This is a genomic window from Helicobacter pylori (genome assembly GCF_021062735.1).
Taxonomy (GTDB): Bacteria; Campylobacterota; Campylobacteria; order Campylobacterales; family Helicobacteraceae; genus Helicobacter; species Helicobacter pylori_DN.
On record NZ_JAHXLB010000001.1, the window covers coordinates 1 to 115,343 of the forward strand.

109 protein-coding genes, 1 tRNA gene and 4 pseudogenes (1 of these 114 running past the window's edge) are annotated in these 115,343 nt (G+C 39.3%); 64 read left to right on the top strand and 50 right to left on the bottom strand.

Annotated features, from left to right (window positions below):
* Positions 1-119: 119 nt before the first annotated feature.
* The 10 genes and pseudogenes from KX581_RS00005 to KX581_RS00050 form a co-directional block, all read left to right on the top strand.
* Positions 120-371, top strand: a pseudogene (locus tag KX581_RS00005) (phage holin family protein); the annotation flags it as partial.
* Between the two features lies 1 nt (position 372).
* Entirely contained in the window at positions 373-1,329 is a 957-nt protein-coding gene (locus KX581_RS00010; RefSeq protein ID WP_231175245.1) for a coiled-coil domain-containing protein, read from the top strand.
* The gene (locus tag KX581_RS00015; RefSeq protein WP_231175246.1) at positions 1,326-1,544 is read left to right on the top strand and encodes a hypothetical protein; all 219 of its coding nucleotides are present in this window, start codon (positions 1,326-1,328) and stop codon (positions 1,542-1,544) included. Before KX581_RS00010 ends, KX581_RS00015 begins: the two co-directional genes overlap by 4 nt.
* A 47-nt stretch (positions 1,545-1,591) precedes the next feature.
* A pseudogene (locus tag KX581_RS00020) lies at positions 1,592-2,137 on the top strand (DUF5675 family protein).
* A 1-nt stretch (position 2,138) separates the two neighbouring features.
* Positions 2,139-2,936, top strand: coding sequence for a hypothetical protein (locus KX581_RS00025; RefSeq protein ID WP_231175247.1), 798 nt, complete (start codon positions 2,139-2,141; stop codon positions 2,934-2,936).
* Entirely contained in the window at positions 2,937-3,509 is a 573-nt protein-coding gene (locus KX581_RS00030; RefSeq protein ID WP_231175248.1) for a hypothetical protein, read from the top strand.
* Positions 3,509-3,829: a hypothetical protein gene (locus KX581_RS00035; protein WP_231175249.1), complete on the top strand. Its 321-nt coding sequence runs from the start codon at positions 3,509-3,511 to the stop codon at positions 3,827-3,829. Before KX581_RS00030 ends, KX581_RS00035 begins: the two co-directional genes overlap by 1 nt.
* Before the next feature lie 58 nt (positions 3,830-3,887).
* On the top strand, positions 3,888-4,769 hold the full coding sequence (locus KX581_RS00040; protein ID WP_231175250.1) for a hypothetical protein: 882 nt from the start codon (positions 3,888-3,890) through the stop codon (positions 4,767-4,769).
* 13 nt (positions 4,770-4,782) lie between these two features.
* Positions 4,783-5,643: a Coiled-coil domain-containing protein gene (locus KX581_RS00045; RefSeq protein ID WP_231175251.1), complete on the top strand. Its 861-nt coding sequence runs from the start codon at positions 4,783-4,785 to the stop codon at positions 5,641-5,643.
* A complete protein-coding gene (locus KX581_RS00050; RefSeq protein ID WP_231175361.1) occupies positions 5,630-6,478 on the top strand; it encodes a DNA-binding protein in 849 nt (282 codons plus the stop codon). Before KX581_RS00045 ends, KX581_RS00050 begins: the two co-directional genes overlap by 14 nt.
* Before the next feature lie 525 nt (positions 6,479-7,003).
* Here the strand turns inward: KX581_RS00050 and lpxD are convergent.
* From lpxD to KX581_RS00065, 3 genes are read right to left on the bottom strand one after another with little or no spacing between them, the layout of a single operon-like run.
* Complete coding sequence (gene lpxD, locus KX581_RS00055) at positions 7,004-8,014, bottom strand: UDP-3-O-(3-hydroxymyristoyl)glucosamine N-acyltransferase (RefSeq protein WP_231175252.1); 1,011 nt, start codon at positions 8,012-8,014, stop codon at positions 7,004-7,006.
* The gene (gene fabI, locus KX581_RS00060) at positions 8,014-8,847 is read right to left on the bottom strand and encodes an enoyl-ACP reductase FabI (protein ID WP_000506232.1); all 834 of its coding nucleotides are present in this window, start codon (positions 8,845-8,847) and stop codon (positions 8,014-8,016) included. The genes lpxD and fabI overlap by 1 nt, the downstream gene beginning before the upstream one ends.
* Before the next feature lie 9 nt (positions 8,848-8,856).
* A complete protein-coding gene (locus tag KX581_RS00065; RefSeq protein ID WP_231175253.1) occupies positions 8,857-9,561 on the bottom strand; it encodes a triose-phosphate isomerase in 705 nt (234 codons plus the stop codon).
* 214 nt (positions 9,562-9,775) lie between these two features.
* On the opposite strand from KX581_RS00065, the gene KX581_RS00070 reads away from it, so the two are divergent.
* From KX581_RS00070 to clsC, 4 genes are read left to right on the top strand one after another with little or no spacing between them, the layout of a single operon-like run.
* A complete protein-coding gene (locus KX581_RS00070) occupies positions 9,776-10,543 on the top strand; it encodes a fumarate reductase cytochrome b subunit (protein ID WP_001183639.1) in 768 nt (255 codons plus the stop codon).
* A 9-nt stretch (positions 10,544-10,552) separates the two neighbouring features.
* Positions 10,553-12,697, top strand: a complete 2,145-nt coding sequence (locus KX581_RS00075; RefSeq protein WP_231175254.1) for a fumarate reductase flavoprotein subunit — start codon at positions 10,553-10,555, stop codon at positions 12,695-12,697.
* Positions 12,690-13,427 (top strand): fumarate reductase iron-sulfur subunit, encoded by a 738-nt coding sequence (locus KX581_RS00080; RefSeq protein ID WP_001282405.1) that lies wholly within the window; start codon positions 12,690-12,692, stop codon positions 13,425-13,427. Before KX581_RS00075 ends, KX581_RS00080 begins: the two co-directional genes overlap by 8 nt.
* Positions 13,428-13,448: 21 nt before the next feature.
* Complete coding sequence (gene clsC / locus KX581_RS00085; protein ID WP_120872411.1) at positions 13,449-14,957, top strand: cardiolipin synthase ClsC; 1,509 nt, start codon at positions 13,449-13,451, stop codon at positions 14,955-14,957.
* 5 nt (positions 14,958-14,962) lie between these two features.
* Here clsC and KX581_RS00090 read toward each other — a convergent pair whose 3' ends face one another.
* From KX581_RS00090 to KX581_RS00115, 6 genes are all read right to left on the bottom strand, one after another.
* Positions 14,963-15,496, bottom strand: a complete 534-nt coding sequence (locus KX581_RS00090; RefSeq protein ID WP_000890445.1) for a TIGR00645 family protein — start codon at positions 15,494-15,496, stop codon at positions 14,963-14,965.
* A 511-nt stretch (positions 15,497-16,007) separates the two neighbouring features.
* Positions 16,008-16,811, bottom strand: coding sequence for an SPOR domain-containing protein (locus tag KX581_RS00095; RefSeq protein ID WP_231175255.1), 804 nt, complete (start codon positions 16,809-16,811; stop codon positions 16,008-16,010).
* A gap of 21 nt (positions 16,812-16,832) precedes the next feature.
* Positions 16,833-17,375 (bottom strand): DUF1882 domain-containing protein, encoded by a 543-nt coding sequence (locus KX581_RS00100; protein WP_050825653.1) that lies wholly within the window; start codon positions 17,373-17,375, stop codon positions 16,833-16,835.
* A 10-nt stretch (positions 17,376-17,385) separates the two neighbouring features.
* The gene (locus KX581_RS00105) at positions 17,386-18,636 is read right to left on the bottom strand and encodes a serine hydroxymethyltransferase (protein WP_220904893.1); all 1,251 of its coding nucleotides are present in this window, start codon (positions 18,634-18,636) and stop codon (positions 17,386-17,388) included.
* Positions 18,636-20,141 (bottom strand): lysine--tRNA ligase, encoded by a 1,506-nt coding sequence (lysS, locus tag KX581_RS00110; RefSeq protein ID WP_231175256.1) that lies wholly within the window; start codon positions 20,139-20,141, stop codon positions 18,636-18,638. Before lysS ends, KX581_RS00105 begins: the two co-directional genes overlap by 1 nt.
* Positions 20,142-20,150: 9 nt before the next feature.
* Positions 20,151-20,852 (bottom strand): CvpA family protein, encoded by a 702-nt coding sequence (locus KX581_RS00115; protein ID WP_231175257.1) that lies wholly within the window; start codon positions 20,850-20,852, stop codon positions 20,151-20,153.
* Between the two features lie 230 nt (positions 20,853-21,082).
* On the opposite strand from KX581_RS00115, the gene KX581_RS00120 reads away from it, so the two are divergent.
* From KX581_RS00120 to pseI, 3 genes are read left to right on the top strand one after another with little or no spacing between them, the layout of a single operon-like run.
* On the top strand, positions 21,083-22,360 hold the full coding sequence (locus KX581_RS00120) for an apolipoprotein N-acyltransferase (RefSeq protein WP_231175258.1): 1,278 nt from the start codon (positions 21,083-21,085) through the stop codon (positions 22,358-22,360).
* A complete protein-coding gene (locus tag KX581_RS00125) occupies positions 22,357-22,998 on the top strand; it encodes an ABC transporter ATP-binding protein (RefSeq protein ID WP_231175259.1) in 642 nt (213 codons plus the stop codon). The genes KX581_RS00120 and KX581_RS00125 overlap by 4 nt, the downstream gene beginning before the upstream one ends.
* Positions 22,999-23,001: 3 nt before the next feature.
* Positions 23,002-24,024: a pseudaminic acid synthase gene (gene pseI / locus KX581_RS00130; RefSeq protein WP_231175260.1), complete on the top strand. Its 1,023-nt coding sequence runs from the start codon at positions 23,002-23,004 to the stop codon at positions 24,022-24,024.
* A gap of 545 nt (positions 24,025-24,569) precedes the next feature.
* Here pseI and efp read toward each other — a convergent pair.
* The 3 genes from efp to cbf2 are packed head-to-tail and all read right to left on the bottom strand — an operon-like array spanning position 24,570 to position 26,994.
* Entirely contained in the window at positions 24,570-25,133 is a 564-nt protein-coding gene (gene efp / locus KX581_RS00135) for an elongation factor P (protein ID WP_231175261.1), read from the bottom strand.
* 21 nt (positions 25,134-25,154) lie between these two features.
* Positions 25,155-26,078: a class II fructose-bisphosphate aldolase gene (locus KX581_RS00140; protein ID WP_000960449.1), complete on the bottom strand. Its 924-nt coding sequence runs from the start codon at positions 26,076-26,078 to the stop codon at positions 25,155-25,157.
* 16 nt (positions 26,079-26,094) lie between these two features.
* Positions 26,095-26,994, bottom strand: a complete 900-nt coding sequence (gene cbf2, locus KX581_RS00145; protein ID WP_060472851.1) for a peptidylprolyl isomerase CBF2 — start codon at positions 26,992-26,994, stop codon at positions 26,095-26,097.
* Positions 26,995-27,140: 146 nt separating this feature from the next.
* Between cbf2 and KX581_RS00150 the strand changes: the two genes are divergently transcribed.
* From KX581_RS00150 to KX581_RS00210, 13 genes are all read left to right on the top strand, one after another.
* Positions 27,141-27,359, top strand: a complete 219-nt coding sequence (locus KX581_RS00150; protein WP_231175262.1) for a hypothetical protein — start codon at positions 27,141-27,143, stop codon at positions 27,357-27,359.
* A gap of 105 nt (positions 27,360-27,464) precedes the next feature.
* Positions 27,465-28,193, top strand: coding sequence for an EI24 domain-containing protein (locus tag KX581_RS00155; RefSeq protein ID WP_231175263.1), 729 nt, complete (start codon positions 27,465-27,467; stop codon positions 28,191-28,193).
* Positions 28,187-28,954 carry a flagellar biosynthetic protein FliR gene (gene fliR / locus KX581_RS00160; RefSeq protein ID WP_231175264.1) on the top strand — a complete coding sequence of 256 codons (768 nt, stop codon included), beginning with the start codon at positions 28,187-28,189 and terminating at the stop codon, positions 28,952-28,954. The genes KX581_RS00155 and fliR overlap by 7 nt, the downstream gene beginning before the upstream one ends.
* Before the next feature lie 9 nt (positions 28,955-28,963).
* Entirely contained in the window at positions 28,964-30,139 is a 1,176-nt protein-coding gene (locus KX581_RS00165; RefSeq protein ID WP_231175265.1) for a molybdopterin molybdotransferase MoeA, read from the top strand.
* Between the two features lie 60 nt (positions 30,140-30,199).
* Complete coding sequence (prfB, locus tag KX581_RS00170) at positions 30,200-31,291, top strand: peptide chain release factor 2 (RefSeq protein WP_120863227.1); 1,092 nt, start codon at positions 30,200-30,202, stop codon at positions 31,289-31,291.
* 69 nt (positions 31,292-31,360) lie between these two features.
* Positions 31,361-32,092 carry a protein phosphatase CheZ gene (gene cheZ / locus KX581_RS00175; RefSeq protein WP_231175266.1) on the top strand — a complete coding sequence of 244 codons (732 nt, stop codon included), beginning with the start codon at positions 31,361-31,363 and terminating at the stop codon, positions 32,090-32,092.
* 2 nt (positions 32,093-32,094) lie between these two features.
* Complete coding sequence (locus KX581_RS00180) at positions 32,095-33,375, top strand: peptidase U32 family protein (RefSeq protein WP_231175267.1); 1,281 nt, start codon at positions 32,095-32,097, stop codon at positions 33,373-33,375.
* A 34-nt stretch (positions 33,376-33,409) separates the two neighbouring features.
* The gene (locus KX581_RS00185) at positions 33,410-33,673 is read left to right on the top strand and encodes a tetratricopeptide repeat protein (RefSeq protein ID WP_220904884.1); all 264 of its coding nucleotides are present in this window, start codon (positions 33,410-33,412) and stop codon (positions 33,671-33,673) included.
* Positions 33,664-34,143 carry a CiaD-like domain-containing protein gene (locus tag KX581_RS00190; RefSeq protein WP_231175362.1) on the top strand — a complete coding sequence of 160 codons (480 nt, stop codon included), beginning with the start codon at positions 33,664-33,666 and terminating at the stop codon, positions 34,141-34,143. The genes KX581_RS00185 and KX581_RS00190 overlap by 10 nt, the downstream gene beginning before the upstream one ends.
* 235 nt (positions 34,144-34,378) lie before the next feature.
* A complete protein-coding gene (gene arsR, locus KX581_RS00195) occupies positions 34,379-35,056 on the top strand; it encodes an acid response regulator transcription factor ArsR (protein ID WP_000573732.1) in 678 nt (225 codons plus the stop codon).
* A 25-nt stretch (positions 35,057-35,081) separates the two neighbouring features.
* The gene (gene arsS / locus KX581_RS00200; RefSeq protein ID WP_231175268.1) at positions 35,082-36,428 is read left to right on the top strand and encodes an acid-sensing histidine kinase ArsS; all 1,347 of its coding nucleotides are present in this window, start codon (positions 35,082-35,084) and stop codon (positions 36,426-36,428) included.
* Positions 36,429-36,438: 10 nt separating this feature from the next.
* On the top strand, positions 36,439-37,410 hold the full coding sequence (gene hemB / locus KX581_RS00205) for a porphobilinogen synthase (protein WP_231175269.1): 972 nt from the start codon (positions 36,439-36,441) through the stop codon (positions 37,408-37,410).
* Entirely contained in the window at positions 37,411-38,133 is a 723-nt protein-coding gene (locus KX581_RS00210) for a YebC/PmpR family DNA-binding transcriptional regulator (protein ID WP_180509791.1), read from the top strand.
* 526 nt (positions 38,134-38,659) lie between these two features.
* Here the strand turns inward: KX581_RS00210 and KX581_RS00215 are convergent.
* Entirely contained in the window at positions 38,660-39,580 is a 921-nt protein-coding gene (locus KX581_RS00215) for a tetratricopeptide repeat protein (RefSeq protein ID WP_231175270.1), read from the bottom strand.
* A gap of 151 nt (positions 39,581-39,731) precedes the next feature.
* Between KX581_RS00215 and rfaJ the strand changes: the two genes are divergently transcribed.
* Positions 39,732-40,835 carry an HP0159 family lipopolysaccharide 1,6-glucosyltransferase gene (rfaJ, locus tag KX581_RS00220; RefSeq protein WP_231175271.1) on the top strand — a complete coding sequence of 368 codons (1,104 nt, stop codon included), beginning with the start codon at positions 39,732-39,734 and terminating at the stop codon, positions 40,833-40,835.
* Here the strand turns inward: rfaJ and KX581_RS00225 are convergent.
* Genes KX581_RS00225 through recA form a run of 6 tightly spaced genes read right to left on the bottom strand, consistent with a single transcriptional unit; the run spans position 40,832 to position 45,520 of the window.
* Positions 40,832-41,788, bottom strand: coding sequence for a PDC sensor domain-containing protein (locus KX581_RS00225; RefSeq protein WP_101024596.1), 957 nt, complete (start codon positions 41,786-41,788; stop codon positions 40,832-40,834). The two genes, rfaJ and KX581_RS00225, sit on opposite strands and share 4 nt — an antisense overlap.
* 22 nt (positions 41,789-41,810) lie before the next feature.
* The gene (locus KX581_RS00230; protein WP_078241011.1) at positions 41,811-42,299 is read right to left on the bottom strand and encodes a shikimate kinase; all 489 of its coding nucleotides are present in this window, start codon (positions 42,297-42,299) and stop codon (positions 41,811-41,813) included.
* A 4-nt stretch (positions 42,300-42,303) separates the two neighbouring features.
* Positions 42,304-42,900: an AMIN domain-containing protein gene (locus tag KX581_RS00235; protein WP_162972694.1), complete on the bottom strand. Its 597-nt coding sequence runs from the start codon at positions 42,898-42,900 to the stop codon at positions 42,304-42,306.
* 16 nt (positions 42,901-42,916) lie between these two features.
* Positions 42,917-43,192: a hypothetical protein gene (locus KX581_RS00240; RefSeq protein ID WP_000146212.1), complete on the bottom strand. Its 276-nt coding sequence runs from the start codon at positions 43,190-43,192 to the stop codon at positions 42,917-42,919.
* The gene (eno, locus tag KX581_RS00245; RefSeq protein WP_231175272.1) at positions 43,185-44,465 is read right to left on the bottom strand and encodes a phosphopyruvate hydratase; all 1,281 of its coding nucleotides are present in this window, start codon (positions 44,463-44,465) and stop codon (positions 43,185-43,187) included. Before eno ends, KX581_RS00240 begins: the two co-directional genes overlap by 8 nt.
* Before the next feature lie 11 nt (positions 44,466-44,476).
* Complete coding sequence (recA, locus tag KX581_RS00250) at positions 44,477-45,520, bottom strand: recombinase RecA (RefSeq protein ID WP_000963114.1); 1,044 nt, start codon at positions 45,518-45,520, stop codon at positions 44,477-44,479.
* 98 nt (positions 45,521-45,618) lie between these two features.
* On the opposite strand from recA, the gene KX581_RS00255 reads away from it, so the two are divergent.
* Complete coding sequence (locus KX581_RS00255) at positions 45,619-46,482, top strand: menaquinone biosynthesis family protein (RefSeq protein WP_231175273.1); 864 nt, start codon at positions 45,619-45,621, stop codon at positions 46,480-46,482.
* Here the strand turns inward: KX581_RS00255 and KX581_RS00260 are convergent.
* From KX581_RS00260 to ccoN, 8 genes are all read right to left on the bottom strand, one after another.
* Positions 46,479-47,246, bottom strand: a complete 768-nt coding sequence (locus KX581_RS00260) for a hypothetical protein (RefSeq protein WP_120872458.1) — start codon at positions 47,244-47,246, stop codon at positions 46,479-46,481. The two genes, KX581_RS00255 and KX581_RS00260, sit on opposite strands and share 4 nt — an antisense overlap.
* Before the next feature lie 89 nt (positions 47,247-47,335).
* A complete protein-coding gene (locus KX581_RS00265; protein ID WP_053577449.1) occupies positions 47,336-47,917 on the bottom strand; it encodes a hypothetical protein in 582 nt (193 codons plus the stop codon).
* A gap of 11 nt (positions 47,918-47,928) precedes the next feature.
* On the bottom strand, positions 47,929-48,513 hold the full coding sequence (locus KX581_RS00270; protein WP_231175274.1) for a hypothetical protein: 585 nt from the start codon (positions 48,511-48,513) through the stop codon (positions 47,929-47,931).
* A 100-nt stretch (positions 48,514-48,613) separates the two neighbouring features.
* Positions 48,614-48,820: a DUF4006 family protein gene (locus KX581_RS00275; RefSeq protein ID WP_231175275.1), complete on the bottom strand. Its 207-nt coding sequence runs from the start codon at positions 48,818-48,820 to the stop codon at positions 48,614-48,616.
* 10 nt (positions 48,821-48,830) lie between these two features.
* Positions 48,831-49,709, bottom strand: a complete 879-nt coding sequence (gene ccoP / locus KX581_RS00280; protein WP_108303331.1) for a cytochrome-c oxidase, cbb3-type subunit III — start codon at positions 49,707-49,709, stop codon at positions 48,831-48,833.
* 1 nt (position 49,710) lies between these two features.
* Complete coding sequence (locus KX581_RS00285) at positions 49,711-49,929, bottom strand: cytochrome c oxidase, cbb3-type, CcoQ subunit (protein ID WP_001847091.1); 219 nt, start codon at positions 49,927-49,929, stop codon at positions 49,711-49,713.
* A gap of 10 nt (positions 49,930-49,939) precedes the next feature.
* Complete coding sequence (gene ccoO, locus KX581_RS00290) at positions 49,940-50,638, bottom strand: cytochrome-c oxidase, cbb3-type subunit II (RefSeq protein ID WP_000490784.1); 699 nt, start codon at positions 50,636-50,638, stop codon at positions 49,940-49,942.
* 12 nt (positions 50,639-50,650) lie between these two features.
* The gene (gene ccoN / locus KX581_RS00295) at positions 50,651-52,117 is read right to left on the bottom strand and encodes a cytochrome-c oxidase, cbb3-type subunit I (protein WP_231175276.1); all 1,467 of its coding nucleotides are present in this window, start codon (positions 52,115-52,117) and stop codon (positions 50,651-50,653) included.
* A gap of 164 nt (positions 52,118-52,281) precedes the next feature.
* Between ccoN and KX581_RS00300 the strand changes: the two genes are divergently transcribed.
* Both KX581_RS00300 and KX581_RS00305 read left to right on the top strand, forming a co-directional pair.
* Complete coding sequence (locus tag KX581_RS00300) at positions 52,282-53,730, top strand: DASS family sodium-coupled anion symporter (protein WP_231175277.1); 1,449 nt, start codon at positions 52,282-52,284, stop codon at positions 53,728-53,730.
* Positions 53,731-54,717 carry an adenine-specific DNA glycosylase gene (locus KX581_RS00305; protein WP_121018149.1) on the top strand — a complete coding sequence of 329 codons (987 nt, stop codon included), beginning with the start codon at positions 53,731-53,733 and terminating at the stop codon, positions 54,715-54,717.
* 23 nt (positions 54,718-54,740) lie between these two features.
* On the opposite strand, the gene KX581_RS00310 is transcribed toward KX581_RS00305, so the two are convergent.
* Together KX581_RS00310 and KX581_RS00315 are read right to left on the bottom strand one after the other, a co-directional pair.
* Positions 54,741-56,396, bottom strand: coding sequence for an L-lactate permease (locus KX581_RS00310; RefSeq protein ID WP_231175278.1), 1,656 nt, complete (start codon positions 56,394-56,396; stop codon positions 54,741-54,743).
* A 49-nt stretch (positions 56,397-56,445) separates the two neighbouring features.
* Positions 56,446-58,095 carry an L-lactate permease gene (locus tag KX581_RS00315; RefSeq protein ID WP_231175279.1) on the bottom strand — a complete coding sequence of 550 codons (1,650 nt, stop codon included), beginning with the start codon at positions 58,093-58,095 and terminating at the stop codon, positions 56,446-56,448.
* 225 nt (positions 58,096-58,320) lie between these two features.
* Here KX581_RS00315 and KX581_RS00320 point away from each other — a divergent pair, with 225 nt between their 5' ends.
* Genes KX581_RS00320 through KX581_RS00335 form a run of 4 tightly spaced genes read left to right on the top strand, consistent with a single transcriptional unit; the run spans position 58,321 to position 61,619 of the window.
* A complete protein-coding gene (locus KX581_RS00320) occupies positions 58,321-59,049 on the top strand; it encodes a (Fe-S)-binding protein (RefSeq protein ID WP_000867258.1) in 729 nt (242 codons plus the stop codon).
* Positions 59,050-59,077: 28 nt separating this feature from the next.
* A complete protein-coding gene (locus KX581_RS00325) occupies positions 59,078-60,523 on the top strand; it encodes a LutB/LldF family L-lactate oxidation iron-sulfur protein (protein WP_120872474.1) in 1,446 nt (481 codons plus the stop codon).
* Positions 60,516-61,151: a LutC/YkgG family protein gene (locus tag KX581_RS00330; RefSeq protein ID WP_231175280.1), complete on the top strand. Its 636-nt coding sequence runs from the start codon at positions 60,516-60,518 to the stop codon at positions 61,149-61,151. The genes KX581_RS00325 and KX581_RS00330 overlap by 8 nt, the downstream gene beginning before the upstream one ends.
* 9 nt (positions 61,152-61,160) lie before the next feature.
* The gene (locus KX581_RS00335; protein WP_000412959.1) at positions 61,161-61,619 is read left to right on the top strand and encodes a peroxiredoxin; all 459 of its coding nucleotides are present in this window, start codon (positions 61,161-61,163) and stop codon (positions 61,617-61,619) included.
* A gap of 249 nt (positions 61,620-61,868) precedes the next feature.
* On the opposite strand, the gene KX581_RS08225 is transcribed toward KX581_RS00335, so the two are convergent.
* Both KX581_RS08225 and KX581_RS00340 read right to left on the bottom strand, forming a co-directional pair.
* Positions 61,869-62,003 carry an HP0135 family lipoprotein gene (locus tag KX581_RS08225; protein WP_001222899.1) on the bottom strand — a complete coding sequence of 45 codons (135 nt, stop codon included), beginning with the start codon at positions 62,001-62,003 and terminating at the stop codon, positions 61,869-61,871.
* Between the two features lie 289 nt (positions 62,004-62,292).
* Positions 62,293-63,642, bottom strand: a complete 1,350-nt coding sequence (locus tag KX581_RS00340; protein ID WP_180412512.1) for a class II 3-deoxy-7-phosphoheptulonate synthase — start codon at positions 63,640-63,642, stop codon at positions 62,293-62,295.
* A 180-nt stretch (positions 63,643-63,822) separates the two neighbouring features.
* Here KX581_RS00340 and KX581_RS00345 point away from each other — a divergent pair, with 180 nt between their 5' ends.
* Both KX581_RS00345 and KX581_RS00350 read left to right on the top strand, forming a co-directional pair.
* Complete coding sequence (locus tag KX581_RS00345) at positions 63,823-65,064, top strand: serine/threonine transporter (RefSeq protein ID WP_231175281.1); 1,242 nt, start codon at positions 63,823-63,825, stop codon at positions 65,062-65,064.
* A complete protein-coding gene (locus KX581_RS00350; protein ID WP_231175282.1) occupies positions 65,064-66,431 on the top strand; it encodes an L-serine ammonia-lyase in 1,368 nt (455 codons plus the stop codon). The genes KX581_RS00345 and KX581_RS00350 overlap by 1 nt, the downstream gene beginning before the upstream one ends.
* A 678-nt stretch (positions 66,432-67,109) precedes the next feature.
* Here the strand turns inward: KX581_RS00350 and KX581_RS00355 are convergent.
* Positions 67,110-67,970, bottom strand: coding sequence for a hypothetical protein (locus KX581_RS00355; RefSeq protein ID WP_231175283.1), 861 nt, complete (start codon positions 67,968-67,970; stop codon positions 67,110-67,112).
* Here KX581_RS00355 and KX581_RS00360 point away from each other — a divergent pair.
* Positions 67,894-68,084: pseudogene (locus KX581_RS00360) on the top strand (hypothetical protein). The gene KX581_RS00355 and the pseudogene KX581_RS00360 overlap by 77 nt on opposite strands.
* A 291-nt stretch (positions 68,085-68,375) precedes the next feature.
* Here the strand turns inward: KX581_RS00360 and KX581_RS00365 are convergent.
* The 6 genes from KX581_RS00365 to thrS form a co-directional block, all read right to left on the bottom strand.
* On the bottom strand, positions 68,376-68,801 hold the full coding sequence (locus KX581_RS00365; protein ID WP_231175284.1) for a DUF1104 domain-containing protein: 426 nt from the start codon (positions 68,799-68,801) through the stop codon (positions 68,376-68,378).
* Positions 68,802-69,154: 353 nt separating this feature from the next.
* Positions 69,155-70,015 (bottom strand): outer membrane protein, encoded by an 861-nt coding sequence (locus tag KX581_RS00370; protein ID WP_000750185.1) that lies wholly within the window; start codon positions 70,013-70,015, stop codon positions 69,155-69,157.
* Between the two features lie 199 nt (positions 70,016-70,214).
* Positions 70,215-70,565: a 50S ribosomal protein L20 gene (gene rplT, locus KX581_RS00375; RefSeq protein ID WP_001264161.1), complete on the bottom strand. Its 351-nt coding sequence runs from the start codon at positions 70,563-70,565 to the stop codon at positions 70,215-70,217.
* Positions 70,566-70,659: 94 nt separating this feature from the next.
* Positions 70,660-70,854, bottom strand: a complete 195-nt coding sequence (gene rpmI / locus KX581_RS00380; protein ID WP_001125542.1) for a 50S ribosomal protein L35 — start codon at positions 70,852-70,854, stop codon at positions 70,660-70,662.
* Positions 70,835-71,446 carry a translation initiation factor IF-3 gene (infC, locus tag KX581_RS00385; RefSeq protein ID WP_000089219.1) on the bottom strand — a complete coding sequence of 204 codons (612 nt, stop codon included), beginning with the start codon at positions 71,444-71,446 and terminating at the stop codon, positions 70,835-70,837. Before infC ends, rpmI begins: the two co-directional genes overlap by 20 nt.
* Positions 71,443-73,281, bottom strand: coding sequence for a threonine--tRNA ligase (gene thrS, locus KX581_RS00390; protein ID WP_231175285.1), 1,839 nt, complete (start codon positions 73,279-73,281; stop codon positions 71,443-71,445). The genes infC and thrS overlap by 4 nt, the downstream gene beginning before the upstream one ends.
* Positions 73,282-73,636: 355 nt before the next feature.
* On the opposite strand from thrS, the gene ppsA reads away from it, so the two are divergent.
* Together ppsA and KX581_RS00400 are read left to right on the top strand one after the other, a co-directional pair.
* Positions 73,637-76,075 (top strand): pyruvate, water dikinase, encoded by a 2,439-nt coding sequence (gene ppsA / locus KX581_RS00395; RefSeq protein ID WP_231175286.1) that lies wholly within the window; start codon positions 73,637-73,639, stop codon positions 76,073-76,075.
* A 99-nt stretch (positions 76,076-76,174) separates the two neighbouring features.
* A complete protein-coding gene (locus KX581_RS00400; RefSeq protein WP_231175363.1) occupies positions 76,175-77,359 on the top strand; it encodes a DUF874 family protein in 1,185 nt (394 codons plus the stop codon).
* 143 nt (positions 77,360-77,502) lie between these two features.
* Here the strand turns inward: KX581_RS00400 and KX581_RS00405 are convergent, their stop codons facing one another.
* Positions 77,503-78,429, bottom strand: coding sequence for a radical SAM protein (locus tag KX581_RS00405; protein ID WP_231175287.1), 927 nt, complete (start codon positions 78,427-78,429; stop codon positions 77,503-77,505).
* A complete protein-coding gene (topA, locus tag KX581_RS00410; protein WP_231175288.1) occupies positions 78,422-80,632 on the bottom strand; it encodes a type I DNA topoisomerase in 2,211 nt (736 codons plus the stop codon). The genes KX581_RS00405 and topA overlap by 8 nt, the downstream gene beginning before the upstream one ends.
* A 165-nt stretch (positions 80,633-80,797) precedes the next feature.
* On the opposite strand from topA, the gene KX581_RS00415 reads away from it, so the two are divergent.
* Together KX581_RS00415 and KX581_RS00420 are read left to right on the top strand one after the other, a co-directional pair.
* A complete protein-coding gene (locus KX581_RS00415) occupies positions 80,798-82,342 on the top strand; it encodes a flagellin B (protein WP_000009996.1) in 1,545 nt (514 codons plus the stop codon).
* Positions 82,343-82,404: 62 nt separating this feature from the next.
* Positions 82,405-84,288, top strand: coding sequence for a motility associated factor glycosyltransferase family protein (locus KX581_RS00420; RefSeq protein WP_231175289.1), 1,884 nt, complete (start codon positions 82,405-82,407; stop codon positions 84,286-84,288).
* A 9-nt stretch (positions 84,289-84,297) separates the two neighbouring features.
* Here KX581_RS00420 and KX581_RS00425 read toward each other — a convergent pair whose 3' ends face one another.
* Both KX581_RS00425 and KX581_RS00430 read right to left on the bottom strand, forming a co-directional pair.
* Positions 84,298-84,594 carry a hypothetical protein gene (locus tag KX581_RS00425; RefSeq protein ID WP_219025925.1) on the bottom strand — a complete coding sequence of 99 codons (297 nt, stop codon included), beginning with the start codon at positions 84,592-84,594 and terminating at the stop codon, positions 84,298-84,300.
* A 20-nt stretch (positions 84,595-84,614) separates the two neighbouring features.
* Complete coding sequence (locus KX581_RS00430; RefSeq protein WP_100982392.1) at positions 84,615-85,253, bottom strand: class II aldolase and adducin N-terminal domain-containing protein; 639 nt, start codon at positions 85,251-85,253, stop codon at positions 84,615-84,617.
* 210 nt (positions 85,254-85,463) lie between these two features.
* On the opposite strand from KX581_RS00430, the gene KX581_RS00435 reads away from it, so the two are divergent.
* The 3 genes from KX581_RS00435 to dnaK are packed head-to-tail and all read left to right on the top strand — an operon-like array spanning position 85,464 to position 88,762.
* Entirely contained in the window at positions 85,464-86,294 is an 831-nt protein-coding gene (locus KX581_RS00435) for an HrcA family transcriptional regulator (protein WP_231175290.1), read from the top strand.
* Positions 86,294-86,869: a nucleotide exchange factor GrpE gene (grpE, locus tag KX581_RS00440; protein WP_231175291.1), complete on the top strand. Its 576-nt coding sequence runs from the start codon at positions 86,294-86,296 to the stop codon at positions 86,867-86,869. The genes KX581_RS00435 and grpE overlap by 1 nt, the downstream gene beginning before the upstream one ends.
* A 30-nt stretch (positions 86,870-86,899) precedes the next feature.
* The gene (gene dnaK / locus KX581_RS00445) at positions 86,900-88,762 is read left to right on the top strand and encodes a molecular chaperone DnaK (protein ID WP_021300983.1); all 1,863 of its coding nucleotides are present in this window, start codon (positions 86,900-86,902) and stop codon (positions 88,760-88,762) included.
* A 232-nt stretch (positions 88,763-88,994) separates the two neighbouring features.
* Here the strand turns inward: dnaK and KX581_RS00450 are convergent, their stop codons facing one another.
* On the bottom strand, positions 88,995-89,528 hold the full coding sequence (locus tag KX581_RS00450) for a hypothetical protein (protein ID WP_231175292.1): 534 nt from the start codon (positions 89,526-89,528) through the stop codon (positions 88,995-88,997).
* Between the two features lie 149 nt (positions 89,529-89,677).
* On the opposite strand from KX581_RS00450, the gene KX581_RS00455 reads away from it, so the two are divergent.
* The 6 genes from KX581_RS00455 (at position 89,678) to KX581_RS00480 (ending at position 96,865) form a co-directional block, all read left to right on the top strand.
* On the top strand, positions 89,678-90,595 hold the full coding sequence (locus KX581_RS00455) for an O-acetylserine-dependent cystathionine beta-synthase (protein ID WP_231175293.1): 918 nt from the start codon (positions 89,678-89,680) through the stop codon (positions 90,593-90,595).
* Positions 90,596-90,615: 20 nt separating this feature from the next.
* Positions 90,616-91,758 (top strand): cystathionine gamma-synthase, encoded by a 1,143-nt coding sequence (locus KX581_RS00460; protein ID WP_231175294.1) that lies wholly within the window; start codon positions 90,616-90,618, stop codon positions 91,756-91,758.
* Positions 91,759-91,787: 29 nt separating this feature from the next.
* Complete coding sequence (locus tag KX581_RS00465; RefSeq protein ID WP_164539146.1) at positions 91,788-92,255, top strand: S-ribosylhomocysteine lyase; 468 nt, start codon at positions 91,788-91,790, stop codon at positions 92,253-92,255.
* Positions 92,256-92,454: 199 nt separating this feature from the next.
* Positions 92,455-94,140, top strand: coding sequence for a bifunctional metallophosphatase/5'-nucleotidase (locus KX581_RS00470; protein ID WP_331273808.1), 1,686 nt, complete (start codon positions 92,455-92,457; stop codon positions 94,138-94,140).
* A 215-nt stretch (positions 94,141-94,355) separates the two neighbouring features.
* On the top strand, positions 94,356-96,053 hold the full coding sequence (tlpB, locus tag KX581_RS00475) for a methyl-accepting chemotaxis protein TlpB (protein WP_231175296.1): 1,698 nt from the start codon (positions 94,356-94,358) through the stop codon (positions 96,051-96,053).
* A 29-nt stretch (positions 96,054-96,082) separates the two neighbouring features.
* Positions 96,083-96,865, top strand: coding sequence for a glycosyltransferase family 2 protein (locus KX581_RS00480; RefSeq protein WP_231175297.1), 783 nt, complete (start codon positions 96,083-96,085; stop codon positions 96,863-96,865).
* On the opposite strand, the gene KX581_RS00485 is transcribed toward KX581_RS00480, so the two are convergent.
* The 3 genes from KX581_RS00485 to tlpA all read right to left on the bottom strand — a co-directional run bounded on the left by KX581_RS00485 (position 96,848) and on the right by tlpA (position 100,876).
* Positions 96,848-97,609 carry an outer membrane beta-barrel protein gene (locus KX581_RS00485; RefSeq protein WP_231175298.1) on the bottom strand — a complete coding sequence of 254 codons (762 nt, stop codon included), beginning with the start codon at positions 97,607-97,609 and terminating at the stop codon, positions 96,848-96,850. The two genes, KX581_RS00480 and KX581_RS00485, sit on opposite strands and share 18 nt — an antisense overlap.
* A gap of 133 nt (positions 97,610-97,742) precedes the next feature.
* Complete coding sequence (locus tag KX581_RS00490; protein WP_180436501.1) at positions 97,743-98,849, bottom strand: epoxyqueuosine reductase QueH; 1,107 nt, start codon at positions 98,847-98,849, stop codon at positions 97,743-97,745.
* Positions 98,849-100,876: a methyl-accepting chemotaxis protein TlpA gene (gene tlpA / locus KX581_RS00495; protein WP_231175299.1), complete on the bottom strand. Its 2,028-nt coding sequence runs from the start codon at positions 100,874-100,876 to the stop codon at positions 98,849-98,851. The genes KX581_RS00490 and tlpA overlap by 1 nt, the downstream gene beginning before the upstream one ends.
* 203 nt (positions 100,877-101,079) lie before the next feature.
* Here tlpA and thrC point away from each other — a divergent pair, with 203 nt between their 5' ends.
* Together thrC and KX581_RS00505 are read left to right on the top strand one after the other, a co-directional pair.
* The gene (gene thrC, locus KX581_RS00500) at positions 101,080-102,540 is read left to right on the top strand and encodes a threonine synthase (protein WP_231175300.1); all 1,461 of its coding nucleotides are present in this window, start codon (positions 101,080-101,082) and stop codon (positions 102,538-102,540) included.
* Positions 102,541-102,647: 107 nt separating this feature from the next.
* Positions 102,648-103,358 (top strand): hypothetical protein, encoded by a 711-nt coding sequence (locus KX581_RS00505; RefSeq protein WP_231175301.1) that lies wholly within the window; start codon positions 102,648-102,650, stop codon positions 103,356-103,358.
* A 367-nt stretch (positions 103,359-103,725) separates the two neighbouring features.
* Here the strand turns inward: KX581_RS00505 and KX581_RS00510 are convergent, their stop codons facing one another.
* A complete protein-coding gene (locus KX581_RS00510; RefSeq protein WP_231175302.1) occupies positions 103,726-104,670 on the bottom strand; it encodes a D-2-hydroxyacid dehydrogenase in 945 nt (314 codons plus the stop codon).
* Positions 104,671-104,742: 72 nt separating this feature from the next.
* Between KX581_RS00510 and KX581_RS00515 the strand changes: the two genes are divergently transcribed.
* Together KX581_RS00515 and KX581_RS00520 are read left to right on the top strand one after the other, a co-directional pair.
* Positions 104,743-105,273, top strand: coding sequence for a hypothetical protein (locus tag KX581_RS00515; RefSeq protein ID WP_231175303.1), 531 nt, complete (start codon positions 104,743-104,745; stop codon positions 105,271-105,273).
* Between the two features lie 98 nt (positions 105,274-105,371).
* Positions 105,372-106,274: an alpha-1,2-fucosyltransferase gene (locus KX581_RS00520; RefSeq protein ID WP_331273809.1), complete on the top strand. Its 903-nt coding sequence runs from the start codon at positions 105,372-105,374 to the stop codon at positions 106,272-106,274.
* A gap of 23 nt (positions 106,275-106,297) precedes the next feature.
* On the opposite strand, the gene KX581_RS00525 is transcribed toward KX581_RS00520, so the two are convergent.
* The 3 genes and pseudogenes from KX581_RS00525 to KX581_RS00535 form a co-directional block, all read right to left on the bottom strand.
* Complete coding sequence (locus KX581_RS00525; RefSeq protein ID WP_231175304.1) at positions 106,298-107,128, bottom strand: DNA-methyltransferase; 831 nt, start codon at positions 107,126-107,128, stop codon at positions 106,298-106,300.
* Between the two features lie 3 nt (positions 107,129-107,131).
* Positions 107,132-108,157: pseudogene (locus KX581_RS00530) on the bottom strand (HTH domain-containing protein).
* A 218-nt stretch (positions 108,158-108,375) separates the two neighbouring features.
* Positions 108,376-108,467 (bottom strand) — tRNA-Ser (locus tag KX581_RS00535).
* A 132-nt stretch (positions 108,468-108,599) separates the two neighbouring features.
* On the opposite strand from KX581_RS00535, the gene fabD reads away from it, so the two are divergent.
* From fabD to KX581_RS00565, 6 genes are all read left to right on the top strand, one after another.
* The gene (gene fabD / locus KX581_RS00540; RefSeq protein ID WP_231175306.1) at positions 108,600-109,529 is read left to right on the top strand and encodes an ACP S-malonyltransferase; all 930 of its coding nucleotides are present in this window, start codon (positions 108,600-108,602) and stop codon (positions 109,527-109,529) included.
* Between the two features lie 10 nt (positions 109,530-109,539).
* The gene (locus KX581_RS00545) at positions 109,540-110,235 is read left to right on the top strand and encodes a 5'-methylthioadenosine/adenosylhomocysteine nucleosidase (protein ID WP_180503519.1); all 696 of its coding nucleotides are present in this window, start codon (positions 109,540-109,542) and stop codon (positions 110,233-110,235) included.
* 167 nt (positions 110,236-110,402) lie between these two features.
* On the top strand, positions 110,403-112,472 hold the full coding sequence (gene rpoD, locus KX581_RS00550; RefSeq protein ID WP_231175365.1) for an RNA polymerase sigma factor RpoD: 2,070 nt from the start codon (positions 110,403-110,405) through the stop codon (positions 112,470-112,472).
* A gap of 19 nt (positions 112,473-112,491) precedes the next feature.
* Entirely contained in the window at positions 112,492-113,865 is a 1,374-nt protein-coding gene (locus KX581_RS00555) for an SH3 domain-containing C40 family peptidase (RefSeq protein ID WP_231175307.1), read from the top strand.
* Positions 113,866-113,918: 53 nt separating this feature from the next.
* Positions 113,919-115,271 carry an FAD-dependent oxidoreductase gene (locus KX581_RS00560; RefSeq protein ID WP_078246410.1) on the top strand — a complete coding sequence of 451 codons (1,353 nt, stop codon included), beginning with the start codon at positions 113,919-113,921 and terminating at the stop codon, positions 115,269-115,271.
* Positions 115,272-115,277: 6 nt separating this feature from the next.
* Positions 115,278-115,343, top strand: the 5' portion of a protein-coding gene (locus KX581_RS00565; protein ID WP_001168438.1) for a DUF5408 family protein. 123 nt of this gene lie beyond the right edge of the window; 66 of the gene's 189 nt are visible here — the first part of the coding sequence; it begins with the start codon at positions 115,278-115,280; the stop codon falls past the right edge of the window.

Sequence of the window (115,343 nt, forward strand, 5' to 3'; positions counted from 1 at the left end):
CTCTAAGGGATAGCGGAGTAGTGTTTACTCCAGTAAAAATCTCGTTGGCGTTTTAAACACGATGGGAAAATTTACAAAAAATAACTTTTTAAATACTTTTAATAAGATTAAAGAGTTTTTTAGACATGGGGGTTTTGTATGTTTTTAGAAGCATTAGGAACGAAGACTTTAAGAACAAAACCGAAAAATTGTTTTACATTGTTCAAGGCGTGGGATCGAGCATGCTAGTAACATGGATCAGTTACGAAATTACAGATTATTTTTTTAATTTGCCGACTAGTTTGTGCGTAGCGATTAGTGGAGGCGTTGGGTATTTAGGAGCGGAGAGCATAAGCGCTTTAGCGTTGGATAGCTTAAAAAAAAGGTTGTAAAATGGATTTGACAAATTTAGAAAACGCTTTAAATAATGGCAATTTCAAAGAGCAGGTTTATAGCAGTTTAGAGGGCGTGTATAAAATTTCTAAGGTTTTAAACCAATTAGATCTATTAAAAAACTTTAGCGATCACGATTTAGAAATAGTAGGAAAAATCCAAGAGATTAAAACCGCACTAGCAGGCTATGAGACAAGCGAACAAGAACTAAAGGCTAAAATTAACGCTTTAGTGAATAGTTTAGAAGCCAAAAAACAAGAATTAGAAGCCTTATTGAATACACAATTACAAAGCACGATAACAAGCGAAACACAAAAGCTAACACAAGCAGGAAGCGAATTAAAAACGCAACTTATCGCTGAACTCACAGAAGCTAAAAATACACTAGCGCAAAGCTTGAAACCACAAATACAAGGCGTAACGAAGTTTTTAGGGTTTTATGTTTATGGGAGGCAAAGCTTTTTCAAAAATGAAAGCGATGAGTTTATAGAATTGTTTGAGTTTGCTAGTATCCATTTACAAGCGAATAAAAGCTATATTGTGCAATTTAGCATGCCTTATGAATTAAGCACGGACGGGATTTATAGCGAGAGAATGGGCGAAATGGTGTTATGCTTGAAAGCTAATTCTAAAGTGTATCCGATCCTAAATAGCTTTTATCAAAACAAAACCACTAATTTGAACGCTGAGAATAAAATCATAGACACTTATAGAACTGCAAGCGTTTTTGAAACGCCAAGCGTTCAAGCGGATTACAAAATAGCGGTATTTGCTAGGAAACATAAAGATTTATGGGTGAATGTGAATTATACCGCTAACACGGATGGGCTTCAACCTAGCTTTTTAAATAATGCGAGGTTTAGAGATTTAACCACGCAAAGCATAGCGACAACCTATAATAACGACTGGGTGTTTTATAAGCATTCTCAAGCGATCGTTTATGAAATTCTTCAATGAAGCTTTTATTTTTAGCGTTGGTTTTGGGTGTTAGCTTCACTGCATGCACTAAAAAGGTGATTTATAGAGAGATGAAAGTGCCGATTAAGTGCGATATTGAACTACCGACAAGACCTAGCGAGCATTTAGAAGCTTTAGAATACTTGCGAGCGTTACTGATTTACACGGAGACGCTAGAAAACGATTTAAAGTTTTGCACTAAACATAACCCTTGAAATAAAGCCTTGATTTTGATTAAATACAAGGAAACTAGAGGAAGTCAATGTATTTAGTATTATTAGAAAGAAAACACGATTTAAGACCGCTAGTAAGGAAAGACAAGAAAGAAAGCGGCATGTTAGGAGAGTTTAGAGTGTTTGAAAGCACGCACGATCAAGGCATAAGCGATAAAGCGATCCTAAAACACTATGAAAAAGAAAAAGCCTTATTCAGTTGCTTTTCATTAGAAAACAGCGGAGAGCCAACAGACACGCCCAATTTAGATAAGCCGATCGTGGCTAGAGATTACGAATTAGAGTAGAGCGATACGAGTTGCACAGTGCCTAAAGAATACCAAAATAAAAAATGTGATAACAAACGCCATGAAGTGTTACAGCTAGTAGATCCTAATAATAAGGATTTCAAAAACAGAAAAATTTTAATCCATGTAGGAAACAGCGCACATGATACTTTAGGGTGTGTTTTGTTAGGAATGCAACACGATGAAGAAATGATTTATAAAAGCAGTGAAGCGGTAAAAAAGTTTTTTGATTTAGTCAAAAACAAGGGCGTTAATAATTTTTTGTTTAAAGTGATTGATAAGGTTTAAAATGGATACAGCACGATTTATAAGAAATTTTGTTTTATTCAAAGAAGCCTTACAAAAACAAAATTTCAATAACAAAGACTTGAACACCACGAGCATGCAAGCAGCCTTACAAAGCGAGCAGTTAGCTTTAAATGAAGAAGCGCAAGGCTTACAGAGCGAACAGGTTAGAGCAAAAATGCAAATAGACTTTTTAGGGATGCAAGCGAATTTACAAAATGCCAAAGCCGAAACCTTAAACAAGCTAATCCAATGCCAAGCGATGCTAAAAAGCCTAAAAGATAACGCTATGATCAACCGCGCGAACGCATTAGTAAGCTTACTACAAGTCCAAGCGAATGCAGCTAATGGGATCATAGCGAGCAATTTTGAAGCAGCGTTTAAAATCATCGCACAGATCGGAAGTGAATACAATCAAATCACACTAAACAACGGGAGCGTGAGCGTGCAAGAAAAAGAACAAACGAACGAACTCAAAACAATATTAAATAATTTGAGCAAGGAATTAGAGAAGTTAAACGAACAAAGCGAGGTCAATTCTATACAGGTTTTTAGCGATAAGTTAGAAGTGTTAAAAGACGCGCCGATCAAGTTATGGGGTTTTAGCACTTTGTCTAATGCTGAAGAGGGATTTTATAATGAAGCTAATGAACCAATAGCAAGCGGTAGCGTGTGTTTGTTTAGAAGTGATAAAGTAGGAAAACATACCATCACCTTTAAAGCGAACAACGGTAAAACGAGCTTAAGTAAAAATATCACTATCAGCGTGATAGCGAACAAACTCAAAGAAAGGATTAACTAAATGGCTTATTTTGAAAGCATTACCGCAGGCAGGGGCGGATTAGATAGTTTTAATCAAGCGTTGAATAACCAACGGTTCGCTAACTTACTACTGAATGAAAGCATGGGCAATTTTGCGAACACGATCGCTAATGCAGGAAGCCTTTTTGATAACGCTAAAATCAGAGAAGAAGCCTTGAAGTATCAAAGAATGCGGGATTTAGCGAGCGATAAGCAGAGAGCGGAAGCGTTTGACTTGCAAAAAAGACAAGCCGAACAAAGCATGGATTTTGCTAAAAGACAACAGCGCATGAATGAAGAAAGACACAGGCAGGAAAAAATACTAAACGATCACAGAGCCAAAGCGATGCAACAAGAAAACCGACTAAACGAATATCAATTCAAGTGGCTAATGAAAGAAACGCCAAGCGCTAAAGCGAGCGTAGGATTAGGTAATGAAGCTAAACCAATGCCAACAACGCCAACACAAAACACGCTACCAACACAAAACACGCCAATAACGCCAAAGCCTAAAACCATCACTAAAGAAGAATTAAAGCAATACATTAACTCTAATCCTTTTTTTAGATACTAATGCCTTATGATTTGATTTTTAAGGTTTTTAGGGGGGTTATGCCTTATATTATTATCGTTTTATTGTTAATTTTTAATAGTAATTTAAAAGTTAGATTAGCGTTAGCAGAAGAAAGGCTAAACGACAACGAAGCGCATTTGATCAAACAAAATGAAACGATCCAAGCGCTAGAATTAGAAAGCCAACAATACAAGACTAACAAGCTTTTAGAAACTACCAAGATTAAAGACAAATACCACAAAATCATTATTAAAGACAACACATGCGAAGCGAAGTTGCAAAGCTATGAAGCCCTAATAAACGCATTTAGAAAAAAATAACCCTTGAAATAGCTTTGAACTATTTGTAAAATTTGTCAAAATAGCAAGGAGTTAAAAAATGAAACTCTACAATAAGATGCAAGAACTCATTAACGAAAGCGAAACGCTCAAACAAAAAAATAATGAAGTGTTAAGATTAGCGAAAAACGAATTAAGCGAGCTAGTCAAAAATAAATCTGATGAAAATCTAGAAAGCTTAAAAAACACCTTTCAGGGCTATTTAGATGGTCAATTAGTGGAGATGCCTTTAATCGTAAAAAAAAATGTTAAGGAGCTTGTCAATAAAGAAGAATTAACGCAAGAAACAAAAAACGAACTAATAAGCCAATTTGACAAGCAAGCGATCACAAACGCTTTAAAGCAAGAATTAAAAAACGAGATTAAGAGCGAACTAAATAGCATTTTAGACAATAGCGAGCTACAAGGCGAACTGAAACAGGCTAAAAATGAAATTGTGAGCGAAACCACGAACGGGGCTATAAACGCATTAACGAGTAAGATTTTAGGGATTTTAGAAAGCAAGTTAAACGCTATCACCGAAAGCGTGATCAAGAATTTAGACTTTAGTTTTTTAGCAGCGCAACCGAAAGCCTTTTATAGCGTGATCAATCAAAATCTAAAAGAAATGTTTTTAAAAGAGCTTGAAAGCGAGTTTTTACAAAATTTTGTTAAAGAAAGCATTGATAACGCTTTAAACGAAGCCGAGAAACTCAAAGCGTTAAAAATAGCGGAATTAAAAGCGTTATGTTACTTGCAGGTAACGCTTGAAAGCCATAAGGTGCAATTATTGCAAAATGCCTTAATGATTGAAGCCGATATTTTAAACAATAAGATAAAAATAGAAAATGAGATCGCTTATAATTTGAAACGAAAAGAACTCATACAAGAGGGCAAGCTAGAAGATGAAGCGTTTAAAAAATTCATTTTTAAAGTGATTTGAGAAAGGAAAAAACATGGACGAAAAATTAGAAAGTGAAATTTTTGAAGAACAACTAAACAGCCTTTATAAACCAATCAAGCAAGAGAAAAACACGCCAAGCGCTAAAGAAAGCGAGAATAAGAATAATCAAGGTTTAGCTAATCAAGGTTTAGAACAATTAGCGAGCGAAAACCTAAAAGAAGCTAATGAGCCGTCTTATCTTTCTACCGGGATCGCTTATTTGGACGATAAGATCAAAAATAGAACTATCACGGCGTTTGATTATTATATGGCTAAAAAGTTTTTAGGAATGGATCTAAATGTCAATCTAAACGGAAACCTAAACATTAAAAGCGAGAATAACACAAAAATAAAAAATCTAACGAGCGCTACAAGTAAGATTTATGACGGGCTAAAAGCTCTAAATTTGGGCGACAGGTTGATAGAAAAAGCGCAAGATAACAGCGGGATTTTTAGCGCGCTTAAGAGGTTGGCCAATGAAAAAACTAGCGGGCTTTATGGCTTAAATAGCGATGAAGCAGAGACCGTGAACGCTTTAAAAAATTATTCTTATTCCACGGCAAGGCAGATGGGCGGACAGCTCACTAATCAAAAAATCAAAGACGCGCAAGAAATGACGAAATTTGGTTTTAGAAGCAAAGAAGAAAACACCGCAAGGTTAGGAGAAAATCAAAGCCGACTTATTCAAATTTTAGAACAAGATATAAACAATTTAGAGAGTTTGGGCGGTAAAGTGCCTGAAAGCGTGATTTTAGAATTAGTGAAACATAAAAAACGCCTTGAACACATTCAAAAGAATCAAGGCAAAATTAAATTAAAAGAATACCGACAGATCACACCGAACAGCGAGCATGAACAAGATGACGGAAAATAAAAACGAAAACGAAACCATTTCACGCATGGATCTTAAAAGAATGGTTAGGGAAGCCTATGAGGATTCTTTAGCCACGCAAGGCGAGATCGCCGCTAAATTCAACATAAGCCGACAAACGCTGCACCAATGGGCGAAGCAAGGCGAATGGACAAGTAGAAAAGTTTTCAATGAAATAAGAGCAATGTATGAAACGCTAGGAATGAGCATCAGAGAATTAGCGCAAAAATATAAGATGAATGAGGATAATCTTAAATATGTTAAAACACGCCAAAACTGGCAAAAACGCAGAATCACGAAACAATTAGAACAAAAAGAAATAAAAGAGATTTTAGGCGATAAGCTAACCGAAAAAAACATGGACTTATTCTTAGACACGAAAAAAGAAGAAGTCAAAGAAACGCTAAAACAAAGCTTAGAGCATTTGAACCTCGATCCGATCGTTTTAGAAGCGATCACAGAAACCACGAGCGACGAACTCCTATTGAAAGCGATGAATACCGCTTACATTAAAAAACAGATCTTATTTTGTGCGGTAGTGGCTAGAGGTGAGCTGATTAAGATGATTAAGCGAGCGAGTTTGAGCAGTAACGAAAAGGATAGCGCTAATATTATCGTAGCGGCTGAGAAAGTTTCTAAACTTTTCATTGATGCAGGTGTTAGCTTGTTTGGAAAAGAACAAATTCAAGTAATAGAAACTAATAATAATAACAATGTCGCGCAGATGAACGTGAACGATTTGCTAGCGTTAGCTAATAGTAGCGTTGATAGTGTAAGCGGGAGCGGTGTTGATAGTGTAAGCGGGAGCGGTGTTGATAGTGTAAGCGGGAGCGAGTGAAGCCTCCCTATAGCTAAAGTTAGGGACTTTACCGGCGTTAAGGTGGTGGTAGCGTTGGCGTGGGCGGTTTGTAAATCCCGTTGCCGTGCTATAAAAGATTTTGTGAAGCCTCCCTATAGCTAAAGTTAGGGACTTTACCGGCGTTAAGGTGGTGGTAGCGTTGGCGTGGGCGGTTTGTAAATCCCGTTGCCGTGCTATAAAAGATTTTGTGAAGCCTAATATATTTCTATTTTGTGTTTTGTGGAATGTTTTTTATATGTTCTATTTTTTAAACGATTTAAAAAATAAATGTAGTTTTTGTGTGTATTTTGTATGCTACAATTTTGATTACACGCATTAGCCTTTATTTGCGTTGTGTTTAAAGGCACTTGACAAGTAAAGAAAAAAATAACTATAATTCAAGCGTTCTTTTAAAAATGTTATTTGAGACACACAAAAAGCTAAAAACCTAAAAAAGACAGATGCGAGTTTTAGGGGTTTAGGCGTGTTTTTTGGTGGTGGCGTAGTTATAGCTTATTTCATTCTTTAAGACTTAAAAAACCCTTTAGCTTTTTGCAACAAACTCGTTTTTTGCTGTTTCCTGAAATTCGTTCGTAAATGAGCCAGGAAATGGTGCCATTCATGGATTTCCATAGCAGGGATCGCTCCGGCAAAATTAGTGTTAGGGGGCAAGTCTTTACCCACCGCGCTTTTACCCCCAATTTGAGTGAATTCGCCCACATGCAAATGCCCCCCAATGCCCACTTGACCGCCAAAAACCACATTACGACCTGTGGTTGTAGAACCGCTCAAGCCCACTTGAGAAACGACGATGCTGTGCTCGCCTAAAACGCAATTATGCCCGATTTGAACCAGGTTATCAATCTTAACGCCCTCTTTAATCAAAGTCTCGCCAAACACCGCCCTATCAATCGCCGTGTTAGCGCCAATTTCTACATTTTTTTGAATCCTAACAATCCCCACATGCTCAATTTTGACATGCTCTCCTAAAGCGGTGTGCGCATAACCAAAGCCATCGCCTCCGATCACACTGCCTGCATGGATAGTAACATTGTCTTCTAAAATCGTGTTTTGATACAAGATCACACGAGGATACAAAACGCAATTTTTACCGATTTTGACCCCATCAGCGATCACCACGCCCGGATAAATCAAAGAGTTTTCGCCAATTTCTACGCCCTCTCCAATCACAACATTAGGCATGATCGTTACTTTTTTAAAATGTTTAGGCTCGCTAACGCTTTCTAGGTTTTTAAAAAAAGGGATTTTAAAGGCATGCGAAGCTTTGGCAAAGGCTAAATGCGGGTTATCCACGATTAAAGCTTGCATGTGTTTTGGCACTTTAGAAGATTCTTTTTTACGGATAAACACCGCCCCGGCTTTGGAATCTTTTAAAAGTTTAAGGTAACGCGCTTGGTCAATATAGCTAATATCATTAGGCGTAGCCTTATCTAATTCCGCTAAGGCATGCACTTCAAAGTCGTTTGAAAATTCCGTTTCAATAGAATAGGCGCTCAATAATTCGCTTAATTTCATCAATACCCCTTATTGTTCTGCAAATCCCACAATAGCGTAGCTTTATTATCTTTTTCTTCCACAGCCCCCATGCCCATGACATGATAGCCAGCATCCACAAAATGCACTTCCCCACTCACGCCACTAGACAAGCTAGAAAGCAAATACATCCCGGCATTGCCCACTTCTTCTAAACTCACATTTTTCCTTAAAGGGGCGTTGATTTCATTCCATTTTAAAATCATCCTAAAATCAGCGATCCCGCTAGAAGCGAGCGTCCTAATAGGCCCAGCCGATAGAGCATTCACTCTAATGTTATGTTTGCCTAAATCCACCGCTAAATAACGCACCGCACTCTCTAGGGCCGCTTTAGCCAACCCCATCACGTTGTAATGCGCCATGTATTTGGTGCTGCCTAAATAGCTTAAAGTCAAAACAGACGCTCCGTTATTTAATAAAGGTTTTAGAGTGTTTGTCAGCTCTATTAAAGAATAAACAGAAATTTCCATAGCAGTGTTAAACGCGCTTTTAGAAGTTTCCAACAAGCTCCCTTCTAAAGCCTCTTTAGGGGCAAAGGCCACGCTATGAACGATAAAATCCAATGAGCCTAAATCCTTTTTAACGCTATTGTATAGCACCTTGAAATGCTCTTCTTTGCTCACATCCAATTCATACACATAGGGGCTATTCAATTCCTGCGCGATAGGCCTCACGCGCTTTTCTAAGCTTTCATTCAAATAAGTGAAAGCCAAAGTAGCCCCTTGATTGAAGCAAGATTGAGCGATCCCATAAGCGATGGATTTATTGTTCGCCACCCCTACAATAAGCCCTTTTTTACCTTTTAAAAATCCCATGATTTTCCTTTATAAAAATGAAATGATTGTTTTAAAATTTTCTAATTCCCAAGACGCGCTCCCGATCAATAAGCCATCCACGCTATCAATCCCTAAAATTTCTTTAGCGTTTTGCACATTCACGCTCCCCCCATACAACAAGGGCGTTTTTTGATTTAAAATTTGCTTTAAAAAACCATGCGTGAGGTAAATGTCTTCTAAAGAAGCGCTCTTTTTTGCGCCAATCGCCCAAATAGGCTCATACGCCACCACTAAATTAGGATAATTAAGATCAATATTTTCTAATTGCTCGCTTAAAAATTCCTTTACAGCCACTAAACCCTTTTCTCTGGTTGTTAATTCTTCGCCAATACAATAGACAATTTTAAAATTTTTATTTTTAAAAAAATCAAACTTTTCTTTCAAAAAACTAGGGCTTTCCTGTAAAAGCGTCCGCCTCTCGCTATGCCCTATTAAAAGGGTGTGGATTTTGAGTTCTTCTAAATGCTTTGAAGTGATTTCACCGGTAAAAGCCCCCAAATCCTTAGGGTAAGCGTTTTGCACTCCTAAAGTGAAATGCAAAAACGAATTAGGCAATAACCCCAAAAAATCAGGGAATACAAACACTCTATCAAAATGCTGCGGTTTTAAAGTCTTTTCTAATTCTTTTAAATACGCATGGCTTTTAAAAATAGGCATAGCGGATTTAAAATTGGCCATGGCAATTTTTGTCATTGAATGATCCTTATTTTATAGGTGGTAACTATCCCTTATTATATCTAATAGCGTTTAAAAAATGTAAATTTTAAACAATAGCCCCCTTGAATTGAATTTTTTCCCAATTTAGGTTTTGTTTATAAGAAAAATTATTTCAAATGTAGTAAAATTAAGGCAGTGTTTTTGCGTCAAGCGATTTTAGGTTAAATTTGAGTTTTTAGGAGCAGTTTTTATGCAACAAGAAGAGATTATAGAGGGTTATTATGGCGCTAGCAAAGGGCTTAAAAAGAGCGGTATTTATGCCAAGCTGGATTTTTTACAGAGCGCTACGGGCTTGATTTTAGCGCTCTTTATGATAGCGCACATGTTTTTAGTCTCAAGCATCTTGATTAGCGATGAAGCCATGTATAAAGTGGCGAAATTTTTTGAAGGGAGCTTGTTTTTAAAAGCGGGCGAGCCGGCTATTGTGAGCGTGGTTGCAGCAGGGGTGATTCTTATTTTAGTCGCGCATGCTTTCTTGGCGTTGAGAAAATTCCCTATCAATTACAGGCAATACAAGGTTTTTAAAACCCATAAGCATTTGATGAAACATGGCGATACGAGTTTGTGGTTTATTCAAGCTCTCACCGGGTTTGCGATGTTTTTCTTAGCGAGTATCCACTTGTTTGTCATGCTCACAGAGCCTGAAAGCATCGGGCCTCATGGCTCAAGCTATCGTTTTGTAACGCAAAACTTTTGGCTTTTGTATATTTTCTTATTGTTTGCCGTAGAATTGCACGGCTCTATTGGGTTGTATCGCTTAGCGATTAAATGGGGGTGGTTTAAGAATGCGAGCATTCAAGGCTTGAGAAAAGTCAAATGGGCGATGAGCGTGTTTTTCATTGTTTTAGGGCTTTGCACCTATGGGGCTTACATTAAAAAAGGTTTAGAAAATAAGGACAATGGCATTAAAACCATGCAAGAAGCCATAGAAGCTGATGGGAAATTCCACAAAGAATAAGGGTAGAAAATGAAAATAACATATTGTGATGCGCTAATTATTGGAGGCGGACTGGCTGGGTTAAGGGCTAGTATCGCATGCAAACAAAAGGGTTTAAACACCATCGTTTTAAGCCTAGTGCCTGTCAGGCGTTCGCACTCTGCAGCCGCTCAAGGGGGCATGCAAGCGAGCCTTGCGAACGCTAAAAAAAGCGAAGGCGATAATGAAGATCTGCACTTTTTAGACACGGTTAAGGGGAGTGATTGGGGGTGCGATCAGCAAGTGGCTAGAATGTTTGTAACCACTGCTCCTAAAGCCATTAGGGAATTGGCCAGTTGGGGGGTGCCTTGGACTAGGATTAAAAAGGGCGATAGGCCTGCGGTCGTCAATGGTGAGCATGTTACGATTACCGAAAGAGACGACAGGCATGGTTATATTCTAAGCCGTGATTTTGGCGGCACTAAAAAATGGCGCACATGCTTTACGGCTGATGCTACAGGGCATACCATGCTTTATGCGGTCGCTAATGAAGCCTTACACCACAAAGTGGATATTCAAGACAGAAAGGACATGCTCGCTTTCATTCATCATGATAATAAATGTTATGGGGCGGTGGTAAGGGATTTGATCACAGGCGAAATTTCAGCGTATGTTTCTAAAGGCACGCTTTTAGCTACCGGAGGTTATGGGCGCGTGTATAAACACACCACTAACGCCGTGATTTGCGACGGAGCCGGGGCGGCGAGCGCCTTAGAAACCGGCGTGGCTAAATTAGGCAACATGGAAGCGGTGCAATTCCACCCTACCGCTTTAGTGCCTAGCGGGATTTTAATGACCGAAGGTTGTAGGGGCGATGGCGGGGTTTTAAGGGACAAGTTTGGCAGACGCTTCATGCCCGCTTATGAGCCGGAGAAAAAAGAGCTTGCGAGCAGAGATGTGGTCTCAAGGCGGATTTTAGAGCATATCCAAAAAGGCTATGGAGCCAAATCGCCTTATGGGGATCATGTGTGGCTGGATATTGCTATTTTAGGGCGTAACCATGTGGAAAAAAACTTAAGAGATGTGCGCGATATTGCCATGACTTTTGCGGGCATTGATCCGGCCGATAGCGAAGAGCAAACCAAAGACAACATGCAAGGAATGCCCGCAAATGAGCCTGAATACGGGCAAGCGATGGCTAAGCAAAAAGGCTGGATCCCCATAAAGCCCATGCAACACTATTCTATGGGTGGGGTTAGGACAAACCCTAAAGGCGAAACCCATTTAAAAGGTTTGTTTTGCGCAGGTGAAGCGGCATGTTGGGATTTGCATGGGTTTAACCGCTTGGGGGGAAATTCTGTGAGTGAAGCGGTGGTCGCTGGCATGATCATAGGGGATTATTTCGCGTCGCATTGTTTGGAAGCGCAAATTGAAATCAACACGCAAAAAGTTGAAGCTTTCATTAAAGAAAGCCAGGATTACATGCATTTTTTATTGCACAATGAAGGCAAGGAAGACGTGTATGAAATCAGAGAACGCATGAAAGAAGTCATGGATGAAAAGGTGGGCGTTTTTAGAGAAGGCAAAAGACTAGAAGAAGCCCTTAAAGAATTGCAAGAACTTTATGCGCGCTCCAAAAACATTTGCGTGAAAAACAAGGTTTTACACAATAACCCTGAATTAGAAGACGCTTACCGCACCAAAAAAATGCTCAAACTCGCGCTTTGCATCACTCAAGGAGCGTTACTGCGCACCGAAAGCAGAGGGGCTCACACAAGGATTGATTACCCTAAAAGAGACGATGAAAAATGGCTTAATCGGACTCTAGCGAGCTGGCCTAGCGCTGAGCAAGACATGCCCACGATTGAATACGAAGAATTAGATGTGATGAAAATGGAAATCAGCCCTGATTTTAGAGGCTATGGCAAAAAGGGCAATTTCATTCCCCACCCCAAAAAAGAAGAGCGCGACGCTAAGATTTTGAAAACGATTTTAGAATTAGAAAAGCTTGGGAAAGACAGGGTAGAAGTCCAACACGCGCTCATGCCTTTTGAGTTGCAAGAAAAATACAAGGCTAGGAATATGCGTTTAGAAGATGAGGAAGTCAGGGCTAGGGGGGAACATTTGTATTCTTTCAATGTCCATGAGTTATTAGACAAACACAACGCTAATTTAAAAGGAGAACACCATGAGTGATAATGAACGAACGATTGTAATTAGAGTGCTAAAATTTGACCCTCAAAGCGCGGTGAGTAAGCCGCATTTTAAAGAGTATCAATTGAAAGAAACGCCATCCATGACGCTCTTTATCGCTTTAAACCTCATTAGAGAGCATCAAGATCCGGATTTGAGCTTTGATTTTGTGTGTCGCGCTGGGATTTGCGGCTCTTGCGCGATGATGGTTAATGGGAGACCGAGACTGGCTTGTAAAACCCTAACTTCTAGCTTTGAAAGCGGGGTGATCACGCTGATGCCCATGCCCAGTTTTACGCTCATTAAAGATTTGAGCGTGAATACCGGCGATTGGTTTTTGGACATGACTAAAAGGGTGGAGAGTTGGGCGCATTCTAAAGAAGAAGTGGATATTACTAAGCCGGAAAAAAGGGTTGAGCCTGATGAAGCCCAAGAAGTCTTTGAACTAGACAGGTGTATTGAATGCGGGTGCTGTATCGCTTCTTGCGGGACTAAACTCATGCGCCCTAATTTCATTGGAGCTGCTGGTATGAACAGAGCCATGCGTTTCATGATTGACAGCCACGATGAAAGAAGCGATGATGATTTTTATGAGTTAGTGGGCGATGATGATGGCGTTTTTGGGTGCATGAGCCTGATTGCTTGCCATGACACTTGCCCTAAAGAATTACCCTTGCAAAGCAGTATCGCTACTTTGCGTAACCGAATGTTGAAAGTGGGTAAAAGCCGCTAATTTCTTTTTAGTGGGTCGTTTTTGAAAATCTTTTTAGTTCTTCTAAGCGTCTTTTTTTTTAATGGGTGTTTTGGGTTAGTCTATAAGACTCCCATTTCAAGCCCCCCTATCTCTTATGACCCCTACACTACCGCCATTGGGAGCTTGTATGCTAAAAATTTAAAAGAAAACCCCAACCATAGCGCGGCCATTCTTTTAGAAGACGGCTTTGACGCTTTGTTGCACAGAGTGGGTCTTATTAGGATGAGCCAAAAAAGCATTGACATGCAAACTTATATTTATAAGAACGATCTTTCCTCTCAAGTGATCGCTAAAGAACTTTTAAATGCGGCCAATCGTGGGGTAAAAGTGCGCATCCTTTTAGATGATAACGGATTGGATTCAGATTTTTCAGATATTATGCTTTTAAATTTCCATAAAAACATTGAAGTGAAGATTTTTAACCCCTACTATATCCGCAATAAAGGCTTGCGCTATTTTGAAATGCTTGCGGATTATGAGCGCATTAAAAAACGCATGCACAACAAGCTTTTCATCGTGGATAATTTCGCTGTCATTATAGGAGGGCGCAATATTGGAGACAATTATTTTGATAACGATTTAGACACGAATTTTTTAGATTTAGACGCTTTGTTTTTTGGGGGGGTTGCTTCAAAAGCCAAAGAAAGCTTTGAACGCTATTGGAGGTTCCACCGCTCTATCCCTGTTTCATTACTAAGAACCCATAAAAGACTCAAAAACAACGCTAAAGAAATCGCTAAACTCCATGAAAAAATCCCTATCAGCACCGAAGACAAAAACCAGTTTGAAAAAAAAGTCAATGATTTTATAGAACGCTTCCAAAAATACCAATACCCCATTTATTATGGGAATGCCATTTTTTTAGCCGATTCACCCAAAAAAATTGACACGCCCTTGTATTCGCCTATCAAAATCGCTTTTGAGAAAGCCCTTAAAAACGCTAAAGACTCCGTTTTTATCGCTTCATCGTATTTTATTCCAGGCAAAAAGATGATGAAAATCTTTAAAAATCAAATTTCTAAGGGGATTGAATTGAATATCCTTACCAATTCCCTTTCATCTACTGATGCGATAGTGGTCTATGGGGCGTGGGAAAGGTATCGCAACCAATTAGTGCGAATGGGTGCGAATGTCTATGAAATACGAAACGATTTTTTCAACCGCCAGATTAAAGGGCGCTTTAGCACCAAACATTCCTTGCATGGCAAGACGATTGTTTTTGATGACAATTTAACGCTTCTAGGGAGTTTTAATATTGATCCGCGCTCTGCATACATCAACACTGAAAGCGCGGTTTTGTTTGACAACCCGTCTTTTGCTAAAAGAGTGCGTTTGTCGCTTAAAGATCATGCCCAACAAGCATGGCATTTGGTGGTGTATCGGCATAGAGTGATTTGGGAAGCGGTGGAAGAAGGTATTTTAATTCATGAAAAAACTTCGCCTGACACTTCCTTCTTTTTGCGCTTGATTAAAGAATGGTCTAAAGTCCTTCCTGAAAGAGAGCTTTAAAACTTTTAATGCCCTTTATTTTGCGAAAAAGCGATATTATTGGTAACAGCGGCTAAAAGTGCTGAACACACAAACACCAAATGGATCACCACTTGCCAAAAAATGGGGTTATGCGATAGGGGCGTGTCTTTAGGAATACTGGATAGAACGTCTTCTAAACTCATGTAGCGTTTGAGCAAGAAAATCGCCGAAATGGCTACAATGGAGAGCGAAACCTTTAATTTTAAAGCGTTAAAATCCGTGTGTTTTAGCCAAGTGATTTCGCTGGCATCCACCTTGTCTAATTTAGAAACAAAGCTTTCATAACTGGCGAGCAACACCATCAAAACAAGCCCAGCCATAAACAACAAATCCACTAATCCTAAGGCTGATAAAACCAAATCCGTTTCACTAATGGTGTCTAAATGGCTGAGCATGTGCCACAACTCTTTCATGAACACATAGCCTAAAACCACCAACACTAACGACATGGCAATGCATAAAGGGGCTAGCAACCAACGAGTGGCAAACAACACTCTTTCAATCAACTTTTCTAACATCTCAACTCTTTTAATTATGGCTTTTTGAAGCCTTGATTATAGCTAATTTTAAAAAACCCATTGAAATGACTGATGCTTTCTTTTTGGTAAAATCATACGGATTGATAGTCTTAAAAGCCGTTTTAATCTTTTTTATATTACAATTCTTTCATGCGGTTTGGGTTTGTTACTTCTCCTTGACTGCTAGTAGTGGGTATGAATGTTTGATTTAAAACGCATGTTTTTCCATTTTTTACCTCTTACCCCTACTTTACTAAATGCTATTACTTTGTTTTAGCTGTCTTATATTTTGCTTGCTAGTTAAAAAGCCGTCATATTCTTTGCTACCCATTAAATTCATAACGCTCTTTATTTTTTAAATGGGATTACTTTATTTTAGTTTTATACAAAACTTTTAAGAAAATAGGGGTATTTTGCAAACTCTCCCCCATAAGTCCCTCTAACCCCTAAGAGCGCATCACAAGAAATTATCGCTTGACTAACGCTAAACTCTTTTAAGTTTGTAAAATCTTTAACGAATCTCTATGACAACCGGTTTAGTCATCTTTTTGCTGACTTCATCGGCATGCATTAGGGCTTCTTGCTTGCTCTTATAAGGGCCTATGAGATAGCGCTTTGTCGCTCCCCTATATTCAATCTTATGGGGGAATTGGTTAAACGCTTGCAAAAAGGCTTTATTGGGCGTGTGCGCAAAAACCCCCACTTGCAAATAATGCCCTTTAGTAAGAGTGGTTTTAGAATTGGCTTTTTTAGAAACTTCTTTATGTGCTTCTTTTTTGACTTTTAGCTCTTTAACCGCATGCTTATCTTTATGAGCTTCCTTATCTTTAGGGGTTGCTTTAGGCTTTTTATGGGGGGTTTCTTTTTTAGCTACAGCCTGAGATTCCTTTTGAGCGCTCATGGGAATAGACTCAACAGCTTTTAATTCTTTTTGAGCTTCTTGTTTTTCTTCTGTTGTTTTCATCTCCGTTTGAGCTTGATCGGTTTGAGTGGGCATGTTAAACGCATCATTTTCTTGTTTTTTAACATTATCCGCTACTTTGTCTAGCTTGTCTTCTTGCTTGGAAGGATCCAAATTCAAGCTTTCAAACTCATCGTCTTTTTTCTCGTCTTTAGTATTGCCTATTTTTTGCATGCCGCTATCGGTTTGCAAAAAAGTCTCTTTAGGAGCGACTCTCGTGCTTTTCCAAAACACCATTAAAAGCACCGCTAAAATGATAATGGCTATAGCCACGATCAAAAACACCTTTTTAGTGCCGCCCCCATTATTTTCTTCTTCTAAGATCACTTCATTCAGTCTTTCTTTTTCTGACATCAAAAATCCTTTCAAAAATGGTTATAAATGCTTCGCCCAAGAGCTCCCTCGCTCTTTTGCAAACACTTCATAAGGTAAAGCTAAAATATTAAATTCCTTAGGCCATTCATTGCTAGGGAAGACCCTCCATTCTTTAGGCAACCCTTGCGCTAATTTCATAGACAAAGTTTTAACCAACCTTTCACCCTCGCCTAATTCCGTATGCCCCTTATGCACATACAAATGCAAATGCCCTGGGGTCTTTGTGTTATAAGCGGTAAAATTCATAAAACCTTCCTCACGAAGCAATAACTGCGCCTTATGATAAAAGCGCTCCGGGTTCCTCCCGTTATAATCAAACACAATATTTTCCACCTTATCGTTACGCAAGATGAGGTTGTGCGCGATTTCTATTTCTTTTTTCAAATGCTTTTGAATGAGCGAGCTTGTGAGCATGGCATTCACTCTTTGGAATTTATTATAATAGCAACGCCCCGCATAATCCACTCTCTCCCCCAAGCCTGGTTTTTTTTCAAAATAATGGCTTGTGTCTATCTTAATGAGCTTTAATTCCATTTCTGTCATCTTGACTCCCTTAAAAAATAGGTTGTTGGTACACAGGGAATTGATTAGCCATGGCCTTCAATTCTTCTTTCACATGCAATTGCAAACTAACATTGTTAATATCATTCAAAATATCTGATATTTTATTCCCTATGATTTCAAATTCCTTAGCTCCCATGCCCCTTGCGCTCAATGCCGCTGAGCCAATCCTTATCCCGCTCGTTACAAAAGGGCTACGCGTTTCGCCAGGAATGGTGTTTTTATTCACGGTGATTCCGGCATTCCCTAATGCAATATCAGCGTCTTTCCCGCTATAAGGCTTATCCAAGAAATCCATTAAAAGCAAATGGTTAGAAGTGCCACCACTCACTAACTTATGGTTTTTTTCTTTTAACGCTTTAGCCAAAACTTGCATGTTAGATTTCACTAATTTTGCGTAAGCTTTAAATTCTGGTTTTAGATTCTCTTTAAACCCCACCGCTTTAGCAGCAATCACATGCATCAAAGGCCCGCCTTGAGTCCCTGGAAAAATCGCTTTATCAATCTTAGCCGCTATCTCTTCGTCATTAGTTAAAATAATCCCCCCTCTAGGCCCTCTTAAGGTCTTATGAGTGGTGCTTGAAACCACATGGCAATGCGGGAAAGGATGGGCATGCTCATTAGCGACCACAAGCCCTGCCACATGGGCTATATCGCCTAATAGTAACGCCCCCACTTCATCAGCGATTTCTCTAAATTTCTTAAAATCAATCTCCCTTGGATAGGCTGAAAACCCGCACACAATGATTTCTGGCTTAACGCTCTGAGCGATTTTTAGCGCTTCTTCATAATCAATATAGCCATCCAAATTCACGCCATAAGAAAAGCTCTGATAATGCTTGCCGGTCAAGCTCACTTTAGCGCCATGCGTTAAATGCCCTCCACAACTTAAATCCATGCCTAAAATCTTGTCATAAGGCTTTAAAAGAGCGTGATAGACAGCGTTATTGGCTTGTGAGCCTGAATGCGCTTGCACGTTAGCGAATTGGCAATTGAAAAGCTTTTTAGCCCTTTCTATGGCTAGGCTTTCTATTTTATCCACCACTTCACAGCCTCCATAATAGCGCTTGTTAGGATAGCCCTCAGCGTATTTATTCGTTAAAATGCTCCCCATAGCCTCCATGACACTAGGAAAAGTGTAATTCTCGCTCGCTATCATTTCTAAATGCTCATTTTGCCGCTTATATTCTTCAAAGATCAATTCAAAAATTTCACTATCCGTTTGTTCTAAAAAATACGCCATTATTCTTTACTCTCAATATTAAAATCGTTTTTAACAGGACGCATCGCTGGGAATAAAATCACATCTTTAATGCTTTTAGCTCCAGTGAGTAACATCACTAATCGGTCAATGCCTATGCCTTGCCCTGCAGTGGGGGGCATTCCATGGGCTAATGCCCACACATAATCTTCATCCATGTATTGGGCTTCTTCATCGCCTTTTTCTTTTTCAGCCACTTGATTTTTAAAGCGTTCTAATTGATCTAAAGGGTCGTTCAACTCGCTAAAGCCATTAGCGATTTCTTTTCCTGCAATGAACAATTCAAACCTGTCAGCAATATTAGGGTTACTATCGTTGCGTCTGGCTAAAGGGCTAATCTCAATAGGGTATTGGGTTACAAAAGTGGGGTTAATGAGCTTATGCTCTACAAAATGATCAAACGCTTCAGCGAGCAATTTGCCATGAGTGAGGTTTGGCTCTACTTTGACGCCTCGCTCTAACAAATAAGCCAAAAGCCTGTCTTCTTTTTCCAAAATATCCTTACTAATGCCCCCTATTGTTTCTAAAGCGTCCAAATAGGAAATCACGCTCGTTTGGTTGAAATCCACTTCCATATCGTTATAAATGATTTTTGAATCTAAATTTAAAGTCTTTAGCAAGTAGTCAAACAGCCTCTTACTGAGTTCAATCAAATCTTCATAAGTGTGATACGCCCAATAAAACTCAATCATCGTGAATTCGGGGTTATGGCTGTGATCCATGCCCTCATTCCTGAAATTACGATTGATTTCAAACACCGCTTCAAACCCCCCCACAATCAAGCGTTTGAGATATAATTCTGGGGCGATTCTTAAATACCTCTCCACCTCTAAAGCGTTATGATAAGTGATGAAAGGCCTTGCGTTCGCCCCGCCAGGAATGGGGTGCATCATAGGGGTTTCCACTTCTAAAAACCCTTCCATTTCAAAGAATTTCCGCACGCTAGAGACAATCAAACTGCGCTTTTTAAACACATCTTTAACGCTAGGATTGACGATCAAATCCAAGTAGCGCTGGCGGTAACGCAATTCTATATCGCTCAGTCCGTGAAACTTTTCAGGTAAAGGCACAATGGTTTTGCTTAAAATATGAAATTCTAGGGCATGAATGCTTAATTCACCGGTTTTGGTAGCAAAAGGGAAGCCTTTCACCAACACAATATCGCCCACTTCTAAATGCTTTTTCAAACTTTTAAACTCATCGTTCAATTCATTTTGCGAAACATAAGCTTGCAAAATCGTGCTTTCATCTTCAATTTTAATAAAACATGCCTTGCCCATTAAACGCAAAAGCTTGACCCTCCCTACAATACTCTCGCATTTTTCTTTGTCTTTAGGCTCTTCTAAACCCTTAACATAAGCGTATTTTTCTAAAAAAGCGGCGTTGGTGAGGCTTCGTTTCAAGCCATTTTTATAAGGGTTTTTCCCTTCTTCTCTCAAGCTATTGGCTTTATGGATGCGTTGTTGGATGTATTGGTTAGAAAACATGTGATGCCTTTATAGGGGTTCTTTGTTAGATGGGGTGGGGTTTGGTGGGGTTTGGTTAGCTTTTGGATCTAGCATGTTTTTAGGCAAGTCTTTAGCCTTTTCTTTTAAAGATTCCATGCCCTTATCCATCGCTTTATTAAAAGATTGTTTATTTTTATTGAAAGATTCTTTATTTTTGACTTCATCGCTCATTTCTTCAAGGTTGTCTTTAAGGTTTTGCTCCACATGTTTGACGCCATCAAGGCGCATGATCTTACTGGCGATGCTTTTCATGGTAGAAAAAAAAGTGCTTTTTTCTTGCAAATAGGCGTTAGCGTCTTTCATGACTTCCATTTTAGAGAGCGCATAAAGGATGAAAGAAAGCACTAAAAAAGTCTTTAAACATGAAAAAATAAACCCTAACGCTTTGTCTATAATGCCTAACCCGCTAAAGACTAACACCTTGCCTAGCAACACTCCAAAAGCTAAAAAAAACACCCAAATAGATGCTAACACCAATAAAAAACCGATGAGATTCGTCATGGTTTCATTTCTTAAATCATACAAATGCTCTGAAAATAAATTCCCAACAGCCACAGAATAGCGAGACGCTAAATACACGCCAAGCACAATCCCTAAAGTCCCCGCCACTTCACTCACGAAGCCATGATAAAATCCTCTAATCCCAAAGGCTACCACCACCACAAGTAACGCCAAATCAATATAGTTCAAACCCTAAACCCAAACCTTTCTCTCATATATCTCGCATAAAGATAGTCATAGCGTCTTAAAACAAACACCCATCACTCTTAAATCATGCCAATTCACACTCTTTAGACTTGAAATTTGAAAATAATAACACAACTTAAAAAAAACTACCCTTAAAAAAATCAATCTAAAATTCTTAAATTAAAATATAGCTATAATACACTAAAACAATCTCAAGGTTTCAAAATTTAGCCATGCGTCTTCTTCTATTCAATCAAAACGCTTTTTTATTGGCGTGTATGTTTGTTTCAAGCGTGTATGTGAACGCTGTTTTAGACGCTTATACAATTGAAAACCCCTATATCACTATCACACTCACAAGCCTATTAGCCCCTTTAAGCATGCTGGCGTTTTTAAAAACCCCTAGAAATAGCGCTTTTGCTTTGGGGTTTTTCGTGGGAGCGTTATTGTTTTATTGGTGCGCTTTAAGCTTTCGCTACTCGGATTTCACTTATTTATTGCCCTTAATCGTTGTTTTAATAGCGTTAGTTTATGGGGTTTTATTTTATTTGTTGCTCTATTTTGAAAACCCCTATTTCAGGCTTTTGAGTTTTTTAGGCTCTAGTTTTATCCACCCTTTTGGATTTGATTGGTTAGTCCCGGATAGCTTTTTTTCTTATAGCGTGTTTAGGGTGGATAAATTATCGCTAGGGCTTGTTTTTTTGGCTTGCATTTTTTTGAGTGCTCAAAATCTTAAAAAATACAGGATCATAGGGGTTTTATTGTTACTTGGCGCGTTGGATTTTAATGGTTTCAAAACAAGCGATTTAAAAAAGGTTGGAAATATTGAATTAGTCTCTACAAAAACGCCCCAAGATGTGAAATTTGACTCAAATTACCTTAATAATATTGAAAACAACATCCTTAAAGAAATCAAGCTCGCTCAAAGCAAGCAAAAAACCTTGATTGTTTTTCCAGAGACCGCCTACCCCATCGCTTTAGAAAACTCCCCCTTTAAAGCTAAACTAGAAGATTTAAGCGATAATATTGCGATTTTAATAGGGACATTGCGCACCCAAGGCTATAGCCTTTATAACAGCTCGTTTTTATTTTCTAAAGAGGACGTTCAGATCGCTGATAAAGTGGTTTTAGCCCCCTTTGGCGAAACAATGCCTTTACCCAAGTTTCTTCAAAAACCCCTTGAAAAGCTCTTTTTTGGCGAGAGCGCTTATTTATACCGCAACGCTTCTAGTTTCAGCGATTTTGCATTAGACGATTTTACTTTTCGCCCCCTGATTTGCTATGAAGGCACCTCCAAACCCGCTTATTCAAACAGCCCTTCAAAAATTTTTATCGTGATGAGCAATAACGCATGGTTTAGCCCAAGCATTGAACCCACTTTACAAAAAACGCTTTTAAAATACTATGCAAGGCGTTATGATAAAATCATCTTGCACAGCGCGAACTTTTCAACTTCTTACATTTTAAACCCTAGTTTATTAGGCGATATTCTTTTTAGGAAACGATCATGATTAAAGCGATTAATATTTCTCATGCTTTTGAAAAGCCTCTTTACAATGGCGTGAATTTGCGCATCAAGCCCAAAGAAAGCCTAGCGATTTTAGGCGTGAGCGGGAGCGGTAAAAGCACGCTTTTAAGCCATTTAGCCACCATGCTAAAACCGGATAGTGGGACGATTAGTTTGTTAGAACACCAAGATATTTATGCTTTAAATTCCAAAAAGCTTTTGGAATTACGGCGTTTAAAAGTGGGCATAGTCTTCCAATCGCATTACCTTTTTAAGGGTTTTAGCGCTTTAGAAAACCTGCAAGTCGCTTCAATCCTAGCCAAGCAAGAAATAAATCATTCCCTTTTAGAACAATTAGGCATAGCCCACACCCTAAAACAAGGTGTGGGTGAATTGAGCGGCGGCCAGCAACAACGCTTGAGCATCGCCAGAGTGCTTTCTAAAAAACCTAAAATCATTATCGCTGATGAACCCACCGGGAATTTAGACACCACTAGCGCTAATCAAGTCATCAGCATGCTGCAAAATTACATTACAGAAAAAGAAGGAGCGTTAGTTTTAGCCACGCATGATGAGCATTTGGCTTTCACTTGCTCTCAAGTCTATCGCTTAGAAAAAGAAGTTTTGATTAAGGAAAAATAAGAAATGTTACAACGCCCTAAAATTGTCGCTGAATTGAGCGCTAATCACAACCAGGATTTAAATCTCGCCAAAGAAAGCCTTCATGCCATTAAGGAAAGCGGCGCGGATTTTGTCAAGCTCCAAACCTATACGCCAAGCTGCATGACTTTAAACTCTAAAGAAGATCCTTTCATCATTCAAGGCACTTTATGGGATAAAGAAAATTTGTATGAATTGTATCAAAAGGCTTCCACCCCCCTAGAGTGGCATGCGGAATTGTTTGAATTGGCTAGAAAGCTTGATTTAGGCATTTTTAGCTCGCCTTTTAGTTCAAAAGCCTTAGAGCTTTTAGAGAGCTTGAATTGCCCCATGTATAAAATCGCTAGTTTTGAAATCGTTGATTTAGATCTGATTGAAAAGGCCGCTCACACAAAAAAGCCCATTATCCTTTCTAGCGGTATCGCTACAAGCATTGAATTGCAAGACGCTATCTCATTGTGCAAAGAAGTGGGTAATTTTGACATCACCCTTTTAAAATGCGTGAGTGCTTATCCTAGCAAAATAGAAGACGCTAATTTATTGAGCATGGTTAAATTAGGCGAAACCTTTGGCGTTAAATTTGGCTTAAGCGATCACACGATTGGCTCTCTTTGCCCCATTTTAGCCACCACTTTAGGAGCGAGCATGATAGAAAAGCATTTCATTTTAAACAAATCCTTACAAACCCCAGACAGCGCTTTTAGCATGGATTTTAACGAATTTAAAAGCATGGTTGAAGCCATCAAGCAAAGCGTTTTAGCCTTAGGCGAAGAAGAGCCAAGAATCAATCCAAAGACTTTAGAAAAACAAAGATTCTTCGCTCGCTCTTTATTTGTCATTAAGGATATTCAAAAAGGCGAAGCATTGACTAGCGATAATATCAAAGCCTTACGCCCCAACCTTGGCTTACACCCTAAATTTTATAAAGAAATTTTAGGTCAAAAGGCATCAAAATTTTTAAAAGCCAACACCCCTTTAAACGCTGATGGTATAGAACGCTCACTGTAGGTTTGTTTTGATTAAAAAATGGGGTTTTTAAATTTGTTTTGTGATTTTAGATTTGATTTTAGACTCATTTTCTTTATTTTATAAACTCTTAAGGGGATAGGGGGCATCGCTCTCATCAAATGTTGCAACTAGAGCCTTATTTGAATTCCAATCAACTTTAATTTTTAATAAAAACAGGATTACTTTGTTGCTATCGTTTTAAACTTTATAATAAAACCCATTTTTTAAGGGAATATTTTGCACTTTTACCCTCTTAACCCCCAAATCAAATCTTTCTAACCCCCCAAAGAATGCTTTTTTAAGAGATTATTTGCTTGGTTAAATCAATCTCTTTTTAGATTGCAAAAAATACTAAAGCATTTTTTATATTTTATAATAATCAATTCCAAACGAGAACAGAGAAAAGAAATTCTAAATAATTTTTAATCACAGATTCCACACACGCTCTAAATAAAGCTCATTAAACAAAGCCCAAAAAAGGGGCTGATAATACCCCTTATGACAAAAAGGCTGTTTCTAAAGCACTAGATCAATAAAAAATAATCTCACTTCACCTTTTCAAGATACTCTTCTGTTTCCGTATTGACTTTAATCACTTCACCCTCTAAAACATGGAAAGGCACTTGCACGACCGCACCGGTTTCTAAAGTCGCTGGTTTTTTGCTCGCACTTGAAGTGTCGCCCTTAAAATTAGGGGCTGTTTCTACAATCTTTAGAGCCACAACTTGCGGCACATCCACTGAAATCGCTTTGTCATTATGCAATAAAACCTGCACTTGCATGCCGTCTAGAATCCATTTAGAAGCCTCACCCACTTGAGAGTCGTTCAAAGCGATTTGCTCATAGCTCTCTATGTCCATGAATTGGTATGTGTCGCCATCGTGATAAAGGTATTGCATCGTTTTTTCAACCAGATTAGGCTCTTCACACTTATCCCCCGCATGGAAAGTCTTCTCAATCACCTTACCATCTAAAAACGACTTGATTTTCGCGCGCACAAAAGCCGCACCCTTGCCGGGCTTGACATGCTGGTATTCCACGATCCTATAAGGCACACCGCCCAATTCAATTTTCATGCCCTTTTTGAGCTCACTCATCCCAATTGCCATGTTACACTCTTTCCTTGTTGATTAAATTTTATTAGCGCTGCCCAAAAGTTTCATGCGTTCTTTGACCACATTTTTAAGCGCTAATTGGGCCGGAGAAAAAAACTTCCTCAAATCAAATTGGCTCTTATCTTCATTGGCCACCTTGCGCACTTCTGCGATGAAAGCGATCCTTAAGTCCGTGTCGGTATTGACCTTATTGATCCCCCCTTTTATAGATTCTTGTAAAAATTCAAAAGGCACGCCCTTAGAGCCTTTCAAATCGCCTCCAGCGTCCAAATAAGACTTCCTCACATTATCCGGTATCGCGCTCGCTCCATGCAAAACTAAAGGGATATTAGTGAGCCTTTTGACTTCTTGCAAGCGTTCAAAATCCAATTTGGGCTCGCCCTTAAACTTAAACGCTCCGTGGCTTGTCCCAATGGCTGGGGCTAAGTAATCCACTTGAGATTCTTTGACAAACTGCTCCGCTTCTTTAGGATTCACTAACACCGCATCTTTTTCATCTACTGAAATATTGTCTTCAATCCCCATTAAACGCCCCAGCTCCGCTTCCACGCTCACTCCAGCGTTATGTGCCATTTTGACCACTTTAGAAGTCAATTCCAAATTTTCTTCAAAAGCATGATGAGACGCATCAATCATCACAGAAGTGAAACCCGCTTTCACGGCTTTTTCGCAGCTTTCAAAAGTCGTGCCATGATCTAGGTGTAAAGCTACAGGAATGTGGGGGTAGCGTTCGCACATGATTTTCACCATGCCCACCGCCATATCAATCCCCATGTATTTAATCGCTCCTTCACTCGCTTGAATGAAAAGCGGGGAATTTTCCTCGTTTCCTGCTTCAAAAATAGCGTTTAGCATTTCAAAATTCACGAAATTAAACGCCCCCACCCCATAACCTTCTTTATGGGCTTTCAATAAGATTTCATTGCCTTTAACTAACATGATAACACCTCATCAATTATTTGTTGATAACAATTTTAGCGTGCTTCCTTAATTCCTCGATTCGTTGATTCATGCGTTCTTGGAAAAGCTTTTCTTGTAACATCCCCTTAATGGTAGGTTTAGCCTGTTCATAAGTATAAGTTACAGGGCTATCTTTAGAAATCAAATAGATAATATGATAACCAAACTCTGTTTTAACAGGGGTTTTAGTGTAATTCCCAGGAGTTAAAGCGAAAGCGGCTTTAGAAAAATCCGGAGCCATCTGGTTTTTTTGGAATTTCCCTAAATCACCGCCATTTTGCGCGTTCTTGCTGTTAGGATCAATCGTATCCCGATTGGCTAACTCAATGAATTTGGCTTCTTTTTTAGTCTTTGGCTGTTTGTCAATCTCAGAAATAATCCGTTTAGCCTCATCTTCGGTTTTCACTAAAATATGCCTAGCATGGGCTTCTTGCTTGACAAAAAGCTGATCTTTATTAGCGTTGTAAAAATCCTGCATTTCTTTTTCGGGGATTTGGATTTTTTTCACTTCTTCGGCTTGTTTTTTAGCCCAAAATTCCACTAAAGCCTGTTTTTTAACCGCTTCCATCATCGCTTTAAATTCTGGAGTCTGATCGAGCTTTTCTGCCTTAGCCTCATTTTCTACAAGTGCGGTGCGGATAGCTTGCTCAATCAAGGCTTCTTTTTCTTTCTCTTTAAGCTTGTCAAAATCAAAATTAGGATTTCGCTGCTTAATCATGTCAAAATCGCTTTTGGTGATAGGCCTGCCATCCACTGTCGCTAACACGCCTGCTGAAGAATCAGTCGTTTTTTTCGTGTTATGTGCAGCGTTATTCGCGTTATGAGCCGGCTTAGCCATCAAAAACGACATGCTCAACGCACCCACTAACGCTAAATTTAAGATATTTTTTTTCATTGTGTGTTCTCCACTCTAAACTAATTTTCATCATTAAATCTACATTATAGCAAATTTAAAACAAAATCAGCTATCATGATTATAGAAAACTCACATTGAGGGGTAAGAAATGCTTAAAGTTATTCATTCCATTCAAAGCGGGTAAAATGTTTGCCGCAGATGTTGTAATAATATTTATTATCTTTTTTGGTGTTAGTTTTATTCTTTTTGGAAAGCAAAAGAATGTTAAAAAGGATTCAAAAATTCTCGATGCAATTATGAATATACTATTCGTAATTATTGTTGCATGCATTCTCTTTCCTTGGTTACCAATGTTATTATTCTATGTATTTGGTTTTTTAGCATTGCATGTTATTCCATATTAAGTAATTTCTATACCTTTAGTCAATCTCATATTGATAAGCTTACTATGTAAGATTAAGGGACTTTGCGCTTAAATACCCCTTAAAAAGTGAGTTTAAAAAAGGCTTATGGTTTTGTTTCTATCCATTTTTAAAAAAAGCTTTAATGATTTTTTAAGCGCTAGAATGCTTTTAATCAATCTTGGCCCTATCCTTTTGAGTTTGGCGTTTTTTGGAGCTGTTTTTTACTACAATGGCGGGAGTATTGTGGGTTATTGCCAAACTTTATTACCGCAATCTTTGAATGACTATTCCCATTCTCAAGGCTTTTTTGCCGGTGTGTTCGCATGGGTTTTTAAGGCGTTAGTGTATTTTCTTATTTTTTGGATCGTGATTCTTTTGAGTTTAGTCATCAATATTTTTGCGTCCATTTTTTACACCCCTTTAGTGGTCTCTTATTTGCACCAAAAATATTATCCCCATGTCGTTTTGGAAGAATTTGGCTCTATTCTTTTTTCTATTAAATATTTTTTAAAATCGCTCGCTTTTATGCTTTTATTCTTAGCGGTTTTAACGCCCTCTTATTTCATTCCCTTTATAGGGGTCTTTGGGGTCTTTTTTTCTATAATCGTGCATTTTCTTTTTTTCAAAAACACCATGAGTTTGGATATAGCCAGCATGATTTTTAATTATCAAAGCTATCAAAATTTACTCAAACAGCACCGATTGAAGCATTATCGTTTCTCATTTTTTTGCTATCTTTTTTCCTTAATCCCTTTTTTTAATTTTTTTGCCACCTTATTGCAAACCCTAATGCTAGCGCACTACTTTTTTATCCTTAAAGAAAAAGAATGTTAGATTTTCTCCAAGAGCTTAGCACCCCCCATGTTAGGGATTTTTTCTTGTTGTTTTTAAGGGTTAGCGGGGTGTTATCTTTTTTCCCTTTTTTTGAAAACCATTTAGTGCCTTTGTCGGTGCGTGGGGCTTTGAGCTTGTATGTGAGCGCGATTTTTTACCCCACTTTAGAGTTTTCAAACGCTGTTTACACGCCAGAGGGTTTTATCATCGCTTGCTTATGCGAGCTGTTTTTAGGGGTGTGCGCATCTGTCTTTTTACAAATCGTTTTTGCGAGCTTAGTGTTTGCAACCGATAGCATCAGCTTTTCTATGGGGCTTACGATGGCGAGCGCGTATGATCCTATTTCAGGATCGCAAAAACCCATTGTAGGGCAAGCCCTTTTATTGTTAGCGATTTTAATTTTATTGGATTTATCGTTCCACCATCAAATCATTTTGTTTGTGGATCACAGCTTAAAAGCCGTCCCTTTAGGGCAATTTGTCTTTGAGCCAGCACTAGCTAAAAACATTGTCAAAGCCTTTTCGCACTTGTTTGTCATAGGGTTTTCTATGGCGTTCCCTATTTTATGCTTGGTGTTATTGAGCGATATTATTTTTGGCATGATCATGAAAACCCACCCTCAGTTCAACCTGCTCGCTATCGGGTTTCCGGTTAAAATTGCGATCGGGTTTGTGGGCATTATTTTAATCGTTTCGGCTATCATGGGGCGTTTTAAAGAAGAAATCAGCCTGGCCTTTAGCGCCATTAGCAAAATCTTTTAAAGGATCAATATGATTAGTTTTAAAGAAGCTCTAAAAATCCATTCTAGCATTCCCTTAAAACCCTTAGAAATAGAGGTTATCTCTTTGTTTGAAAGCACAGGGCGTATTCTAGCAGAGGATATTATTTGCATTCACGCCTTGCCTAAATTCAATCAAAGCGCAATGGATGGCTATGGGTTTAAAATGCAGGATTTAGGTAAAAAAACTCAAGTCATTCAGCACATTTTTGCCGGGGATGATGTGAGCGCTTTAGAAGTTAAAGAAAATGAATGCGTTAAAATCATGACTGGAGCGATGGTGCCAAAGGGAATAGAAACGATCGTTCCCATAGAATGCATGCTAGAAAGCCATGAAAATTTTGCCCTAGCTCCCAAAGATTTTAAAATAAACGCCAATATCCGTCAAAAGGGCGAGAACGCTTCTTTAAACAGCGTGTTAGTCCCTAAAAATACCCGTTTGAATTACGGGCATATTGCACTCATTGCCTCTCAAGGGTTCAAAGAAATCAAAGCGTTTAGAAAATTAAAAATCGCTCTCTTTAGCAGCGGCGATGAATTAGTGCCTTTAGGGCAAAACGCCCTAGAATACCAAGTTTATGATGTTAATTCAGTGGGTGTTTTTAACATGCTTAAAAACTACAACACGCATTTTCTAGGGGTTTTAAAAGATGACAAAAATTTACAGCTTAAAACACTTGAATTACAAGATTATGATGTCATCCTTTCAAGCGCGGGGGTGAGCGTAGGGGATAAAGACTTTTTTAAAGACGCTTTGAAAGAAAAAAACGCCCTTTTTTATTATGAAAAAGTCAATCTCAAACCGGGAAAACCGGTAACTTTAGCCCAACTCAATCAAAGTATTATTATAGGCTTACCGGGTAATCCTTTAAGTTGCTTATTGGTTTTACGGGTTTTGATTCTACCCTTATTGGAGCGCTTATCCTTAAATAAAGATTTTAAGCTAAAACCCTTTAAGGCTCAAATCAATGCCCCCTTAAAGCTTAAAGGCGAACGCGTGCATTTAATTTTAGGCAACTATTCAAACCACCAATTCATTCCTTACAACAACAACCGCTATGAATCAGGAGCGATTCAAGCCCTTGCGCAAGTGGATTCTATCGCTTTAATTGATGAAGGAGTGGGATTGGTTCAGGGCGAAATTGAAATTTTAAGGTTTGAAAATTAAAATGGCTTTTAACAATGTTATAATGGCAAGTTCAAAACCCCACTCATAAAGGTTCTGTTTGTGGATAACTACACCTATAGCGAATTGTTAAAAAGCTTGCAAAACAAATGCGATAATATCGCTTTGATCATCAAGCCTGAAAAGATCAAACAAGAATTAGAACGCATTGAAAAAGAGCAAGAAGACCCTAATTTTTGGCAAGATGTCTTAAAGGCCAGAGACACCAATAAAGAAAAAGTGCGCCTGAACCGCTTGCTAGAAACCTATCAAAAAACCAAAAATTCTTTAGATGAAAGCACAGAATTGTTTGAACTCGCTCAAAATGATAACGATGAGGTTACTTTATCCTTACTTTATGAAGAGGCTCCTGTTTTAGAGCATAGTGTGCAAAAAGTAGAAATTGAAATCATGTTAAGCGGTGAAAACGATGCCTCAAACGCTATTATCACCATTCAGCCTGGAGCGGGGGGGACTGAAAGCCAGGATTGGGCGAGTATTTTGTATCGCATGTATTTGAGATGGGCGGAAAGAAGGGGCTTTAAAAGCGAGATTTTAGATTATCAAGATGGCGAAGAAGCGGGCATTAAAGGGGTCGCCTTTATCATTAAGGGCGAAAACGCTTATGGCTATTTGAAAAATGAAAATGGGGTGCATAGGCTTGTAAGGATTTCACCCTTTGACGCGAACGCCAAACGGCACACGAGTTTTGCGAGCGTGCAAATTAGCCCTGAATTAGACGATGATATTGATATAGAAATTGATGAAAAAGATGTCCGTTATGATTATTACAGAGCCAGTGGGGCGGGCGGTCAGCATGTCAATAAAACAGAAAGCGCGGTCAGGATCACGCATTTCCCTACCGGTATTGTGGTGCAATGCCAAAACGACAGGAGCCAACATAAAAACAAAGCGAGCGCGTTAAAAATGCTTAAATCCAAACTTTATGAATTGGAATTAGAAAAGCAGCAAAGCAGCGCCAAAAATGAAGAAAAAAGCGAGATCGGCTGGGGGCATCAAATAAGAAGCTATGTCCTAGCCCCCTACCAGCAAGTCAAAGACGCGCGCTCCAATATTGCTTATAGCAATGTGGAAGCGATACTAGACGGCGATATTGATGCGATTTTAGAGGGCGTTTTGATTGCTAAAGCTTAAGTGCGCTAAAATGACAGATAGGAATTATGGTTAAAAACGCTTTTTAAAACCAATTGGCAAGGAACAACAATGACACAAGAAGAATTAGACGCTTTGATGAATGGTGGCGATTTAGAAAATTTGGAAGCCTTAGAGGCTAAAGAAGAGACTAAAGAGGAAGCTAAAGAGAAAGAAGAGGTTAAAGAATCCAAAGAAAGCTCTAGCCAAAAAATGACCGTCAAAAAAGAAGACGCTGAAAAATACGGCAAGATTAGCCCTAATGAATGGCCTCCCCCTCCCCCCACTGAAGAGCATAAAGTCGTGCATCAATTAGACGATGTTACAAGAGATTCTGAAGTGAAAGCCACGCAAATTTTTGATCAATTGGATTTGATCGGAGCTAGCGCTGAAAAAATCGCTAAAATGGTTAAAAAAATCCAAGAACCTTTGCAAAAACACCAAGAAATTTTTGACAATTTGCATGTGCATTTCCCCCATGTTGAATCTTTTAAAACCGCGCTCAATGAGCAACAAGAAATCCTAAACGCCCTTAAAAACATTGAAGAAGAAGCCACCAATTGCTCTGATAGCTCCATGCAAGCGATGGATATTATGCAGTTTCAAGATATTCACCGCCAAAAAATTGAGCGCGTGGTCAATGTCATGCGAGCGCTCAGCCAATACATGAATTCGCTTTTTGAAGGCAAAATTGATGATTCTAAGCGCGTGAGTTCAGCGACTTTTATCACCGGCGATGATGATAAAGATTTAGCCAGCGCTGATGATATTGAAGCCTTGATCGCTTCTTTTGGAGCCAAGTAGTTTTGAACCAAGTTGAATTACTTTCTCCAGCCGGTAATTTAAAAAAACTTAAAATCGCTCTCAACTATGGGGCTGATGCGGTTTATGGGGGAGTGAGCCATTTTTCTTTACGCAATCGCGCTAGCAAGGAATTCACTCTAGAGACCTTTAAAGAAGGGATTGACTACGCCCATGCCTTGAATAAAAAAGTCTATGCGACTATCAATGGTTTCCCTTTCAATTCACAGCTCAAACTTTTAGAAGAGCATATTTATAAAATGGCAGAGCTAGAGCCAGACGCTTTCATTATTGCTGCACCTGGGGTGGTGAAACTCGCTTCAAAAATCGCCCCGCATATCCCTATCCATTTATCCACGCAAGCGAATGTCTTAAATTTGTTAGATGCGCAAGTGTTTTATGATTTAGGGGTTAAACGCATTGTGTGCGCTAGGGAATTGAGCCTGAATGATGCGATTGAGATTAAAAAAGCCTTACCTGATTTGGAATTAGAAATCTTTGTGCATGGGAGCATGTGCTTTGCCTTTTCAGGGCGCTGCTTGATTTCGGCCTTACAAAAGGGGCGCGTGCCTAATAGAGGGAGTTGCGCGAATGATTGCCGGTTTGATTATGAATATTATGTGAAAAACCCTGATAACGGCGTGATGATGAGGTTGGTTGAAGAAGAAGGCGTAGGCACGCATATTTTTAACGCTAAAGATTTGAACCTCTCTAGTCATATCGCTGAAATTTTAAGTTCTAACGCCATTAGTGCGCTTAAGATTGAAGGGCGTACCAAGTCCAGTTACTACGCCGCGCAAACCACGCGCATCTATCGTTTGGCGGTTGATGATTTTTACCATAACACCTTAAAGCCGAGTTTTTATGCTAGCGAATTGAACACGCTTAAAAACAGGGGTTTTACGGACGGCTATTTGATGCGAAGGCCTTTTGAAAGGTTGGATACTCAAAACCACCAAACAGCCATTAGCGAAGGGGATTTTCAAGTCAATGGCGAAATCACCGAAGATGGGCGTTTTTTTGCATGCAAATTCACCACTACCACTAACATAGCTTATGAAATCATCGCTCCCAAAAATGCGGCTATCACGCCCATAGTCAATGAAATTGGCAAGATTTACACCTTTGAAAAACGCTCTTATTTAGTGCTGTATAAAATCCTTTTAGAAAATAACACCGAGTTAGAAACCATCCATAGCGGAAATGTGAATTTAGTGCGACTGCCCGCACCCTTGCCGGCTTTTAGTTTTTTGCGCACCCAAGTAGAGTCTAAAAATGGCGTTTAGAGATTAGGGATTACAAACGATTAAGAGAAAACGCATGCCATTAGAAACTATCACGCTCGCTCGTATTTATGAAGAACAAGGATTTTTTGAAGAAGCGTTGCAAATTTATACTAATATTTTAAACAAAACCCCTGACCATGCAGAGGCGTTAAAACAAATAAAGCGTTTGGAAAAAATCCAAAAAAATGGCACTCCTTTCAAACATGATGCAATATTGGAGAGGCACTATTTGAATTTTATCAAAGGGGATTTTTTGAGCGTTGAGAATTTAGAACAATGGCTGGTAGAATGGAATTGAAAAACATTATTTCAGAAACCCTTAATGAAATTGAAAAAATGGCTAAAACCATTGATAATAACTTTGATGCGGCGCAAAAAACGCCCTCTTTTTTCAAAACACCCCCCTATTTGCAAAACGCCAAAAACGCTGAAACGCCCCCAATGAGCAACACGGAGCCAAAAAACGCCACCAAAATAGAAACCCAAGAAAAAATCACAGAAGAAAATACAGAAGAAAAAGAAGAAGAAGCACAAGAAATCATTACAGAAGAAATTGCGCAAGAAAACCCCACGCAAGCACCGGTTTCAAACGAGAGGGTTTTTTTAAAAAACTTACTAGAGAGAACCTTAGTGTTGTTTCAAGGCATGCAAGCTTTAGAAGAAAAAGACGCGCTGAAGCGTTTGGATTTGGTGGTGCGTTTCTTGCAATACCAATTGAGCGTGCTTGAAAAACGATTGGAATCTTTAGAGCTAGAAAACACAGAGTGAAAAATGAGCAAAGGAATTGTTTAAAAACATTAAAAAATAAGACTTTATTTTTCAATATTCCATGAAAACAAAGCCTTAAATTTCTATTAATAACTATGATAATGTTTTGAATTTTTATTTTTAAGATATTTTCAAGGTATCTTTAATAATAAAATGCTAGAATTAGTCCCTTAAAACATTAACAAAGTTAATCGTTTTTAAAGTTGTAGAAATCATTGAAGGAGTTAATTGAAGTATGATAGAAGTTTTAATGATAGAAGATGATATAGAATTAGCCGAGTTTTTGAGCGAGTTTTTGCTCCAACATGGCATTCATGTAACCAATTACGATGAGCCATATACCGGTCTTAGTGCGGCTAACACACAAAATTATGATTTGTTGTTGTTGGATTTGACTTTGCCTAATTTAGACGGGCTTGAAGTGTGTAGGCGCATCTCCAAACAAAAACATATCCCTATTATTATTTCTTCAGCAAGAAGCGATGTGGAAGATAAGATTAAAGCGCTAGATTATGGGGCTGATGATTACCTCCCTAAACCCTATGATCCTAAAGAATTATTAGCTCGCATCCAATCGCTGCTTAGGCGTTCTCATAAAAAAGAAGAAGTGAGTGAGCCAGGCGATGCGAATATCTTTAGGGTGGATAAGGATAGCCGAGAAGTGTATATGCATGAAAAAAAGCTAGACTTAACTAGGGCTGAATATGAAATCCTTTCGCTTCTCATTAGCAAAAAAGGTTATGTGTTTAGCCGTGAAAGCATTGCGATTGAGAGCGAGAGCATCAACCCTGAAAGCTCTAATAAAAGCATTGATGTGATCATTGGCCGTTTGCGATCTAAGATTGAAAAAAATCCTAAACAACCGCAATACATCATCTCTGTTAGAGGGATTGGTTATAAATTAGAATACTGATATTCTAATAAGGAGTTAAGGGGTTTTGCGTTTCTCTATCTTTTTTAAAATTGTCGCTTTGTTTATGGTAACGCTCTTTAGTTTTGGAGCGTTCGCTTACTATTTCGTGTCTTCTCAAATCAGTCACGAAAACTATCAAAACGAAATGTGCCATTACCAGTTTGTTACCACTATCAATGAAATTTTAAATAACTACTCCGATTACAGAGCCATAGAAGATTACCTCTATAAAATTGGCTTTAGAGGAACCACAATAGAAAATTTAGAAAAGGTTTTAGCCAAAAGACGCCACCAGTTGCACCACAGAAATATTGGGTATGCTGAAGTGTTTAAATTCAGCGACATGGTTTTTATCCTTTTAAAAAAGGATGAGCATTTTGTGCTTTATAAAGATTTGCATTCGGTTTCTTACAGGAATTATTTCTTAGCTATTACGGTGGGTTTATTATTGATTTTATTCCTCTTTTTATTTGTTTTGCAGAGTTTATTGCCCTTAAGAGAGTTAAGATCTCAAGTGAAACGCTTCGCTCAAGGGGATAAAAGCGTGAGTTGTAAAAGCAAGCAAAAAGATGAAATAGGGGATCTGGCTAACGAATTTGACAATTGCATCCAAAAAATCAATGCGATGAATGAATCTCGGGTTTTGTTTTTGCGCTCCATCATGCATGAATTACGCACCCCTATCACTAAGGGCAAGATACTAAGCTCTATGCTCAAAGAAGAGCTGTCTTACAAGCGCTTTTCATCTATATTTGATCACTTGAACATGTTGATTGAGCAATTTGCCCGCATTGAGCAGCTCGCTTCCAAAAATTATGGGAGCAATAAAGAAAAATTTTTAATGAGCGATTTGATAGACAAGATTGAAAAAATGCTTTTAATTGATGAGGATAAAAAAAGCCCTATCCATGTATCCTCTTCAAATTACATCATTGAAGCGGATTTTGAATTGTTTTCTATAGCGTTAAAAAACATGGTAGATAATGCGATCAAATACAGCGATGACAAACAGGTGTTTTTGGATTTCATAGGAAATAATTTAGTGGTGTCCAATAAAAGCAAACCTTTAAAAGAAGATTTTGAAAAATATTTGCAACCCTACTTCAAATCTTCTAACCCCAGCCAAGCCCATGGTTTTGGGTTAGGCATATATATCATTAAAAACGCTTTAGAGGCTATGGGATTGAATTTGAGCTATTATTACAGCAATGGAAGAATTTGTTTCACTATCCATGATTGCGTTTTTAATAGTTTTTACGATTTAGAAGAATATAATGAAGAGCTACCCCCCCCCCCCCCCGAAAATTTGAGAGAGGTGAGCGGAATGAAGGGGATAGAAAAAGCCAATTATGGGGTTAAAGAAAAACAATAAAGAGGAGAACATGTTCAAACGATTGAGAAGATTACGAAGCAGCGAAAACTTAAGAGCAATGCTAAAAGAAACGCGTCTGAATATTGATGATTTCATCGCTCCCTTATTTGTCATAGAAAGCGATAGTTACATTAAAAATGAAATCAGCTCCATGCCTGGCGTTTATCAAATGAGTATAGAGTCTCTTTTAAAAGAATGCGAAGAATTAGTGGGTTTAGGCGTCAAAGCCGTTTTATTGTTTGGCATTCCTAAAAATAAAGACGCTACAGGAAGCCATGCGTTAAGTAAGGATCACATTGTCGCAAAAGCCACCAAAGAGGTTAAAAAACGATTCAAGGATTTAATCGTTATAGCGGATTTGTGTTTTTGTGAATACACCGACCATGGGCATTGCGGGATTTTAGAAAACGCTTCTGTGTCTAACGATAAAACGCTAGAGATTTTAAACCTTCAAGGGCTTATTTTGGCTGAAAGCGGTGTGGATATTCTAGCCCCAAGCAACATGATGGATGGGAATGTTTTGAGCTTGAGAAAAACGCTAGAAAGGGCCGGGTATTTTTACACGCCCATCATGAGCTATTCCACTAAATTTGCGAGCAGTTACTATGGGCCTTTTAGAGATGTGGCAAACTCTGCGCCGAGTTTTGGCGATCGCAAAAGCTATCAAATGGATTACGCTAATAAAAAAGAAGCGCTTTTAGAAAGTTTAGAAGATGAAAAACAGGGCGCGGATATTTTAATGGTGAAACCGGCTTTGGCGTATTTGGATATTGTTAAAGAAATTAGAGATCACACTTTGCTCCCTTTAGCGCTCTATAATGTGAGTGGGGAATACGCCATGCTCAAACTCGCGCAAAAACACAACCTGATCAACTATGAAAGCGTTTTATTAGAAACGATGACTTGTTTTAAAAGAGCGGGAGCGGATATGATTATTAGCTATCATGCCAAAGAAGTGGCTAACTTATTACAAAGGAATTGAATGGGACGAGCGTTTGAATACAGAAGAGCGGCTAAAGAAAAACGATGGGATAAGATGAGTAAGGTTTTCCCCAAGCTCGCCAAAGCGATCACCCTAGCGGCAAAAGAGGGCGGGAGCGAGCCGGACACGAACGCCAAACTACGAACAGCGATTTTAAACGCTAAAGCGCAAAACATGCCTAAAGACAATATTGACGCAGCGATTAAAAGAGCGAGCAGTAAAGAGGGGAATTTGAGTGAAATCACTTATGAGGGTAAGGCGAATTTTGGCGTGTTAATCATTATGGAATGCATGACTGATAACCCCACTAGAACCATTGCTAACCTTAAAAGCTATTTCAATAAAACGCAAGGGGCGAGCATCGTGCCTAATGGCTCTTTAGAATTTATGTTTAACCGAAAAAGCGTGTTTGAATGCTTGAAAAATGAAGTAAAAAATTTGAAACTCAGCCTAGAAGATTTAGAATTCGTTCTCATTGATTATGGCTTGGAAGAATTAGAAGAAGTAGAAGACAAGATTATTATTAGAGGGGATTATAACAGCTTCAAGCTCTTAAATGAGGGGTTTGAAAGCTTGAGATTGCCCATTTTAAAAGCGGGTTTGCAACGCATCGCCACAACGCCCATTGAATTGAATGACGAACAAATGGAGCTTACCGAAAAATTACTGGATAGGATTGAAGACGATGATGATGTGGTCGCGCTTTATACCAATATTGAGTGAAATGCAAAAAGGCTCAAAGTATTTTTAACAAAACCAACAAAAAATTTTGTTGCTATAAGCTTGTAAAATCCTATAAAAAGTTATAAAACTCCTTTTTTATTGGATTTTAACCTTATTTTGATTGAATAAAGGTTTTTGTTTTGATCAAATATGAATAGCTTTATTCAATATTCTTTTTTAAAAAACTTGTTTTTAAGCTTTTTATAGTTAATTTTTATTTTGTGGTAAAGTTATTTTTTAGAGCGGATAGGGGGATTTTGAAATAACCCCCCCTTTAACCCCATTAAATCCCCTAAAGAGCACTTTAAAAAATTATCGCTTGTGTCTGTGTAAGCTCTTTTATATTTGTTTTAAAACGCCTTTGAGTGTTTTTTATTATCAATATGAGAATAAATCCAAACCCTAGATTTGCAGATTTTTAATCTCAATACCCATCAATAGAGACGCTTCAATCCCCATTTGATAGTGCGAAAGTGGAAAGATTTCTGTAAGATGAGTTTTAATCATTAGCCCCTTAAACTTTGGCTTATTGCGTATCATCTTGCGTGTCGTTTTGCGCGTCATCTTGCAAATCATCAGACTTCTTGCCAATCACTTCTTCTAACACTTTACAGCTACCACTAAAGCCTAAAGCGCACCCTTTCTTATAATATAAAGTGGCTTTATCCAAATCCTTTGGAGTGCCCTTACCCGTGTAATACATCACCGCCACATTATGACAACCGCTCCCTTCTTTTAAAGAACAACCCTTTTTATAAAGATTCAAGGCTTGCTCTTCATTTTGTCTGACATAAAGACCGGCTTCATACATGTATCCCAAGCTCACACAGCTCGCTCCGTCTTTTAAATGGCACCCTCTTTTAAAATTCGTAAGGGCTTTTTTCAAATCCTTCTGTACGCCTTTTGCGTTCCTATACATATACCCTGCAAAGTTACAACTAATGCCGTAATTCAAACTGCAAGCGTATTTAGAAAGAGAAAGGGCTTTGGCATAATTTTGCTTAACGCCTATGCCATTAAAATACATAAAACCTAAACTCCCGCAGCTCACCCCACCCTTTAAGTGGCACCCTCTCCTATAGTAATAGATAGCCTTTGGAAGATCTTTTTGCACGTCGTCGCCATCTTCATACATAGAGCCTAAACTCGCGCAAGCTAAATGATTCCTTAAATTGCACCCTCTTTTGTAATAAAAGACGGCTTTTGGAATATTCTGATCCACGCCATCGCCATCTTCATACATAGAGCCTAAACTCGTGCAACCAACCCCCACCCTTAAATTACAGCTCCTCTTATAAAAAGCCACCGCTTTATGGTAATTCTCTCTCTTAAAGGCTTGAGTAGCCATCTTAAAATATTTCTCACCGGTTGTAGCCACCAAATGACTGAAACAGCTTGCCATTAAAAACAAAATCAAAAACCACTTTTTAGTCCAACTCTTTATCATCTCATTCCTTACAAAACTAAGCCAAAGCTCACACAAAGAAAAATCAGTAAAACCCCAATCTAATTGGTTATTATAGTATAATATTGTCAAAAAATAAATTCAACTTTAGATTAAATTTAATTAAAAACCTATTTTAGGAAAACAACTTAAAATGAGTATCATTATTCCTATTGTCATCGCTTTTGACAACAACTATGCCATGCCGGCTGGCGTGAGCTTGTATTCCATGCTAGCTTATGCTAAAACAGAACACCATGATAAAAGACTTTTTTATAAAATCCACTGCCTGGTGGATAACTTAAGCCTTGAAAACCAACAAAAATTAAAAGAGACTCTAGCCCCCTTTAGCGCTTTTATGAGCGTGGATTTTTTAGACATTTCAACCCCTAATCTTTACACCATTTCAGCAGAACTCTCTGCGATTGATAAAATCCATGAAGCTTTTTTGCAACTCAATATTTACGCTAAGACTCGCTTTTCTAAAATGGTCATGTGCCGTTTGTTTTTGGCTTCTTTATTCCCGCAATACGACAAAATTATCATGTTTGATGCAGACACTTTGTTTTTAAACGATGTGAGCGAGAGTTTTTTTATCCCACTAGATGACTATTATTTTGGAGCGGCTAAAGATTTTTCTTCTCCTAAAAGCCTTAAACATTTCCAAACAGAAAGGGAGAGAGAGCCTCGCCAAAAATTTTTTCTCCATGAGCATTACCTTAAAGAAAAAGACATGAAAATCATTTGTGAAAACCACTATAATGTTGGGTTTTTAATCGTGAATCTAAAGCTATGGCGCATGGATCATTTAGAAGATAAACTATTCAATTTAGCCCATCAAAAAGGCCAGTGCGTGTTTTGCCCTGAACAGGATCTTTTAACGCTCGCATGCTATCAAAAAGTTTTAATCTTACCTTATATTTATAACGCCCACCCTTTCATGGCCAATCAAAAACGCTTCATCCCTAACAAAAAAGAAATCGTCATGCTGCATTTTTATTTTGTAGGAAAACCTTGGATTTCACCCACTGCTTTATATTCTAAAGAATGGCATGAGACTCTTTTAAAAACCCCTTTTTATGCCGAATATTCCGTGAAATTCCTTAAACAAATGACAGAATTTTTAAGCCTTAAAGACAAACAAAAAACCTTTGAATTTCTTGCCCCCCTACTCAATCCAAAAACCCTTTTAGAATATGTCTTTTTTAGATTGAATAGGATTTTCAAACGCTTAAAAGAAAAATTTTTTAACTCTTAGCGTTCTCGTTTGGGCAACACGCTATAAGCGAATTTAACATAAATCGCTAAACTGATCAAAAGCACTGCCACGCCGATAGCCAAATACACCGCATAAGTGATTTTATCCGGTTCGCTCACACTGAATTTAAACACGAGCATTAACGCTTCAATGGCTAATGCGATAATGATAGAGCCTAAAAACCTGATCATTGTGCGGTGGATCGCATGGTGGTTGTCCCCACTATTTTTACCCAAAACTTCCTCTTCAAAAATCGCCTTGACTAGATCAAAGGTGGCTAAGGCTAGGGTTAAAAGCACAATGGGGTGGAACACTTCTTTAATGTCAAAACTGCTAAAATTGACAATCGCTGTCCAAAAGCTAGAAATGCATTTCACAAATAAAAGCAACGACACTAAAGTGAGCATGATAGAAATCATAAAATACATGACCATGCTCCCTTCGCTAAAGGTCCTGAAATACTTTGAAGGCGAGCTGATTTCAATCGCCACCCTCAAAGGGATTTGCAAGCACACCACAAACGCCAAATCGTTATTTTGATCATACACCGGGTAAGATGCGCTCACTACCAAATGGTTTCCTTTTTTAGAAGGATAGGGGTCGGTTAAAATGCAACGCTTTTCATTCACGGCTTGATAAAAATAATATTTATCGCTAAAACTGGCATGCGATTCTAATTCAATCCCTTCTGTTAAATCATGCTCTAATATCCCTTCCTTATGCCCCTGCTCTTTAAGTTGGCTTGGCTTAAGAATTAGCATGCCTTTAGCGTCTAACACAAAAAAACTTTTTGCCATTTTGATTTCAGCATGCATTTTTCTGATCTGTTTGTTTAAATAATCCAAAGTGATTTCAGGGAGATGGTTGCGGATATTGTGCGAAAACAAATAGGTAAGATAAGCGTATAACTCGGTGCGGATCTTGGAATATTGGACAATGTCTCTACTTAACATCAAAAGGCCTTTAAAAAAAATTTTATGCGATGAATTGTAGCACTTGTTTTAAAGAATTATTTAAACCACCCCTTGCGTCAATGATAAAGGAGGCGTTTTTTTCATAGAGGGCTTGGCGTTTTTCAAAAAGTTCTTTGGCTTGAGTGAGATCATTCAAAAGGGGGCGTTTTTCCCTTTCTTTTTGATTCAAACGCTTAATCAAGGTCTCAAAATCAATCTTGAGGTAAAAAGTTGTGCCTAAACCCTTAAGATTTTCATGCATCACAATGCCCCCACCGGTAGAAATGATATGGGGGGTTTTGAGCGTTTTTAATTCATCAATCAAATTTTTTTCAAACATCCTGAAATTGTCTTCGCCAAGCTCTTCAAAAATCTCCCTCACGCTCAAGCCCACCCTCTCGCTAATGATCATATCCGTATCCAACACTTCCAATTTCAAAGCAAGCCCCAATTCTTGTGCTAAAGAGCTTTTACCGCTCCCCATAAAACCGATTAAGACTAAATGCTGCATGCTTTTATTTCAATTTTAATTCATACGCCCCGTTTTTTTCTTCCAAAAGATAGCGGTATTTCCCGTCTAAAATGAGCGTGATGCGGTAATAATCTTTGTGCGTGCCGACTTTAATGTGAGAAAAAAACTTCTGGTTTAAATCCCTATTTTGATAAATATCCAAAGGACCTTTTTGCGTGTCTAACACGATTCTATAAGGATTGACTAGCACAAAAGAGCGCAAAATTTTATAAGGGGAGCGCAAGATCATCGTGTTGTTTGCCATTAAAAAATCAAAATCTTGGATCTGGTAGCGTTTTTCAAAGGCGTCTTGATTAAGGGTGTGTTGGGAGAGCTTTAAGGGGTAATGCCAATCAATGCTTTTATCAATGCCCACGACTTTAGAATGGATAGAGCCATCAATATCCTGGTAAGTGAGCGTGATTTGTTTTAAAATCCTAGCGCTCGTGGGCAAATCCACATGGATTTCTTTAAAATAGCTATCATAGATCCCATTAAAGCCCCCTTGCAAATTCTTGGAATTGATTTCAGGCTCAAAAGGGTTGTCTCTGGCTAACAAGATGCTTAAAACCACCACCAAACCTATCATCTTTTTTAACACTGCCATTTCCTTAAATCTAATCTCTAGGCCGTAATTCCCTCAATTCAAACAAACGCTTTTGCAAACGCACGTTCTTGCTTTGCAATTCGGTGATTTCTTGTTGCAATCGTTCATGCTTGTCTCTTAAATCCAAATAAACCTCTAAAGAAGAACCCCCAAAAAGCAACTTCCCTAAATAATACCCAAACCCAAGTAGTAAAAGGAAAAAGACAATAAGGGAGCTATGGCTATAAAAAAAATCTCGTGCTTTGTTGTCTTTGATTTCATCGTTTTCAAAAAGGCCACTAGCCATGCTTAAACAACTCTTTGCCAATATAAATCCCCCCTTTTAATTCATGCTCAATCTCTAAAAGGCGGTTGTATTTGGCGATCCTTTCACTCCTTGCGGTGGATCCGGTTTTGATTTCTCCCGTATTGAGCGCGACCGCAAAATCAGCGATAAAGCTGTCCTCACTCTCCCCGCTTCTATGGCTCATCACGCATTGATAGGCATGGTGTTTGGCTAATCTTATGGTTTCCAAAGTCTCACTAATGGTGCCGATTTGATTGGGTTTGATTAAAATGGCGTTCGCAATGTTTTTTTCAATGCCTTTTTGCAAGATGCTTGCGTTCGTTACAAACAAATCATCGCCCACTAATTGGATTTGACGCCCTAATTCCTTGCTCAAAAACGCCCAACCCTCCCAATCGTCTTCGCTCAAACCATCTTCAATGGATACAATCGGGTATTTTGCCACCAACTCTTTATAATAAGCCACTAATTCATGCGAATCTAGAATCTTATTTTCACCCTTTAAATGGTAATTGAAATGTTCATCCACTAACTCACTGCTCGCCACATCTAAAGCGAGCGCTATCTCTTCGCCTAATTTATAGCCGGCTTTTTCAATGGCTTGAGAAATGATTTCAAGGGGTTCTACATTGTTGTTAAAATTAGGCGCAAAACCCCCCTCATCGCCCACGCTTGTGAGCTGATTCTTTTCATCTAAAAGTTTTTTAAGCGTGTGATAGACTTCCGCACTCGCTCTTAAGGCTTCTCTAAAACTCTCAAACCCTAAAGGCATGATCATGTATTCTTGAAAGTCTATGGAATTATTCGCATGCGTTCCGCCGTTGATGATATTGAGCATCGGCACAGGCAAAGTCAGAGCGTTAGCCCCCCCTAAATAGCGGTATAATGGCAGATTTAAAGCCTTCGCGCTAGCCCTTGCTAACGCCATAGAAACGCCCAAAACAGCGTTCGCCCCTAAATTAGCGTAATTAGGCGTGCCGTCTAAAGCCCTTAACCTCTCATCTACAAAGGCTTGATTGATCGCTTCAAGCCCTATTAAATTGTGTTTGATCACGCTATTGACATTTTCGCATGCCCTTAAGACCCCTTTACCCAAAAAACGGGTTTTGTCATTATCCCTTAATTCTAACGCTTCTCTTTTACCAGTGCTCGCCCCGCTAGGCACAATCGCGCTCGCCTTAGTGTTATCGCTTAAAATCACGCTGGCTTGAATGGTAGGATTGCCCCTACTATCCATCACTTCTAAAGCATGAATATCTTTAATGGTTAGCATCAAAATCCTTTTTATTCCATTTCTTCTAAAGGCTCATCGGGTAAGGGCATAATCTCTTCATTAGAGCCAATACTCTCTTTAATCTTAAGAGTGATTTCATTCGCCAGGGCTTTATCTTCTTTCAATAAGGCTTTAGCGTTTTCTCGGCCTTGCCCTAGCTTTTTATCCTGGTAGCTAAGCCATGCCCCGCTCTTATCCACAATGTCTAATTTCACGCCATAATCAATGATTTCGCCCTCTTTAGAAATCCCTTCTCCAAACATGATGTCAAATTCCGCTTCTCTAAAGGGCGGAGCGACTTTATTTTTAACGACTTTGGCTTTAGCCCTATTGCCAATATGCTGTTCATTTTGTTTTAAAGCGGCGATTCTTCTAATATCAATCCTAACGCTCGCATAGAATTTTAAGGCATTACCCCCGGTTGTGGTCTCTGGACTCCCATAACCCGTCATGCCAATCTTCATCCTGATTTGATTGATAAAAATGAGAGTAGTGTTCATCTTGTGCAAGACACCGGTGATTTTCCTTAACGCATGGCTCATAAGCCTTGCTTGCAAGCCCACATGCTGATCGCCCATATCCCCATCAATCTCCGCTTTAGGCGTAAGAGCCGCCACCGAATCCACCACCACTAAATCAATCCCTCCGCTTCTGGTGATCGTTTCTAAAATCTCTAAAGCTTCTTCGCCTGTGCTTGGTTGGGAAACGAGTAGATTTTCCGTATCCACGCCCAACCTCTTAGCATAATACACGTCTAGGGCATGTTCAGCGTCAATGAACGCACACACGCCGCCATTTTTTTGGCATTCTGCAATAATATGCAAGCTTAAAGTGGTCTTCCCGCTTGACTCTGGCCCATAAATTTCAATGATCCTACCCTTTGGAACGCCCCCAATCCCTAAAGCCAGATCCAACCCTAACGAGCCTGTAGAAATAGCGTCAATCTTTTCTACTTGCTTATCCCCAAGGCGCACCAACGCCCCCTTACCAAAAACCTTGTCAATTTGTTTGATCGCTAAAGAAATCGCTTTTTGTTTGTCTTCATCTATTGCCATTAAATTACCTTATTGAATTTGATTTGTTTATTCTATCAAATCCTAGCCTAAAATCTATTATAATAAAAGGACTTACCCTATCACAAAAGGATTTTACTTTGATTAGTGTCGCTCATAGCCCTGATGCTGATGATATTTTCATGTATTATGCGATTAAGTTTGGCTGGATAGATTGCCCCATTAAAAATAAAACATTCCACAACATTGCCCTTGATATTGAAACCCTAAACCAAGAAGCCCTAAAAAACACTTATGATGTGAGTGCGATTAGCTTTGGGCTATACCCTAAAATTGCGAACGATTACGCATTACTCCCCACAGCGACAAGCTTTGGGAATGGCTATGGGCCTAAATTAGTGAAAAAAAAGGGCGTGAAATTGAAAAAAGATTTTAGAGTCGCATTAAGTGGGGAGCACACCACCAACGCTCTCTTGTTTAAGATCTATTACAAACACGCGCGCATCACTTACATGAATTTTTTAGACATTGAAAAAGCGGTTTTGGAAGAAAAAGTGCATGCGGGCGTATTGATCCATGAAAATATTTTGGATTTCCATGATGAATTAGAAGTGGAAAAAGAATTGTGGGATGTTTGGAAAGAACTCATTGAAATGGATTTGCCCTTGCCTTTAGGGGGCATGGCGATTAGGCGATCCATCCCCTTGTATCGCGCGATTTTGATTAAAAAGGCTTTGATTAAAGCAGTTGAAGTCGCTTTAAAACACCAAAATTTGCTCTCTGAAATGCTGTTAGAGCGCTCGCTCATTCGTGTCAATAAAGAGCGGTTACAAACTTATTTAAGCTTGTATGCGAACGAAACTTCAACGCGCTTAAGCGAGATTCAAATTCTCGCCATAGACAAGCTTTTTGAATTGGGCTATCAGCATGGGTTTTATGCCAGTTTGTTAAAGACTAAAGATTGCTTGCTCACTGATGCATATTTAAAATACCGTTTTTCTTAATCCAATTCTAGTTTATGTGTAAGCAAGTAACGGATCACCCCATACAATAAAAGGATTTTTAAAAAATCCACTCCCCATAAAAGATAGTATTGTTTTTCTTGCAATTCTTGTTGTTGCAAGAAATAATAAAACCCCTCATTGATGCTTAAATGAGAATGCATTAAGGGCAGTAACGAATTAAACGCTAATTCCAAAACAACCCCCACCAAAATGAATAACAGCCCCCCCAGTAAAAAACGCGCTTTTTTGATCCTAGCAGCGTTTAAAACGCTCAAAACAAATAAAAATTTCATTAAAACAAGCCCTAAAAACAGCGCAACGCCTATAGTTTTAGTGGGTTTTAACGCAAAGGTTTTTAAAGCGGTGTGCAAGATAAACAGCACGCTGGATTGCGCGTTAAAAAGATAATAGCCCAAACGCACGCTCGCCACAAACCAGAACAAACTGAAGATAAAAAACACCATGGGGAGCAAGATTTTAGGGAGCAATAAAGACTCTAAACTAACGGGTAAAGAAAAGCTTAAAACCCCCCTTTTAGAAAAAAGCGCGTTGAGGTTTTTGATCGCTCCCACACTGATTGCGGCCAGTAAAAACGCCCCCAAGACAAAAAAAAGCGTGTAACTTAGGGTGAGCATGGTCGTTTCTTCAGTGCTTTGAGAGGAAAAACAAACCGCTAAAATAGTGAGCGTTATTAAAAAATTCCCCACAACAACATTCCCTAATTGCCCCAAAGCATCATGTTTAAAAACTTTTAAAAAACCCATAGCCTTATTATACCCGTTTGGATAGGAAATTCAGGCTTTTTTAATGATTGAGTGTTAATAAAAAACGCTAAAGGCATTTTTTAAACGCGCTACTTTAAAAAAGCCAGTTGCTCCAAAATCAATTCTTCTTTATTTTTAAAAACAAATTTAAAAAGGATCTTATAACGCCCCATTTTATCGCTCTCTAACAAATCAAATTTTAAAGGTTCGCATGCGCTTCTACAATCAAGCGTCCCTAATAATCTGGGCTGTGATGGGCTGGGATAAAACGCTAAATACACTTGAATATTTGGCGGATCTAAAGCGGGTTTGAGCGGTTGCAATTGCACATAAAGCGTGTTGGATTTTTCCAAAATCAAAGCGTTTTTTAAAAGGTTTTCTTGGAGTTTTTTATCCCCATGCGTGCCTTTAGAAAAATAGGGCAAAATGGGGGTTTTAGGGCTTTTAGTAAGGGGTTTTAAACCCACTAAAAAACGATAATTAGACTTAAAATTTTCATAAGTTTTAAGCATAGCGTTAAAGTTTAAATCCACTTCGTTATGCCCTTTGAAATACACTAAATCGTTTTTAGGCGAATTTTTTAGGGCAAACACCACCAAAAACACCACGATCCCAAGTCCAAGAATAAGCACGCTCATGATCCCTAAAGGCCAAAAGTTTTTTTCTTTCATTGGTTTCTCTCTTAAGATTTTTTAAAAAAATAAAGCCCCAAAAACGCACCCAAAAGCGTCAATAACAAAATATAAATGATCACCTTTACAAAAGTTACTCCCTTAGGAGCGTTAAAATTTTGCGTGATGTTCACACGATATTTTTGCGCTAAAGCATCTACTGCGACCGAATAGCCGTTAATGAGCATGGCTGAAATCCTTTGGGGCGTGTATTCTTTAGCGTTTGTGGGGAGTAAGGGAGCGATTTTTTCAAAAAAGATTTTATCAGTGTCTAACAAATCTTTAGGGTTAGCCACTAATTCTATTTTTTGAGCGTCATGGTAGAAAAAGAATACCACAAAAGGGGGTTTGAGCTGCTTTAAAAAGCCCTCTTGATAATTTTGGCGTTCCTTTTTGGCCGCCAAAGCGATGGGATTTTTTTCAAAATCCGTCATATCAATCACAAAACGCACGCCTGTTTTAAGATAAAGCTCTTTAGAAACGCCCTCTACAAACGCAACGCTTTTTTCTACCAAACGCCCCTTAGAATTATTCAAAACATAATCATCAGCCCCCAAACAACAAACAAAGGCTATTACAAGCCATAAGATTCTCATGTGCTAAACAAAAACAAGTTAGGCACAAAAGAAATAACAATCGTCATTAAAATGGTCGCTACTACCATTAAGGCTAAGATTTTTTCTAAAGTCGTGAATTTCATTTTTTACTCCCTTGATTGACTAATTCATAATTAGCCCGGTTTTGGGTGCTTTTCATCTCTAAAGCGTTAATATCCTTATAGCGGTAATAATTGGTGGCTTGCTCTTTTTGGATATGGATCGCTTTGAGTGCAAAAAAAACGACCACACCCAATAAAATAACCACAATCAGTAAATTCCCTGCTAATCCGTTTAAAAATTTCATCTCTTTTCCTTTAATCTTCTAAGGGTTTTAGCGATTGGATAAATTCGGCTAACGCTTTAACTTGCAAATCGCTAAAGTTTTTATACTTGAACGATGGCATATGCCCTATATTGCCCTTTTTGCCATGCGTTAAGATATTTCTCAAAAAATTCTCTGTGCCGTAAGTGGTCAAATCGGCTGCAAACACTTGATTTTCTTGCAAGCCCTTACCATCATTGCCATGACAGCCTGTGCAACCCATGCTTTCAAACAGCTCCTTGCCTTTATCAATGAGTTGAGGGTTTTTTGTCTTTTTAACGCTAGAAAGTTCTGCCATCACATAGCTCGCGATCGCTTTAGCGTCTTTTTCATCCAATTCCATAGCGGGCATTTCCCCAGCGAGATAATCCATGCCCTTAGAGCCATGCTTAATGGTGTCCATAATGCCCTCTTCTTTACCCCAGCGCACCAGATTTTGAGCGCTCCCATGCAAGCCCTCAGCGGTGATGCCATGGCATTGCGAACAATGGACTAAAAAGATGCCTTGCCCCATATCCACCAATTCCTTTTGACCCAAATGCTTCCATTTGGCTTCAAATTTTTGGTTGTGCGCTTTAACCTCTTCATTGTATTGCCCGATTTGAGAAAAGCTATTCAGCGGATACCCAAAGAAAAAATACCAAAAAGCCCACACAATCGTGCACATAAAGCTTGCGATCCAGCCTACTGGCACATTATTGGCAAACTCCCCTATCCCATCAATCAAATGCCCATTTTCTACAAGCTCACCCTGAGATTTGCTGTCGCGCATTTCTTTAATGAGCGAACTGGATTCATAGATGGTTAAAACTAAAATCACAAGCGCTGCAATCAAGCCAAAAACATTTATATGGTCGTTTAAAAAATCCATTTCAACTTTCCTTTATGCCCTTATCATGAACTTCTTTATGGCGTGGTTCAATCAACTCATCTTCTAAAGCATCATTTAACGCTAAATACCCGTATCGCTCATAATCCACGACACCCTTTTTTTGCTTTCTATACATGCTAAAAATATAAGCGTACAAAAAGAGCGTAAAAAGAATGGTGAAAAACGCATACGCAAAACCTCTCAAACTTTCTAAATCCATCATTCACCCCTTATTTAGCGTTTTGATTGGTGCTAATCCTGGAATTACCCAAGCTATTCAAATAAGCGATCAAAGCCACAATTTCTAACACTTCACCTCTCTCAATCGCTTCTAGCACCCTCTTGTCTTTCATATCGGCTGTGATTTTTTTAGCTTCTTCTAAATAGGCTTTTTTCGCTTCTTCTACGCTCCCTAATTTCACGCCGTTTTCTGTGTCATAAGGCACGCCAAAAACCTTTTTTTGCGTCAAAGCTTCTGCATAAGCGGTGTCAAAGTCGCTCTTTTTTATGAATAAATGCTTATAGGCGGGCATGATGCTGTGCGGCACAACGCTTTTAGGATCAAACATGTGCTTTTCATGCCAATCGGTTGTGCGATAATCCCCCACCCTATGCAAATCAGGACCAATCCTTTTAGAACCCCATAAAAATGGCCTGTCATACGCATATTCCCCGCTCAAACTATACGCACCGTATCGATCCACCTCAGCTTGGAAAGGGCGGATAAGTTGGGAATGGCAATGATAACAACCTTCTTGAATATAAATTTGCCTCCCCGCTGTTTCTAAAACCGTGTAAGGCCGTAAGCCTTCAATGGGGCGAGCGGATTTAAAGAAGTTGGGCAAAATCTCCACCAAGCCCGCAATCGCAAACACAAAAATAAACGCAAGAGTGAAAAAGAACGGGTTTTTTTCTAAAAAACTAAACATTTCCAACCTCCCCTATCTAGACATAGGCGTGGCGTAATTGGGCTCACGCTCTAATTTTCTGCCTGCTGTGATTGTCATAAAAATATTGTAAGCAAAAATAATAAATCCGGTAAAATACATAAGACCCCCAACGCCTCTAATATTGTAATAAGGGATTAGCACCTTAACCGTATCAATGAACTGGTAGGTGAGATTCCCATACTGATCCACATCCCTCCACATCATCCCTTGCGTGATCCCTGCAATCCACATGGACGAAAAGTAAAGCACAATCCCTAAAGTCATGATCCAAAATTGGAAATCCACAAGCCTGCCTGAATAAATCTCTCTTTTGAAAAGCCTAGGCGTCATGTGATACATGCTCGCAATCAAAGTGAAGCCTACCCAACCAAGCACGCCGTCATGCACATGCCCTATGATCCAATCAGTAAAATGCGCTAAGGCGTTCACGCTCTTAATGGCTTGAATAGAGCCTTCTAAAGTGGAAAGCATGTAGAAAGTTGAAGCCAAAACTAAGAATTTGATCAAAGGGCTTTCTTTGAGCTGGTGCCACTGGCCTCGCATCGTTAGTAGCATGTTAATAGCTGTCCCCCACGAAGGCAAGATCAACACCACTGAAAACACGCTAGAAAGGGTTTGCACCCAATCAGGCACGGTGGAATAAATCAAATGGTGCCCGCCTGCCCAAATATAAACAAACATCAAGCTCCAGAAAGAAAACAAAGTGAGTTTGTAAGAAAAGATAGGCTGGCCGCTCTCTTTAGGCAAGAAATAATAAATCGTGCCAATCACCCCACTTGTAAAGACAAAAGCGACCGCATTATGCCCCCACCACCATTGAATGAGCGCATCATTACTGCCTGAATACATAGAAATAGAATGCCAAACGCTCCCCATATCAGCGACAAAATAGGTGGGGACAGAAAGGTTATTGAAGAGATACATCACCGCTATGCCCACATAAGTAGCGATGTAATACCATAAAGACACATAAATGGTATTTTCCCTCCTAACGCTCATGCTCCCAAACATATTAACCCCCCATAGCACCCATGCCACAACCACAATAATATCTAAAGGCCACATCAATTCAGCGTATTCTTTAGATTGAGTGAGACCAGCAAACAAGCTAATAACCCCTAGGATTAAAAGAACAATCCAAAGCCAAAAATGCAATAACCCTACAATTTTCAAAAAGGGGTGTTGGTGGTAAGTGATTTTAAGCACCCTTTGACCGATATAATACCAACTCGCCCAAACCCCCCCAAGAGTGAAACCATAGATCACCGCATTCGTGTGTAAGGGGCGCAAGCGGCCAAAAATACCATACTCCCCTGCAAGGTAATTCAAGCTAGGGAAAGACAACTCAAAGGCTAACACGATCCCTATTAACATGCCTATTATCCCAAAGCCAACCATCGCATAAAGAAACAATTTGCTAATGGAATAATCATAACTCAAAGGCACATTTTCTTGCATGCAATACTCCTATTTGTAGTAAATTCAACAAAGATAAACATAATTATAAAATTTTATCTTTTTCAAAAAGCTTAATTTTTAATCTTTTTCTGTAACATTGTAATAACTCAATCCAATTTGAATGACAAAGCCAAACCACTACTATCTTTGGCTAAAGGCTAAACATGACTAAACCAATTCTCTCAATCCTTGCCCCTTTTTTTATCGCAACGCTATTGTATTTTTTAGGTGCACCAGATGGGTTAAACCCTAGCGCATGGCTTTATTTTTGTATTTTCATAGGCATGATTATAGGGCTAGTTTTAGAGCCGGTGCCACCAGGTTTAGTGGCATTGAGCGCGTTAGTGTTGTGCGTGGCGTTAAAAATTGGAGCGAGTGATGGAGTAGTGGGTGCTAATAAGGCTATTTCGTGGGGTTTGAGCGGGTATGCGAATAAAACGGTGTGGCTTGTGTTTGTCGCTTTTATTTTGGGTTTAGGGTATGAAAAAAGCTTGTTAGGGAAACGGATCGCTCTTTTACTCATTAGGTTTTTAGGGCAAACCCCTTTGGGTTTAGGCTATGCGATTGGTTTGAGCGAATTGTGTCTGGCCCCCTTTATCCCTAGCAACTCCGCTAGAAGTGGGGGCATACTCTATCCAATCGTTTCATCTATCCCGCCTTTAATGGGATCTGATCCAAATGATAACCCTGACAAAATCGGCACGTATTTGATGTGGGTCGCTTTGGCTTCAACTTGCATCACTTCGTCCATGTTTTTAACCGCGCTCGCTCCTAACCCCCTAGCAATGGAAATCGCTACCAAAATGGGCGTGAATGAAATCTCATGGTTTTCGTGGTTTTTAGCGTTCTTGCCTTGTGGGGTGGTTTTGATCTTGCTTGTGCCTTTATTGGCGTATAAAACCTGCAAACCCACCTTAAAAGGCTCAAAAGAAGTGAGTTTGTGGGCTAAAAAAGAATTAGAGGGCATGGGGAGGTTTTCTTTAAAAGAAATTTTAATGCTCAGCCTCACTTTACTAGCTTTATTGGGTTGGATTTTGGGCAAACCTTTAGGCTTGCATGCGAGCGCGACGGCTTTGATTGTCATGGTTTTAATGGCGTTTTGTAAGATTGTAAGCTATGAAGACATCATCAAAAACAAGAGCGCATTCAACATTTTTTTATTGCTTGGATCGCTGCTCACGATGGCTAGCGGGCTTAAAAATGTAGGGTTTTTAAATTTTATCGGCAATGCGGCTAAAAATTTTTTAGAGCATGCTAACTTGGATCCGTTAATAGCGGTCTTGTTTATTATAGCCTTCTTTTATCTGTCGCATTATTTTTTCGCTAGCATCACCGCTCATGTGAGCGCGTTATTTGCGCTTTTTGTAGGGATTGGTTCGCACATTCAAGGGGTCAATTTGCAAGAATTGAGCTTGTTTTTAATGCTTTCTTTAGGGATTATGGGGATTTTAACCCCCTATGGCACAGGCCCATCCACCATCTATTATGGGAGCGGGTATATTTCAAGCAAGGATTTTTGGAAATGGGGGTTTATTTTTGGCGTGGTGTATTTGATCGTGTTTTTAAGCGTGTGCGTGCCTTGGGTCAAACTCATCGCTTATAGGTGGTTGTAGCTGGAAACTTTACACAACGCCCTTTTAAAATGGTATGAAGAATTTGGGCGAAAAGATTTACCTTTTAGGAATTTAAAGGGCATTAACGCTCCTTATGAAGTCTATATCAGCGAAGTGATGAGCCAACAAACCCAAATCAACACGGTAATTGAGCGTTTTTATTCCCCTTTTTTAGAAGCTTTCCCCACTTTAAAAGACTTAGCGAACGCTCAATTAGAAGAGGTTTTATTGCTCTGGAGAGGGCTTGGTTATTATTCAAGGGCTAAAAATTTAAAAAAAAGCGCTGAAATTTGCGTTAAAGAGCATGACTCACAATTACCCAATGACTATCAAAGCCTGTTGAAACTCCCCGGGATTGGCGCATACACGGCTAATGCGATTTTATGTTTTGGCTTTAGAGAAAAGAGCGCATGCGTGGATGCTAACATCAAACGAGTGCTTTTAAGGCTTTTTGGTCTGGATCCAAATATCACGGCTAAAGACTTACAAATTAAGGCGAATGACTTTCTCAATCTTAATGAAAGCTTTAATCATAACCAAGCCCTAATTGATCTAGGGGCTTTAATCTGCTCCCCTAAACCCAAATGCGCACTTTGCCCTTTAAACCCTTATTGTTTAGGTAAAAACCACCCAGAAAAACACACGCTTAAGAAAAAACAAGAAATCATTCAAGAAGAGCGCTACTTGGGCGTTGTGATCCAAAATAACCAAATCGCTTTAGAAAAAATAGAGCAAAAACTCTATTTTGGGATGCACCATTTCCCTAATCTCAAAGAAAATTTAGAATACAAACTCCCTTTTTTAGGGGCAATCAAACACAGCCACACTAAATTCAAGCTCAATTTAAACCTCTATTTAGCTGCGATAAAAGATTTAAAAAACCCTATTCGTTTTTACAGCCTTAAAGACTTAGAAACCTTACCCATAAGCTCTATGACGCTTAAAATTTTGAATTTTTTAAAACAAAAAAATTTATTTGGGGGTTAAACCCTGCCAAATCTAAAATGGCTCTACTTTATCGCAGGCACCACTTCAGGGATCAAATACGCAATCGCGCTAATCACAACTCCCATGATCGCTACAAAAATAAGGGAGTATTTGACCGTGAATTTGAATAAATCGCTCTCTTTCCCAGCTAATCCCACTGCCGCGCAAGCGATAGCGATGCTTTGAGGGCTTATCATCTTGCCCAAAGTGCCACCCACGGTATTAGCCGTTAGGGTTAAAATCTCAGGGAGGTGCAATCGTTGGGCGGTGAGTTGCTGTAAAGAGCCAAATAAAAGATTTGAACTCGTATCGCTCCCGGTTAAAAACACGCCTACCCACCCGATCAAGGGCGAGAAAAAGGTGAAAGCTAAGCCCGTATGGGTGAGCGCTAAGGCTAGAGTGGAAGAAATCCCGCTGTAATTAGACACATAGGCAAAGCTTAAGACTAAACCAATGGTAAGAATGGGGTAGTGCATTTCTTTTAAAGTCTCGCCAAAAACGCTCAGCGCATCGCTCACTCGCACCCTTAAAACGAGCATGCTAATGAGAGCGGCTAAAAAAATGGAAGTGCCAACCGTGTTGATTAAAGAAAATTTAAACACCACCGGAAAACTCACGCTTTGATCGGATTCTACAAAAGGCGGGCTTTTAAAGATGTGGTTACTGATGTTATTGAATTCAAAATAAAAATTAGAAAAAGCTAACAAGCCGTCTTTTTCAAATAAAGCCTTAAAAAAAGGCTGTATCCATAACACAATCACTAAAACCAAAACCACAAAAGGAGACCAAGCGACATAGATCTTACAGATATGATGGTTACTCTTAGTGAATGAGGCCGCTTTGCCATCGCTTCTAAAAATGACTTTAGGCTGCCAAAATTTCAAAAAGAGCGCCGTTGCAACGAGTGAGACAAGGGCTGAAATAATACCAGGCAATTCTGGTCCTAAATAATTAGAGCTTAAAAATTGCGCACCAGCAAAAGAAAAAGCCGCAATAAAAACGGCCGGAAAAGTCTCTTTAATCCCTTTAAAGCCATCCATTAAAAACACGATGAAAAACGGCACCAACAAGCTCACAAAAAAGAGGATTTTACCCGTCATGGCTGAAATTAAAATTGCTGGCACCCCTACCGCGCTCGCCATGGCACTTATAGGGATACCCACCGCACCAAAAGCCACAGGAGCGGTATTAGCGATCAAACATAACCCAGCAGCGTATAAAGGGCTTAACCCTAAGCCCACTAAAATCGCTGCGGTGATGGCAATAGGCCCTCCAAACCCGATCGCTCCTTCTAAAAACGAACCAAAACAAAAGCCAATCAAAATCACTAAAATCCGGTGATCTAAAGTGATGGACTGAACACTTTCTTTTAAAATTTCAAAATAGCCGGATTTAACGCTGAGTTTGTATAAAAAAATCGCCGCAATAATGATCCAAGCGATCGGCCATAAGCCATAAAGAAAGCCATAAAGAAAGCTTGAACCCACCATGCTAACAGGCATTTTATACACTAAAACCGCAATAATGGCTGATAAGGCCACGCTCAAAAAGGCCGCCGCATAACCTTTGAGTTTAAAAACCATTAAAGATAAGAAAAATAATAAAATCGGCAATAAGGCTACAAGAGCGCTCAGCCAAATATTACCCAAAGGGTCATAAATTTGATGAAATTCTAGCACTAAAAAATCCCCTTAAAAAATATTCTCTTACTCCCCTAAACCCCCTCCATTAAGTAGGAGTAATTGGGATAATAAAGGGGAAGACATAAGCAATAAGAGTGAAGACAATCCCCATAATGATTGCCAAAACGATGGAGTATTTTACTGTAAATCTGAACAATTCGCTCTCTCTCCCCACTAATCCCACCGCCGCGCAAGCGATAGCGATACTTTGAGGGCTTATCATTTTACCCACAACGCCCCCTGAAGTGTTTGCCGCTAAGAAAAGCACTTCAGGCAAGCCAAGCTGTGTAGCGATGAGCATTTGCAAAGAGCCAAATAAAAGATTAGAACTCGTATCGCTTCCGGTTAAAAACACCCCAAGCCAACCTACAACAGGCGAAAAGAAAGTGAAAACATGCCCAGTATCCGCTAACGCTAAAGCGAGCGTGGCGCTCATGCCGCTATAATTAGCCACATACGCGAACGCTAAAACCACGCCAATGGTTAAAATCGGCAAACGCATTTCTTTTAAAGTGGCCCCAAACACCCCTATCGCATCGCTGATTTTCACGCGCAACAAAAACACGCTTAAAAGAGCGGCTACAAAAATGGAAGTGCCTGTCGTTAAAATCAAAGGGAGTTTGAACACGACAGGAAAATTGGTCGCTTCAGTAACAATGGGAACGGTTTTAAAAACCTTTTGACTGATAGAATCAAATTCAAACGCAAAGCTAGAAAACGCCAAAGCCCCGCCTTCTTTAAAGAGCGCTTTAAACCAGGGTTGCGTCCATATGATAATCGTAATCGTGAGCAACACAAAAGGCATCCACGCCACAACCACCTTACAAATATGGTGTTTTTCTGTGTTCATCGTGGGTTCTTTGCCATTGCTGGTGAAAATGCGTTTAGGCTGCCAGAATTTTAAAAACAAAGTGGTAGCAATCAATGACACTAAAGCTGAAATAATATCCGGAAGCTGCGGCCCTAGATAATTAGAGCTTAAAAATTGCGCGATAGCAAAACTAAACCCGGTAACGGCCACTGCAGGAAAAGTCTCTCTAATCCCTCTAAAACCATCCATTAAAAACACGATGAAAAAAGGAATGCCAATGGAAAAAATGGGTAACACCCTGCCCACCATTTGAGAAATCTCTAACTCAGGGATACCCACCACGCTAGCCATTGCCGTAATAGGAATGCCCACCGCACCAAAAGCCACAGGAGCGGTGTTAGCAATTAAGCACAATCCGGCAGCGTATAAGGGGTTTAGCCCAAGGCCGACTAAAATCGCCGCTGTGATCGCTACCGGACCTCCAAAGCCGATCGCTCCTTCTAAAAACGAGCCAAAACAAAACCCGATCAAAATCACTAAAATGCGGTGATCCGGCGTTAGGGTTAAAATGCTTTCTTTTAAAATCTCAAAATACCCGGATTTCACTGAAAGGTTGTAAAGAAAAATCGCAGCGATCACAATCCATGCGATCGGCCACAAGCCATAAAGAAAGCCATAGAAAAAACTCGCGCTCACCATTTGAGCGGGCATTTTATACACAAATAACGCAATAATGATTGAAAGCAATAAGCTTAAAAACCCAGCGCTATAGCCTTTAAGTTTAAAGACAATAAGAGAAATAAAAAAGAGCGCAATAGGCGAAAGTGCGACTAAAGCGCTCAGCCAAATATGGTCTAATGGGTCATAGACTTGATAAAATTCCATGCATTTTCCTTGAATAATTAAAAGTATTTTTTTATCTTACTTAAAAGAAAAAACTAATTTTAAGTAGCATTTAATATTAAGTCAAATTTAATGGGTTTGTGGTTTATTTTAGTAACAATGTTTGAGCGAGTGGGTTTATCAACTTGTGGTTACAATCTTACCAAATTTTGAGTATTATATTGTTTGTGTTTGAAACTCTTAATTTGGAATTTTAAGGAGCCTTCTTTGAAAGTCAATTTCTTTGCTACTTGTCTAGGAGCAGCCATATACAGCAACGCATCGCTTAATGCTATCAAATTACTCCGTAAGGAAAATTTGGAAGTGGTTTTTAAAAAAGACCAGACATGTTGCGGCCAGCCAAGCTACAACTCAGGATACTATGAAGAAACAAAAAAAGTCGTTTTATACAATATCAAACTTTATTCCAATAACGACTACCCTATTATCTTGCCTAGCGGTTCATGCACAGGGATGATGCGGCATGATTATTTGGAATTGTTTGAAGGGCATGCGGAATTTAACATGGTTAAAGATTTTTGCTCTAGGGTGTATGAATTGAGCGAATTTTTGGATAAAAAATTGCAAGTCAAGTATGAGGATAAGGGCGAACCCCTTAAAATCACATGGCATTCTAATTGCCATGCCTTAAGGGTGGCTAAAGTGATTGACTCAGCGAAAAATCTCATCAGACAGCTTAAAAATGTGGAACTCATTGAATTGGAAAAAGAAGAAGAATGCTGCGGGTTTGGGGGGACTTTTTCAGTCAAAGAGCCTGAAATTTCAGCGGTTATGGTCAAAGAAAAGATTAAAGACATAGAAAGCCGTCAAGTGGATGTGATTGTTTCAGCGGATGCTGGGTGTTTGATGAATATCAGCACCGCTATGCAAAAAATGGGCTCTCTAACAAAACCCATGCATTTTTATGACTTTTTAGCCTCAAGGCTTGGGCTTTAACATTAAAGAATTGTTTTAAGGAATAACCATGGAAAAATACCATAGCGACCAAGAATACGAAGAAATCATCACCGACCAATTAGGCGATACGCAATTAAGGGAAAATTTGCGTTCTGCAATGGATACCTTAAGGGCTAATCGTAAGAATCTCCTTAAAAATCGTTACAGCGAGTGGGAAAATTTAAGGGAATTAGGCAAAGAAGTCAAGCTTAAAATTTTATCCAGGCTTGATGAATATTTGGAATTGTTTGAAAAAAACGCCACTCAAAACGGCTTTAAAATCCATTACGCTAAAGACGGCGATGAAGCTAATGAAATCATTTACAACCTCGCTAAAGAAAAAAATATCAAGCGCATTTTGAAGCAAAAATCCATGGCGAGCGAAGAAATTGGCTTGAACCATTACCTCAAAGAAAAGGGCATTCAAGCGCAAGAAACGGATTTGGGCGAATTGATTATCCAGCTCATTAATGAACACCCTGTGCATATTGTCGTGCCAGCTATCCATAAAAACCGCAAGCAAATCGGTAAGATTTTTGAAGAAAAACTCAACGCCGCTTATGAAGAAGAACCTGAAAAGCTTAATGCGATCGCCAGAAAATACATGCGCAAAGAATTTGAAAGCTTTAAAATGGGGATCAGTGGGGTGAATTTCGCTATCGCTAATGAGGGGGCGATCTGGTTAGTGGAAAATGAAGGCAATGGCAGAATGAGCACCACCGCATGCGATGTGCATGTCGCAATTTGTGGGATTGAAAAATTAGTAGAAAGCTTTGATGATGCGGCGATTTTAAACAATCTGCTCGCTCCAAGCGCTGTGGGTGTGCCTATCACTTGTTATCAAAATATTATCACAGGCCCTAGAAAAGAGGGCGATTTAGACGGCCCTAAAGAAGCCCACATCATTTTATTAGACAACAACCGCTCTAATATTTTGGCTGATGAAAAGTATTACCGCGCTCTTTCATGCATCCGTTGCGGGACTTGTTTGAACCACTGCCCTGTGTATGATAAAATCGGTGGGCATGCCTATCTTTCTACTTATCCTGGCCCTATAGGCGTGGTGGTATCCCCCCAACTCTTTGGCTTGAATAATTACGGGCATATCCCTAATTTGTGCAGTCTTTGCGGGCGTTGCACTGAAGTATGCCCCGTAGAAATCCCTTTAGCCGAACTCATTAGAGATTTACGATCGGATAAAGTGGGCGAGGGCAGGGGCGTAATTAAGGGGGCTAAAAGCACCCAACACAGCGGGATGGAAAAATTCTCTATGAAAATGTTTGCCAAAATGGCAAGCGATGGGGCTAAGTGGCGTTTCCAATTGAAAATGGCTCAATTTTTCTCGCCTTTAGGCAAGCTTTTAGCTCCCATACTGCCTTTAGTCAAAGAGTGGGCGAGCGTGAGAACCTTACCCAATATGGACACGAGCTTGCATGCAAAAGTCCAGCATTTAGAAGGGGTGATTTATGAGTAAAGAGCTTATTTTAAAGCGCATTAAAGAAGCCAGAGCCAAGCATGCCATTCAGGGAGCAAACCCTATTTATAGAAATATCATTAAAGTGGAGTTTGAAGACTTAGTGGAAGAATACAAGCATTTCCAGGTGTTGAATAAAACTGAAGTCATTGAAAGCGCTAAAGAAAATTTAGAGCAAGCCATTTTAAAGGCTTTAGAAAATTTTCAAAGCAAAAAAGTCTTACACTCTACGGATTTAAATTTGAATTTTGAAGCGTTTAAGGATTTTACTTTACAACCTTATGATAAAGAAATTGAAGCGATGCGTGAAGAGTTGTTTGAGATTGATACGGCTTTGTTGCATGGGGTTTGTGGGATTTCAAGCTTGGGCATGATTGGGGCGGTTTCTTCGCATGCAAGCCCACGATTGCTTTCGCTCATCACCCTTAATTGCATCATTTTATTGAAGAAAGAATCCATTGTGCACAATTTAAGCGAAGGCGTGCAAGCTTTAAAAAATCAAAGCCAAAACGGTGCATTGCCCACAAACATGCTCCTTATTGGCGGGCCTAGCCGGACAGCCGATATTGAATTAAAAACCGTTTTTGGGGTGCATGGGCCTCAAAAAGTCGCTGTCATTCTCTATTAAAGGATAAGAATGGAAAAATTAGAAGTAGGGCAATTAGCCCCTGATTTTAGATTGAAAAACAGCGATGGCGTAGAAATTTCTTTAAAAGATTTGCTCCATAAAAAAGTGGTGTTGTATTTCTACCCTAAAGACAACACCCCCGGATGCACTTTAGAAGCCAAAGATTTTAGCGCTCTGTTTAGTGAATTTGAAAAGAAAAACGCTGTTGTCGTAGGCGTAAGCCCTGATAACGCGCAATCGCATCAAAAATTTATCAGCCAATGCTCTTTGAATGTGATTTTGCTCTGCGATGAAGATAAAAAAGTAGCCAATCTTTACAAAGCCTATGGCAAACGCATGCTTTATGGGAAAGAGCATTTGGGGATTATCCGCTCCACTTTCATTATCAACACGCAAGGCGTTTTAGAAAAATGCTTCTACAATGTCAAAGCGAAAGGCCATGCTCAAAAGGTTTTAGAGAGTTTGTAGTGTTAGCTCTCTAGATTTCGCCCATTTTAATTTGAGATTTTTTAATTTTAGGCTTTTTAGCTATTCTCTTGCTTTTAAAAACTTGTTGTTTTAAATTTTGTTTTAGTTTTATAATAAAACTCATAAGGGATAGGGGGTGTTTTGAAATCATTCCCCCCACAGCCCTAAGATCGCTTTACAAAAAACTATCACCCACTAGCTTTTTGATTGTGTTATTTTAAAAAACGCTTTTGAGTATTTTTACAATTTTTATTTTTGTTCAGGCTGCCAAATGGTTTTTTCTGAAGGGGTGCTATCGGCTTCGTTTTGTAAGATTTGTTTTTTAGTTTCGTGGCAAGCCACAAACAATAACGCTAAAATTACAGCTAAAAGAGAAATTCTCATTTCAAGCTCCTTTGAATATTAAAATGCTAACGATAATTATAAAGTAAAAGAGTTAAAGATAGATTAATATTTGGCTCTGTTTTCATCAAATGTCGGCACTCAAAACCTTATTTAACCTTATTATCCTTTAATTTTTAAAACTTTATTTTACACAAAACTCATTCTCTTAAGGGGATAACTGGGGTATTTTGAAATAACTCCCCCCCTATAACCCCCAACTAAATCCCCCTATAGAACGCATTACAAGAAACGATCGCTTGACTAAAGCTTCTTATTATCTTGATTTCAATCAAGCGCGTTGTTTTTTAAGCATGTCAGCGATTAAGAAAGCGAGCTCTAGGGCTTGAGTGGCGTTTAGTCTTGGATCGCATTGCGTGTAGTAATGGCAGCTCAAACCCTCTTCGGTGATCGCTTGCGAGCCACCGATACATTCTGTAACATTCTCACCTGTCATTTCCAAATGAACCCCTGAAGCCAAACTCCCTTCAGCCCTATGGATTTCAAAAAAGCTTTTCACTTCATCTAACACGCTATCAAAAGCCCTTGTTTTAACTCCTAAGCTGGTTTTGACCGTGTTGCCATGCATTGGATCAATGCTCCATAAAATGTGGCGTTTTTCTTTCAACACCCCTTGTAAAAGCTTAGGCAAACGCTCTTTAATCATCTTAGAACCCATGCGCACGATCAAATTCAAACGCCCCTTAATGTTGTGTGGGTTTAAAACATCGCACAATTCTAACACTTCGCTCACGCTCGCATTAGGCCCGATTTTCACGCCAATAGGGTTACAAACCCCCCTTAAAAACTCCACATGCGCGCCCTTAGGGTCTCTTGTCCTTTCGCCAATCCACAGCATGTGTGCGGAGCAATCATAAAACTGGTTAGTCAAACTATCCTTACGCACCAAAGGTTCTTCATAATGGAGCAGTAACGCTTCGTGGCTGGTGTAAAATTCCACTTCCCTAAGAATAGGCGTTTTTTCTATCTCCACCCCGCATGCTTGCATAAACCCTAAAGCTTGCGTGATCCGGTCAGCGATTTGCTGGTATTTTTGCCCAAAATCGTTGTTTTTGACAAAATCCAAATTGAAACGATGCACTTGCTCTAAATTTGCTAACCCGCCTTGAGCAAAGGCTCTAATAAGGTTTAAAGTCGCTACGCTTTGATGGTAGGCCTTAAGCATTCTTTCAGGCTTTGGCTCTCTTTCTTTTTTGGAAATCCCGTTGATAATATCCCCCCTATAACTCAACACTTCTTCATTATCTAGTATTTCAGTCGCATTAGAGCGAGGCTTGGCAAATTGCCCGGCAATGCGCCCCACTTTCACAATCGGTATAGAGCCAGCAAAAGTTAAGACAATCGCCATTTGCATCATCACTTTAAACATGTCTTTAATCCTGTTAGCGCTAAATTGAGAAAACGACTCCGCGCAATCGCCCCCTTGCAACAAAAACGCCTTATTGTCAATGACTTGGGCTAAGCGCTCTTGCAAGTTTCTCGCTTCGCCAGCAAACACTAAGGGAGGGTAAGAGTGCAATTCTTTTTTGACCCTTTCTAATTCTTGCTTATCTTTATAAGTGGGGTGTTGCTCTATCTTAAAAGAATGCCATGAAGCGGGCGACCAAGTTGTGTTTGACATTTCTACCATCCTTTATTAATCTTTTTTTAAGCGTTATTATAGCTTGTGCGGGTTAAATCGTGGATTTTAGAAAATAAATGCGTGCCCAAAACCACCCCTTAATCTCAAAAAAACCCAATCATAAAAAGCTTTATGTTACAATGAAAACTATTTAACACGATAAAAGGGCGGTTTAATAGCATGGCACAAGAAAAAGCGCTTATAAGAGATCCTAAAAAACTCAACGCGTTTGATTTGCGTTGGATGGCGTCCTTATTTGGCACAGCCGTTGGGGCTGGGATTTTATTTTTGCCTATTAGAGCCGGTGGGCATGGGATATGGGCTATTGTAGTGATGAGCGCGATTATATTCCCTTTAACTTATCTGGGGCATAGAGCTTTGGCTTATTTCATAGGATCTAAAGATCAAGAAGACATTACCATGGTCGTTCGCTCTCATTTTGGCGCTCAATGGGGTTTTCTTATCACTTTGCTTTATTTCTTGGCGATTTATCCTATTTGTTTGGCTTATGGGGTGGGTATCACTAACGTGTTTGATCATTTTTTCACTAACCAGTTGCATTTAGCGCCTTTTCATCGGGGCTTGTTGGCTGTAGCGTTAGTTTCTTTAATGATGCTTGTAATGGTTTTTAACGCTACGATTGTTACGCGCATTTGTAACGCTTTAGTGTATCCTTTATGCTTGATTTTATTGCTTTTTTCTTTGTATCTTATCCCTTATTGGCAAGGCGCTAATCTTTTTGTGGTGCCGAGTTTTAAAGAATTTGTGTTAGCGATTTGGCTAACCTTACCGGTGCTTGTGTTTTCATTCAACCATAGCCCCATTATTTCAACCTTCACCCAAAATGTGGGAAAAGAATACGGCGCTTTCAAAGAGTATAAACTCAATCAAATTGAATTAGGGACATCGCTGATGCTTTTAGGGTTTGTGATGTTTTTTGTGTTTTCGTGCGTCATGTGCTTGAGTGCTGATGATTTTGTGAAAGCAAGGGAACAAAATATCCCCATTTTAAGCTATTTTGCTAACACTTTAAACAACCCTTTAATCAACTATGCGGGGCCTGTGGTGGCTTTTTTAGCGATTTTTTCATCTTTTTTTGGGCATTATTATGGGGCTAAGGAGGGTTTAGAAGGCATTATTATTCAAAGTTTAAAATTGAAAAAATCTTCTAAAACCTTGAGTATTAGCGTAACGATTTTTTTATGGCTGACTATCACGCTTGTGGCTTATATTAACCCCAATATCTTGGATTTTATTGAAAATTTAGGCGGCCCCATTATCGCGCTCATTCTGTTTGTGATGCCCATGATAGCGTTTTATAGCGTTTCTAGTTTGAAGCGTTTTAGAAACTTCAAAGTGGATATTTTTGTGTTTGTCTTTGGGAGCTTGACGGCTTTGAGCGTGTTTTTAGGACTATTTTAATGGCTAGTTTTTCTATTTTATCCATTTTTAAAATCGGCGTTGGGCCTAGCTCTTCACACACCATAGGGCCTATGGAAGCGGGAGCGAGATTTTGCGGGTTGTTAAAAGGCATTTTAGAGCAGGTTGAACGCGTTCAAATCACCTTGCATGGCTCATTAGCTTTAACCGGTAAAGGGCATTTGAGCGATGAGGCGGTTTTAATTGGCTTGCATGGCATTTATGCTAACGAATTAGATATAACAACCAAAAAAGCCTTATTGCATGAAGCGCTTGAAAACAAAGTTTTAAAACTCGCTAACCAGCATTGCATTCCTTTTGATTATCCTAAAGATTTGATTTTTGACAATAAGCCTTTAGCCAGACACCAAAACGCCCTCATTCTAAAAGCTTTTAACGCTAAAAATGAGGTTTTAAAAGAAGAGACTTATTATTCTGTTGGTGGAGGGTTTGTCTATACTGAAAAAGAATTAGACAACTTATCTGAAGAGGGCGGGAATGAAAGTGTTGCTTATGATTTTTCAAGCGCTAAGGAATTGCTAGAATTATGCCAAAAACACCAAAAAAACATCGCTGAAATCGTGCGTTTGAGAGAAAATGCCCTGAAAAACCACCCTGATGCAACGATGGCTAAAATCTATCATGCGATGCTTGAGTGTTATCATAATGGGGCTAATTCTAAAGAAAGGTATCTGCCTGGTTCTTTGAAAGTAACACGATTAGCCCCAAGCGTTAAAACGCGCCTAGAAAAACACCCCACAAGCGGGAAAGACCCCTTAGCACTGATTGATTACATTTCGCTTTACGCTCGTGCCATTGCTGAAGAAAACGCTAGTGGAGGAAAGGTGGTAACCGCCCCCACTAACGGGGCGTGCGCGGTGGTGCCAAGCGTGCTTTTATACGCTAAAAACCATTTGTTTGAAAATTTATCGCAAAAATCTATTAATGATTTTTTACTCACTAGTGCGGCGATTGGCTATCTTTACAAGAAAAACGCTTCCTTGAGCGGCGCAGAAGCGGGGTGTCAGGCTGAAATTGGCGTGGCAAGCTCTATGGCTGCGGGGGGGTTAGCTTATTTGTGCCAAGCGACCACGCAACAGGTTTTAATCGCTAGTGAAATCGCTATGGAACACCATTTAGGATTGACATGCGATCCGGTGGGGGGCTTGGTGCAAATCCCTTGCATTGAACGCAATGTTTTAGGAGCGATTAAAGCGATCAGCGCTTCTAAACTGGCTTTAGAAGATGAATACAAGCCTAAAGTGAGCCTAGATGAAGTGATCGCTACGATGTATGCGACCGGAAAAGACATGAATGAAAAATACAAAGAGACTTCGTTAGGGGGGTTAGCCAAAACCTTAAAATGCTAAGGGTTAAGGTAATTTTAAGCTTTAGGGGGCTTTAGGTTTCTAAAGAAAGTAAAAAGGTTTGTTTTTATCAAATATCAATAAGCCTTATCCGCTTTGATATTCTTAAAAAATTTTAAAAAATAAGGTTTTAAAACTTTGTTTCATCGTTTTTAAATTCCATTTAATAATAAAACTCATTAAGTTTATTTAAACTCATAAGAGGATAGGAGGCCTTTTGAAATAACTCTCCCCAACCCCAAAACTCCCCATAACCCTATAAAAGCGTGTCATGAGAAACTATCGCTTGGCTTACGCAGGTTCTTTTATTTTGATTGTAAAAATACTCAAAGGTATTTTTTAAATTTGATTACTAATATTCCATTAAAATAAAACCAAAAATTTTTACACGCTTTCATAAAATGCGTTGGAATGTCTTTGAGGTTATGTTTAACTCTGTCAATCGCTATATTTCAAAGATTTTTGCGTAACAAAACCTTAAGCTAATTGTTACTAATCGTTACCACAAAAAAAGCCAAAAAGCTCAAAGTCTAAAGATTTTAAAAAAGCGGTGGTTTTTAAAAAAGATAGCCTTAAACACTAGGATAGAGTGATAGGGAGCTAAAAGCCTAAATAAAGCCTAAAAAGGAATGCTTAAGAAACTTATTGAAAGCCCCCTAAAAAGGTAAGCTAACTATTTTACTATTTTTCAGACTTACTAGAGTCGCTAATTTGTTTTTCAAACTCTTGTTGCAAGGCTTGTTGTTGTTTTTCTTTCTTTGAAAGGCGGCGTTTTTTCTTAGACTTTTTCTCTTTTTTTGAAGAAGCCTCTGGCTCTTTTGAAGCTGTTTCTTTGAGCACATTAGCATTGGTCATGGAATCTAGATCCGGATTAGAAGCGTTCTGTGTTCTCTTAGAAGAACTTATAAATTCAGGGCTATCAGTATGGCTTTCAAGCTCCCCACTGCTCCTCTTTTGAAACGCTGCCTTAGTGTCTTTCTCAGCTTGCTCTTCCATTTTCTTAAGAACGACTGCATCCACTTTTCTAGCCTTTTCTTTTTGGCTTATCCTAACCATGCTAATCAAGTATTTGATATACCCATCATACATATCCCCAAACTGCTCATGCAAAGCCCCAAAATCTGAGCCTTTGTAAAGCCAGTTGAACAAAGGGAGTGAAAGCTCTGTCCCTAAGTCTTTAAGCACATGTTTATAAAACTTCTCCCTGTCATTCACCACAAAAGAAACCTTGCCATTTTTATGCTCATAATAACAAACCTTTTGCTCCACACAGCTTTCCAAACTCCCCTTAAAGAAAGCTCCAAAAGCGGATAAGTCGCCCTTACTCATCTTGGTTTCAGAATACTGGTTAAAATTCTTCACGCGCTCTTTTTCCAAATTAACCATATTCTTTAAAACCCTCTTGCGGTCTTTTTTCACATTCCCTGTGGAGCTTTCAGAAAACATAACATTGGGATCAACCGTAGTGTTAATAGTGGCAGAATCCGTTTCTGCTCTCAACAAAAAAGTCGTAGCTACTAAAAGAAATAAAATCCGTTTCATACCAAACTCCTAATTAATATATGACCGCAACAAAAATAGATACCGTTCTTCATAAGCTCTCTTTTGAAATTTCTTCTATTGATAAAAAACCACCTAGAATTCAAGCTGTTTTAGTCGTCTTAAAATACAGACTTTCAAGGGGTCTTTACTATTGGGTATGATACTATAAATATCCAAAAAATACAAACACTCCAAGAACTTTAACCCTAAAAATTTGAGACGCTCTTTACAGCTAAAGGATTTAAGAGCAACAAAGCCCACCCAACAAGCAGGCAACCTCTATTTTAAGTGCCTAAACGCTATGATAGATTATAACAAAAAAAACGCCTTACATCCCCCTAGCCAAAAGCTAGGGAGTTACGGCGTGGTCTCACAAAAATCAAAAAAGTTAGCGCACCTTAAGCACTAATGCTTATGATGGCTTGGTTTTTTCCCTTTTTTTCTCTCATGATCATGAAAAGGGCCTTCACATGCGCAATCATGCAAATCTAGCCCCTCTTCACGATATTCTTTCATGGTCATTGTTTTCTTTTTGTTAGCAATCACTTCAAGAATTTCTTTTTTACGCTTGTTGCGATCTTCTTGGCTTAAAGAAGCTAAATTTTTATCCATCGCTTTCTTAAAATCCGCTTTATATTTTTTACGCTCTTCTTCTTTCATCACTGCTAATCGCTTATTGATTTCTGTGCGAAACTCTGGAACTTCGCTAGGAGCAACTTTCCCTGCTTGCTCTAATAGTTGCTTGTCGTCCATGCTCTTAAAATCGCTCGCATTCAAAAAAAGCCCCAAAAAAGTCCCTGTAAATAATAAAGAAAACGCCAATTTTCTCATCAAATGCTCCCAATTCAAAAATAAAAGACAAATTCTATCATCTGATTGATTAAAGATAACTTACAGTGCTTTAACAGCCAATTGATTTTTAGATTTTATGATCAGCGCTCCATTAAAACAGCCAACCTATATCCCCTATCATTATTTTCAAAAACAATTAATTCATTTTTGAGTTTTCAAAGACTTGTTTGCGTGTTGTTGTTGGTAAGTTCAATTGCTTGTAAGGATTGTGCTTTAATTTTTGCCAAGTAGCCGTATTGATTTTTTAAAGCCTTTGATACAAGAAAATCATAAAAGGCCATAAAGAGCAAAAGCCCTTTTCTATGCCCCCATAAGATTAACCCTAAAATACCTTAAAAGCTTACAATGTAACGCCAATAAAAGGCATAGGGGCGGTGAAAGGTGAATCTATAAGTAGTCCCTTCAGGCACATTATCCGCACTAGCGGTGTAGTAATTGTTGCGGATGGTTTGGATTTTCAAGCCAATTTCAAAACCTTGGTGTTTAGTGCCTAAGCGAATCCCGCCATTCACTAAGACTTGGAAATTTGATGGGTGGAAACTCCCTCTGTATTCATCAGCTAAGTCCTTAAAATAATAGTTTGTTGGACCCCAAGAGGTGCCACCGATCGCAACGCCCAAGAAAAACCCAAAATGCAAGTTCTCACGATTGAAAATAGCCGGGTTAAACAACACATCTGTGCCAGCCCCATAGCCAAACATGAAACTTTGAGAACCCTTGCGAGCGTCTCTCATGCCATAATCATTATAAGTGTAATACTTATAATAAGAGCTTGCAAAATCAAAGAATCCGTAATAACGCATTCCAAATTGCGGGGATTTCTTAAAAAAATGCTTATACCCTACAACAAAACCAAAACCATTGATAGCGTATTGTTGGTTGCTTAAGCCTTTATACCCACGAGTCCCTAGAGCGCCATGAGTAAGCCCTCCTGTGGGGTTTGACGCTGTGGGCATGTTAGGCGTATTAGAGCCATAAGCCCCACTTTGATTACCATTACAATTCCCATGGGAACAATTTTGAGCGGTAGTGCTGAGCATACCTAACTGGTAATCAATCCCTATAAAAGCAGCATTTCTTTCACCTTTTTTGGTAGGGCTAGTCTTAATAGCTTTTTCTTGCTTAGGGGTCTCTGCTGACAACAAGCTTGTCATTGCTAGAGAGATAGCACCTACTATAACAGATTTCTTCATGTATTCCTTCCTTCTACATTTTCTCTACTTGAGTTCTAAATGCTACATTCTACTATAAAATTGCTTTCTTTTTGATTAAATATAGCGATTGAATGAGAATAAATTGAAACAAAAATCAATTTTAGGAACTTTTTAGTAAAAAGTCCTAAATCCTCTCACCTTTTTTAGACTAAAACTAAAACCTAACAGCCAATAGAGATCAAAGATGCTCTTTCACGCTCTCTAACACGCTCTTAAAAGCTTGCATGTCATTCATCGCCATGTCTGCTAAAACCTTGCGGTCTAATTCAATATTAGCCACTTTTAAGGCATGCATGAAACGCGAATAACTTGTTTCGTGCATCCTGCAAGCCGCATTAATCCTTACCACCCACAAACTCCTGAACTCTCTTTTCTTTTGTTTGCGATCCCTAAAGGCGTAATACATGCTTCTTTCAAGCTGTTCTTTAGCCTTTCTAAAATGCTTTCTTCTGCCACTATAAAACCCTCTAGCGAGTTTTAAGACTTTTTTATGGCGTCTTCTGCGCACAACGCCTGTTTTAACTCTCATTTCTTTACCTTTCTTTTTAAAATATTTTTAGGTGCGTTTTTACAACGACTTTCCCTTAAATAAGGGGATTAACTCCACTTTCTAATGAGCATTCTTAAGCCCTGCAAAGCAACGACATGACAGAATGCGCGTTAGTGTGATGCACATGTTTTGGCGCGTTCAGATTGGCTTTGCGTTTGGGGCTTTTTTTAGTCAAAATATGGCTTTTAAAAGCACTGCCACGCTTAATCAAGTTTTTTTTAACTTTGAAACGCTTAGACGCGCCACGATTAGTCTTCATTTTTGGCATGATTTTCTCCTTTCATAAGGTTAATACGATTAAAAGGCGGGTTATTTTCTTTGGTTTTCTTTTCGTTTTTGGGGGCTTCTTTAGCCTTAGGCACAAACATCCATGAAACAAAACGCCCCTCGGTTTTTGGCTCTTTTTCAGGGTTGGCTAAATCTTGCATCATCGTTTGGACTCTAAAAAGCACATCAAGCCCGGCTTTTGAGTTTTGGCTCTCTCTACCTTTTAAAACCACTTTGAATTTGACATGCTTATTGGATTCAATAAATTCTCTCGCATGCTTGACTTTGTAGTTAATATCGTTTTGCGCGATTTGAGTGGAAAGCTTGATCTCTTTGATTTCAATTTGCTTTTGCTTTTTCTTGGCTTCCTTGATTTTCTTTTCATTTTGATAGCGGAATTTATTATAATCCATCACCTTACACACGGGAGGTTTCGCGCTCGCTGAAATCAAAACCAAATCCAAACCTAAATTTTGAGCGATATTTAGCGCTTCTTTGGAAGAAATGATCCCATACACTTCGCCATTATCGCCCACGCAACGCACTTCTTTAAAATTAATGTCTCCGTTTAACAACACTTCGTTCCTGCTCAAAAACTAACCTCTTGCATCTTAGATTCAACCATGTTTAAAAACTCCTTTAAGGGCATTTTATATTGAGCTTGTTTTTCTCTGTCTCTAATGGATAAAATTTCTGTTTCCACCTCTTCATTCCCTAACACTAAAATCATAGGGATTTTTTGCTTTTCGGCTAAGCGCACCTTTTTATTCAAGCTGTCGTTTTTATCCAAAACTTCTACAAAAATATCGCGCTTTTTTAGTGCCTCTTTTAATTTCAAAGCAAAAACATGATACTCTTCACTAATAGGAATGAGAGCGATTTGAGTGGGTGCGACAAAGAAAGGGAAATTCCCCCCAAAATGTTCGCTCAAAATCGCAATAAACCTTTCAAACGAGCCTAAAATCGCTCTGTGGATCATCACCGGCTGTTCAGCGTGATTATGCTCATTAGTGAAAGCGAGCTTGAAGCGTTCAGGCAAATTCATATCCACTTGAATCGTGCCACACTGCCATTTACGCTTTAAAGCGTCAGTGATTTTAATGTCAATCTTAGGCCCATAGAAAGCCCCTCCCCCTTCATCAATCTTATAATCAATGCGGTGCTCTTTTAGGGCTTCTTTTAAAGCGTTAGTGGCCTTTTCCCACACTTTATCATCGCCTATGGATTTAGCCGGCCTTGTGGATAATTCCATTTCATAGCTAAAATCAAACGCTTGCATGATCTTATGCGTAAAATCTAAAATCGCGCTCACTTCGCTTTGGATCTGCTCAAAAGAGCAAAAAATATGCGCATCATCTTGGGTAAATTCTCTCACCCTTAAAAGCCCATGCAACACGCCACTTTTTTCATGCCGATGCACCACGCCGTATTCATAAAACCTTAAGGGCAAATCTCTGTAGCTGTGCAAAGCGCTTTGATAGACTTTAATATGCCCCACGCAATTCATAGGCTTTATGCCGTATTCTTGCTCATCAATCGTGGTGAAATACATGTTTTCTTTATAGTTGTCATAATGCCCACTGATTTTCCACACATCGCTCTTTAAAATCTCAGGGCCTTTAACCGGCTCATAGCCTCTTAAAAGTAACGCTTTACTCAATAAATCTTCAATGCGTTTTCTCAGTCTTGCCCCTTTAGGCAGCCATAAAGGTAAGCCCGCCCCTATCTCATCATCAAAACTAAAAAGCCCTAGCTCCACGCCTAGCTTTCTGTGATCTCGTTTTTTCGCTTCTTCTATTTGGAAAAGATAGTCTTTTAAGCCCTCTTTGGTGGCAAAAGCGATGCCATAGATTCTAATGAGCATTTCATTGTTTTCATCGCCGCCCAAATAAGCCCCAGCCAATTTAGTGAGCTTGAAATGGTTTAAAAAACGAGTGTTTGGGAGGTGCGGTCCCTTACACAAATCTTCAAACTCGCCCTGTTGGTACACGCCAAATTTATCGCCACTGATTTTACTCATCACCGCATGCTTTAATTCATCGCCCTTAAAACGCTCCAAGGCTTGCTCTCTGGTTAAAACCTCTTTAGTGATAGCGAGCTTTAATTTCGCAAATTCTTTCATTTTCGCTTCAATTTTAGGCAAATCCTCTTCGCTGATTTTTGAAGCGGTCTTGAAATCGTAATAAAACCCCTCTTCTACCACAGGGCCTACAAAAAATTTCGCGTCCGGATAAAGGGCTTTCAAGCTTTGCGCGAGCAAATGCGCGCATGAATGCCTAATCACTTCTAAAGCCAAAGGCGAATCATCAAAATATATCGGCTCTGTCCCTTTTAACGCTTTAATCCCATCGCTCAGCCCTAAGACTTTCGCGCTCTCTAAATCTATTATTTGCTCATCTTTATAAACAGCAATCAGTTCCGCACTCATTCTTTAAAACTTATGTCTCCTTTCTTATAAACCTTAAAATTTAGCAATCTTTTGAGCCAAACCCGCATTGCACTTGCGAATCCACTTTCTCAGCTTTAGGGTCGCTCATAGGCTTTAAGCACGCTTGTAAAAATACCATACAAAACAAATTCAACAATAACCGCCTATACAAAACCACCCTTTCTATTCAAAAATACCTAACTAACCGCTCATTATACAATAAAATCATAAACCAAAAGAATACACCCCTTATTAAAAAGCTTAGAATACAAACTGGCTAAAACTAAAGCTCTATCATGCTATCATTATTATATTTTTGTTTTAAGAAACTTAATGATCATTTTAAGGGAGTTTTGTGCGATATATCAAGTTTTTCAAAGAGTTGAACAATAAGAATGTGAATCTGGTTGGGGGCAAGAACGCTAGCATTGGTGAAATGTTTCAAGAATTAGTTCCTATTGGCATTAAAGTGCCTGATGGCTTTGCGATCACAAGCGAAGCGTATTGGTATCTTTTAGAGCAAGGGGGAGCTAAACAAAAAATCATAGAGCTTTTAGAAAATGTTGATGCCACGGAAATTGATGTGTTAAAAATCCGCTCCAAACAAATCAGAGAGCTTATTTTTGGCACGCCTTTTCCTAGCGATTTAAGAGATGAGATTTTTCAAGCTTATGAAATCTTAAGCCAGCAATACCACATGAAAGAAGCCGATGTGGCCGTAAGGAGCTCCGCTACTGCAGAAGATTTGCCAGACGCTTCTTTTGCCGGGCAGCAAGACACTTATTTAAACATTAAGGGTAAAACCGAATTGATCCACTATATCAAATCCTGCTTAGCATCGCTTTTTACCGATAGAGCGATTAGCTATAGAGCGAGCCGTGGGTTTGATCATTTAAAAGTCGCTCTGAGCGTGGGGGTGCAAAAAATGGTGCGAGCGGATAAAGGCAGTGCAGGCGTGATGTTTTCTATTGACACCGAAACCGGTTTTAAAGACGCGGTGTTTATCACTTCAGCGTGGGGGTTGGGCGAAAATGTGGTGGGCGGCACGATAAACCCCGATGAATTTTATGTGTTTAAGCCCACTTTAGAGCAAAACAAACGCCCCATTATCAAACGCCAACTCGGCAATAAAACGCAAAAAATGGTCTATGCCCCAAGGGGTAGCGAACACCCCACCAGAAACATTAAAACCACCAAAAAAGAATGGCAATCCTTTTCATTGAGCGATGAAGACGTGCTGATTTTAGCCAAATACGCCGTTGAAATTGAAAAACATTACTCTAAAGAAGCCAAGCAATACCGCCCTATGGATATAGAATGGGCTAAAGATGGCGATAGCGGGGAAATCTTTATCGTTCAAGCACGCCCAGAAACCGTTCAAAGCCAAAAAACCAAAGAAGAAAGTCAAGTCTTTGAAAAATTCAAATTCAAAAACCCTAACGAAAAGAAAGAGATTATCTTACAAGGCAGAGCGATTGGGAGTAAAATTGGCTCAGGGAAAGTGCGTATCATCAATGATTTGGAGCACATGAATTCTTTTAAAGAGGGTGAAATTTTAGTTACAGATAACACCGACCCAGACTGGGAGCCTTGCATGAAAAAAGCGAGCGCGGTTATCACTAATCGTGGAGGGCGCACTTGCCATGCCGCTATTGTAGCTAGAGAAATTGGCGTGCCAGCCATTGTTGGGGTGAGCGGGGCGACTGATAGCCTTTATACCGGCATGGAAATCACGGTTTCTTGCGCTGAGGGCGAAGAGGGCTATGTGTATGCGGGCATTTATGAGCATGAAATTGAAAGGGTGGAGCTTTCTAATATGCAAGAAACTCAAACAAAAATTTATATCAATATTGGAAACCCTGAAAAAGCCTTTAGCTTTTCTCAGCTCCCTAATCACGGCGTGGGGCTGGCCAGAATGGAAATGATTATTTTAAACCAAATCAAAGCCCACCCCTTAGCCTTAGTGGATTTGCACCACAAAAAAAGCGTGAAAGAAAAAAATGAAATTGAAAACCTTATGGCAGGCTATACTAACCCTAAAGATTTTTTTGTGAAAAAAATCGCTGAAGGCATCGGTATGATCAGTGCAGCGTTTTACCCTAAACCTGTGATTGTAAGAACGAGCGATTTCAAATCCAATGAATACATGCGCATGCTTGGTGGCTCTAGCTATGAACCTAATGAAGAAAACCCCATGCTTGGCTATAGGGGGGCTAGTCGGTATTATTCAGAGAGCTATAATGAAGCGTTTTCGTGGGAGTGTGAAGCCTTAGCGTTAGTGAGAGAAGAAATGGGCTTGACGAATATGAAAGTGATGATCCCCTTTTTGCGAACCATTGAAGAGGGTAAAAAAGTCCTAGAAATCTTAAGAAAAAACAATCTAGAATCCGGTAAAAACGGGCTTGAAATTTATATCATGTGCGAATTGCCGGTGAATGTCATTCTGGCTGATGATTTCTTAAGCTTGTTTGATGGCTTTTCTATTGGCTCTAATGATTTAACCCAGCTCACTTTAGGCGTGGATAGAGACAGCGAATTAGTCAGCCATGTCTTTGATGAAAGGAATGAAGCGATGCTAAAAATGTTTAAAAAAGCGATTGAAGCTTGCAAAAGGCACAACAAATATTGCGGGATTTGCGGGCAAGCCCCAAGCGATTACCCTGAAGTAACAGAGTTTTTAGTCAAAGAGGGCATCACTTCCATTTCTTTAAACCCTGATAGCGTGATCCCCACTTGGAACGCTGTAGCCAAGTTAGAAAAAGAATTGAAAGACCATGGCTTAACCGCGCATTGATAATAAAGGGGTTGATCTAACTTGAGTGGATTTTTTCGTATTGGTTTCCATTGATATAGTTTTGATGGGTAAGATTGTTTTTAAAAAAAAAGGTTGGTAATAAAATCAGTGAAAACAGGAAAAACAAATAAAGTTGGCAAAAACGCAGAGACAGCTAACACAAAGGCAAATAAAGAGACTTATTTTAAACAAGTGAGTGTCATTACAAATACGCTCAGATCAATTGGTGGGTTTTTTACAAAAATTGCAAAGAGAGTTAGAGAACTTGTGAAAAAACATCCCAAGAAAAGCAATGCGGCATTAGTAGTATTAACCCATGCTGCATGCAAGAGGGCAAAAGAATTAGACGATAAAGTCCAAGATAAATCCAAACAAGCTGAAAAAGAAAATCAAATCAATTGGTGGAAATATTCAGGATTAACAATAGCGACAAGTTTATTATTAGCCGCTTGTAGTGCTGGTGATATTGATAAACAAATAGAACTAGAACAAGAAAAAAAGGAAGCTGAAAACGCTAGGGATAGAGCAAACAAGAGTGGGATAGAGTTAGAACAGCAAAGACAGAAAACAGAACAAGAAAGACAAAAGACAGAACAAGAAAGGCAAAAAACAAACAAGAGTGGGATAGAACTCGCTAATAGTCAAATAAAAGCAGAACAAGAAAAACAAAAGACAGAACAGGAACAACAAAAAACAGAACAAGAAAAACAAAAGACAAACAATACACAGAAAGATTTGGTTAAAAAAGCAGAACAAAATTGCCAAGAAAATCATAGTCAATTCTTTATTAAAAAATTAGGAATTAAGGGTGGTATTGCTATAGAAATAGAAGCTGAATGCAAAACCCCTAAACCTACAAAAACAAACCAAACCCCTATCCAGCCAAAACACCTTCCAAACTCTAAACAACCCCACTCTCAAAGAGGATCAAAAACGCAAGAGCTTATAGCTTATTTGCAAAAAGAATTAGAATCTCTGCCCTATTCACAAAAAGCTATCGCTAAACAAGTGGATTTTTATAAACCAAGTTCTATCGCTTATTTAGAACTAGACCCTAGAGATTTTAAGGTTACAGAAAAATGGCAAAAAGAAAATCTAAAAATACGCTCTAAAGCTCAAGCTAAAATGCTTGAAATGAGAAACCCACAAGCCCACCTTTCAACCTCTCAAAGCCTTTTGTTCGTTCAAAAAATATTTGCTGATATTAGTAAAGAAATAGAAGTAGTTGCTAATACTGAAAAGAAAGCAGAAAAAGTGGGTTATGGTTATAGTAAAAGGATGTAGGCATAAGAAAATAAGAACACCATAAAATCGTTCTTAACTTATTTATGGTATTTTAAAGACTCTATATTACCCAATTAGAACAGAGCCTTTTTAAAAGCTTAAGCTCCCTAAAATAAGGTAAAACTATGGGTTACCAATGGAGGTTAAAACGTGCAATAAAACTCCAAAGAGCCGACTTTTTTAATCGTAATTTGCTTATGGTTTAATAAAGTTTCTAAATGTTTAAAGGCGTTAGGATCTAGTATTAGGGGGGCTTCTTCTGCGCTTAAAGGGCGCCTGGAAATTAAAGCGAGCAATTCGTCTATACCGCAAGAAATCAATTTTTTAGCTTGAGTAATGGATCGTTTAGGCAAACTCACGCAAAGCCCTTCAAAAAATAAAGAGCATTTTAACAATTCATCTTCGCTCAATTTTGGGGCTTTAAAGCTTGAGGGTCTGTCTATGGTGCTTAAATCCACTCTAGCAATATTGATTTTTTTTAAAAAGGCAGCGATGAGTTTTAAGTTGTTCGCGCTATCATTCACGCCCTTAATCAACAGCACTTCAGCCACCAGTTGCCCTTGATAAATTTGAGAAAAGCTCAAAATTCCCTCTAAAATCTTATCAATGTCTTTAGAATAGGGCTTATCCACTCTTTCAAAGGCTTTCAAATCAATAGCGTCTAAAGAAAATTTAACGATGTCAAATTCCTTTAAGGCTTGCTGGACTTTTGGCTCATAAAATAATGAGCCGTTGCTTAAAATCAAAGTTTTAACACCCTTTAAAAAAGGCTTGATGCTTTGGATAAGCTCTAATAAATGAGGGTATAGAGTGGGTTCGCCATTAGCGGTAATGGTTAAAACATCAATGGGGGTGGTGAGGTTGTTTAGGGCGTTTTGAATGGCGCTAATCAAGGTTTTTACTTCTATCACTTCTTCCATGCGTTCAATGGGCTTGGCTTTACCCAACTCGCAATAAATGCAATTGTAATTGCATTGTTTTTTAGAAGGCGATAGATCCACGCCCAAAGACTTCCCAAAACGCCTGGATAAAACAGGCCCAAAAACGACAGGCAGATTTTCTTCAGCCATCATCTTCCTCTAAAAACACGCGCTCTTTGCATTGGATGCACTCATGCGCCTTTTTTTTGCGATAGATTCTTTCACTCATCAAATAATGGCATTTCTCGCAACGCTTATTGATGGGCTTATGGTTGGATAAGAAATTGCATTTAGGGTAATTGTTGCAGCCATAAAACGAGCCTTTCTTGCTCCTTTTTAAGGCAATATCCCCTCCGCATTCTGGGCATTTCACGCCTTCTATTGTTTCTTTGGCGTTAGGGGTGTTTTTTAACGATTTGGTGTTTTTGCATTCAGGGTAGTTGTTGCAAGCTAAAAACGCCCCGTTTCTGCTGAATTTTTGCACCATTTCCCCTCCGCATTTTTCGCACGATTCTTGCTTGGCTCCATCATTGGCGTTTTCAGTCTGTTTGACATATTTGCATTTAGGGTAATTATTACAAGCGATAAACTCCCCATAACGGCTATTTTTTTTGACCAATTCCCCACCGCATTTAGGGCATGATTGGCCGGTTTTTTCATGCACTTTTTGAGAGATGATATTCTTTTTCCCGGCTTCAATTTTATCCATAAAAGGGTAGTAAAAGTCCTTTAAGACTTGCTGATAGTCGGCTTTATTTTGAGCGATATTGTCTAGCTCTTCTTCTAAAGAAGCGCTGAATTTGGAATCCACGATTTCTTCAAAATGCTTTTCTAAAATTTCTATCACCTTAAAAGCGCTCTCTAAAGCGCTGATCTGCTTTTTTTCTACCTTAATATAGTCTCTGTTTTGTAAGAGGGAAATCGTTGGGGCGTAGGTGCTGGGCCTGCCTATGCCTAAACTTTCTAAAACTTTAATCAAGCTCGCTTCTGAATAGCGTGCTGGAGGTTCTGTAACATGGGCGTTGCTCTCTAATTTTTCTAATTTAATGGGGTCGTTTTCTTTCAAATTGGGGAGCAATTTGTCCTTATCGTCATTGCCTAAAATTTTATAATAGCCATCAAAAAGGAGTTTTCTGCCACTGGCTTTAAACTCGCCTTTTTCGCAAGCCACAACCACGCTTTGGCTTTCAAAAAGAGCGTCTTGCATTTGAGAAGCTAAGAAGCGTTTGTAAATTAAGGTATAGAGCTTTAATTCTTCAGGCTTAAGGTAGTCTTTTAAAGCGTTTGGCTCTAAAATAATAGAAGTGGGCCTGATCGCTTCATGGGCTTCTTGGGCGTTTTTATTCTTGCTGGAATAGACTTTGGCTTTAGGGGGTAGGTAGTCTTTGCCATAGTCTTTTAAAATCTTATTCCTCGCTTCTTCTAAAGCCTCTTTAGCGATATTCAAGCTATCGGTCCTCATGTAAGTGATCACGCCCATAACGCCTTGTGGGGTGGCTACGCCTTCATATAATTTCTGAGCGATACTCATGGTTTTTGTGGGCGAAAAGCCTAAAAGACTGGAAGCGCTTTGCTGTAAAGTGGAAGTCATGAAAGGGGGCGGTGTGGGGGATTTTTTAGACTTTTTAACGATACTAGAGATAGTGTAGCTTTCTTTTTCTAATTCGTTTTTAATTTCTTGGGCTTTTTTTTCATCAATGAGTTCTTGGGCTTTGAGTTTGTTACCCTTATAGCTAATGAGTTGCGCTTCTAAATTTGGCTCAAAGTAAGCGTCTAGCGTGAAGTAGGTTAAAGGCTTAAAGGCTTTGATTTCCCTTTCTCTATCAATCACAAGCTTTAATGCAGCACTTTGCACCCGCCCAGCACTCAAACCTTTAGTGATTTTAGATGAAATCAATGAGCTGAGCTTGAAACCCACGATCCGATCTAAAAAGCGTCTGGCTTGTTGGGCATTGACCTTGGACATGTCAATTTTTCGTGGGGTTTTTAGAGCGTTTAAAATCGCATTTTGTGTGATCTCATGAAAAACAATCCTAGGATAGCTCTCTAATTTCCCCCCAATCAAACATGCCACATGATAGCCTATCGCTTCCCCTTCTCGGTCTTCATCGGTAGCGATATAGGTGGTAGATGCCTTTTTAGAAAGCTCTATGATCTGCTTGACAAGCTCTTTATGATCTTTATCCACGACATAGTTAGGAGTGAAGCCTGTTTCATCAATCTTAATGCCTAAAGCGAATTTGGATAAATCCCTAACATGCCCTTTAGAGGCGATGACTTCGTAATTTTTATCCAAAAAATTTTTAATGGTTTTGGCTTTTGCTGGGGATTCTACGATAATAAGGTGCTTCATGGAACGCCTTTAATAAAATGTTTATACCTATTAATGAATGATTGTAGCATAGAATTTTGACTAAACGATTCATCAAACCATAAAAACCATAACAGCGTTAAAAATCAAAGAGTTGGAACACCCTTTGCTTGACTAACAGCAAATATCTATGCAAAGGATGCAAACATGAGTTTTAGGATAAATACCAATATCGCTGCTTTAACCTCTCATGCGGTAGGGGTTCAAAACAACAGAGACCTTTCAAGCTCGCTTGAAAAGTTAAGCTCAGGGCTTAGGATCAATAAAGCCGCTGATGATTCTAGTGGGATGGCGATCGCTGATAGCTTAAGGAGTCAAAGCGCGAATTTGGGTCAAGCGATCCGCAATGCTAATGACGCTATTGGTATGGTTCAAACCGCAGATAAAGCGATGGATGAACAAATCAAAATCTTAGACACCATTAAAACCAAAGCCGTTCAAGCCGCTCAAGACGGGCAAACTTTAGAAAGCCGAAAAGCGCTCCAAAGCGATATTCAAAGGTTGTTAGAAGAACTAGACAATATCGCTAACACCACAAGCTTTAACGGCCAACAAATGCTTTCAGGAAGTTTTTCTAACAAAGAATTTCAAATTGGCGCGTATTCTAACACCACGGTTAAAGCGTCTATTGGCTCCACGAGTTCGGATAAAATTGGGCATGTGCGCATGGAAACCTCTTCTTTTAGCGCTGAAGGCATGCTCGCTAGCGCAGCAGCGCAAAACTTGACTGAAGTGGGATTGAATTTCAAACAAGTCAATGGCGTGAATGATTACAAGATTGAAACCGTGCGCATTTCTACAAGTGCTGGCACTGGGATTGGAGCGTTAAGCGAAATCATCAATCGTTTTTCTAACACTTTAGGCGTTAGGGCTTCTTATAATGTCATGGCTACCGGCGGCACTCCCGTGCAATCAGGAACCGTGAAAGATCTTACCATTAATGGCGTAGAAATTGGGACCGTGAATGATGTGCATAAAAACGACGCTGACGGGAGATTGACTAATGCGATCAATTCCGTCAAAGACAGGACCGGCGTGGAAGCGAGCTTGGATATTCAAGGGCGCATTAATTTACACTCCATTGATGGGCGCGCGATTTCTGTGCATGCAACGAGCGCGAGCGGTCAGGTTTTTGGGGGAGGGAATTTTGCAGGGATTTCTGGGACACAGCATGCGGTTATTGGGCGCTTAACCTTGACCAGAACCGACGCTAGAGACATCATTGTGAGCGGTGTGAATTTTAGCCATGTGGGCTTTCATTCCGCTCAAGGGGTGGCAGAATACACCGTGAATTTGAGAGCGGTTAGGGGCATTTTTGATGCGAATGTGGCTTCAGCAGCTGGAGCGAACGCTAATGGCGCGCAAGCGGAGACCAATTCTCAAGGTATAGGGGCTGGGGTAACAAGCCTTAAAGGGGCGATGATTGTGATGGATATGGCGGATTCTGCGCGCACGCAATTAGACAAGATCCGCTCGGATATGGGTTCGGTGCAAATGGAATTGGTTACAACCATCAATAATATTTCTGTAACCCAAGTGAATGTTAAAGCGGCTGAATCTCAAATCAGAGATGTGGATTTTGCTGAAGAGAGCGCGAACTTTTCTAAATACAATATTTTGGCGCAAAGCGGGAGTTTTGCTATGGCGCAAGCGAATGCGGTGCAACAAAATGTCTTAAGGCTTTTACAATAACAGCCCTTTTAATTCAAAGGGGCGTTAGCCCTTTTTATCAGTTATTTTTATAAGTTAGAATGATGGATATTTATCAAAAAAACTTGCAAGCTCTTTTCAAAAAAGACCCTCTCTTGTTCGCAAAGCTCAAAGCCATTAAAGAAAACAAAAAATACGAAGTGTTTTTAGGGAATGATAGCGCGAATTTCAACCTCTTAGATAAAGAAACAAACACGCCCTTATTTGAAAAAAGCCCGCTAGATTCAAGCTTAGAGCTATACAAAAATAGCGAAATTTACATGCTTTATCCTTATTTGTATTATTTTGGTTTGGGTAATGGGGTGTTTTATCGCTTGCTTTTAGGCAATGAAAATTTAAAACGCTTGGTGGTCATTGAGCCTGAAATAGAGGTTATTTTTATTGTGTTGAATCTTTTGGATTTTTCCACTGAGATTTTAGAAAATCGTTTGATTTTATTGCATGCGGCTTTTTGCCATTACAACATGATCGCTTCATTGTTTGATATGGATAAAAAATCTCGTTTATACGCAAGAATGTATGATTTAAAACTTTTTAACGCTTATTATGAACGATACTCTCATCAAATAATAGAAATCAACCAGCATTTCACGCGCGCTTTAGAGCATGGCGCTATTAGCGTGGGCAATGACGCTAAAGATGCGCTCATAGGCATCAAACAGCATGCCGCTAATTTGCCTGAAGTCATCAAAAGCCCTAGTTTGGTGGATTTTGTGAACGCTTTAAAAAACAGAGACACCGCTATTATCGTTTCAACCGGGCCCAGTTTAAATAAGCAACTCCCCCTTTTAAAAGAAATCGCGCCCTACGCCACGCTTTTTTGCATAGACGCTTCTTTCCCTATTTTAGCTAAAGCCGGTATCAAGCCTGATATTGTGCTGTCTTTAGAAAGGGTGGATTTAACGGCGAAATTTTACGAAGAAACCCCCTTAGATTTTCAAGAAGGCGTTATTTTTGCTCTGACTTCTATTGTGCATAAACGATTGATTCAAGCGATTAAAAAGGGGGTTAAACAATTCAGTTTCCGCCCCTTTGGTTATACTAACCTTTTTGGTTTGCACCAGTATGGCTATGTGGGCATAGGCATGAGCGCAGCGAACATGGCGTATGAATTAGTGGTGCATTCTCGTTTCAAAAGATGCGTGTTTATCGGGCAAGATTTGAGCTTTTCACAAAGTGGTAACAGCCACGCTAGTGGGGCGATTTATGGCGATAAAGAGATCAAGCCTAAAAAAGATAAAGATAAGATTTTTATAGAAAAATATGGGGGTAATGGGGAAGTAGAAACCACTTTAGTGTGGAAACTTTTCTTAGAATTTTTTGAAAAAGATATTTTTAACACGCCCTATAAATTAGAAGTCATTAACGCTACTGAAGGGGGGGCTAGGATTAAAGGGGCTAAAGAAATGCCCTTTAAAGAAGTGTGCGAAAAAATAGACAAATCCAAGCCAAAGCCTCCTATTAATCTTATTTATCCCACTCAATCAGAACAGGCTAAAAACTTAAAGATCGCTAGGCAAAAATGCGAAGAGATCATCAAATACGCCAATGAGAAAAAAACTCAAGTTGAAGAAGTGTTTTTGAAAGTGGCGCCATTTTTAGAAGAAGTGGAAAAGCTTCATGAAGAAAAAAAATTAGAAGAGTTGGATTTTAAAGCATTAGAAAATTTGAGCGCTGAAATTGATAACGTTAAAGAGCTTTTTGACGACAAGCGATTCAATTCGTATTTTATGGATGCGATACAATCTTACATCTTCCATCAGGAATTGCACATCGCTGAAATCGTGTGTAAAAAAACGAGTAATGAAGACGAATTAAGGGCTAAGCAATTAGAATACATTTACGCGCACAAATACTGGCTTTTTAGTTTAGCGGGTGGGATGGATTGCGTGATAGAAGCGATCAAAATGGCTTTGAAAGAGTGGTAAAACCCGTTTTTAAGCGTATGTGTCTAGGCTGGAATAAATTTCAGGGATATTTTCGCCACTAGCAAGATTTTTCTCAACTTGGGATCTATCTTTAATTTCGCCGTCGTTATTGATAGCGTTTAAAGCTTGTAGCCTGTCAAAATCAGGGGCGTTTTGTGCATTATCTTGGCTGAAACCATCTTGAATACTGCTTTGTTGTAAATCCTGCTCTGCTTGATTCCTGTCTTTTATGGTTGCGTCATTATTGATATTGTTCAAGGTTTGGAGCTGCGTGAAATTAGGGGTGTAATGGGTGTTGATGGTCATGTTTTATCCTTTTTAGCTTTTTACACGCTCAATCGTGGATCATCATTATAGCAATAATCCATTAAATCGCCCAATCGTAAAACCTTGCATGAGTTTTCAATCAAATCAAAAACTTCCATGAGTTTAGAAAGCTCTCTGTGGTAGGCAAAAATCCCACACCCCTTAATGAAAACAAAATATTTTTTGCTCTCTTGCAACTGGCGTAAAATTTCTGTATCCGCTCTTTCTTGCCAGCTGTCATAATCTTTGGGGTTAAAAATGGAAATTTCTTCGCCCAAAGAACGATACCCTAAATAATCCCTAGGGAGCAATCGGTTGTGGCGCAAGGAATACGCCAAACTATAAGGAGGGCGCACGTAAGCGATGAATTTAGCGTCCAAAAACTCCCGATACACGCTCGCATGAATGGGCGAATCCAGGCTCGCTTCTTTCCAGCGGTAATCTATCTTGTCATGCAAGACCAGTAAGGTGTTTTCATTCAATTGATCAAAAACAGCGTTTCTTTTATTGATCACAAACTGATTTGCACCAATGCGCGCTGAAATGGATCCTTGATAAAGCCCAAAAAAACCCTTTCTAAACATGGATAATGAAATGCTTTGGAGCGAATAAATCAGATTGCTGTCAATGCCTCTTGTGTGTGTGTTCATGTTTAACATGATAACAAGTTTTTTTAATAAAAGGTATTAGTTGCCCAATAGATCTAAATTAAATCAAATCTATAAAAAATCCTAATTTAATGCTAGTAAATAATTTTAGTGATATAGACTAAACTTTAAAGAAAAATCGGGTAATTTTTATCACTTTTTTAAAACAAGTGATAGATTATTAACTTTTTATGCTATAATGCGAGGGTTCTTTCATCAAGAATGGTGATTGACGAGATTTTTCAAATAATGATGTTAAGAAGAATTAAAGTAGGTTCTAATTTGAATAAAAAAGAGAGTTTGTTAGATGCGTTTGTTAAAACCTATCTGCAGATTTTAGAACCCATTAGCTCTAAACGCTTAAAAGAGTTGGCAAACTTGAAAATATCTTGTGCGACGATTAGGAATTATTTTCAAACCCTTTCTAAAGAGGGCATGCTTTATCAAGCCCATTCTAGCGGTGCTAGATTACCCACTTTTAAGGCGTTTGAAAACTATTGGCAAAAGTCGTTGCGCTTTGAAGTTTTAAAGGTGAATGAAAAACACCTAAAAAGCGCGAGTGAAAATTTTGGGCTTTTTACGCTGTTAAAAAAACCGAGTTTGGAGCGTTTAGAAAGAGTCATTGAGTGCGAAAAACGCTTTTTGATTTTGGACTTTTTGGCGTTTTCTTGCACGATGAGTTACAGCGTTAAAATGGAGAAATTTTTATTAGAGCTTGTGGGTAGAAGCGTTAAAGAAGTGCGCTCAATCGCTGCTTCTGTCAATGCGTTGAGTTTGGCTAGGCAATTAGAGCGCTTGGAGTATTCCAACATGCAAATCACACGCTTTAATCTAATGGGGTTAAAAACGCTTTTAAACAGCCCTTTATTTTTTGACATTTTAGGGGGTAAAGTTTTAGAGCGTTTGAAAAAGCCTTTGCATTTTATAGAGCCTGATTGCATGCTAGTAACGCGCCCTATAGAATTTCAAAACAAGCGGATGCAACTGCTTTGCGTGGGGAAATTGGAATGCGATTATGAAGGGTTTTTTCAAACCATTTCTAAGGAGGAATAATGAAAGATGGACACAACCAAGAACACGATCATTTAAGCCAAAATGAGCTAGAGTTTTACGAAAAGGCTTGCACTTGCAACGAACAACAAGGTGAAGAAATGCAAGAAGCGAGCGAAAAAGAATGCGAGATTAAGGAAGATTTTGAGCTTAAATACCAAGAAATGCGCGAAAAATACTTAAGAGTGCATGCGGATTTTGAAAATGTGAAAAAGCGCTTAGAAAGAGACAAGAGCATGGCGTTAGAGTATGCGTATGAAAAAATCGCATTGGATCTATTGCCGGTGATTGATGCGCTTCTTGGGGCTCATAGAAGCGCTATAGAAGTGGATAAAGAGAGCGCTTTAACCAAGGGCTTGGAGCTTACGATGGAAAAGTTGCATGAAGTTTTGGCAAAGCATGGCATTGAAGGGATTGAATGCTTAGAAGAATTTGATCCCAATTTCCACAATGCGATCATGCAAGTCAAAAGCGAAGAAAAAGAAAACGGGAAAATCGTGCAAGTTTTGCAACAAGGCTACAAGTATAAGGGTAGGGTTTTGAGGCCGGCAATGGTGAGCATTGCTAAAAACGATTAAAAACATTTATTTTAAAAGAAAGGATAACACATGGGAAAAGTTATTGGAATTGATTTAGGGACAACTAACTCCGCAATGGCGGTTTATGAAGGCAATGAAGCAAAGATTATTGCTAATAAAGAGGGTAAAAACACCACTCCTTCTATTGTAGCCTTTACGGATAAGGGCGAGATTTTAGTGGGCGAGAGTGCGAAAAGACAAGCGGTAACCAATCCAGAAAAAACCATTTATTCCATTAAAAGAATCATGGGTTTGATGTTTAATGAAGATAAGGCTAAAGAGGCCGAAAAACGCTTGCCTTATAAGATTGTGGATAGGAATGGGGCTTGCGCGATTGAAATTTCGGGTAAAGTTTATACCCCTCAAGAGATTTCAGCCAAAATCTTAATGAAGCTCAAAGAAGACGCTGAAAGTTATTTGGGCGAGAGCGTTACTGAAGCGGTGATCACGGTTCCGGCTTATTTTAACGACAGCCAAAGGAAAGCGACTAAAGAAGCCGGCACGATTGCAGGACTTAATGTTTTAAGGATCATCAATGAGCCTACAAGCGCGGCGTTAGCTTATGGCTTGGATAAAAAAGAGAGCGAAAAAATCATGGTTTATGATTTGGGTGGGGGGACTTTTGATGTTACCGTTTTAGAAACAGGCGATAATGTCGTAGAAGTTTTAGCCACAGGGGGCGATGCGTTCTTAGGGGGCGATGATTTTGACAATCGTGTGATTGATTTCTTAGCGAGTGAGTTTAAAAGCGAAACGGGCATTGAAATTAAAAACGATGTGATGGCGTTGCAACGCTTGAAAGAAGCGGCTGAAAACGCTAAAAAAGAATTGAGCTCTGCGATGGAGACTGAAATCAATTTGCCCTTTATCACCGCAGACGCTACCGGGCCTAAACACTTGGTGAAAAAACTCACTAGGGCTAAATTTGAAAGCTTGACAGAAGATCTAGTGGAAGAAACGATTTCTAAAATTGAAGGCGTGATCAAAGACGCAGGGCTAACCAAAAATGAGATTTCAGAAGTGGTGATGGTGGGCGGCTCCACTCGTATCCCTAAAGTCCAAGAAAGGGTGAAAGCCTTTATCAACAAAGAGTTGAATAAAAGCGTCAATCCTGATGAAGTCGTGGCGGTGGGTGCGAGTATTCAAGGAGGCGTGTTAAAAGGCGATGTGAAAGATGTGCTTTTATTAGATGTTACGCCTTTAAGCCTTGGGATTGAAACTTTAGGGGGCGTGATGACTAAAGTGATTGATAGAGGCACGACTATCCCGGCGAAAAAATCTCAAGTGTTCTCAACCGCTGAAGACAACCAGCCCGCTGTGTCCATTATGGTTTTACAGGGTGAGAGGGAATTGGCAAGGGATAATAAATCGTTGGGTAAATTTGATTTGCAAGGCATCGCGCCCGCTCCAAGAGGCGTGCCACAAATTGAAGTAACCTTTGATATTGACGCTAACGGGATTTTAACCGTGTCAGCGCAGGATAAAAATACCGGTAAAAGCCAAGAGATTAAAATTTCTGGCTCTAGCGGGTTGTCTGATAGCGAAATTGAAAAAATGGTTAAAGACGCTGAATTGCACAAAGAAGAAGACGCTAGGAAAAAAGAAGTGATTGAAGCGAGAAACCATGCCGATAGTTTGGCGCACCAAACCCAAAAGAGCCTTGATGAGCATAAAACGAATTTGAATGAAAACGACGCCAACGAGATTCAAAACGCCATTAACGCTCTTAAAGAGTGCGTCAAAAACGATAACGCTACTAAAGCTGAGCTTGAAGACAAGACAAAATTATTAGCGCAAGCGGCTCAAAAATTAGGCGAAGCCATGGCGAATAAAAACAACGCCGAGCAGCCCAAGAAAAAAGACGATGATGTGATTGATGCGGAAGTGGAGTGAAACGCTTTTAAAAACTTCTTTCAAGTGGGCGGTTTTTAATGAAAACTTGCTTGCTTTTTGGTATTCATTAATGGGATACTGATTGCAAAATCTAAAAATAGCGTTTTTAATCCAAATATCAAAGCTTGATTGTAATCAAGCGATAGCTTTTTTAAGGTTTAGCTTAAAAAGCGTTGGTGGGATTTTAGGAAAATCCCTTATGAGAGAGTTCCTTTTTGGTATGGGGTTATTTTTAATGGCTTGCGCTAGATGGCTCTAATTCAAAACACGCAGTGGGGATTTGATTGAATTCGTTAGCAAAGCGTAAAAAATCGTTGGTAATGTTTTCAAGATGGGATTCTAAATCGTCATAGATCTCTTGGTAGTATGTGTCTCCATTAGGATCAATGATTTTGTCATACGCTGGGCATTTTTGACACTCTTTTTCCCCATCTTTCTCTATGGATCGACCTATGCAAAGATAAAACTTTTCTGAATCGTTGCGCCAATAGTAAGCAAGCCAAAGGTAAAAACCTTTTTTTGGGGTTGGTTTCTCACCATTGACAAACCCTTCCCCTAAAATATCCTGACGGCAAAAGGCGATTGATGGCTCATGGGATAAACGCCCATGGCTGCCAGGACTGATTTTGCACGCATAACCCCATGGCGTTAAAAACTTGTTCAGCCCTCTTTGGTATGAAGCGTATTTTGGGTTCGTTGGGGTTTTGCCTGTTTGTCTCCCTTCTTGCACTTTAGCATCAATTAGTGCTACAAATTCTCTTAACAAGTCTTGGAACGCTTTTCTTTGCTCTTCATTCCATTCTATCGTTTTCTAATCCACCTCAATAAACCAACATTTTACCCTAAACTTATTCCATTTAACGAGTTTAGGCATAATCGCAAAATTGAATTTTATTGTTTGTTATAGGAGGAATGATGATTATCACCACAATGCAAGACGCCATAGGCCGCACTCCCGTTTTTAAATTCACCAGCAAGGATTACCCCATTCCCATAAAGTCCGCCATTTACGCCAAACTAGAGCATTTAAACCCGGGAGGAAGCGTTAAAGATCGCTTAGGACAATATCTTATAGAAGAAGGGTTTAAAACGAGTAAAATCACTTCTAAAACAACCATCATTGAGCCTACTGCAGGCAATACCGGCATCGCTCTAGCTTTAGTAGCGCTCAAGCACCACCTAAAAACCATCTTTGTTGTCCCGGAAAAATTCAGCGCAGAAAAACAGCAAATCATGAGGGCTTTGGGGGCTAAAGTGATCAACACGCCTACTAGTGAAGGGATTTCTGGCGCCATTAAAAAAAGTAAAGAGTTAGCCGAAAGTATCCCTGATAGCTATTTGCCCTTGCAATTTGAAAACCCTAATAATCCCGCCGCTTACTACCACACCCTAGCCCCTGAGATTATCCAAGAATTAGGCATAGGGCTTACGAGTTTTGTAGCCGGGATAGGGAGTGGTGGCACTTTTGCGGGCACAGCTAGGTATTTGAAAGAACGCATTCCTACGATTCGCTTGATTGGGGTAGAGCCGGAGGGTTCTATTTTAAATGGGGGAGAGCCTGGGCCTCATGAGATTGAGGGCATTGGCGTGGAGTTTATCCCCCCTTTTTTTGCAAACTTGGATATTGATGGCTTTGAAACGATTTCAGATGAAGAGGGTTTTAGCTACACTAGGGAGTTAGCCAAAAAAAACGGCTTATTAGTGGGGAGCTCTAGCGGGGCGGCTTTTGTAGCAGCATTGAAAGAAGTGCAACGCCTTCCTGAAGGCAGCCAGGTTTTAACCATTTTCCCGGATGTTGCCGATCGTTATCTTTCTAAAGGTATTTATTCATAAATTCATAAAAAGGAAAAATCATGCACATGCAAACCAAATTAATCCATGGGGGCATTAGTGAGGATGCGACAACGGGGGCGGTGAGCGTGCCTATTTATCAAACTTCCACCTACCGCCAAGACGCCATAGGCCGCCATAAGGGCTATGAATACTCTCGCTCAGGCAACCCCACACGCTTTGCTTTAGAAGAACTCATCGCTGATTTAGAGGGGGGGGTTAAGGGGTTTGCTTTTGCCTCTGGTTTAACCGGGATCCACGCCGTTTTTTCTCTCTTGCAATCAGGCGATCATGTGTTATTAGGCGATGATGTTTATGGGGGGACTTTCCGCTTGTTCAATAAAGTGCTTGTCAAAAACAACCTTTCTTGCACCATTATAGACACTAGCGATATATCCCAAATTAAAAAGGCTATCAAGCCCAACACCAAAGCCCTTTATTTAGAAACCCCTAGTAACCCCTTGCTTAAAATCACGGATTTAGCGCAATGCGCTAGTGTTGCTAAAGATCATGGCTTGCTCACTATCGTGGATAACACCTTTGCCACCCCCTATTGCCAAAACCCGCTTCTTTTGGGGGCGGACATTGTGGCGCATAGCGGCACCAAATACTTGGGCGGTCATAGCGATGTGGTCGCTGGGCTTGTAACCACTAATAATGAAGCGCTAGCCCAAGAGATCGCTTTTTTCCAAAACGCTATCGGTGGGGTTTTAGGCCCTCAAGACAGCTGGCTGTTGCAAAGAGGGATTAAAACGCTAGGATTGCGCATGGAAGCCCACCAAAAAAACGCCCTTTGCGTGGCTGAGTTTTTGAAAAAACACCCTAAAGTAGAAAAGGTTTATTACCCAGGTCTAAGCACTCACCCTAACCACGAACTAGCCAAAAAACAGATGCGTGGCTTTAGCGGGATGCTCTCTTTCACTCTCAAAAATGACAGCGAGGCGGTTGCTTTTGTAGAAAGCCTTAAACTATTCATTTTGGGCGAGAGTTTGGGCGGAGTGGAAAGTTTGGTGGGGATTCCGGCATTTATGACCCATGCGTGTATCCCCAAAGCGCAACGAGAAGCTGCCGGGATTAGAGATGGTCTGGTGCGCTTGTCTGTAGGGATTGAGCATGAACAGGATTTGTTAGAAGATTTAGAGCAAGCGTTCGCTAAAATAGGCTAAAATTTACCATTTATAAAGGAGTTAAAAACATGAAAACGCCAAAAATGAATGTAGAGAGTTTTAATTTGGATCACACCAAAGTCAAAGCCCCTTATGTGCGTATCGCTGATCGCAAAAAGGGCGTTAATGGGGATTTGATTGTCAAATACGATGTGCGCTTCAAGCAGCCCAATAAGGATCACATGGACATGCCAAGCTTACATTCTTTAGAGCATTTAGTCGCTGAAATTATCCGCAACCATGCCAGTTATGTCGTGGATTGGTCGCCTATGGGTTGCCAAACGGGATTTTATCTCACGGTGTTAAACCATGACAATTACACAGAGGTTTTAGAGGTTTTAGAAAAGACGATGCAAGATGTGTTGAAGGCTAAAGAAGTGCCTGCCAGCAATGAAAAGCAATGCGGTTGGGCGGCTAACCACACTTTAGAGGGTGCACAAAATTTAGCACGCGCTTTTTTAGACAAACGCGCTGAATGGTCTGAAGTGGGGGTTTGATTGGTGGGGGGTGATTTTTACTCCCCTACTCCCTTATCTTTACCCATTTTAGCGTTACATTCCAATCAAAAATCATCGTATCAGTGTTAATATTATGTAAAAATTAATGTTGTGAATTTCTTGGTTTAGAAGGATTTCAATGAAAAAATTGATCTTAGTCATTTTTTTAACGCTAACGCTTTCAATATCTGCAAAAGAAGTGAAAATAGTGTTTTTAGAAACTTCAGACATTCATGGGCGGCTTTTTTCGTATGATTATGCGACTGGCGAGCAAAAACCCAATAATGGCTTAACAAGGATTGCAACTTTGATCAAAAAGCAAAGGGCTGAGAATAAAAATGTGGTTTTGATTGACAGCGGGGATTTGTTGCAGGGTAATAGCGCGGAGTTGTTTAATGATGAGCCTATCCACCCGCTAATCTTAGCCGAAAATGATTTGAAATTTGATATTCGTGTGCTTGGGAATCACGAGTTTAATTTCAGCAAGGATTTTTTAGAGAAAAATATCAAGGGGTTTAATGGCGATGTTGTGAATGCAAATATCATCAAAACTGCGGACAATAAGCCGTTTGTAAAACCTTATATTATTAAGAAAATTGATGGCGTGAGAGTGGCGGTTGTGGGGTATGTGGTGCCGCATATCCCCACTTGGGAAGCCGCTACGCCTGAACATTTTGCAGGATTGGAGTTTTTGGACGCCAAAGAAGCGTTAAAAAAGGCCTTAAAAGAGCTAAAAGGGAAGTATGATATTTTGATTGGCGCTTTTCATTTGGGGCGAGAAGATGAGAAAGGTGGCGATGGAGTCCCTGATCTAGCGAAAAAATTCCCGCAATTTGACATCATTTTTGCAGGGCATGAGCATGCGGTTTATAACACCAAAATAGGAAAGGTGCATACCATTGAGCCTGGAGCGTATGGGGCTTATCTGGCAAAAGGCGTGGTGGTGTTTGACACCAAAACGAAGAAAAAAATCATAACGACTGAAAATTTACCCACAAAAGGCGTGCCAGAAGATGAAGAATTAGCGAAAAAATATGAATATGTGGATAAAAAATCAAAAGAATACGCTAATGAAGTGGTCGGCGAAGTGACAAAAACCTTTATTGACAGGCCTGATTTTATCACAGGAGAAGAAAAAATCACCACGATGCCCACCGCCGCATTGCAAGAAACGCCGGTGATAGAATTGATCAATAAAGTGCAAAAATATTATGCAAAAGCCGATGTTTCAGCGGCAGCCTTATTCAATTTTGGCGCCAATTTGAAAAAAGGGCCTTTCAAAAGAAAAGATGTCGCTTATATTTACAAGTTCGCTAATACGCTCATTGGAGTGAAAATAACGGGTGAAAATCTGTTGAAATACATGGAATGGTCGTATCAATTTTACAATCAGTTGCAACCAGGAGATTTGACGATCAGTTTTAATGAAAATATTCGTGGCTATAACTTTGATATGTTTTCTGGCGTGAAATACCAGGTTGATGTTACAAAACCCACCGGATCAAGGATCATTAATCCAACAATCAACAACAAACCCATTGACCCCAAAGCAATCTATAAATTAGCGATCAACAATTACCGATTTGGGACATTATCCACGACATTGAATTTGGTTGCAGATGCTGATAGGTATTATAATTCTTACGATGCATTGCAAGATAATGGGCAAATACGGGATTTAATCATCAAATACATCACAGAAGAAAAAGGCGGGAAGGTAACCCCTGAATTGGAACATAACTGGGAAATCATCAACTACGATTTCAAAAACCCGTTGTTGGAAAAATTGAGAGAAAAGTTAAAAGAGGGGAGCATCAAAATCCCCACTTCAAAAGACGGGAGGACTTTGAATGTCAAATCCATTAAAGAGAGTGAAGTTAAATAAGATTTTTTATTTTTATTATTTATCTTTAATCCTAACTTAAGAAAGAGTGTTCTATAATCCTAGATTGTTGGCTTTTCACTTTTTTGGCGGTTTTCAAACAACCGGGGTTTAATTTTACTTTGTGTCTCTTCTCATTTTTCGGGGGGGGGGGGGGTACATTTGGAAGCTAAACTCTAAAATTAGGGTTTGACTTAAAAATGATTTATAGGAGATAAATGATGTTTTCTTCAATGTTTGCTTCGTTAGGGACTCGTATCATGCTGGTCGTGTTAGCCGCTCTTTTAGGTTTAGGGGGGCTTTTTATTGGTTTTGTAAAGGTTATGCAAAAAGATGTGTTAGCACAACTCATGGAGCATTTAGAAACCGGACAATACAAAAAGCGTGAAAAAACGCTCGCTTACATGACAGAGATTATTGAACAGGGCATTCATGAATATTACAAAAGTTTTGATAATGCTACTGCAAGAAAAATGGCGTTGGATTATTTTAAACGCATTAACGACGATAAGGGCATGATTTACATGGTGGTGGTGGATAAAAACGGGGTAGTATTGTTTGATCCGGTCAATCCTAAAACCGTAGGCCAATCAGGGCTTGACGCTCAGAGCGTTGATGGGGTGTATTATGTTAGGGGGTATTTGGAAGCGGCTAAAAAAGGGGGAGGCTACACTTATTATAAAATGCCTAAATACGATGGAGGCGTGCCGGAGAAAAAATTCGCCTACTCGCATTATGATGAGGTGTCTCAAATGGTGATCGCAACGACTTCTTATTACACTGACATTAACACCGAAAATAAAGCGATCAAAGAAGGCGTGAATAAGGTTTTTAATGAAAACACCACGAAATTATTCCTTTGGATACTGACAGCGACGATAGCGTTAGTGGTTTTGACGCTCATATACGCTAAATTAAGGATCGTGAAACACATTGATGAACTAGTCCTTAAAATCAACGCTTTTAGCCATGGGGATAAGGATTTGAGGATCAAAATTGATGTGGGTGATCGCAACGATGAAATCTCGCAAGTGGGCCGTGGGGTCAATTTGTTTGTGGAAAACGCCCGCTTGATTATGGAAGAGATTAAAGGGATTTCCACCCTCAATAAAACTTCAATGGATAAATTAGTCCAAATCGCGCAAGAAACCCAAAAGAGCATGGAAAATTCCTCAACCACCTTAAATTCCGTAAAAAATAAAGCCACTGATATAGCGGGCATGATGAATGCTTCCATAGAGCAGTCTCAAGGGTTAAGGAAGCGTTTGATTGAAACGCAAGGGCTGGTCAAAGAGAGCAAGGATGCGATTGGGGATTTATTTTCTCAAATCACAGAGAGCGCGCACACTGAAGAGGAACTCTCTAGCAAAGTGGAGCAACTAAGCCGTAACGCTGATGATGTCAAATCCATTTTGGATATTATCAATGATATTGCCGATCAAACCAATCTTTTAGCTCTAAACGCTGCTATTGAAGCTGCAAGGGCTGGCGAGCATGGCAGAGGCTTTGCGGTGGTGGCTGATGAGGTTAGGAATTTAGCCGGGCGCACTCAAAAGTCTTTAGCTGAAATCAATTCCACTATCATGGTGATTGTCCAAGAAATCAATGCCGTAAGCTCGCAAATGAATCTCAATTCGCAAAAAATGGAGCGCTTGAGCGATATGAGTAAAAGCGTGCAAGAAACTTACGAAAAAATGAGTTCTAATTTAAGCTCAGTCGTGCAAGACAGCAACCAAAGCATGGACGATTACGCCAAATCCGGACACCAAATTGAAGCTATGGTAAGCGATTTTGTAGAAGTGGAAAAAGTGGCTTCTAAGACTTTAGCCGATTCTTCAGATATTTTAAACATCGTTACGCATGTGAGCGAAACGACCATGAATTTAGACAAACAAGTGAATTTGTTTAAAACTTAATTGGAGGGTTTTATTAAAAAAGGGTTGGATTGTTAAAAGTTTCTGTGATCACGGCGTGTTTTAATAGCGAAAAAACCCTTGAAGACACCATTCTTTCCGTGCTTAATCAAACTTATAAAAACATTGAATACATCATTATAGACGGGGCTAGCACGGATAGCACTTTAGAAATCATTCAAAAATACAAAGATAAAGTCGCTTGCGCAATAAGCGAAAAAGATGAGGGCATTTATGACGCCATGAATAAAGGCATAAAGCGTTCTAGTGGGGATATTATCGCTTTATTGAATAGCGATGATTTTTACAAAGATGAGTTTGTGGTAGAAAAAGTGGTGCATGAATTTGAGAGGAAAAATTGCGATAGCGTGTATGCGGATCTGGTGTTTGTCAAACCTGATTGTTTAGAAAAAGTGGTCCGTTATTATGAAAGCGGGGAGTTTAACCCTAAAACCTTGCTTTATGGCGTGGTGCCAGCACACCCCACGCTTTTTGTCAAAAAAGCCATTTATGAGTGCTATGGGCTTTACAAAACCGATTATAAGATTTCAGCGGATTTTGAGATGATCATCCGCTTGTTTGTGGTGCAAAAAATAAGCTTTTCTTATTTAAAAGAAGTGTTAGTCATCATGCGCACCGGTGGGGTTAGCGCAAGGGGGTTTAAAAGCCTTTTATTAAGGAATAAAGAAAATTTGAGAGCATGCCAAGAAAACGGCATTCAAGCGAATGTTTTTTCCATGCTTTTAAAATACCCTAGGAAAATAATGGGCTTATTTAAAAGGGGATCTAAAGGGGGACTAAAACGAAACGATTAAAGAAAGATTAGCGTTAAATCGTGGTTTGAATCTTTCTTGATGGTTGTTGTAGGTGTAAAAAACATTCCTCACTAAAGGCATTTCAATCCCTAACTGCAAAGACAAATAGCCGATAAAATCCACGATAAAACCAAAGCGCAAAGGGGCTTGGAAAAAGGTTTTCTTGGTTCTAGGAATGATTGTTGTGATAGCGCCGGATTTAATCGTATCCACTAATAACACCCCTTGCTCTAAAGCGATTCCTAAATAGCTCCTAAAACGATAGGTTTTTTTATCCACAAAAATCCAAGAAAAATCTAATGCGCCCCCATAATTTTGCACCATTAGAATTTGAGGCTGGGAGAGCGAAACGGAATGGGAATAGTTATAGACGCTAAAGATTCTAAAACCGACTTTAGGGTGGTTTCTTAAAAAATGCTCCAAGCCTGTAGCGGTATTAAACCCTATGCTATTAGCCAAAAGAGTCAAGTTTTGATTAGTGGTTGAATAAGTGGCTTGCGAATAGTTGTATCCAAAAATAAAGAAAAATTTAAGGCTTTTTTCTAAAGCCCTTTTTAAGATTTCTTGGTTTTTGTCTAGAACTTTCTGTTTTTCATTGTTTTTATCAAGGGTTAGGGGTTTAGGTTTGTCGTCTTCATTCTTGTTTTTAAAATTCTCTAAGAATTGAGACCAAGTGATTTCTTTAGCTTCTAAAAAGAGTGGATTCAACGATAAAAAGAGATAAATACTAAATAGAGTTTTCAAATACAGCCTTAAACTTTTTGTGGCTATTGTGCCTAATTATCTTAAATTGATTTTAAATTACTTGTATGTTTTTACTATAACCCCCCCAACACGACCGCTTTTTTAAGAATTTATCGCTCAATTAAAGTTTGGCTTAGAGCAAATAAAACACCTTTTCTTCTTGAAAAATGCTTTTAATTTCTACAAAAAGGGTTTTTTCTATGCGTTCTTCTAGCACGATAATAGGGTTTATGCTCTCGCTCCCGCTCACTAACGCCCTTAAAGACAACTCTTCTTCATAATTTAAGGGGTTAAGGTTTAACTCTTTTAAATTATCGTAGTTTTTTGCCATAAGAGTATTAAGGCCTTCCAAAGTCAAAAACAAGGTTTCATCTCTTTGGCTATAGCCCACTAGCGCGCTTAAACGCTGGGAAAAAACCCACCTTAAATCGTTGATCCTTACTTTAGCCTTACTTTTAGAGCGTGCTAAAATATAACAATTCAAGGGGTTTGAATTTTTAGAAAGCCACACGCCCCCATTCAATAAGCGGTAAGTTGCGATCGTTTTTTGGGCTAAAAAAGGCTTATTAGCGCCCTTTTTAGCTGCGTCTAATGCTCTAAAAACTTGCGTTCTTTCTTCAACGCTTGCGGGTAAAATCTGGCGTTTTAAAGGCGAGTAAAGCTCAAGGGGGCTTCTGTTTTGGGATTCTTTTTGGATTTTTAAAGCGAATTGGCAACCGCAATAATTTTGCCGATAAAGCTCATTTTCTCTCGCCAAAGCCTGCAAGTTTAAATCCAACTCGCTCTTAAAATGTTCAAAATTATCGTTTCTAAACACAACAAATTCCAAATTGTGCCTTTGTGCGATGTGTTGTCCCTTAGCGATGAGCTGGTTAGGGTCTTTTTTAGGGCTTGTGAGTAAGGTGGTGGTGAATTTTTCTTCCCCTAATTCAAAGGCCTTCAACGCGCTCGCTTCTAAGCGTAAATCAAAGCACTCAAAACAGCGTTCGCTTTTTTCCCCTAACAATTCCTTACCCTTAGCTTTATCTAAAAATTTTTCTAATTCATAATCGCCCTCAAGCAATTCAATTCCTAGCATCTCGCAAGTGCGTTTCACATCTTCTAAACGCAACAAGTATTCGCTATAAGGGTGGATATTGGGGTTATAAAAAAACCCTACAATTTTTTCACCCACAAAAGCCTCTTTAGCCTTTTTTAAAAAATAGAGGTTATCCACTGAGCAGCAAATATGAATGAGCATTAAAACTGCTTTTTATTCACATCTTCTAAAATATCGTTAGAAACTTTGTCAATTTCTTGACTGATTTCTAAAGAATCGCTAGCGATTTTTAGATTGCCCTCAGTAACCGATCTTAAGGCTTCAATAGAAGCGTTGATTTCTTCTACTTCTTTAACCTGGTTTTTAATGCTTTCGCTCGTGTCTGAAATGCTTTGAACGAGAATATTAATATTAGCTTCAATTTCGCTGAGCGATTTTTGCGTCCTTTCAGCGAGTTTCCTCACTTCATCAGCCACCACCGCAAAGCCTCTGCCATGCTCGCCCGCTCTTGCGGCTTCAATAGCGGCGTTTAGGGCTAAAAGATTGGTTTGATCAGCAATATCTCTAATGATTTCTATAATGCTTTTAATGTCTTGGCCTTGTTCAATCATGGCTTCACTTTGAGAGCTCACGCCTTGAATGGAAGTGGTGATATTTTCTATCGTTTTAGAAGTTTCCATCAAGCTTTTGTGTTGGGAGTTTGAAGCCTTTTCTAAATCTTGCACGCATTCTTTTAAATTCGCGCTATCGTTCGCTAAATCTTTGGCAAAATTAGACGAAGTTTCTAGCATTTTTTGGATTTCTTGCCCTAAAGCGTTAGTAACCAATTCCACCCTACCCGAAGCGTTTTGGATACGGCCTCTAAAATCCAAACCAGAATAGCTTTCAAAGATTTTGAAAATGCTTGGCATGTGAGTCCCTACGCTTTCTTGCAAATAATCCATGATCCCATTTAGCGCATCTCTCAATTCTTTCAAATCAGGGCTTGCGGGCTCAGCCGTGATGCGCACCGCAAAATTCCCTTTTTTCACATCTGAAACCACTTTAATGGTGTCTTGAACGGCTTGCTTGTCTTCTTGCATGGTTTTTTGGGTTTGCAAAATATTTTTATTGATCGCTGTTTGCATGCGCCCTAATTCGTCATTAGATTTCGCTTCAACCAATTTAATACCGCTGGAATTGGCTTGATTGTTCAATAATTTGAAGAAATGAGACAAGGTGCTAGAAACGACTTCCAAACGATTGCTCACAATCGCTCGCATTAAAAGAGTGATCGCTATGATCAAAGCTAACACCATGATAGTGCTCGCTACGATCACCACAAAACGCACCGAGCCTACTTGCTCATAGACCTTGTCTTTTTCAATGATTAAAGCGATCATCCAATTAAGATTGTCTTTACTTTCTGTTTTGCCTAGCATTTTAAAGGTTTCAACGGCTAAAAAATTTTCCTTATGGCTAAAGGGATCTAAGTATTCTAAAGTCGCTTTAGAGCCGTTTTCTAAAATAGCCATCACTTCGTTGGTGGTTTTAGGCACGCTCTTATAAATTTCTGCGATAGATCTGTCTTGCAAACTCTTATTCGCGCTCAAAAGCACTTTACCTTTAACGCCAATTAAAAACAAATCGCTCCTGTTTTTAGTGATTTCATTACTGAAGCTGTCAATAGAAAAGAAAATCATCAAAGCCCCTACAACCTCTTTTGCGTTTTCACTCAATAAAGGTAAAAGAATATCAACCCCATAAACTTCCGCCCCATTAGGCATTTTCCTATAATAACCCAAGCTTTTAGAAATTTCTTTATTCTTCATCACTTTTTGCACTAAAGGGTTATTCCCTAATGACGGATTTTCTACTAGCTTAATCGTATCGTTATCCCTTAAAAGCGTTAATCTTAAATCTTCTCTGTCTTTAAAAAACATGCTCACCCCAGCGACATGCGAATTGGCTAAAATGAAGTTTTTTAACAATTGGATTTTGATTTCTCTTTTGGTGTCTTTAGGGAGCATTTCTTTGACAATGCCCATGCTCGTATAAGTGTTTTCAAAAACCCCTTGCACTTCCTTAACCTTGAAATGCAAACTATCTTGCATAGAATGCAGAGCGCTTTCTTTTAAAATCTCTTTCACCCTGCTGTTTAAGGACACCCCTAAAATGCTCACGCACACGATCACAATCAACGCCACGCACAATATGATTTTATTACCGATACTCAAACCTTTAGACAAAACACAACCTTACCATGATGAAATTTTTTGCCCATTTGCGGCAAAATTTTAAACCGCATTATAGTATTTTAAGCATAAATCAAAAATTAAATTGGGTTAAAAAGACGATCAATCATTCTCATTAAAAAACCATTTAAGGTTGCATTCGCTCTTTTAGGGTATGCTACGACTTGAAATTATCCATAATATAAAAAGGAATCATCATGCCTTTTGTCCCCACTCGTTCTTTGAAAGAAAAAAAGATTGATTTTATTGAAGCAATATTAAACCCCAACGCCCCAAGAGGCGGGCTTTACACTTTAGAGCATTTTGAAACATTACAATGGCAGGATTGTTTGAATCTGAGCTATAACGAGCTGGTAGAATGCGTGTTTGAGCGCTTGGGTTTAGAGATTCCTAAGGGTTTATTGACAAGTGCTTTAAAACGCTATGAAAATTTTGATAACCCTAAAAACCCGGCCCCTATTTTTGCGCTCAATGAAAGGCTTTTTGTCCAAGAGCTCTACCATGGGCCTAGTTTGGCGTTTAAAGACATGGCGTTACAGCCTTTAGCGAGCTTGTTTTCTAATCTAGCGGTAGGAAAAAATGAAAAGTATTTAATGCTCGTTTCTACCAGTGGCGATACCGGTCCTGCGACTTTAGAAAGTTTGGCGGGCATGCCTAATGTTTTTGTGGTGTGTTTATACCCCAAAGACGGCACAAGTTTAGTCCAAAAACTCCAAATGGTTACCCAAAGCGCTAGCAATTTAAAGGTCTTTGGGATCAGTGGGGATTTTGATGATGCACAAAACGCGCTCAAAAACCTTTTAAAAGACGATGATTTTAACGAGGCTTTAAAAGCGCGCCAATTAAAATTAAGCGTGGCTAATTCCGTGAATTTTGGGCGCATCGCTTTTCAAATCGTCTATCATATTTGGGGCTTTTTAGAATTGTATAAAAAAGGCGCGATCAATTCTAAAGAAAAAATCACCCTAGCCATACCTAGCGGTAACTTTGGGAACGCTTTAGGGGCGTTTTATGCCAAAAAAATGGGCTTGAATATTGCTAAAATCAAGGTTGTAACCAACAGCAATGATGTTTTAAGGGAGTTTATAGAAACAGGGCGTTACGATTTAACCCATCGTTCTTTAAAGCAAACTTACTCGCCGGCTATGGATATTTTAAAAAGCTCTAATGTGGAAAGGGTGCTTTTTGATCTCTTTGGGTTTGAACGCACGCTAGAATTGATGCAAGCTTTAGAAGAAGAGAAGTTTTATGCATTAAAGCCTAAAGAATTAGCCCTTTTACAGGAGCATTTTTCTTGCGCGAGCTGCTCAGATGAAGCTTGTTTGAAAACAATCCAAGAAGTTTATGCAGAGCACCAATACCTGATTGACCCCCACACCGCCACCGCTTTAAACGCCAGCTTAAAAACCAATGAAAAAACCCTTGTTTCTGCCACCGCCTCTTATGAAAAATTCCCTAGAACCACCCTTTTAGCCTTAAACGAGCAAAAGAAAAACGATAACGACAAAACTGCCCTAGAAACGCTTAAAAACAGCTACAATACCCCAGATAGCCAACGCCTTGATGACTTGTTTGAAAGAGGAATCAAGCACCAAGAAGTTTTAAAACTCAATGAGATCAAATCTTCTATCCTTTTGTGGCTAGAAAGCCTACATTAAAATCTTTTTTAAGCTCTTATTTTTAATAAAATCCCCATTTTAAGTCAAACTACACTATAATAAGGGAATTCTAAATGAAGATTAAACTTTGAATGAAAGGAGTTTGAATGAAAAGAATCGTTTTAGTAGCGATAGCCTTACTGATGAGCGCTTGCGCGAGCTATAAGATCACGCCTGAACATGTTACATCCTATAATAATGGGATTCAAGTGATGACTTCCACGCAAGCCAAATCTAAAGTCCAGCTAGAAATCGCTCAAAGCAAATTGAAAGGCTTGAGCGAATCCCCTTTAGTGCTGTATGTAGCGGCGCAAGTTTTAGAGGGAAATCCTGTGGCGTTTGGCCGTAAAGCCATTTCAGTGTCTATCAACCAAACGAATTTACCGGTCTTAAGCCTAAGACAGGTGATGAAATCCAGTTTTGATTTTGAGGGCATTTTACAAAGTTTTAATATTGCCGTGCCGACCACCCCTATTGACAATGTCAATATGATCACCCCGCCTATGTTTTATTACGGGCAAGGGGGATTTTTAGCTTATGACATGATGTATGGGGGAATGGGCTTGTATGGGCCAGGCTTTGGCATGATGATGGTGGATGATGTAGAAGAGCAAGAAATCATGCAAGAAAGCCGCCAAGCTTTAAAGATCCTAGCGATCAATTACCTTAAGAAAAACACCCTTAATGTTGAAAATAAGGCTAAGGGAGGGTTTGTGGTAGTGGATACCAAAAACCTTAAAACCCCGGGCGTGGTGGTGGTTAAAGTCTTTTTAGAAGATGAAATCCACACCTTTAAGATTGATATTTCTAAGATGTGATTATCCCCTTTAAAGCCTTTAGGTCAATCCACCTAAAGGTTTTTTCTTAATTTGGTTAAAAACCATTAAACCTTACTCCATTGTTTAGATTTTATCCCACTAGCACGAAAAACTCTGTCCTTTAGGGTGCAAGATGCAAGCGTATAGCTGTTAGGCTATATTCAAGTTAAAAGAGGTTAAAATCCCCCTAGTCTTTTATAGGGTAGGAAATGTCCATGCAGACTATAAAGAGCCTTTCATGTTAGCATTCAATGTTTAGTTAGGGAAGCTCCTTTCTTTAGAAAGGGTCGTTCTCACGGCAAAAGGGGAGAAAAGCGGGGAGAAAAGCCCAACAATTAAACCCCCTTTAAACCCCCTTTTTTTGCGTTTATTTTTGAGAAGCTAAAAAATCCTGGATATTTTCTTTGGTTTTTTCTACTAAGGTTTTCAAGCTGTCGCTATACGCCCATGCGATATGGGGGGTTAAAAGCAACTTGTTTTGGATTTTTGGGTTCAAAAACGCATGATCTTTTTCAAAAGGCTCTTTCACAAACACATCGCTCCCGTAATACAAATCTTTGGTTTCTAAAATTCCAGCCAGATCCTTTTCATTCACAATGCCCCCACGCCCCACATTGATTAAAATCGCCCCATCTTTTAGGCTTTGCAATTCCTTTAGAGCGATTAAATCGCGCGTGTTTTCATTTAAGGGGGCATGAATGCTGATAATATCGCTTGTTGTGAGCAGATCTTTTAAACTCAAACGCTCATACTCTTCTTTTTTCTCTTTAGGGGAATAATACACCACCTTTGCCCCGAAAGCTTGCGCGAGATTAGCGACTCTTTTACCGATTGTGCCTAAACCAATAACCCCCCATTGACTCCCTTTAATAAGCCCCATTTTAATGTCGCTAATGTGCGTAAAAATATCGCTTTGACTATACTCCCCGCTTTTGCAATAACGATCGTAATCGTTGATCCTCCCTAGCAAAGACAACGCGCACGCTAAAGTGTGCTGGGCTACGGATTCTGTAGAATAAGCGCTCACATTTTTGACTTCTATGCCTAAAGCTTTTGCACTTTTTATATCCACATTATCCGTGCCTGTAGCGGTGATGCAAATGAGTTTGAGTTTAGGCAATTGGCTTAAAACTTCTTGAGTGATAACGACTTTATTCAGCACTACTATCTCAGCCTCTTTGCAGCGCTCAACCACTTGATTAGGCGAAGTGATCTCATAAAAATCAAAATCCGCCACTTCTTTTAAAACTTCTAGCGCTTTTAACCCCACGCTTTTAGCGTCTAAGACCACGCCTTTTTTGAATGTTTCCATCTCTTTACTCCTAGATTTAATTTTAAAGTTATATAATTAAACCACAAAATCCTTTTTTAAAAGAAACTAAGCATGCCAAAAACCAAGAAAAACACCCTCCCTTGTAGCCTTTCTATCAAAATGTCTTATTTCATGCGCTTTCTCATTAAATGGCGCACCCGCTCTTTAAGCCATAAAATGATGACTCTGATTCAAATCTTAAGCATTCTGGCTTTAGCGAGCAAGGCCAGTGAAGATTTAGAAGAGCAACTCAAAAAAATCAAAGATTACATTTATAGAACCATAAACGCTAAAATCGCCTCTGATGTGTATAACCGAGTGCTTATTTTAGTGAATGAGTATTGCGCTAATGAAGAGTTGTTTGATAAAGAGAGCGTTAAAATTTCGGATTTACTCATTCAAGACATCCAGCTTTACGCTTTAGTGGATGAAATGCTTAAAGAAGATAAATACCAAGTCCAGCACACCATTTTAAAGGGCATCATCAAGCGCAAATACGATGAAGCCTACTCGCTCAATAGCGAAGACAGGATTCTTTTAGAATACCAAGAACGCTTGCTAGAACCCTCATACGCATCTTTTTCAAATAAAAAATTCAAATGATTTGAAAGCGTTACTTGCCCCACTTTTTAGGCTTTTATTGAAAAAGGGCTTTAAAATGAGCTAAAATTAGCATTTCATTTGACAAATAAAGGGATTGAATGGCTTTTAAGGTGGTGCAAATTTGTGGGGGGCTTGGGAATCAAATGTTTCAATACGCTTTTGCTAAAAGTTTGCAAAAACACCTTAATACGCCTGTGCTATTAGATATTACTTTTTTTGATTGGAGTAATAGGAAAATGCAATTAGAACTTTTCCCTATTGATTTGCCCTATGCGAGCACGAAAGAAATCGCTATAGCTAAAATGCAACACCTCCCCAAGCTAGTAAGAGACGCGCTCAAATGCATGGGGTTTGATAGGGTGAGTCAAGAAATCGTTTTTGAATACGAGCCTAAATTATTAAAGCCAAGCCGCTTGACTTATTTTTATGGTTACTTCCAAGATCCACGATATTTTGATGCTATATCCCCTTTAATCAAGCAAACCTTCACTCTACCCCCCCCTCCCGAAAATAATAAGAATAATAATAAAAAAGAGGAAGAATATCAGCGCAAGCTCTCTTTGATTTTAGCCGCTAAAAACAGCGTGTTTGTGCATATAAGAAGAGGGGATTATGTGGGGATTGGCTGTCAGCTTGGTATTGATTATCAAAAAAAGGCACTTGAGTATATGGCCAAGCGCGTGCCAAACATGGAGCTTTTTGTGTTTTGCGAAGATCTAAAATTCACGCAAAACCTTGATCTGGGCTACCCTTTTATGGACATGACCACTAGGGATAAAGAAGAAGAGGCGTATTGGGATATGCTGCTCATGCAATCTTGCAAGCATGGCATTATCGCTAATAGCACTTATAGCTGGTGGGCGGCTTATTTGATAAACAATCCAGAAAAAATCATTATTGGCCCTAAACACTGGCTTTTTGGGCATGAAAATATCCTTTGTAAGGAATGGGTGAAAATAGAATCCCATTTTGAGATGAAATCCCAAAAGTATAACGCTTAAAACGGCTTAAAAAAGGAGCTTTACTAGTGGTTTAAATCTTTAATTTTAGATCGGATTTCTTTATAGCGAGCGTCTAATTCTGATTTTCTGTTCATGGATATTTTGATAAATCCGCTTTCTTTTTCTATGCCGATAAATTCCCTTTTCAAAAGATTAGCCGCAATGCCTGTGGTGGAGCTCCCACTAAAAGGATCGCCAATGAGGGAATTTTTACCGCTCGCCATTAAAAGCAAGCGCACCAATAAAGCGAGAGGTTTTTGAGTGGGGTGCTTGCCATTAGCTTTTTCCCAAGGAGCGATCGCTGGGAAGCTCCACACATCGCGCATTTGCTTGTCGTTATTGATCTTTTTTAAAATTTCATAGTTAAAAACATGCTTATGTTTGCGGCTTTTTCTCGCCCAAATGATTTGCTCAGCTGAATGCGTCAAATAACGGCAGCTAAAATTGGGTGGGGGGTTGGTTTTTTGCCAGGTGATGAGGTTTAAAATCTTAAAATCCAATTTTTGTAAAATACGCCCCAAAGAAAAAAGATTGTGGTAAGTCCCGCTGATTAAAAGGCTTCCTGTGTTTTTTAAAGCCTTTTTGGCGTTGTTTATCCACTGGTAATTAAACGCATCAATATCATTAACGCTCTCTTCTTTATCCCAATCGCCTTTATTGACGCTCACGATTTTACCGCTCTGTATGCTTAAGCCGTCATTAGAAAGGAAATAAGGCGGATCAGCAAAAATCAAATCAAACTGATTTTCAAATTGGGGCAAAATCTCATTACAATCCCCTTGATAAAGGGTGAAAAGCTGGTCTGTGCTTTTAAAAATGGGGCGTGCGATTTCATTAGAATGCACGATTACCATTTTTTATTCTGCTTTAATGTTTTTATCTTTAATGCCTTTATCTTCAATGTGTTTTTCAATGTGTTTTTGCATTGCTTCATCATCAAGCACTTCATCAAAAAACTCCCCCATATCCACTGCCGTATCAAGTCCTTTTTCAATTTGCTTGTTAATGTTTGCCATAAAAGGCTTAAAATCCTTCGGACTTTGATCTATAAGCATGTTAAGTGTGGGTATATCAATCTCCCTTTCTTTAGCTGGCAACAAGATTTTGGAGTTTGAAATCTCAGATTCTAGCTTGATAACCCCTATACCAAAGCTTTGGCTGAGCCGCCTTAATTCGTCTAAAACATTCTCTTTAATATTTTTTACTACCAAATACCCCTCATTAGCCCAAGTAGAATTGCTCACTGCTTGGAAATAGCTTTCTTTCAGATTGGGAAAACTAAGCTCTTTTTTAAGCTCAAAGGAAAAAAGCTTGTGTCTTTTTTGACCGGTATGGTGTAAAAATTTCAAAGTTTCTTCTTTATATCCATTGTAGGGAAAATATTTATTATAGGGAAAATACACGCCCACGATGTCAGGATAATTCCACTCACACTTGCCTTTTTCGTCTCTTTTACATTCTTCATGGCGGATGGTTTTGCATAGAAGCTTGAAATTTGGATCTTCGCTGAGGAATTTCACAAGCAGTGGGTGTAAAACCCTTTCATGAAAAGAGTTTTTTTTGTTTTTTGGCTGTGCCTGAACACTCGCTCTGTTCATCATATCTTCGGCGTTTGAGGTTTCTTGTGGTGGAAATTCTCTTTCACGAGATTTGAGCCAATAGAAAAAGGCTCCTCCCTCTTTGCGTGCAACATAGAATTGCTTCTTATCGTTAGAAATATCGTGCTCACCAAGCTGACTTCCAAGTGTGGCAGTAGGTGTTTTTCCTATGCTTGAGAGTTCTTTATCCAATCCCATTTCACAAGCTTTCTCAAAAATTTCTTTAACGCTCAAAGGTCTCTCTGCTTGTTCTAAAACTTTTTTACCTAATTCTATGTAAGTCATGTTCTTTCTTTTTTGTGATTATGATCAGAAACGATTATACTCAAAATGTTTGAAAATACCGCAGTGGATTGATAGGGTTTAGGCTGGGTGTCTCTCTTCACCCAACCTAAAATTTGTATTTGTAAAATCTGTAAAAGGAGTGTCGTAAAAGGAATGCTTAGAAACTATGGTGTCTCGTTAATACATTCTAAACAAAAAGTTTTTAAAGGCAAAAAGGCTGGCGGACAGGGAGGGATTCGAACCCTCGGTAACCTTGACGGCTACGCATCCTTAGCAGGGATGTGGTTTCAGCCAACTCACCCACCTGTCCTCATTCACAAAGTAGAATTATAGTAAAAATAAGTTAAAATAAACCTTAAACTTTAATGGTTTCTAAACAAAACTAAGGGCTTTTATATTACAATCTCAAACTATGGATTAATAAAATTTAAAGGACAACACCATGCAATACGCACTATTATTTCCAGGGCAAGGCTCGCAATGTATAGGAATGGGAAAATCATTCTATGAAAGCCACGCCCTAGCTAAAGAATTGTTTGAAAGGGCTTCTAACGCGCTTAAAGTGGATATGAAAAAAACGCTTTTTGAAGAAAACGAGCTTTTAAAAGAGAGCGCTTACACCCAGCCTGCCATTTATTTGGTGAGCTATATCGCCTACCAATTGCTCAACAAGCAAGTGAATGGGGGGTTAAAACCCGTTTTTGCTTTAGGGCATTCGCTCGGCGAAGTGAGCGCGGTTTCTTTGAGCGGGGCGTTAGATTTTGAAAAAGCCCTTAAACTCACACACCAAAGAGGCAAAATGATGCAAGAAGCGTGCCTGAATAAAGACGCTTCTATGATGGTCGTTTTGGGCGTTTCTGAAGAGAGCCTTTTGAGTTTGTGTCAAAGAACCAAAAATGTGTGGTGCGCGAATTTTAATGGTGGCATGCAAGTGGTTTTAGCCGGGATTAAAGACGATTTGAAAGCCCTAGAGCCGACTTTAAAGGAAATGGGGGCTAAAAGAGTGGTTTTTTTAGAAATGAGCGTGGCGAGCCATTGCCCTTTTTTAGAGCCTATGATTTTTAAATTCCAGGAATTGCTAGAAAAAAGCCTAAAAGATAAATTCCATTTTGAAATCATCTCCAACGCGACTAACGAAGCGTATCACAACAAAGTAAAAGCCGTTGAATTATTGAGCTTGCAACTCACTCAGCCGGTGCGTTATCAAGACTGCGTGAAATCCAACAATGACCGAGTGGATGTCTTTTTTGAATTAGGCTGTGGGAGTGTGTTAAAAGGGCTTAACAAGCGATTGAGCAACAAACCCACCATAAGCGTGGGGGATAATAAAGGGCTTGATGAAGCCATTGAATTTTTAGAAGAATACGTGTGATGGGGAGAAAATGGTGCAAAAAATTGGCATTTTAGGGGCGATGAGAGAAGAAATAACCCCTATACTAGAATTGTTTGGCGTGGGTTTTGAAGAGATTCCTTTAGGGGGGAATGTTTTCCATAAAGGCGCTTATCATAACAAGGAAATCATTGTCGCTTATAGTAAGATTGGCAAGGTGCATTCCACTTTAACCACAACGAGCATGATTTTAGCGTTTGGCGTTCAAAAGGTGCTTTTTAGCGGGGTGGCTGGAAGCTTAGTTAAAGATTTAAAAATCAATGATTTGTTAGTGGCTACTCAATTAGTCCAGCATGATGTGGATTTGAGTGCGTTTGATCACCCTTTAGGGTTTATCCCAGAAAGCGCGATTTTTATTGAAACGAGCGGAAGTTTAAACGCTTTGGCCAAAAAAGTCGCTAATGAGCAACATATCGCGCTCAAAGAAGGCGTCATCGCATCAGGCGATCAGTTTGTCCATAGCAAAGAAAGGAAAGAGTTTTTAGTTAGCGAGTTTAAAGCGAGCGCGGTGGAAATGGAGGGGGCGAGCGTGGCGTTTGTGTGCCAAAAATTTGGCGTGCCATGCTGTGTGTTAAGGAGTATTAGCGATAACGCTGATGAGGAAGCTAACATGAGCTTTGATGCGTTTTTAGAAAAAAGCGCTCAAACTTCAGCGAAATTCTTAAAAAGCATGGTGGATAAGCTTTAGGACTTGTTTTTACCAAACGCAAACCATTAAAACCCTATTTTTAAAGAATGGGGGTTTTTAAATTTTATTTTAAACTCATTTTATAATTAGAATTTAAGCTATTTTTTAGTAAAATAACAAAGGATTAGGTGTATCTTATCTTATGGATCTAGCTTTTGATTGAAAGCATGGGTTCTTATTTTATGGAGTGTCCAATGAAAAAGAAAGCTAACGAAGAAAAAGCCCCAAAAAGAGCTAAACAGGAAGCCAAAGCAGAAGCCACACAAGAAGTCGCACAAGAAAATAAAACTAAGGAAAACAATAAAGCCAAAGAGAGCAAAATTAAAGAAAATAAAACTAAAGAAAGCAAAATCAAAGAAGCTAAAGCGAAAGAACCTATTCCTGTTAAAAAGCTTAGTTTTAATGAAGCGTTAGAAGAATTGTTCGCTAATTCCTTAAGCGATTGCGTTTCTTATGAGTCTATCATTCAAATCAGTGCAAAAGTCCCCACTCTAGCCCGAATCAAAAAAATCAAAGAGTTGTGCCAAAAATACCAAAAGAAATTGGTCAGCTCTTCAGAATACGCTAAAAAACTCAATGCGATTGACAAGATTAAAAAAACTGAAGAAAAGCAAAAAGTTTTGGATGAAGAATTAGAAGATGGCTATGACTTTTTGAAAGAAAAGGATTTTTTAGAGTGGAGCAGGAGCGATAGCCCGGTGCGCATGTATTTGCGCGAAATGGGGGATATAAAACTTTTAAGCAAAGATGAAGAGATTGAATTGAGCAAGCAAATCCGCTTGGGCGAAGACATTATTTTAGACGCGATTTGCTCGGTGCCGTATTTGATTGATTTTATCTATGCGTATAAAGACGCTTTAATCAATCGTGAAAGAAGAGTTAAAGAGCTTTTTAGGAGCTTTGATGATGACGATGAAAATAGCGTGAGCGATCCTAAAAAAGATGATGACAGCGAAGAATATGAAGAAAACGAAGAAAGGAAAAAAGTCGTTTCTGAAAAAGACAAGAAGCGTGTAGAAAAGGTTCAAGAAAGCTTTAAAGCTCTAGATAAGGCTAAAAAAGAATGGCTCAAAGCCCTTGAAGCCCCTGTAGATGAAAAAGAAGATGAGCTAGTGCGTTTATTGACCCTAGCTTACAAACGCCAAACGCTCAAAGACAGACTCTATGACTTAGAGCCTACCAGCAAACTGATTAATGAATTAGTCAAAACGATGGAAACCACTTTAAAAAGCGGCGATGGGTTTGAAAAAGAGTTGAAACGCTTGGAATACAAACTGCCCTTATTCAATGACACCCTCATCGCTAACCATAAAAAAATCCTTGCTAACATCACTAACATGACTAAAGAGGACATTATCGCTCAAGTGCCAGAAGCGACTATGGTGAGCGTGTATATGGATCTTAAAAAGCTTTTTTTGACTAAAGAAGCGAGCGAAGAAGGTTTTGATTTAGACCCTAACAAGCTAAAAGAAATTTTAGAGCAAATCAAAAGAGGGAAATTGATTTCCGATCGCGCTAAAAACAAAATGGCTAAATCCAATTTAAGGTTGGTGGTGAGCATCGCTAAACGATTCACAAGCAGAGGCTTGCCATTCTTGGATTTGATTCAAGAGGGTAATATTGGCTTAATGAAAGCGGTGGATAAGTTTGAGCATGAAAAGGGCTTCAAGTTTTCTACCTATGCGACCTGGTGGATCAAACAAGCTATCAGCAGAGCCATAGCCGATCAGGCCCGCACTATCCGCATCCCCATTCACATGATTGATACCATCAATCGCATCAATAAAGTCATGCGCAAACACATTCAAGAAAACGGCAAAGAGCCTGATTTGGAAGTGGTGGCTGAAGAAGTGGGGCTTTCGTTAGATAAAGTGAAGAATGTGATTAAGGTTACCAAAGAGCCTATCAGTTTGGAAACCCCAGTCGGCAATGATGATGACGGCAAATTTGGGGATTTCGTGGAAGATAAGAATATCGTTAGCTCCATTGATCACATCATGCGAGAAGATTTGAAAGCCCAAATTGAAAGCGTTTTGGATCAGTTGAATGAGCGAGAAAAAGCGGTGATCCGCATGCGTTTTGGGCTTTTAGACGATGAAAGCGATCGAACTTTAGAAGAAATCGGTAAGGAATTGAATGTTACTAGAGAAAGGGTGCGCCAGATTGAAAGCTCTGCGATCAAAAAATTGAGAAGCCCGCAATACGGGCGCATTTTGAGAAACTATTTGCGCATTTGATGTTAAGGTTCTCTAAAGCATGCGTTATTTTCTTGTAGTTTTCTTGTTTTTGTTTGTGGGTTGCATGAAAAAGGATTTCACGCTCAAAGATTTATCCTTGCCCCAAGAGGCTTCAAGCTATCTTGCAAGCTCTCAAAATGGCAGTCATAATAACCAAAGCATTGACCCCCAAGCGTTAAGAGAAAATCTAAAAGAGAGCTATCTCAAAGCATGGTATTCCCCATGGCTAGACATGAAAGTCAAAAGCAATAAAAAAGAAGTGTTTTGGATCCTTAAAGAGATGAATAAATCCACCGGTTATGGCGAAGATCTAAAACCCAACGCAAAAGCTTTCAATGACAAGCTTATTAAAAGCATGGATATTGAGCATTACCCGAGCGCTAAGATTAAGGCTGTTGTGGTGCGAGATAGCGATGTTAGGGCTGTGCCTACTAACAAACCTTTTTATCTTTCTCCAAAAGGCTATCCTTTTGACAGGTATCAAAATTCGCTGATTTTTCAAGGCACGCCGGTTTTAATCACGCATTTTAATGTAGATAAAACTTATGCCCACATTCAAAGCAGTTTTGTTTATGGCTGGATCAAAGTTAGCGATTTAGCCTACATGCGCGATAAAGACATAGAGCTTTTAACCCATCTTAAAAATTATGTCATGCCTATAAAAGATAAAATCCCCCTTTATACAGACTATGGGGGTTTTTACACCAACGCCAGAGTGGGCGAATTGTTCGCTCTCATCCCCCAAAGTCAAAATGCATCTCAAAAACCCCAAAAAAAGGAATTGAAAGCCTATGGTTTTTTGAGGGACGCTAAGGGCTATGCAACTTTACAAAGCGTGATCTTAGATGAAAAGGATTTTTTTGTTTTCCCTAAGGCTTTTAACAGCGAGAACATGGCGTATTTTATAGACACCATGCTAGGACAAAAATACGGCTGGGGTGGACTATTAGGTAATAGGGATTGCTCGGCTTTCACCAGAGATAGTTTCGCTAATTTTGGTATTTTGCTCCCCAGAAATTCCTACGCGCAAAGCCGTTACGCGAACAATTATGTGGATTTAAGCTCTATGAAAGCCAAAGAAAAAGAAGACTACATCCTTAAAAACGCCACGCCTTTTGGAACGCTCATCTATTTAAAAGGGCATATCATGCTCTATTTAGGTGCACACAACCATCAAGCGATAGTCGCTCACAGCATTTGGTCGGTGCAAACCCAAAAGCATTTTAAAACCTTGAGCCATAAAATAGGAGGCGTGGTGATCACTTCCTTATGGTTAGCAGAAGAACATAATGGGGCGTTTTCTAAAAAGAAATTATTGATTGATAGGGTGCTTGGAATGAGCGATTTGAAAGATTTTGCCAATAAAACTTCAAGCCCTTTGAAGGCGAATTGATTTTCTTATACTATGATTACGATTTATCAATTTAAAACATTTGGAGAAAGACAATGAGTATGGAATTTGATGCTGTGATTATTGGAGGCGGGGTTTCAGGGTGCGCGACCTTTTATACTTTGAGCGAATACAGCTCTTTAAAACGCGTGGCTATCGTGGAAAAATGCTCTAAATTAGCTCAAATCAGCTCTAGCGCTAAGGCTAATTCGCAAACCATTCATGATGGCTCTATTGAAACGAATTACACTCCTGAAAAAGCTAAAAAAGTGCGTTTGAGCGCTTATAAGACCAGGCAATACGCGCTCAATAAAGGCTTGCAAAATGAAGTGATTTTTGAAACCCAGAAAATGGCTATAGGCGTGGGCGATGAAGAATGCGAGTTCATGAAAAAACGCTATGAATCCTTTAAAGAAATCTTTGTGGGGTTAGAGGAATTTGACAAGCAAAAGATTAAAGAATTAGAGCCTAATGTGATTTTAGGGGCTAATGGCATAGACAGGCATGAAAACATTATCGGGCATGGGTATAGAAAGGATTGGAGCACCATGAATTTTGCGAAGTTGAGTGAAAACTTCGTTGAAGAAGCTTTAAAATTAAGGCCTAACAACCAGGTGTTTTTGAATTTCAAAGTGAAAAAGATTGAAAAACGCAACGACACTTACGCACTCATTTCAGAAGACGCTGAAGAAGTGTATGCTAAATTCGTGCTAGTTAATGCCGGCTCTTACGCTTTGCCTTTGGCTCAGAGCATGGGCTATGGCTTGGATTTAGGGTGCTTGCCTGTGGCGGGCAGCTTTTATTTTGTGCCGGATTTATTAAGGGGTAAGGTTTATACCGTTCAAAACCCCAAACTCCCTTTTGCAGCCGTGCATGGCGACCCTGATGCTGTCATTAAAGGAAAAACACGAATCGGGCCTACCGCTTTAACGATGCCTAAATTAGAGCGCAACAAATGTTGGCTTAAGGGCATTAGCTTGGAATTGTTAAAAATGGATTTGAATAAAGATGTGTTTAAAATCGCATTTGATTTGATGAGCGATAAAGAAATCCGTAATTATGTGTTTAAAAACATGGTTTTTGAATTGCCCATTATCGGTAAAAGGAAATTTTTAAAAGACGCTCAAAAAATCATCCCCTCTCTTAGCCTAGAAGATTTAGAATACGCTCATGGTTTTGGCGAAGTGCGCCCGCAAGTTTTAGACAGAACCAAGCGAAAGCTGGAATTAGGCGAAAAAAAGATTTGCACCCATAAAGGCATCACTTTCAACATGACCCCCTCTCCAGGTGCGACAAGTTGCTTGCAAAACGCCCTTGTGGATTCCCAAGAAATCGCTGCGTATTTGGGCGAGAGCTTTGAATTAGAACGCTTTTATAAAGATTTATCCCCAGAAGAATTGGAAAATTAAAAACGCATGCAAAAAGAACAAGAAGCCCGAGAAATCGCTAAAAAAGCCGTTCAAATCGTGTTTTTTTTAGGG

Bases quoted from the DNA above. Each gene is read 5' to 3' on its own strand.
- KX581_RS00080 (WP_001282405.1), top strand. From the start codon at position 12,690: ATGAGTGATAATGAACGAACGATTGTAATTAGAGTGCTAAAATTTGAC.
- KX581_RS00355 (WP_231175283.1), bottom strand. From the start codon at position 67,970: ATGAAACGGATTTTATTTCTTTTAGTAGCTACGACTTTTTTGTTGAGA.
- KX581_RS00015 (WP_231175246.1), top strand. From the start codon at position 1,326: ATGAAGCTTTTATTTTTAGCGTTGGTTTTGGGTGTTAGCTTCACTGCA.
- rpmI (WP_001125542.1), bottom strand. From the start codon at position 70,854: ATGCCAAAAATGAAGACTAATCGTGGCGCGTCTAAGCGTTTCAAAGTT.
- KX581_RS00040 (WP_231175250.1), top strand. From the start codon at position 3,888: ATGAAACTCTACAATAAGATGCAAGAACTCATTAACGAAAGCGAAACG.
- KX581_RS00215 (WP_231175270.1), bottom strand. From the start codon at position 39,580: ATGATAAAGAGTTGGACTAAAAAGTGGTTTTTGATTTTGTTTTTAATG.
- KX581_RS00490 (WP_180436501.1), bottom strand. From the start codon at position 98,849: ATGCTCATTCATATTTGCTGCTCAGTGGATAACCTCTATTTTTTAAAA.
- KX581_RS00050 (WP_231175361.1), top strand. From the start codon at position 5,630: ATGACGGAAAATAAAAACGAAAACGAAACCATTTCACGCATGGATCTT.
- KX581_RS00065 (WP_231175253.1), bottom strand. From the start codon at position 9,561: ATGACAAAAATTGCCATGGCCAATTTTAAATCCGCTATGCCTATTTTT.
- KX581_RS00350 (WP_231175282.1), top strand. From the start codon at position 65,064: ATGGCTAGTTTTTCTATTTTATCCATTTTTAAAATCGGCGTTGGGCCT.
- KX581_RS00045 (WP_231175251.1), top strand. From the start codon at position 4,783: ATGGACGAAAAATTAGAAAGTGAAATTTTTGAAGAACAACTAAACAGC.
- KX581_RS00230 (WP_078241011.1), bottom strand. From the start codon at position 42,299: ATGCAGCATTTAGTCTTAATCGGTTTTATGGGGAGCGGTAAAAGCTCT.
- KX581_RS00275 (WP_231175275.1), bottom strand. From the start codon at position 48,820: ATGAAATTTTTAAACGGATTAGCAGGGAATTTACTGATTGTGGTTATT.
- KX581_RS00405 (WP_231175287.1), bottom strand. From the start codon at position 78,429: ATGGCTGAAGAAAATCTGCCTGTCGTTTTTGGGCCTGTTTTATCCAGG.
- KX581_RS00555 (WP_231175307.1), top strand. From the start codon at position 112,492: ATGCGTTATTTTCTTGTAGTTTTCTTGTTTTTGTTTGTGGGTTGCATG.
- KX581_RS00430 (WP_100982392.1), bottom strand. From the start codon at position 85,253: ATGTTAAACATGAACACACACACAAGAGGCATTGACAGCAATCTGATT.
- fliR (WP_231175264.1), top strand. From the start codon at position 28,187: ATGTTAGATTTTCTCCAAGAGCTTAGCACCCCCCATGTTAGGGATTTT.
- pseI (WP_231175260.1), top strand. From the start codon at position 23,002: ATGTTACAACGCCCTAAAATTGTCGCTGAATTGAGCGCTAATCACAAC.
- KX581_RS00545 (WP_180503519.1), top strand. From the start codon at position 109,540: ATGGTGCAAAAAATTGGCATTTTAGGGGCGATGAGAGAAGAAATAACC.
- cheZ (WP_231175266.1), top strand. From the start codon at position 31,361: ATGACACAAGAAGAATTAGACGCTTTGATGAATGGTGGCGATTTAGAA.
- KX581_RS00335 (WP_000412959.1), top strand. From the start codon at position 61,161: ATGGAAAAATTAGAAGTAGGGCAATTAGCCCCTGATTTTAGATTGAAA.
- KX581_RS00525 (WP_231175304.1), bottom strand. From the start codon at position 107,128: ATGGTAATCGTGCATTCTAATGAAATCGCACGCCCCATTTTTAAAAGC.
- ccoN (WP_231175276.1), bottom strand. From the start codon at position 52,117: ATGCAAGAAAATGTGCCTTTGAGTTATGATTATTCCATTAGCAAATTG.
- KX581_RS00265 (WP_053577449.1), bottom strand. From the start codon at position 47,917: ATGAAAGAAAAAAACTTTTGGCCTTTAGGGATCATGAGCGTGCTTATT.
- KX581_RS00345 (WP_231175281.1), top strand. From the start codon at position 63,823: ATGGCACAAGAAAAAGCGCTTATAAGAGATCCTAAAAAACTCAACGCG.
- KX581_RS00030 (WP_231175248.1), top strand. From the start codon at position 2,937: ATGGCTTATTTTGAAAGCATTACCGCAGGCAGGGGCGGATTAGATAGT.
- KX581_RS00420 (WP_231175289.1), top strand. From the start codon at position 82,405: ATGGATATTTATCAAAAAAACTTGCAAGCTCTTTTCAAAAAAGACCCT.
- lysS (WP_231175256.1), bottom strand. From the start codon at position 20,141: ATGTTTTCTAACCAATACATCCAACAACGCATCCATAAAGCCAATAGC.
- rfaJ (WP_231175271.1), top strand. From the start codon at position 39,732: ATGAGTATCATTATTCCTATTGTCATCGCTTTTGACAACAACTATGCC.
- KX581_RS00520 (WP_331273809.1), top strand. From the start codon at position 105,372: ATGGCTTTTAAGGTGGTGCAAATTTGTGGGGGGCTTGGGAATCAAATG.
- KX581_RS00510 (WP_231175302.1), bottom strand. From the start codon at position 104,670: ATGGAAACATTCAAAAAAGGCGTGGTCTTAGACGCTAAAAGCGTGGGG.
- lpxD (WP_231175252.1), bottom strand. From the start codon at position 8,014: ATGAAATTAAGCGAATTATTGAGCGCCTATTCTATTGAAACGGAATTT.
- KX581_RS00460 (WP_231175294.1), top strand. From the start codon at position 90,616: ATGCACATGCAAACCAAATTAATCCATGGGGGCATTAGTGAGGATGCG.
- KX581_RS00075 (WP_231175254.1), top strand. From the start codon at position 10,553: ATGAAAATAACATATTGTGATGCGCTAATTATTGGAGGCGGACTGGCT.
- fabD (WP_231175306.1), top strand. From the start codon at position 108,600: ATGCAATACGCACTATTATTTCCAGGGCAAGGCTCGCAATGTATAGGA.
- thrS (WP_231175285.1), bottom strand. From the start codon at position 73,281: ATGAGTGCGGAACTGATTGCTGTTTATAAAGATGAGCAAATAATAGAT.
- KX581_RS00415 (WP_000009996.1), top strand. From the start codon at position 80,798: ATGAGTTTTAGGATAAATACCAATATCGCTGCTTTAACCTCTCATGCG.
- KX581_RS00315 (WP_231175279.1), bottom strand. From the start codon at position 58,095: ATGGAATTTTATCAAGTCTATGACCCATTAGACCATATTTGGCTGAGC.
- KX581_RS00150 (WP_231175262.1), top strand. From the start codon at position 27,141: ATGTTTGCCGCAGATGTTGTAATAATATTTATTATCTTTTTTGGTGTT.
- dnaK (WP_021300983.1), top strand. From the start codon at position 86,900: ATGGGAAAAGTTATTGGAATTGATTTAGGGACAACTAACTCCGCAATG.
- KX581_RS00330 (WP_231175280.1), top strand. From the start codon at position 60,516: ATGAGTAAAGAGCTTATTTTAAAGCGCATTAAAGAAGCCAGAGCCAAG.
- KX581_RS00070 (WP_001183639.1), top strand. From the start codon at position 9,776: ATGCAACAAGAAGAGATTATAGAGGGTTATTATGGCGCTAGCAAAGGG.
- KX581_RS00505 (WP_231175301.1), top strand. From the start codon at position 102,648: ATGAAAAGAATCGTTTTAGTAGCGATAGCCTTACTGATGAGCGCTTGC.
- KX581_RS00435 (WP_231175290.1), top strand. From the start codon at position 85,464: ATGGTGATTGACGAGATTTTTCAAATAATGATGTTAAGAAGAATTAAA.
- fabI (WP_000506232.1), bottom strand. From the start codon at position 8,847: ATGGGATTTTTAAAAGGTAAAAAAGGGCTTATTGTAGGGGTGGCGAAC.
- efp (WP_231175261.1), bottom strand. From the start codon at position 25,133: ATGGCAATTGGGATGAGTGAGCTCAAAAAGGGCATGAAAATTGAATTG.
- KX581_RS00105 (WP_220904893.1), bottom strand. From the start codon at position 18,636: ATGGCGTATTTTTTAGAACAAACGGATAGTGAAATTTTTGAATTGATC.
- KX581_RS00340 (WP_180412512.1), bottom strand. From the start codon at position 63,642: ATGTCAAACACAACTTGGTCGCCCGCTTCATGGCATTCTTTTAAGATA.
- KX581_RS00240 (WP_000146212.1), bottom strand. From the start codon at position 43,192: ATGGCTAGTGGCCTTTTTGAAAACGATGAAATCAAAGACAACAAAGCA.
- cbf2 (WP_060472851.1), bottom strand. From the start codon at position 26,994: ATGAAAAAAAATATCTTAAATTTAGCGTTAGTGGGTGCGTTGAGCATG.
- KX581_RS00210 (WP_180509791.1), top strand. From the start codon at position 37,411: ATGGGACGAGCGTTTGAATACAGAAGAGCGGCTAAAGAAAAACGATGG.
- KX581_RS00425 (WP_219025925.1), bottom strand. From the start codon at position 84,594: ATGACCATCAACACCCATTACACCCCTAATTTCACGCAGCTCCAAACC.
- KX581_RS00125 (WP_231175259.1), top strand. From the start codon at position 22,357: ATGATTAAAGCGATTAATATTTCTCATGCTTTTGAAAAGCCTCTTTAC.
- hemB (WP_231175269.1), top strand. From the start codon at position 36,439: ATGTTCAAACGATTGAGAAGATTACGAAGCAGCGAAAACTTAAGAGCA.
- KX581_RS00120 (WP_231175258.1), top strand. From the start codon at position 21,083: ATGCGTCTTCTTCTATTCAATCAAAACGCTTTTTTATTGGCGTGTATG.
- KX581_RS00165 (WP_231175265.1), top strand. From the start codon at position 28,964: ATGATTAGTTTTAAAGAAGCTCTAAAAATCCATTCTAGCATTCCCTTA.
- rpoD (WP_231175365.1), top strand. From the start codon at position 110,403: ATGGGTTCTTATTTTATGGAGTGTCCAATGAAAAAGAAAGCTAACGAA.
- KX581_RS00090 (WP_000890445.1), bottom strand. From the start codon at position 15,496: ATGTTAGAAAAGTTGATTGAAAGAGTGTTGTTTGCCACTCGTTGGTTG.
- grpE (WP_231175291.1), top strand. From the start codon at position 86,294: ATGAAAGATGGACACAACCAAGAACACGATCATTTAAGCCAAAATGAG.
- KX581_RS00455 (WP_231175293.1), top strand. From the start codon at position 89,678: ATGATTATCACCACAATGCAAGACGCCATAGGCCGCACTCCCGTTTTT.
- thrC (WP_231175300.1), top strand. From the start codon at position 101,080: ATGCCTTTTGTCCCCACTCGTTCTTTGAAAGAAAAAAAGATTGATTTT.
- KX581_RS00515 (WP_231175303.1), top strand. From the start codon at position 104,743: ATGCCAAAAACCAAGAAAAACACCCTCCCTTGTAGCCTTTCTATCAAA.
- recA (WP_000963114.1), bottom strand. From the start codon at position 45,520: ATGGCAATAGATGAAGACAAACAAAAAGCGATTTCTTTAGCGATCAAA.
- ccoO (WP_000490784.1), bottom strand. From the start codon at position 50,638: ATGTTTAGTTTTTTAGAAAAAAACCCGTTCTTTTTCACTCTTGCGTTT.
- KX581_RS00225 (WP_101024596.1), bottom strand. From the start codon at position 41,788: ATGTTAAGTAGAGACATTGTCCAATATTCCAAGATCCGCACCGAGTTA.
- KX581_RS00035 (WP_231175249.1), top strand. From the start codon at position 3,509: ATGCCTTATGATTTGATTTTTAAGGTTTTTAGGGGGGTTATGCCTTAT.
- eno (WP_231175272.1), bottom strand. From the start codon at position 44,465: ATGCTAACCATTAAAGATATTCATGCTTTAGAAGTGATGGATAGTAGG.
- KX581_RS00300 (WP_231175277.1), top strand. From the start codon at position 52,282: ATGACTAAACCAATTCTCTCAATCCTTGCCCCTTTTTTTATCGCAACG.
- KX581_RS00370 (WP_000750185.1), bottom strand. From the start codon at position 70,015: ATGAAGAAATCTGTTATAGTAGGTGCTATCTCTCTAGCAATGACAAGC.
- KX581_RS00270 (WP_231175274.1), bottom strand. From the start codon at position 48,513: ATGAGAATCTTATGGCTTGTAATAGCCTTTGTTTGTTGTTTGGGGGCT.
- arsR (WP_000573732.1), top strand. From the start codon at position 34,379: ATGATAGAAGTTTTAATGATAGAAGATGATATAGAATTAGCCGAGTTT.
- KX581_RS00325 (WP_120872474.1), top strand. From the start codon at position 59,078: ATGGAAAAATACCATAGCGACCAAGAATACGAAGAAATCATCACCGAC.
- KX581_RS00465 (WP_164539146.1), top strand. From the start codon at position 91,788: ATGAAAACGCCAAAAATGAATGTAGAGAGTTTTAATTTGGATCACACC.
- KX581_RS00560 (WP_078246410.1), top strand. From the start codon at position 113,919: ATGAGTATGGAATTTGATGCTGTGATTATTGGAGGCGGGGTTTCAGGG.
- KX581_RS00095 (WP_231175255.1), bottom strand. From the start codon at position 16,811: ATGTCAGAAAAAGAAAGACTGAATGAAGTGATCTTAGAAGAAGAAAAT.
- KX581_RS00010 (WP_231175245.1), top strand. From the start codon at position 373: ATGGATTTGACAAATTTAGAAAACGCTTTAAATAATGGCAATTTCAAA.
- rplT (WP_001264161.1), bottom strand. From the start codon at position 70,565: ATGAGAGTTAAAACAGGCGTTGTGCGCAGAAGACGCCATAAAAAAGTC.
- ccoP (WP_108303331.1), bottom strand. From the start codon at position 49,709: ATGGATTTTTTAAACGACCATATAAATGTTTTTGGCTTGATTGCAGCG.
- KX581_RS00155 (WP_231175263.1), top strand. From the start codon at position 27,465: ATGGTTTTGTTTCTATCCATTTTTAAAAAAAGCTTTAATGATTTTTTA.
- KX581_RS00140 (WP_000960449.1), bottom strand. From the start codon at position 26,078: ATGTTAGTTAAAGGCAATGAAATCTTATTGAAAGCCCATAAAGAAGGT.
- KX581_RS00100 (WP_050825653.1), bottom strand. From the start codon at position 17,375: ATGACAGAAATGGAATTAAAGCTCATTAAGATAGACACAAGCCATTAT.
- KX581_RS00260 (WP_120872458.1), bottom strand. From the start codon at position 47,246: ATGGGTTTTTTAAAAGTTTTTAAACATGATGCTTTGGGGCAATTAGGG.
- KX581_RS08225 (WP_001222899.1), bottom strand. From the start codon at position 62,003: ATGAGAATTTCTCTTTTAGCTGTAATTTTAGCGTTATTGTTTGTGGCT.
- tlpB (WP_231175296.1), top strand. From the start codon at position 94,356: ATGATGTTTTCTTCAATGTTTGCTTCGTTAGGGACTCGTATCATGCTG.
- KX581_RS00285 (WP_001847091.1), bottom strand. From the start codon at position 49,929: ATGGATTTAGAAAGTTTGAGAGGTTTTGCGTATGCGTTTTTCACCATT.
- KX581_RS00025 (WP_231175247.1), top strand. From the start codon at position 2,139: ATGGATACAGCACGATTTATAAGAAATTTTGTTTTATTCAAAGAAGCC.
- KX581_RS00190 (WP_231175362.1), top strand. From the start codon at position 33,664: ATGGAATTGAAAAACATTATTTCAGAAACCCTTAATGAAATTGAAAAA.
- topA (WP_231175288.1), bottom strand. From the start codon at position 80,632: ATGAAGCACCTTATTATCGTAGAATCCCCAGCAAAAGCCAAAACCATT.
- KX581_RS00185 (WP_220904884.1), top strand. From the start codon at position 33,410: ATGCCATTAGAAACTATCACGCTCGCTCGTATTTATGAAGAACAAGGA.
- KX581_RS00365 (WP_231175284.1), bottom strand. From the start codon at position 68,801: ATGAGAAAATTGGCGTTTTCTTTATTATTTACAGGGACTTTTTTGGGG.